Genomic DNA, 115,343 nt, shown 5'->3' on the forward strand with positions numbered 1-115,343 from the left:
TCACCCCGCACAGAAAACTTTCAATGCAGAGCAACAAACAAAACTTCCAACCAACTCTCGCAAACCCCAAAAATCATTCCGAAGCAGCGAAGCCGTGAACTATAACACAACTTCAGCAAACCACAAAAAAAATTTTGAAGAAACTCCAACGGCAATGCATCGCACTTCCGGGGGGAGGGGGCGGACTTTGCAGCCCAAACCGTTTCACCTTAACCGGCTGCTGAAATACTCCCCGCAGAGGCTGACTGATTGTTTGTGTGCTCAAGCCTTGGGCTGCTGCTGTGCTGCGTGAGGGCATGAAAGCTATATTTGAGTGGCCAAAGGGGGCCTTCTTGCCCTCACTGGGCGCTTTGCTGGCGCAGCTGCGCCAGCCTTCGCATGCGCACCAGGTTGTAGGCGGCCATGTTCAGCACGAACAGTTGCTGCACTTTCACCAACCCGCGCACCATCACCTGCCGGATTTGGCCGATGCTTTTGGCCCAGCCAAAGCCTTGTTCGATGCGCTTGCGCCGTTGCATCGACAGGCCGTATCCAGCGCTTCGCGCAATGTGCCCGGGTACGGCCGAGCGCCGCCTGGAGGTGTTTTGCACCACATGCGGTTGCACCTTGAGTTGTTGCAGGTGCTCGATGAACTTTGCAGCGTCAAAGCCCCTGTCCGCACCCAGCGTGATGTTCGCTTTGCATTTGGATTGTGTAGCCACTTTGCCGATCATGGCCTTGGCCGCTTCGCGCTCGGCCTTGCCATTGGCGCGCGTGACCATGGTATCGACGATCAGGCCATGGCGGTTTTCCATCAATATATGTCCCATGAAGTACAACTGGCTGGTTAACACGGTGGGCACCCAGACCTTGTCGTCCATCGACAGCCCGATGAACCAGCGAAACAGCAGGTTGTATTGCACTTGCTCCATGAGCAGGCGCTCGCAAGCGCACCGAGTACAGCACTTGCAGCAGCATGGCGCGCAACAGCTTTTGCGGTGCAATGCTGGGCCGCCCGCCTTTGCTGGGCTCTTCGTACATGTGCACAAACAGCTCTTCGAGCTCACTGAGAACCTGTTCAAAATCTTTTTGCCAATTTGTTTATGCTCGTTGCATGAGAGCGAAATACCCAAGCGACATCAGCCCAGAGCAATTTGAGCATGTGCGCCCTTTGCTGGAGAGCGCACGCAAAAGCACCCGCCCGCGCACGGTGGATCTGTATGAGGTGTTCTGCGCCGTGCTGTACCTGCTGCGCACAGGTTGCCAATGGAGAGCTCTGCCGAGTGACTTTCCCAAATGGCGCACCGTACACGCCTACTTCCAGATCTGGAGCCAGCCCAATGAACAAGGCACCAGCTTGCTGCAGCAGGCTTTAAAAAAATCAAGTTGGCGCGGCCCGCGAGAAACAGGCGCGCAACGCATGCAGCACCTTCTTGATCGTGGACGCACAGAGCGTCAAGGGCAGTGACACCGCTGGCCACAAAGGCTATGACGCAGGCAAGAAGGTTTCAGGCATCAAACGTCACATCGCCGTCGATACCCAAGGTCTGCCTCACGCCATTGCCGTGACGACTGCAAACATCACAGACCGCCAAGGCGCACTACAGGCACTCCAGCGCTGCCAACCTGCATGCAAGCGCGTGCAAGGCCTGCTGTGTGACAGCGGCTATGTGGGCAAACCTTTTGCACAGGGCGTGCAAGCCATTTTGGGCGGGCACGTCAACGTGCAGATCGCCAAGCGCAGTCAGTTGCACACCTTCAAGGTGATGCCCAAGCGCTGGGTTGTGGAGCGCAGCTTTGCCTGGCTGGACAAGAACAGACGCTTGTGGAAGAACTGCGAGCGTCTGCTCAATACCAGCTTGCAGTTCATCCACTTGGCTTTCCTGGCGCTCATCCTCAAAAGATTTTGAACAGGTTCTAAAGCCTGCTGCAGCAAGCTGGCGCCTTGTTCATTGGGCTGGCTCCAGATCTGGAAGTAGGCGTGTACGGTGCGCCATTTGGGAAAGTCACTCGGCAGAGCTCTCCATTGGCAACCTGTGCGCAGCAGGTACAGCACGGCGCAGAACACCTCATACAGATCCACCGTGCGCGGGCGGGTGCTTTTGCGTGCGCTCTCCAGCAAAGGGCGCACATGCTCAAATTGCTCTGGGCTGATGTCGCTTGGGTATTTCGCTCTCATGCAACAAGCATAAACAAATTGGCAAAAAGATTTTGAACAGGTTCTCAGACCTCCTCGGCAACGCCCCAGAGCCGGATGCGCAGCCCCCTTTTCCGGTCGCCGCCTGTGCGTGCGCCCGGACAATGCTGCTGTCGCTCATCAGATACTCGTTGCTTCGATCTTGAATCAGGGACTGGAACACCAGCTCCGAGATGCCCTTGGCCGCCCAGCGGGTGAAGCGCTTGTGCACGCTCTTGCAGGCTCCGTAGCGCGTTGGCAGATCGCTCCAGCGCGCCCCAGAGCGCAACACCCACAGCACGCCATTGACGAAACTGCGGTTGTCTACGGCCGTACGCCCGGGGTCACCGGCCTTGCCTGGGAGCAGATTTTCAATCCGCTCCCATTAGGTTTGGGTCAATTCGTAGCGGCTGGGCCGCGGATGCTTGGTCTTGGACATCCGCCGAAGATACCGGATGAATGTCGATTCAGCCGTACTGGAAACAAATGCCTTGGCGTGTGCACAAAATTTAGCCTTCTACACACCGTTGATTTACGAGCCTAAGCAAACAATCAACCTGCGCTGGCGACAGCGAAACTTCAAGGGGAACAGCGAACGCCTCTGGCATAAGCGTCCAGAGCTTGACTGCATCTTTTTCTGTACAAAGCACAACCATATCTTCAGAATTCTCATGCAGCTCTTTAGGCAATCCCTTCACAGCAAAGTCGTAATGGTCTTTTAGAGCTATAGCCCCCCACAGAACCACTCCTCTAGCGCGCAGCATGCTGAAAAAGGATTCTGGGTTGGCAATCCCAGCTATCGCATAGATTAGGGGGCCATCTTTTACTGCCAAGCTAGCTAAATCGATAGCCTGACCTAAGGCATTGTGGGCTATGCCAGATAAGTCGCGGCGAATTTCCCAAACTGGTTCTTGCGTCAATTGGTTTAGTGATTGAAGGTTTTTTCCCTCCACCGACTGCACCACAATGTCTATTGTGTTGGTCCACGCGCCTTGCAAAGACTCCCTCAGCGGTCCGGCCGGTAACAATCGGCCATTACCGATACCCCACGGGGGGAATACGCACAATTGAACATCCCGCCGCAAAGCCAAGTGTTGTATCCCATCATCACAAATAATAATTTCAGTGCCGGGATACGCTGACAACAGGGCATTTCCAGCCTCCCAACGGCTTTTCGCCACAAATGTCGGTACTTGCGTACGAAGGTGGATCAAGAGCGGCTCATCCCCCACTTCAGCAGCAGTGCTTCCTATCCGAACTTCTAAACACTCTCGACTGCTACGCCCATAACCACGCGCCACCACACCTACACGAATGCCTCTGCGCATCAAGTCCTGCACCAAGGCAATAATCAAAGGCGTCTTACCTGCCCCGCCCACAACCACATTGCCTACAACGACAACAGGGACGGGTAAAGATCTCGACTCAAAAAAGCCGTTGACATAAAGCCAACGGCGCAATTTCACTATACCCCCATATAAAAACGCAAGAGGTAGTAGAACGATATCGGCAAGTCCCCTCCCTGGGGCGGGTTGGTGCCAATATCTCTCAAGCCAACGTCGCAGCATGACTTCTTTGAGTTGACTAGCTCAGGCTCCATTTACGCTCCAGCTCTTCGGGGCGCATTTCATCGTAATTTTCAAATGGCTGGTGAATCCAGGGGCTTGTTGGCAAATCTTCAACAGAGTAGTCCGCTTTAAATACAGAAATCCCCTTGGTCCACAAAACCGCCGTTCTCAATTCAGTTATAGGTGGATAGCCTTCACGCAACAGCTTCACCACCTCCACGAGGGTGTGCCCAGTATCCGCCAAATCGTCCACCAGTAACACCCTGCCTGACAACTCTCCTTTCGGCGTAGTGATGTACTTGGCAATATTCAAATGCCCTTGCACGGTACCCGCTTGCGCTCGATAACTGCTAGTGGACATAACCGCTAATGGCTTTTGAAAGATGCGGCTAATGATGTCGCCTGGCCGCATTCCTCCCCGAGCCAGACATAAAACAGTATCGAACTCCCAGCCTGATCGATGAATGATTAAAGCCAATTTTTCAATCAGGCTGTTGTATTCATGATAGCTTACGTACAAATGTTTACCGTCTTCTGTGAGCATGAAGCAACCTCCGGGCACTTTCAAAATCCTTTTAGTGCTATCAGACTTGGCACTGAAAAGGCTGGTGGCGCAAAATCGTATGATCCCTGTCTGGACTAGTTGAAACCGCCGCGATTGGCACACCACAGACCTGCTCAATACGCTCTAAATATTTCCGTGCATTTATCGGCAATTTATCGTATTGGGTTACACCCACTGTGGATTCGCTCCAACCATCTAGCACTTCGTAAATAGGTTCGCATGCTTGGAGCTCATCAGCCCCCATAGGCAGCATATCCAACTTTTGTCCATTTGGTTGCTGATAACCGACGCAAATTTGCACCTTATCCAAGCCATCCAACACATCTAATTTGGTAATGCACAAACCGGTCAATCCATTAATTTGCGCGCTGCGCTTCAATAAGGCTGCATCAAACCAGCCACAACGGCGCGCGCGCCCCGTCGTGACACCTTTTTCCGCCCCCACGGTACTCATGTGATAGCCAGGTGTGCCAGGCGTTTCCCAATCCAACTCTGTGGGAAAGGGACCACTGCCAACCCGAGTGCAATAAGCCTTCGTAATCCCCAGCACATAATGCAGTAAGCCGGGGCCAACACCAGAGCCCGCAGCAGCATTGCCCGCTACGCAATTACTCGACGTGACATAAGGATAGGTGCCATGATCGACATCCAGCAAAGCCCCTTGTGCTCCTTCAAACAATAGGTTTTCACCGCGTCGATGAGCTGCATTCACCTCAGCAGAAACATCAGCCACCATAGGCTTGATCCAATCTGCCTGACGTTTTGCCTCGGCCAAGATAGGCTCGTATTGCAACTGCCCCCGATGGACAAATGCCTGCAGCTCCGCCGGCACCGATACATCACCAGCGTGCAAATATTGCAGCGTGTGGTTATACAACTCTATTTGCTCGCGCAAACGGGACGCAAACCGCTCAGGATGGAGTAAATCCTGCACACGCAAGGCACGTCGCGCTACTTTATCTTCATAAGCTGGACCAATACCACGCCCTGTAGTACCAATCTTGCCGCTTCCCGCTCTTTCCCGGAAAGCCTCACGCGCAAGATCCAAAAACACCTGTTGCGGCAGAATCAAGGGGCAGGCTTCACTTACGCGTAGACGTTCGCGCACAGTAACGCCTGCTGCTTCCAAACCAGCCACCTCCTCCATCAGCTTGGCAATAGAAAGTACAACACCATTGCCGATATAACACGTCACCCCCTCTCGCATGATGCCGCTTGGCACCAGGTGCAAGGCAGTCTTCACTCCATTAATGACCAATGTATGGCCCGCGTTATGTCCACCATGGAAGCGCACCACACCTTGTGCACTTTCAGTTAACCAATCCACCAGCTTACCCTTGCCCTCGTCACCCCATTGAGTGCCGACCACCACCACGTTACGACCCGAGCGAGGCGCACCTGCGGAAGTGTTTGTATTGGTATTCATGCTATTTCCCTAATCGAAGAAGGTTATGCATCCAGCAAACAGGTTGTTGCAGCACTTATTGCAACCTGTCTACCCAAAAGATCAGTTCAAAATCAAAGGACGTACTTGCCAAACACCGTCAACAAATACTAACTCCCGGTCACAATGGAACTCGTCCACTTCCGAGAGGCTGCCAGGCAACGTCAAAATGACCACTTCACCCTGCGCACGCAAAGCCTCCACCCTCAAGCGATGCGCTGCATCCTCCGACCAATCGGTGCGTATCGCTTGGCGCAACGCTCGCGCATCCACGACTCCAGCGAGCTGTTTGATATCCAAGCTAAATCCAGCAGCAGGGCGGTTTCGACCATAGGCAGCCCCCACTGCGTCATAACGACCGCCTCGGACTAGCGCATCGTTACATTGGGGAGCATAAAGCGTAAAGCGCATACCACTGTAATAGGCATACCCGCGCAAATCAGCCAAGTCGTAAGTCACATCTACCACGCACCCCGAGTTACGGCCTACATGCACGCCCAGCCAGCGCAATTCATTGAGTGCATGCAACGCCGCTGGATACTCAGCTAAACGGATGCGTGCTTCCTCCAACACTTCAGCGCCGCCATACAAATCCAGCAATGTAGCCAGCGCCTGCTTTGCAGATGCAGGGAAATCGTGTGTAAGCTGGGCCAATGTACTCGCATCCTTGGCAGCTAGCGCAGCATGAATGGCGCCGAGGCACTCTTCATTCACTGGAGCATGGGCTTGCGCAGCTTCAAGCACACTGCCAGCAATACGCACATCGCCCATCACCAATGCGCACGAACTCACTCCTGCTCGTCGCAAACAAGCCAGCGCCAATTCCACGGCTTCGGCATCGGCCTGCAAACCCGCATAACCGTAAATTTCCGCCCCAAACTGGAGTGGCTCGCGCGAGGCATAAGGGCGCTCGGGTCGGGTGTGCAACACCGGGCCGCAATAGCACAACCGCGTCACCCCTGGACGGTTCAATAAATGTGCATCGATACGCGCCACTTGCTGCGTGCTGTCAGCCCGGATTCCCACGGTACGCCCGGAAAGCTGATCTACTGTTTTAAAAGTCTGCAAGCCCAAAGCTTCGCCTGAGCCACTCAGCAGCGATTCCAAATGCTCAAACAGGGGGGGAATGACCAATTCGTAACCGCAGGATGCGGCCACGTCGAGCAAGCTACGCCGTAACTCTTCTATATGGCGCGCTTCTGATGGCAAAACATCGGCAATGTGGTCGGGCAAAACCCAGGCGGACATAGTCTTATGCGCGCGGCTCGCACGGCTGTTAAAAAACGTATTCTATCGACTCAAAGACCCACATCTGGTCAATCGCACCCACCAAAAATCAGCACGATTTGCCTCCCTCCCTGCTGGACACAGCATAGAATACGCACCTTGCCAAATCGGGGTGTAGCTTAGCCTGGTAGAGCGCTACGTTCGGGACGTAGAGGCCGGAGGTTCGAATCCTCTCACCCCGACCAAAAATGCCGATCACCACCAACTGACAATTCTAAAACCCCTGATAGATCAACAGGTTAGCAGAGTCGCAGCAAATCACGATCCGTCTGGTTCAGTCATTGTTGGTCACTCCACCACGGTAATAATCCGTGAATCGCGAAAACTATCCTTAGGTGGGTGCTTTTGATTACCCAACCTTAGGAGATAGTCATGCTCACTGAGCAGTTTTGCCGCCCCTTCGACCAGTTGCCATTAAAAAAGCCCAGGCGCTCCATTGCGCTTGGGCTTTTTTTGTTTGGTGCATCGGCCTTATGCAAATGCACCACACTTCAGATCAAAAGAAATTTTTATTGAGCAATTTCTATGCCCATCAAGCCGAAATTGCGAATCAAAATTTCTTTTGATTTATAAAATTTTCAGGTCTTTGATGCCAAGCTGGCGTGCATTTCCTGAACGGAAACCACATCCAACTGATCCAAAGCTTTCATCCCTTCCACAGCTGCTTCTGCGCCATAAATCGTGGTGAAAATCGTCACACGACCTTGCAGGGCGCTGGTTCGGATGGAACGGCTGTCTGCGATGGCATTGCGGCGCTCTTCCACGGTGTTGATGATCATGGCAATCTCGCCATTCTTGATCATGTCCACGATGTGGGGACGGCCTTCTGCCACCTTGTTGACAACTTTGACGGCGATGCCTGCGTCCTCCAAAGCAGCGGCAGTACCGCGCGTAGCCACCAGCTCAAAGCCCATGGCCACCAAATCCCGTGCAATAGCCACGGCGCGCGGCTTGTCGCTGTCGCGTACCGTCAGGAACACCGTGCCGCTTGATGGCAAACGCTCGCCAGCGCCCATCTGGGCTTTGGTGTAGGCCTCGCCGAAGGTCTTGCCCACACCCATCACCTCGCCGGTGGATTTCATCTCTGGGCCGAGGATGGTGTCCACGCCGGGGAATTTGACGAAGGGGAACACGGCCTCCTTCACGCTGAAGTAAGGCGGCGTCACTTCCTCTGTCACACCCTGCTGCGCCAAGGTCTGACCAGCCATGCAGCGCGCGGCAATCTTGGCCAGCGGCAAGCCGGTAGCCTTACCGACGAAGGGCACGGTGCGGCTGGCGCGGGGGTTGACTTCCAGCACGTAGATCACGTCTTTCTTCTGGCCATCCTCTTCCTTTTCCTGGATGGCAAACTGCACATTCATCAGGCCCACCACGTTCAGCCCTTCGGCCATGGCGCGGGTCTGGCGCTTGAGCTCGTCAACAGTTTCGACGCTGAGGTAGTACGGCGGCAGCGAGCAGGCCGAGTCACCTGAGTGCACGCCAGCCTGTTCGATGTGCTCCATTACGCCGCCGATCAACACCTGGCCTGTGGCATCACGCACCGCATCCACATCGCACTCAATGGCGTTAGAGAGGAAGCTGTCGAGCAGCACGGGAGAATCATTACTGACTTGGACCGCTTCGCGCATGTAACGCTCCAGCCCGGCTTGCTCATGCACGATTTCCATCGCACGGCCGCCCAGCACGTAGCTGGGGCGCACCACCAGCGGATAGCCCAGCTCGGCGGCTTTTTCCAGCGCCTCGGCCTCGGTGCGGGCCGTGGCGTTGGGCGGCTGGCGCAGGCCCAGCTGGTGCAGCAGTTGCTGGAAGCGCTCGCGGTCTTCTGCCGCGTCAATCATGTCGGGCGTGGTGCCGATGATGGGCACGCCGGCCTTTTCCAGGCCCAGCGCCAGCTTCAGCGGTGTCTGGCCGCCGTACTGCACGATGACGCCGGCGGGCTTTTCCTTGTCCACGATTTCCAGCACGTCTTCGAGCGTCAGCGGCTCGAAGTACAGGCGGTCGCTGGTGTCGTAGTCGGTGGAAACGGTTTCGGGGTTGCAGTTGACCATGATGGTTTCGTAACCATCCTCGCGCATGGCCAGCGCGGCGTGCACACAGCAATAGTCAAACTCGATGCCCTGGCCGATGCGGTTAGGGCCGCCGCCGAGCACCATGATTTTTTTCTTGTCGGTGGGCTGGGCCTCGCACTCCTCGTCGTAGCTGGAGTACATGTAGGCGGTGTTGGTGGCGAACTCGGCCGCACAGGTGTCCACCCGCTTGTACACGGGGCGCACGCCCAGCGCGTGGCGGCGCGCGCGCACGGCGTGCTCGTCGGTGTGCAGCAGCTTGGCCAGGCGGCGGTCGGAAAAGCCTTTTTGCTTGAGCGCGCGCAGCGTGGCCTCATCCAGCGCGGCCAGGGCCTGCTCGCCCTTTTCGGCGTAGAGCTTGTCCAGATCCAGCTCAATGCGCACGATTTGCTCGATCTGCACCAGGAACCACTTGTCGATCTTGGTGATGGCGTGCACTTCGTCCAGCGACCAGCCCGCGGCAAAGGCGTCGCCCACATACCAGATGCGCGAGGGGCCGGGCTCGCCCAGCTCGCGCTCCAGGATTTCGCGGTCCTGGGTTTTCTCGTTCATGCCGTCCACGCCCACTTCCAGGCCGCGCAGGGCCTTCTGGAAGGACTCCTGGAAGGTGCGGCCCATGGCCATGACCTCACCCACGGACTTCATCTGCGTGGTCAGGCGGTCGTCGGCCTGGGGGAATTTCTCGAACGCAAAGCGCGGCACCTTGGTGACCACGTAGTCGATGCTGGGCTCGAAGCTGGCTGGCGTAGCGCCGCCAGTGATGTCGTTCTTCAGCTCATCGAGCGTATAGCCCACGGCCAGCTTGGCCGCGACCTTGGCGATGGGAAAGCCTGTGGCCTTGGAGGCCAGCGCCGAGGAACGGCTCACGCGCGGGTTCATCTCGATCACGATCATGCGCCCGTCTTTGGGGTTGACCGCGAACTGCACGTTGGAGCCGCCCGTGTCCACGCCAATCTCGCGCAGCACTGCCAGACTGGCGTTGCGCATGAGCTGGTATTCCTTGTCGGTCAGCGTCTGCGCTGGCGCCACGGTGATGGAGTCACCCGTGTGCACGCCCATGGGATCCAGGTTCTCGATGGAGCAAACGATGATGGCGTTGTCAGCCTTGTCGCGCACCACCTCCATCTCGTATTCCTTCCAGCCCAGCAGCGATTCTTCGATCAGCAGCTCGTTGGTGGGCGAGGCCTCCAGGCCGCGCTTGGCGATGGCCTCGAACTCCTCGGCGTTGTAGGCCACGCCGCCGCCCGTGCCGCCCAGCGTGAAGCTGGGGCGGATGATGGTCGGGAAACCCACCGTCTTTTGCACCTCCCAGGCCTCGGCCATGCTGTGGGCGATGCCGCTGCGCGCTGAGCCCAAGCCGATGCGCGTCATGGCGTCCTTGAACTTCTGGCGATCCTCGGCCTTGTCGATGGCCTCGGGCTTGGCGCCGATCAGCTCGACCTTGTATTTGTTGAGCACGCCGTTGCGCCACAAATCCAGCGCGCAATTGAGCGCCGTCTGCCCGCCCATGGTGGGCAAAATGGCGTCGGGGCGCTCCTTGGCGATGATTTTTTCCACCGTCTGCCAGTTGATCGGCTCAATGTACGTCACATCCGCCGTAGCCGGGTCCGTCATGATGGTGGCCGGGTTGCTGTTGATGAGGATGACGCGATAGCCCTCCTCGCGCAGCGCCTTGCATGCTTGCACGCCAGAGTAGTCAAACTCGCACGCTTGGCCAATGACGATGGGGCCAGCGCCGATGATGAGGATGGATTGAAGGTCGGTTCTTTTAGGCATAACTCGGGGCTAGGGAAAGCAGCCAGGCGTTCAGAGTGCGTGCGCCAGAGCTTAAAAAGCGTAAAGGGAGTACGGCAGTGTTGCTATTACAAACATGGGTCTGCAAATGCACAGCGTGCCGCACCCAACGGAACGCTCAGGCTGCTCCATTAAGGGTGTGGGACTGGATGTGCTCCAGCAATTTTTGCAAGCGTTCGGGCTGCACTTTTTTCTGCATCAACTGCAACAGCCCGTCGCCTTCAGCGATGGGGCGCAGCACGTCCACTTCGGCCGGATAGAAATTCACATCCCACGCCAAAAGCTCCTGCTCGAATTCTTCATCGCTCCAGTTTTTGCCTTTGGCTATGAACACCACCAAAGGCATGGCTTTTTTCTCGATGAAGGATTTTTTGTAAGGCTTTTGCGCCCAGCGCTCGGCAAACCACTCGCGCGCGCCAGGCTCCAGGGTGAGCATGCGCTTGGAGATGGCTTTTTCGAGTGCGGCAGAAGGGAAGCTGAACAATTTCATGGCTAGTGGACTTGGATAAAAAAGTACAGAAAAAGAAGGCGACCCCAAAAAGAGCGGCCGCCTGAAGCAGAAATTAAGCAGCCGCGCGGCGACGCTGCATCAATTGAATGAACTGGTCAAACAGGTATTCCGTGTCGTGCGGGCCGGGCAAAGCCTCGGGATGGCCCTGGAAGCAAAACGCTGGCTTGTCCACATGGGCCAGCCCTTGCACGGTGCCATCGAACAGGCTGGTATGCGTCACCCACAGAGAGTCTGGCAGACTCTCCGCATCCACCGCAAAGCCGTGGTTTTGGCTGGTGATGCACACCCGGCCACTGTCGTGATCCTTGACGGGATGGTTGGCGCCGTGGTGGCCAAACTTCATCTTGAACGTCTTGCCCCCCATGGCCAAGGCCATGATCTGGTGCCCCAGGCAAATGCCAAACACCGGCAAGCCGCTGTGGATGGCTTCGCGCGCCGATTCAATGGCGTAATCGCAAGCGCCAGGATCGCCCGGGCCGTTGGAGAGGAACACGCCATCGGGCTGCATCGCGGCCACCTCGGCAAACGGCGTTTGCGCCGGCACCAGCGTGACGCGACAGCCCTTGTGCGCCAGGATCCGCAAAATATTGCGTTTCACGCCGAAGTCGTAGGCCACCACATGAAAACGCGGTTCCGTCTGCTCGCCATAGCCTTCGCCGAGCGCCCAAACCGTCTGCGTCCACTCATAGGGCTTGTCGGTAGTCACTGCCTTCGCCAAATCCAGCCCCGCCATGCTGGGGGCGGCCTTGGCCAGCGCGATGGCCTCTTGCACCCGCGCATCCGTCACGGCTTCGCCTGGCTCCAGCGCCAAAATGCAGCCGTTTTGCGCGCCATGCTCGCGCAAATGGCGCGTCAGGCGCCGGGTGTCGATGTTGGCAATCGCCACCAAGCCGTTGGCTCGCAGGTAAGACTGCAAATTCTGGCTGGATCGGAAGTTGCTCTCCAACAGTGGCAAATCCTTAATCACCAGCCCTGCCGCAAACAGGCGGGCGGACTCAACGTCCTCGGTATTGACACCGTAATTACCAATATGGGGATAAGTCAGCGTCACGATCTGCTGGCAATAACTGGGATCGGTCAGGATTTCCTGATAACCCGACATGGAAGTGTTGAACACCACCTCCCCCACCGTGGAGCCGGGCGCCCCAATAGCTCTGCCAGTGAACACCGTGCCATCTGCAAGCGCCAGGAGCGCGACGGGGAAATCCCCCTGCTGTAAAGACAAAAGCACGCAATACACCTCGAAAAACACGCTTGCCTCAACCTGTGCGGCACACCGCGCAAAGGCATGTCAACGCACGTAAACCTTGCGTAAACAAAGCAAGCAGATAAACCGGCTGAGTATAACTGGGCCAATCCCAAAGAGCTTGTTGAAAACAAATTCCCGGCAACGCCCAATCGCTGCACAGATAATCCGCGCCCATGAATCCCCGCCTTCAATCCCTGCACCCCTACCCTTTCGAGCGCCTGCGCCAGTTGTTCGATGGCGTGGCGCCCAGCCCGGCGCTGGCGCCCATCAGCCTGGGCATTGGCGAGCCGCGCCATGCCACACCGCAGTTGGTGCTCGATGCCTACGCCCAGGCCCTGCACGATCCTGGCCTGGCCAGCTACCCGGCCACGGCTGGCACGCCCGCGCTGCGCCAGGCTTGCGCCCAGTGGCTGGCGCGGCGCTACGGCGTGCAGGCCGATGCCGGGCGCGAAATCCTGCCCGTCAACGGCTCGCGCGAGGCGCTGTTTGCGCTCACCCAGGCCGTCGTCGATCCCGGCGATACGCAGGCCATCGTCGTCTGCCCCAACCCCTTCTACCAAATCTACGAAGGTGCGGCCCTGCTCGCTGGCGCGCAGCCGTATTACGTCAACAGCGATCCCGCGCGCAATTTCGCCGTGGATTGGGACAGCGTGCCGCACGAAATCTGGCAGCGCACGCAACTGGTGTTCACCTGCTCGCCGGGCAACCCCACCGGCGCGGTGATGCCGCTGGCCGAGTGGGACAAGCTCTTTGCCCTCAGCGAGCGTTACGGCTTCGTCATCGCCAGCGATGAGTGCTACAGCGAAATCTACTTCCAGGATGAAGCGCCGCTGGGTGGCCTGCAAGCGGCGCGCCAGCTCGGGCGCGACTGGCAACGCCTGGTGATGCTCACCAGCCTGTCCAAACGCAGCAACGTGCCGGGCATGCGCAGCGGCTTTGTCGCGGGCGATGCGCGCATTCTTGAGGCATTCCTGCTCTACCGCACCTACCACGGCTGCGCCATGTCGCTGCCCGTGCAAGTGGCCAGCATCGCCGCCTGGAACGATGAACGCCACGTGCAGGACAACCGCGCGCTCTATCGCGAGAAATTCGCCCAGATCACCCCCATCCTGGCGGAGGTGCTGGATGTGCGCCTACCCGATGCCAGCTTTTACCTCTGGGCCGGCATCCCGCCCCGCCTGGGGCTGAGCGACACCGCCTTTGCCCGGGCGCTGTACGAACAGCAGGCCGTCACCGTCCTGCCCGGCAGCTACCTGGCGCGCGACACCGCGCACGGCAACCCCGGCGCAGGCCGTGTGCGCATGGCTTTGGTGGCCGAAACCGCCCCTTGCCTGGAGGCCGCGCACCGCATCGCCGCCTTCGTGCGCAGTCTTGGCTAAACGCCGCCCCCTGCCCTTCACCACCCATCAGGAGAAAGCCCATGCTGGAACTCATCATCACCTGGCTGCTCAGCGCCGTCACCCTCATGCTCGTGGGCGCCCTGCTGCCGGGCGTGCAAATCCGCGATTTCAAAGCCGCCCTGTGGGCCGCCGTCATCGTCGGGCTCATCAACACCCTGCTGCGGCCAGTGCTGTTCTGGCTCACCATCCCGCTGACGCTGCTGACCCTGGGCGCGTTCTACCTGGCGCTCAATGGCCTGTTGTTCTGGATGGCGGGCAGCTTCAGCCGCGGCTTTCGCGTCTCGGGCTTTTGGGCCGGGCTGTTTGGCGCCATCCTCTACGGCATCATCAACTGGGCCTTGACGGGCATGGTGCACGGCCTGCTGCCCCAGCCCCACACCCTGCCCACCCCCGTGCCCGCAGAAGCGCCATTCTTCTCCATCTAGCCTTGGTTTTACAAATCAAAAGAAATAGAATTCACATGTTTCGGCATGATATGAATCAAATCATATTTCTTTTGAAATAAAAACTCATGCCCACCCCGCCCGCCTTCATCCGCGCCGACCAACTGCTGGTGCAGCGTGGCCTGGCCGCCACTCGCTCGCAAGCGCAGCGCCTGATCGCCAGCGGCGTGCAGTGGCGGCTGCCCGATGGCTCCACGCCGTGGCAGCGCATCACCAAAAACGGCGCTGAACTCCCCCCGCACGCCGAGCTGCAACTGCTGGACGAGGCGCAAACGCGCTATGTCTCGCGCGGCGGCCTCAAGCTCGCAGGCGCGCTGCACGCCACCGGCTTGCAGCCCGCGGGCTGGCGCTGTCTGGATGTGGGCCAATCCACCGGCGGCTTTACCGATTGCCTGCTGCAACACGGCGCACGCCAGGTGGTGGGGGTGGATGTGGGCCACGGCCAGCTCGCGCCCGCCTTGCGGCAGGACGCACGTGTGCAGGCGCTGGAGAAATGCAACGCCCGCCAGCTCACGCGCGCGCAGGTCGATCCCGACGGGGCGGGCTTTGAGCTGATTACCGGCGATCTCTCCTTCATCTCGCTGTCGCTGGTGCTGCCCGCGCTGGCACCCTGCATGGACGCGCGCACCCACCTGCTCATGCTGGTCAAGCCCCAATTCGAGCTGCAGCCGCAGCAACTGGGCAAAGGCGGCATCGTGCGCGACCCCGCCCTCTACGCCCTGGTGCGCGAGCGCATCGAAGCCGCCTGCCGCGCCCACGGCCTGACCCCACTCCAATGGCTGGACAGCCCCATCACCGGCGGCGACGGTAACCGCGAGTTCTTCATCTGGGCGCAAGCGGCCAATGCCAACACAAACCCAATAAACCAATCAGAGTAAAATCAATTTCAATATCAAATTGCCTAAACAAGTGAATTTTATTTCCTATTGATCGATAAAATTACACAACCACCCGCTCCACACCCCGCTGACAGCGCCCCCCGCACCGCACGCGATGGCGCTTCAGGCCCAAGGGGCAATCCCCCCAAAACGCCACGCCAGGCCATCTCGCGGCACAATCGCGCCCCTTTGCAGTGCGCGACGCCGCTTTGCCAGCTTTTTTCCCCAGCCTCTTTGCAGCGCAGGCTGGCCGCAACCGCCCCCGCGTCGGCCTTCAACGCCGCCCACACGCGCCGCGCGCTTGAGACACGAATCTCCCCCTTCTATGCCAGCACCCACCCCTGCCCTTCCCCTTAGCCTGGAATTTTTCCCGCCCAAAACCGAAGCTGGCGCGCTCAAGCTGCGCCAGGCGCGCCAGCAGCTCTACGCCCTGGCGCCGCAGTTTTGCTCCGTCACCTACGGCGCAGGCGGCTCCACCCAGGCGGGCACCTTTGCCACCGTGGGCGAAATCCTTGCCGAAGGGCAAGATGCCGCCTCGCACTTCTCCTGCATCGGCGCCCACGCCGCCAAACTGCGCGCGGAGCTGCAAGAGCTGCGCGACATGGGCGTCAAACGCCTGGTAGCGCTGCGCGGCGACTTGCCCAGCGGCTACGGCATCAGCAGCGGCCAGGCCGAGCAGCGCTTCCAATACGCCAGCGATCTGGTGGCCTTTGTGCGCGAAGAAACCGGCGCGCACTTCCATATTGAAGTGGCCGCCTACCCCGAGATGCACCCGCAAGCGGCCTCGCCCCAGAAAGACCTGCAAGCCTTTGCCGCCAAGGTGCGCGCAGGCGCCGATTCGGCCATCACGCAGTATTTCTTCAACGCCGATGCCTACTTCCGCTTTGTGGACGAGGCCCGCGCCCTGGGCGTGGATGTGCCCATCGTGCCCGGCATCATGCCCATCATGGGCGCCAGCCAATTGCTGCGCTTTTCCGACGCCTGCGGGGCCGAAGTGCCGCGCTGGATCCGCACACGCCTGCAAGCCCTGGGCGACGATGTGGACGGCATCCGCGCTTTCGGGCTGGATGCCGTCACCGCCCTGTGCGAGCGCCTCATCGCAGGCGGCGCGCCCGGCCTGCACTTCTACACCATGAACCAAAGCCCCCTGGTGCTGGAAATCGCCCAGCGCCTGGGCCTGCACCCCAGCACACCCGCCGCACCCACCATGCCCGCCGCATGAGCGCGCGCCGCCTTTTGCCTATGCACACGACGCCCCACCGCACAGGCAGCGCCACCCGTTTGCGCTGGCCAGGCGCACTCGTCGCACTCGCAGCAGTCACGCTGGCCGCCTGCACCACCGCGCCCCAGGAGCGCGAACCGCTGCACGCCACGCGCATGCTGGAGCTGGATTTGATGCCGCCGGTCTATGAACTCATCACCCCCAAGCCACTGGAGCCAGCCTCGCTGGGCCTGCACCCCAGCGTGAAAACCATCGAATCGCTGGAGGCGCGCCTGCCCCAGGGCCTGCGCAGCGAAGGCGCGGCGGTGCAAAGCCTGTACCAAACCGGCCAGGCCTCGTGGTATGGCGACAAATTCCACGGCCGCCTCACCGCCAACGGCGAGCGCTACAACATGTACGCCATGACGGCCGCCCACCGCACCCTGCCCTTTGGCACCATCGTGTGCGTGCGCAGCCTGCAAACCAGCAAGGAAATCAAAGTCCGCATCAACGACCGCGGCCCTTACGTAGGCCAGCGCATCATCGACCTCAGCCGTGGCGCGGCGGAAAAGCTCGGCATGCTCTCGCAGGGCCTGAAAAACGTGGCCTTGTGGATCCCCCAGAAAAACGGCCCCCAGTGCGGCGAAGACGACGTGCTGCTGGAAGGCAAAGGCGCCCCACCGCCACACAACCCGCCACGCGGCCTGAGCGCCAGCACGCCCGCACAAACCCCAGGCAAAGCCACAGCGGCAAAAAGCCCAACAGCCCAAGGCTCGGCGGCCAAAAGATCGGCCAAGAACGCCGCCAGGAAACCCGCCAAAGGCTCGGTCCAGCGTGCCGCCAAAAGCTCCGCCAAGAAAACGCAAAACGCCAAAAACACCAAAACCCCAAAAGCCGTGCGCAAGCCCGCGCGCGCCAACGCCAACGCCAAAGCCCGGTAAACCCCGCGCGCCGTGCCGCCGCCCTCCGACTTCGCCCGCCCTGCCATGCACATCGGCCCCATCGCCCTTGCCAACCGCCTGTTCGTCGCCCCCATGGCGGGCGTGACGGATCGGCCCTTTCGCATGCTGTGCCGCAAGCTCGGCGCCGGCTACGCCGTCAGCGAGATGATTACCTCGCAGCCCCAGCTCTACAAAAGCCTCAAAACCGCGCGGCGCGCCAACCACGAGGGCGAGCCGGGGCCGATCGCCGTGCAAATCGCCGGCACCGAAGCCGCCGCCATGGCCGAAGCCGCGCGCTACAACATCGAGCGCGGCGCGCAAATCATCGACATCAACATGGGCTGCCCGGCCAAAAAAGTCTGCAACGCCTGGGCCGGCTCGGCCCTGATGCAAAACGAGCCGCTGGCCATCGCCATCGCCCAGGCCGTAGTGGCCGCCTGCGCGCCGCACGGCGTGCCGGTGACGCTGAAAATGCGCACCGGCTGGTCGGCCCAGCACCGCAACGCCACCACGCTGGCACGCGCCTTTGAGGACGTTGGCGTGTGCATGCTCACCGTGCACGGGCGCACGCGCGAGCAAGGCTACCGGGGCCAGGCCGAGTACGACACCATCGCCGCCGTCAAACAGGCCGTGCGCATTCCCGTCGTCGCCAACGGCGACATCACCGACGGCCCCAAAGCCGCCCAGGTGCTGCGCCACACCGGCGCCGACGCGCTGATGGTGGGCCGCGCCGCCCAGGGTCGCCCGTGGATTTTTCAGGAAATTGCCCACTACCTCGCCACCGGCAACCAGCCGCCCGCCCCGGCCACCGCCACCGTGCGGCAATGGCTGCTGGAGCATCTGCTGGACCATTACAGCCTGTATGGCGAATACACCGGCGTGCGCACCGCGCGCAAACACATCGCCTGGTATCTGCAAGGCGTGCCCGGCGGCAGCGCGCTGCGCCACCACATCAACACGCTGGAAGACAGCCAGCAGCAATGGCAGGCGCTGGCCGACTTTCTGCACGCACTGCAAGCCACCCACCCGCAATGGCCCGCCAGCGCCGCGCCCGAGGCCGATGGCGCGGGGGAGGACGGCGAGGGCAGCGAGGGCAGAGAGGGCGACAAAAACGCCGCCTGCCTGGGCTAAGGCTATCGAATGCCCTTATTTTACAAATCAAAAAGAAACAAAATATACTTTTTTTGGCAACATGGGAAACAAGTCATATTTACGATTGATTTGAAGCAGCAAAACCGCCTGCAAGCCGCCCTGCGCCATCCCTCACGGCCATTGGGGCAGGCCGTGGGCCATGACAGGCCAATTACAATCGCCAACTCCTCTCATTCACTCGTTTTGCAAACCATGTCCAACACCCGTACCGAAAAAGACACCTTTGGCCCCATCGAAGTGCCCGCCGACAAGCTCTGGGGCGCGCAAACCCAGCGCTCGCTGCAAAACTTCGACATCTCCGGCGAAAAGCAGCCGCGTGAAATCATCAAGGCGCTGGCGCAAGTCAAGCGCGCCTCGGCCGCCGTCAACCACGCGCTGGGTCTGCTGGACGAGAAAAAGGCCAAGGCCATCATCGCCGCCGCGCAGGAAGTGATCGAGGGCAAGCACCCGGACGAATTCCCGCTGGTGGTCTGGCAGACCGGCTCGGGCACGCAATCGAACATGAACCTCAACGAAGTCATCGCCAACCGCGCCAGCGAGCTGCTGGGCGGCGAGCGCGGCGAGGCCCGCCTGGTGCACCCCAATGACGACGTGAACAAAAGCCAGTCCTCCAACGACGTATTCCCCACCGCCTCGCACGTAGCCGCCGTCGATGCCCTGACCCACAAGCTGCTGCCCGCCATCGACCTGCTCAAAAACACCCTGGCCGAAAAAGCCAAGGCGTTTGACGGCATCGTCAAGATCGGCCGCACCCACTTGCAGGACGCCACGCCGCTGACGCTGGGGCAGGAAATCTCCGGCTGGGTCGCCCAGCTCGAACACGGCAAAAAACACGTGCAGGACGCACTGCCCCACCTCTGCGAGCTGGCCCTGGGCGGCACCGCCGTGGGCACCGGCCTGAATGCGCCCAAGGGCTATGCCGAAGGCGTGGCCAAGGAGCTGGCGGACATCACCGGCCTGCCCTTCGTGACCTCGCCCAACAAGTTCGAATCGCTGGCCTCGCAAGACGCGCTGGTGCACGCCCACGGCGCGCTCAAAACCCTGGCCGCCAGCCTGACCAAGATTGCCAACGACGTGCGCTGGCTGGCCAGCGGCCCGCGCAGCGGCATCGGCGAAATCACCATCCCCGAGAACGAGCCTGGCTCCTCCATCATGCCCGGCAAGGTCAACCCCACGCAAAGCGAAGCCGTGACCATGCTGGCCGCGCAAGTCATGGGCAACGACGTGGCCATCAACATCAGCGGCGCATCGGGCAACTTCGAGCTCAACGTCTTCCGCCCCGTGGTGGCCCACAACTTCCTGCAAAGCGTGCGCCTCTTGGCCGACGGCATGCGCAGCTTCAACGACAACTGCGCCGTGGGCATAGAACCCAACCGCGAACGCATCGCTGAGCTGGTGGGCAACTCGCTGATGCTGGTCACCGCGCTGAACCCGCACATCGGCTACGACAAGGCCGCCTTCATCGCCAAGAAGGCGCACAAGGAAGGCACCAGCCTGCGCGAGGCCGCCATTGCCAGCGGCCACCTCACCGCCGAACAGTTCGACCAGTGGGTGGTGCCGGAAAACATGGTGGGCCGCTGAGCAGGTTCTTGAAACCTGTTCACGATCTCCGGATTCGGGGTACGCCCCGGTGACCGGCGGGTTTGGGGCGTGTCCGAAGTCTCTGCCCGGCGGTCGGGAGGGCGGATTTGGGCGGCGCTGGCAGCGCAAACAAAATTTGTCGATAGCGTGCGCTATCGCGCACCAGCGGTCGCGTGTTGCGCCTTGCCCCCAAAACCGTCTCTTGCCCGCTCACGTCGGGACTTTGAACAAACGCCGGGAGCGTGTCCCAAAAATCCTCGCGCTACGCCGCGCCCGCCCTTGGGGCGAGCACTGGGCGTGGCGATTTGGTGACACGCCCCGAAACCTGTTCACGATCTCCTGCCTAGGCTGCTTTGTTGCGTGAACAAGGGACGCCTTGCATCCCTTGCAAAACTGCTTTTTGCCCACGTGCGCCACACTTTTCGGCAGGTTTTGCAGTCGCACAGCCAGCAGAATTTGGCACCAGACAGTAATTGACGCAAGTGCCCGGCAAGGAAGAGGAAAGGAGTTACAGATGAGCATCATGCAGCAGTCCAGCAAAGCGCAAGACAGGAGCTTGGGCGTCTGGTTTCAATACATCGAGCAAGGCCAGGTGAAATTGCCGCGCTTTCAGCGCTTTGAAGCCTGGGATCGGGCGCGCATTACCAGCTTTTTGCACACCATCATCAACAATCTGCCCGTGGGCGTCGCCTTGGCGCTTGAGGTGGCTGGTCAGGAAAAATTCGAATCGCGCTACATCGCCAGCGCCGAACCTGCCACGCCGGGCGCGGTGACTCAGCATTTGCTCGACGGCCAGCAAAGGCTGACGGCGTTCTGGCGCTCGATGCACAACAACTACGAATCAGAAACATTTTTCGTCTATTTGCCGCAGTTCGACCAAGGGGGGAGCAAGTCCAGCAGCGAGCCGGAAATCCGCTGCATTCCACGCTGGATCAACAAGCACGGGCTGCGGATGCCGCGCTGGGCCGAAGATCCGGCCCAATGTCTCAAGCGCGGCCTGTTGCCTGTGCATCTGCTGCGGCCTGGTGATATTTCGACAGAGCGAGAGCGTTGGTTGAACGAGGCCACCAAACCCCTGGAGCCCGCCGAGACAGACCCGGACGCCCTGAGCAAATACAAGGCCTACACCGCCACACGCAACGCAGTCAGCACCGAGATCACCACGCTGCGCGAGCGGGTGACGCATTTCAATCTGCCCTATCTTTCCTTGCCAGCCCATACCAGCAAGGACGTGGCCTTGCAGGTGTTCATCAACATGAATACCAACAGCAAGCCCTTGTCCCTGTACGACATCATCGTGGCCGAAGTGGAGAGCGTCACCGAGCAGTCGCTGCACGCGCTGCAATCCAGCCTGACGGACAAATGCCCGATGGCGGGGCGCTATGGCAATGTGTCCGATCTCATTTTGTCCACCTCCGCGCTGCTGCAAGATAAGCCACCCAGCACGCACGGCATGGTCGAAATGGACAAGCAGCAGCTGCTGGTCAATTGGCCAAAGCTCGAGCGTGGGCTTGAGCGTATGGCCACGTTTCTGGACGGCCAGCGCGTGTTCGACAAAGAGCGGCTACCAACGAATGCGGTTTTGGCCGTGATTGCCGCTGCCTACGAGTGGATTCCGGAGCACGGCGACTTTCTGGCAAAAGCCGAAAAGCTGCTGCGCCGCTACCTGTGGTCGGCCTTTTTCACGGATCGCTACGAAAACACGGCAGCCTCACGCGCGTTTGCCGATTTCAAGGCCATCAAGGCTTTGTTGAACAACCCCGGCTTTACCGATGCCGATTTGGCAACGGTGCCCGTGCTCAACCGTGCCGAATTCCCGCTGGCGGATGTGGACTCGCTGATGGCCGCCGGCTGGCCCAAGGCAACAGGCATAGAGGCGCGCGCCATTTTGGCGGTCACCACCTACCTGGGCGCGCTGGACTTCGCAGACCACAAGGCGGCCACCTACGACAATATCCAAAAACGCGAGTACCACCATGTGTTTCCCGATGCCCTGCTCAGCGAAGCCGGCATCCAAAGCAGCCTGGCGCTGAACTGCGCGCTCATTACCTGGAAGACCAACCGGATCATCGGCCGCAAAGACCCGCTGGAATACCTGAAAGAGCGTGTTCAGTGGGCCAGTGAAGCTGTGGTGTGCGAGCGTTTGAAGTCGCACCTCATTTCATACGACTTGCTTGCCAAGGCGCATTACGCCGACCTGCAAGGGCAGGCGCTCAAACAAAAGCTGGCGGCCGATTTCCACGCATTTTTGCGCGACCGCGCCAGCCTGGTCTTTGCCGCCATGACGGAACTCACCCAGGGCGACTGCCCCTCGCTCGAAGCCTTGTGGGCTGCGCACGCAGTCAATGCCGATGGATGATGCACAGGCTGCCACGCAAAAACCTGCGCAAGGTCTCTGCAGGATTGACAAAGCAAGCGGTTCGGGCGGTCTGTGGCGTTGAAAGCCTTGACAGGCCTCGCGGCCATCCGGGTTTTGCATCTCGCACACCGTAGCCACCCAAGCCCGGCTGTGGCGTGGCCTTGCAGACGCCGCCAACTGCCCAATGCACTTGTGCTCCAGCCGGGTAGCTACTGCCAACAGGCTCTTGACCCGCCACTTTTTTATCTTCCGCCCATGACGGCCACTGCCTCGCTCCTGCCTGTCTCCGCCAAACCTGCCCTGCCAGCCGATTGGCCCATGCGCCTGGCTTGCCTGCTCATCGCCTTGCTGGCACTCTCGCCGCTGGCGGCTTTGCTTTGGCACGCCCTGGGCGGCGACTGGCAGCACTGGGCGCACCAATTCACCTACGTGCTGCCCACAGCGGCGCGCAACACCTTGTGGCTGCTTGCCGGGGTGGGGGTATTGGTCACGCTGATCGGCACGGGCGCGGCCTGGCTGGTCACGGCCTACCGATTCCCGGGCCGGGGCGTGCTGGTCTGGGCGCTGCTGCTGCCCATGGCCATGCCCAGCTACGTCATGGCCTATGCCTATCTGGATTTGCTGCACCCCATCGGCCCCGTCCAAACTCTGCTGCGCGAATGGCTGGGCTACAGCAGCGCGCGCGAATGGCGACTGCCCGATGTGCGCTCATTGCCCGGTGCAATGGCTTTGCTGGCGCTGGTGCTTTACCCCTATGTGTACTTGAGCACCCGCTTCATGTTCATGAGCCAGTCGGCCAGCCTGCTCGAGGCCGCTCGCAGCCTGGGCTGCACGGCCGCCAGCGCCTTTTGGCGTGTGGCCCTGCCGCTGGCGCGCCCGGCCATTGCCGTGGGCCTGTCGCTGGCCTTGCTGGAAACACTCAATGACATCGGTGCATCCGAATTCCTTGGCGTGCGCACCATGACGGTGGCGGTTTACACCACTTGGGTGGCGCGCTCCGACCTGGGCGGCGCGGCGCAAATGGCCTTGCTGATGCTGGTGCTGGTGGTGGGCCTGATCCTGCTGGAGCGCCGCGCGCGCCAGCGCCAGCGCTTTGCCACCACCCAGCGCATGCGCCCCATGCAACCCAAAACCCTGCGCGGCGCGCCCGCCCTGCTGGCGCTGGCGCTGGGCAGCCTGCCGGTGCTGCTGGGCTTTCTCGCCCCGGCGGGTTATCTGGCCTATGCCGGTATCCGCCGCATGGAGCAATCGCCCATCTCTGCCGAGCTGTGGCAAAGCCTGCTCAACACCCTGGCCATCGCCTGCGCCGCCACCTTGGTGGCCTTGGCGCTGGGCCTGCTGCTGGCCTGGCAAGCGCGCGTGCGCGTGCAAGGCCAGCGCGCCGCCTGGGCCAACGCCTGCGCCCGCATCGCCAGCCTGGGCTATGCCATCCCCGGCACCATCCTCGCCATTGGGCTGCTCACGCCGCTGGCGCTGGCCGATAGCGCCCTCTCCGCGCTGCTGCGCGACAGCCGCCTGTGGCTCATGGGCAGCATGGCTGCCATCGTGCTGGCCTGCACGCTGCGCTTTTTGGCGGTGACGGTCGGCTCGCTCGAAGCGGGGCTGAGCCGCATTCCCCCATCGCTGGAGCAAGCGGCGCGCCTGCTGGGCCACGGCAGCGCCGCCACCTTGCGCCGCGTGCACCTGCCCTTGCTCAAGCCCGCCCTGGCCGCTGGCGCGCTGCTGGTGTTTGTGGACACCATGAAAGAGCTGCCCGCCACCTTGCTGCTACGCCCGCTCAACCTCGACACCCTCGCCACGCGCCTGTATGCCGAAGCCGCGCGCGGCACTTATGAAGAAGGCGCCATCGCCGCCCTGGCCATCGTGCTGGCGGGGCTGCTGCCCGTCATCCTGCTGGCGCGCACCCGCATGGCTGTGGATGCCGCCGCCTGAGCCGCCCAACTGCACCTTTGCCTGCCATGACCACTTTTCTCGACCTGCACGCCCTGCGCCTGGGCTACGACACCCCCCAGGGGCTGCGTGAAATCGTCCGCGACTTCTCCCTGCAACTGGCGCGCGGCGAGATCGCCTGCCTGCTGGGGCCCTCTGGCTGCGGCAAATCCACCATCTTGCGCGCCATTGCCGGTTTTGAGCCGCTGCGCAGCGGCCACATCCGGCTGCAAGGGGTTGAGCTCTCCAGCCCCCGGCACATGCTGGCGCCAGAGAAGCGCCGCGTGGGCATGATGTTTCAGGACTACGCCTTGTTCCCCCATCTCGACGTCTGGCACAACGTCGCCTTCGGCCTGCGCGCCTTGGGCCGTGCGCAGCGCCACAAACGCGTGCAGGAAATGCTCGAACTGGTCGGCCTGCCCCAATCGGCCAAAGCCTGGCCGCACGAACTCTCCGGCGGCCAGCAGCAGCGCGTGGCCCTGGCGCGCGCCCTGGCCCCCGCGCCCGAGCTGCTGCTGCTCGATGAGCCTTTCTCCAACCTCGACACCGACCTGCGCGAGCGCCTGGCGCAGGAAGTGCGCGACATCCTCCAGCGCATGGGCCACACCGCCATCCTCGTGACCCACAACAAAAACGAAGCGCGCATCATGGCCAGTAAAGTCTGCATCCTCACCCCCGGCCAGCCCACGCAATACCTGGCCGCAGCCGATTTGAGCTAGCCGAAAGCCAACCGAAAACCTGCCCACGCAAAGGCCACCCCATGCACATCTCCATTCAAGGCCATCCGCTTTACGCCTACACCGGCGGCGCCGTCCACAAGCCGGGCCAACCCTGGCTGATCCTCATCCACGGCGTGCTCAACGACCACAGCGTCTGGGCGCTGCAAAGCCGCTGGTTTGCACACCACGGCTGGAACGTGCTGGCCATCGACCTGCCCGGCCACGGCCGCAGTGCGACCAGTGAAGCGCCTGCCAGCGTGCAACAAGCCGCCGACACCATCGCCGCCCTGGTGCACACGCTGGACGACGCACCGCTGGCGCTGGCCGGGCACAGCTTTGGCTCGCTGATCGCGCTGCAAGCGGCGGCCCAGCTCGGCCCGCGTGTGCAGCGCCTGCTGCTGCTGGGCACGGCAGCGCCCATGCCTGTCTCGCCCGCGCTGCTGGAGCTGTCGCAAAGCGCGCCGGAAAAAGCCATGCACCTGGTCAACGTGTTTTCGCGCAGCACCCTGGCACCGCCGCCCTCGGCACTGGGGCCGGGCACCTGGCCCTATGGCATGGGCATGGCGCTGGGGCGGCGCGTGCTGCGCAGCAATCCGCGCGAAAACATCTTTCACAAAGGCTTTGTGGCCTGCAACAGCTACGAGGGCGGGCCAGAGGCCATGCGCCAGGTCAAGGCGCGGGTGTTGGTGCTCAGCGGCAGCCAGGATCAGATGACGCCGCCCAAAGCCAGCGCGCCTTTGCTTGACGCGGCGCGAGAAGCAGGCGTGGCGTTTGCCTGCGAGCGCATCGCCTGCGGCCACAACCTGATGACCGAAGCGCCCGACGCCACGCTGGATGCCATGCGGCGCTTTTTGAGCGCGCATTGAGTACGGAAATCCAGTACGGAAATGCGCCCAGGCCACAAAGTGCGCTGCATCACGCCAGCAGGCTGGCCCATTCGTCTGGCGCCCAGCCTGCGGTGATGGCCTGCTCTGCTGGGCCATCGCTGCGCTGCACGACAACGATGGGGCGTTTGATGAGGCTGAGATGGGCCAGCATCACGGCCTGCGCGCCAGCGGCGTCGCTGGCTTGCGCTTGCGTGGCCGCGTCCAGTTGCCGCCAGGTGGTGCCGCGCCGGTTGAGCAAGCTCTCCCAGCCCAGCGCCTGCACCCATTGGGCCAGGGTAGCGGCGTTCAGGCCGTGTTTTTTGAAGTCGTGAAATGTCACGGCATGGCCGCGCTCGGCAAACCATTGGCGGCTTTTTTTCACGGTGTCGCAGTTGGGGATGCCGTAGAGGGTGATGGTGCAAGTCATAGGGTTTTCAAACAGCGCAAAGCCTGTTTTTTTTACAATTCAATAAGAAAAAATTAATTGCCATTTAGGCAACATGGTATTGGAATCTATTTTCCTTTGATTGAAATCCATCAAACCACCACCGGCTCCGGCTCCAGGCGGATGCCATAGCGCTCGTACACGCTGGTCTGGATGGCCTGGGCCAGCATCATCACCTCGCCGCCGGTGGCGCTTTGCTCGCCCTGGCCCAGATTGACCAGCACCAGCGCCTGCTTGTCGTACACGCCCGCGTTGCCGATGGCTTTGCCTTTCCAGCCGCAGGCGTCGATCATCCAGCCCGCTGCCAGCTTGGCGCTGCCATCGGGCATGGGGTAATGCACGATGTGCGGCTCGCGCGCGATGATGTCGCGGCATTGCTCGGGGGTGACGACGGGGTTTTTGAAAAAGCTGCCCACGTTGCCCATTTGCGCCGGATCGGGCAGCTTCTCGCGGCGGATGGCCACCACCCAATCGAAAATCTGCTGCGCGCTGGGCTGGGCGATGCCGCTGGCCTGCATGCGCCGCTGCAGGTCGTGGTAGTCCAGCACGGGCCGCCAGCGCCGGGGCAGCCACAGCCGCACGCGGGTGATAACGGCGCGCCCGGCCAGGCCCAACCCCATGCCCAGCGCCTGCGCCACGCTGGCGGGGGCGTGGTCGATGGCGTCGGCCTGCATGTCGTCGGTTGTGCGTTGCAGCTTTTGGTTTTTGAGGGTTTGCGCCATGTCCACGCGCACGCCAGCGCGGGCGGGCGCGTGTTTGAAGATGGAGTCGCGGTAGCCAAAGGCGCATTGCGCGGCGGTGAGGCTAAAGGGCTTGCCGCTGTACAAATCGATGCCCTCGAGGCTGTGCAGCCGATCTTGCAGCTCCACGCCGTAAGCGCCGATGTTTTGCACCGGCGCAGCCCCCACGGTGCCGGGGATCAGGGCCATGTTCTCCAGCCCGGGCATGCCTTGCTCCAGGCTCCAGCGCACCAGCTCGTGCCAGCGCTCACCCGCGCCCGCCTCAATCAGCCAGCCCTGCTCATCGCTTTGCAGCACGCGCCGACCCATGATCTCCATCTTCAAAACCGGGCGGCGCACATCGCCGGTGAGCACCAGATTGCTGCCCCCGCCCAGCACCAGAGGCTCCCATTGCGGGGCGATGCGCGCGGCAGGCGGCAGGCCCTGGCGGCGCTGCTGCCCCCAGAGTTGGGCAAAGGCGATGACATCGGCCTCGCTGCGCGCGCGCACCAGCGCCAAGGCCTTGGCAGCAATACCAAAGGTGTTGTAGGGGCGCAGGGAAATATTTTTTTCTACTAACATCGGCCGCATTTTCCCATCCCGACCATGCATTGAAATGGATTGAACATGCCCTCTTTTGACACCGTTTTGGAAGCCAATTTCGTCGAAGTCCGCAACGCTGTGGACAACGCCAGCAAGGAAATCGCCACGCGCTTTGACTTCAAAGGCACCAGCGCCGCCATCGAACTCAAGGACAAGGAAATCACCCTGCTGGGCGATTCGGACTTCCAGCTCCAGCAGATTGAAGACATCCTGCGCAACAAGCTCACCAAGCGCGATGTGGATGTGCGCTTTCTCGACGTGGACAAGCCGCAAAAAGCCGGCGGCGACAAGCTCAAGCAGCTCGTGCGCGTACGCAACGGCATCGACGCCACGCTGGCCAAGCAAATCCAGAAGCACATCAAGGACAGCAAGCTCAAAGTGCAAGCAGCCATTCAGGGCGAGACCGTGCGCGTCTCCGGCGCCAAGCGCGACGATTTGCAGGCGGCCATGGCGCTGATCCGCAAGCAAATCACCGATTTCCCCTTGTCGTTCAACAACTTCCGCGATTGAGCGCAAGCCATGCACAGCAGTGCGCTCGTGCTTTTTTCGGGCGGGCAGGACTCGGCCACCTGCCTGGCCGACGCCCTCACCCGCTACCCGCGCGTGGAAACCATCGGCTTTGATTACGGCCAGCGCCACCACGTCGAACTCCAACAGCGTCAGGCCGTGCTGGACGCCCTGCGCCAACGCTTCCCGCAATGGAGCCAGCGCCTGGGGCCAGACCACATGATTGGCCTGGATGCGCTGGGCCAGATCAGCGACACCGCCCTCACCCGCGAATGCGCCATCACGCTGGAGCAAAGCGGCCTGCCCAACACCTTTGTGCCCGGGCGCAACCTGGTTTTCCTCACCTTTGCCGCTGCCCTGGCCTACCGGCGCGGCCTGCAAGCCATCGTCACCGGCGTGTGCGAAGCCGACTACTCCGGCTACCCCGATTGCCGCGACGACACCATGAAAGCCATGCAAGTGGCTTTGTCGCTGGGCATGGCCTGGCGGCTACTCATCGAAACGCCCCTGATGTGGCTGGATAAAGCGCAAACCTGGCAACTGGCCCACCGCCTGGGCCAGCAGGCCGACCCGGCGGGCGGCGGCGATGCGCTGGTGCAATTGATCGTCGAGCACAGCCACACCTGCTACCTCGGCCAGCGCCAGCAGCGGCACGATTGGGGCTATGGCTGCGGGCAATGCCCCGCCTGCCAACTGCGCGCCAGCGGCTGGGCGCGCTGGCGTGGCGAACAAGGTGGCGCAGCGCCCCTTCTCACAACCGCATAAGCCTGCGCACAGCCGCCCGGCGCCCTGCTGGCTGTGCATTAGAATGCGCGATTTGCCGGCCCCAGGCTGGCAAGCCCGAGTGGTGGAACAGGTAGACACAAGGGACTTAAACCATTTGAGCCTTCGGCGCGGAAACGCCCGAAGTGAAGCCCGTCAAACTCGGCGAACGCCCTGGGTCTCCCAACCCGAGCCAACGCCGAGCCAAGCCCGGTGATGGCGCACAAGCGCCCATCGCCAGGAAGGTGTAGAGAGCAGACGGCGGGCGCCTAAGGCTGTCCAGCTATGGCGAAGGCGTGCTCCAGCCCACGAACAGCGCACACGCGCTGGCGGCGAAAGCCGAAGTGGGACGAAAATCCCTCGGCCGCAAGGCCGTGCCGGTTCGATTCCGGCCTCGGGCACCACCCTCGGTGCATTGCAAAAACATCAGCCGCCCTTGGGGCGGCTTCTTTTTTCGCCAGTTGGCTAATCCTTCCCAGGGCACGGTGCAGCCCAACAAAAGCCCGCACAAAGCCCAAAAATGCGAGCGATGAAACCCGCTTCACCGTCCGGCCAGACCAGCACCCGGCCAAAGCCTGGTGGCTTGCTTCCCATGTCTTTACGTTTACCCCCCTTTCTCTCTTTTTGCGCCCCAGTGGCGGCCTGCTTGGGCGTGTGCCTGACGCTGGCCGCGCCCGCTGCGGCAGATGGCGCGCCCCAGGCCACAGCCCGCGCGCCTGAGCAGACTGCGACTGAAGCCGCTTGCACTTGTCGCAACGCACGGCTGGATGTGGTGGTGCTCGGCTCGGGCGGGCCGGAGCTGAGCGATCAGCGCGCCTCCACCGGCTACCTGGTGCGTGAGGACGGCAAGGCGCGCTTCATCATCGATTTCGGCGCGGGCGCTTCGCTCAACTTCGAGCGCGCGGGCGGGCGCATTGAGGATTTGCACGCGCTGCTGTTCACGCACTTTCACGTGGATCATTCCAACGATTTGCCTGCGCTGGTCAAGGCCGCGTTCTTTACCAACCGCCGCGCCGATTTGCCGCTGTATGGCCCCACGGGCAGCGCCACCATTCCCACCACGCCGCTGTTCGTAGAGCGCCAGTTTGGCGACAAGGGCGTGTACCCCTACCTGTCGGACTTCCTCACGGGCGAAGCGGGCTTTGCCCTCAAGCCCGTGGCGGTGGATGCCAGCCACGCGCAGCCCAAGCTGTTCAGCACGCAGGTGGCGGGCTTCACGCTCAAGGCTATTGCGGTGGAGCACGGCCCCATGCCCTCGCTGGGCTGGCGGGTGGAAAAAGACGGCTGCGCAGTGGTGGTTTCGGGCGACACCAGCAACGCGGGCAAGACGCTGGATGTGCTGGCCCAGGGCGCGGATGTGTTCATCGCCCACAACGCCGTGCCCGAGCACAGCCACGACGAGGTGGCGCTGCACCTGCACATGACGCCGGGCGAGATTGGCCGCATCGCCCAGCACACGGGCAGCCGCAGCCTGGTGCTGTCGCACTTCATGCGCCGCACCGATGGTGCGCACGCAGAAACGGCTGCGGCCATCCGCCAGCACTACCGCGGGCCGCTGGCCTTTGCGCAGGATTGCGAGGTGTATTCGCTGCAAAGCGGCCAGCGCATCGACTCTTGCGCTGGCCCGCGCCGTGCGCAGCGTCAAGGCCAAAAGGATTGAATTCCAACCAAAGGAAAATTCAATTTAACTGCAACATGCCGAAACAGGCAGATTTATTTTCCTTTGATTGATAATTCATACCCTCTTACGGCAAGAAGAAATACGCCCACAGCGAGACCACCGCGACCGAGAGCAGGTTCAGCACCAAGCCTGCGCTCATCATTTCCTTTTGGCGGATCAAGCCGGAGCCAAACACGATGGCATTGGGCGGGGTAGCCACGGGGAGCATGAAGGCGCACGAGGCGCCGATGCCGATCACCATCACCAGCATTTCCTTGGGCAAGCCCATCTCCACGGCGATGCCGCCAAAGACGGGCACCAGCAAAGCCGCCGAAGCGGTGTTGCTGGTGAATTCGGTCAGGAAGATGATGAAGGCGGCCACCACCAGCACAACGATAAAGGGGTGAGCCTGGCCAAACGCATCGGCCACGGCCTGCCCCAGCGCGGTGGAAGCGCCGGAGTTTTTCATCACCGCGCTCAGGGCGATGCCGCCGCCAAAGAGCAGCAGCACGCCCCAGTCGGTGTTTTGCACCACGTCGCGCCACTGCACCGTGCCCAGCAGCACGACGGCCACGGCGGCAGCCAGGGCGATAAAGCTGTCGATGGAGGCAATGCCGGTGGCCTTTTGAATGCGGCTGCCCATGATCCAGGCCGCCGCTGTGATGAAGAAGATGGCCACGGTGAGCACGCGGTGCAGCGTCCAGGGGATGACCTCTGTTTGCGCGGTGTTGACGCGTTGGCTGAAGTCGGGCCGCAGCACCACATACAGGCCAATGAGCATGGTCGGCAGCAGCAACAGCATGATGGGCATGGCCAGCTTCATCCAGCCGTTGAAATCCAGCCCCAGCGCCCGCGCGGCGATGCCGTTGGGCGGCGAGCCAACGTAGGTGCCCATGCCCCCGATGCTGGCGCAATAGGCCACGCCCAGCAGCACGAAAACGAAGGTCCTGCGCTGCTTGTCCCGGTCAACGTGCTCCATCAACCCCAAAGCCAGCGGCAGCATCATGGCGGCGGTGGCCGTGTTGCTGATCCACATGGACAGGAAGGTGGTGGCGGCAAAAATCAGCAGCGCTGCCGCCAGCATGCTGCCGCGCGAGAGGGAAATCACCCACAGGGCGATCTTGCGGTCGAGCTTCTGGATGTGCAGTGCGGTGGCCAGGGCAAAGCCGCCGAAAAAGACGAAGATGATCGGATCGGCAAAATGCGCCAGCACCGACTTGGTGTTCATCTCCGGGATGTGAAAGAGCAACGCCAGCAAAGGCACCATCAAGGCCGTGACGGTGATGTGCAAGGCCTCGGTAAACCACAAAATCGCAACGAAAAGCAAAATCGCCAAGCCGCGGTTGACCATGTCTGGATACGGCAGCACGTGGTACAGCCCAAAGGCCAACACAGCGGCAATCAGCGTTATCAGCAGGCCGCGCAAGCTGCTCGGCTGCTTGCCTTCCTCCGGCGCTGGCTGGGAGACGGGGTAATGGGTATCCATGAAGCTCTCCTGAGAAGGTTGCATGCAAAAACAGCCTGCCTGGCCACTGTGCAATCGGCTGCGCGGCCAGGCAGATGCCGAAAAATTTTACATTTGAATACAGGCTCTCAGGAAAGGGCTTTCCCGCACGATCTCCATCAGCAGTGCGCGGGGCGGGCAGCTCTCAAATCCCCGAACCTGCGCTCTCCAGCGCCTCTTGCTGCACAAAGACGCGGGCGCGGCGGGGTTTGACCCAGACAAGATCGCCCTCGCCCAAGTCCAACTCGGCGTAGCGCTCGGCCGCCATTTGCGCCTCGATCAGGTGGCCGTGCGGGAGCGGGTTTTCCAGCAGAGCATCAGCGCCCTGTTCCTTGTCAGGTTCGGCCACCAGCTCCAACCGCGCCAGCGGACCAACGACGATGGCGCGTGCAATGCGCGCACGCAGGCCCTGCGGCGCGGCAGCCTCTTGCACGGCGGCGCCCGCCCCGGTTGGGCTGGCATGCCAGGGCTGCACCTCCAGCTCGTGCGGGCGCACATAGGCCAGGGCTTGCCCGTCTTGCAACTCATCCGCTGCGGCTTGCAGTGCAAAGCCCGGCAGGCTGACGTGGCCTGCGCTGGCGCGGCCGTGGAAAAGGTTGACATCGCCCAGAAAGCCATAGACGAAGGGGCTGGCCGGGTCGTCCCACACCTGCTGGGGCGTGCCCACTTGCTCGATGCGGCCGCGGTTCATGACGACGACGCGGTCGGCCACCTCCAGCGCCTCCTCCTGATCGTGGGTGACGAAGATGCTGGTCACATGCAATTCTTCGTGCAGGCGGCGCAGCCAGCGGCGCAATTCCTTGCGCACCTTGGCATCGAGCGCGCCGAAAGGCTCGTCCAGCAGCAGCACCTGCGGCTCCACGGCCAGGGCGCGCGCCAAGGCAATGCGTTGGCGCTGCCCGCCCGAGAGCTGGGCAGGAAAGCGATCGGCCAGCCAATCGAGCTGCACCAGTTGCAGCAGCCGCATCACCTTGTCGCGGATTTGCGCTTTACTGGGCCGCTGGCTGCGGGGCTTGACGCTCAGGCCAAAGGCCACGTTGTCGAACACCGTCATATGCCGAAACAGCGCGTAGTGCTGGAACACGAAGCCGACTTGGCGATCGCGCACATGCACATGGGTGGCATCGCGCCCCGAGAACCAGACCGCGCCATGGTCGGGCGCTTCCAGCCCGGCGATGATGCGCAGCAGCGTGGTTTTGCCGCAGCCCGAGGGGCCGAGCAGCGCCAGCAACTCGCCCGAGGCGATCTCCAAATTCACATCGCGCAGGGCGTGAAAATCGCCAAAGGTTTTGCTGATGTTGCGCACTTCAATGCTCATGCGTGTGCTCCTGGATGAGGGGTTGAATCGGGCCGCGCCGCCGCTGCAGGCCGCGCCCAGGCGCCGCGCTGGGCCTGCGCCACGGCCGGGGCCTGCTCGGCGGCGCGGGGGTTTTCCGGCGGCAAGGCGGCGGCTTGGCGCATCTGCGCCTCGTGCTGCCATTCGGCCCAGGTTTTCAGCGCCAGCGTCACCAGCGCCAGCAGGGCCAGCAAGGTGGCCACCGAGAACGCGGCCACGGATTGGTAATCGGTGTAGAGGATTTCCACATGCAGCGGGATGGTGTTGGTCTGCCCGCGGATATGGCCCGAGACCACCGACACCGCGCCAAACTCCCCCATCGCCCGCGCATTGCAGAGGATGACGCCGTAGATCAGCCCCCACTTGATATTGGGCAGCGTCACGCTCCAGAACGTGCGCAGGCCCGAAGCGCCCAGCACGATGGCGGCTTGCTCCTCCTGCTCGCCCTGGGCCTGCATCAGCGGAATCAGCTCGCGCGCGATGAAGGGGAAGGTGACAAACACCGTCACCAACACAATGCCCGGCGTGGCAAAAATCACCTTCACATCCCAGGCTTGCAGCAGCGGCCCCAACCAGCCGTTGACGCCATACAGCAGCGCATACACCAGCCCCGCCACCACGGGCGAGATGGAAAACGGCAAATCGATCAAGGTAATCAAAAACGCCTTGCCACGAAACTCGTGCTTGGCAATGGCCCAGGCAGCCATGACGCCGAAGACGATGTTCAGCGGCACCACAATCAGCGCCGTCAGCAGCGTCAGCCGCACCGCAGCCCAGGTATCGCTGGACTCAAACGCGCTGGCAAACGCCCCCCAGCCCTGGCGAAACGCCTCGGCAAACACCGCCAGCAGCGGCAACACCAGAAACAACCCCATGAAGGCCAGCGCCAAAGCCATCAGGCTGCGGCGCACCCAAGGCGCTTCGTCCGTCAGCGCCCGCGCGCGCGGGACCGCCACGGCGACAGGCGCAACGGGGGCGGCCGTCGCCGTCATGTCTTTTTTCATGTCTTGCCCCCCGTGGCGCGGCGCTGCCAGGCTTGCAGGCCGTTGATGACAAACAGCATGGCAAAGGAAAACGCCAGCATCGCCAACGCCACCGCCGTTGCGCCCGCGTAGTCGTACTGATCGAGCTTGCCGATGATGATCAGCGGCGTGATCTCGGAAACCATCGGGATATTGCCCGCAATGAAAATCACCGAGCCGTATTCACCCAGCGCCCGCGCAAACGCCAGCGCAAAGCCCGTGAGCAGCGCGGGCAGGATGGCGGGCAGGATCACGCGGCGAAACGTCTGCCAGCGCGAGGCGCCCAGGCTGCTGGCCGCCTCCTCCAGCTCGCGCTCGAAATCCTCCAGCACCGGCTGCACCGTGCGCACCACAAACGGCAGGCCGATGAAGATCAGCGCCACCACCACGCCCGCAGGCGCAAACGCCACCTGCACGCCCAAAGGCTCCAGCCACCGGCCCAGCCAGCCGTTGGGCGCCAGCAGCGCCGTCAGCGCAATACCCGCCACCGCCGTGGGCAGGGCAAAGGGCAAATCCACCAACGCATCGGCCAGCCGCTTGCCGGGAAAGCGGTAGCGCACCAGCACCCAGGCAATCAGCAGCCCGAACACCAGATTGACCAGCGCCGCCAGCAGCGACGCGCCAATGGTCAGCTTGTACGAAGCCACCACGCGCGGCGCCCAAACCGCCTGCCAAAACTGCTCCCAACTCAACTGCGCCGCCTGCGCCAGCAAGGCCGCCAGCGGCAGCAGCACGATCAGCCCCAGATAAAACAGCGTGTAGCCCATCGTCAGGCCAAAGCCTGGCAGCACCCGCACGCGCCCCCGGCGCAACGGCGCGTGGGCAGAAGATGAAAAGGACATGAAACAGTCGCCCCGCAAGCTGAAGGCAGCGCTTGCCACCCTCTTTATTACAAATCAAAAGGAAATAAAATTACCTTGTTTCGGCAAATTAGTATTGAAGTTGAATTTCCATTGATTGAAATGAAAGCTCAACGCTGCCCCGCGCCATACAGCCGGTCGAACTCGCCGCCATCGTTGAAATGCACCTTCTGCGCCTGCCCCAGCGAGCCGAAATGCTCTTGCACACGGAACAGCTTGATCGGCTTGAACTGCTGCGCATGCCGCTCCAGCACCGCCTGCGAGCGCGGGCGCAAACCGTGGCGCGCAGCAATCTCCTGCGCCTGCTCGCTGTAGAGGAACTGCAAATACGCCCGCGCCGCCTGCTCCGTGCCCTTTTTCTGCACCACCGGCTGCACCAGCGCCACCGGGTTCTCCGCCAGCACGCTGGCTGAGGGATACACCACATCCACCCTGCCCTTGCCGAACTCGCGCTCGACCGACAACACCTCCGACTCGAACGTCACCAGCACATCGCCAATGTTGCGCTGCAAAAACACCGCCGTCGCATCGCGCCCGCCCTTGCCCAGCACCGGCACGTTTTTGTAAAGCTGCGCCACGAATTCACGCGCCTGCTCGGGCGTGCCGCCGCCCTCCAGCACCGCCCCCCAGGCCGCCAGATAGGCATAGCGGCCATTGCCGCCCGTTTTGGGGTTCACCACCACCACCTGCACGCCCGGCTTGACCAAATCGGCCCAATCCCGAATGCCCTTGGGGTTGCCCTTGCGCACCAGAAACAGCATCGTCGAAGTCGTCGGCGCGGCATCGTGCGGAAACTGCTGCGCCCAATCCTTGGCCACCAGGCCGTTGTCGGCGAGAAAATCGATATCCGTCGTGGTATTCATCGTCACCACATCGGCCTGCAAACCTTCGCGCACCGCCCGCGCCTGCGCGCTGGAGCCGCCATGCGCCTGATCGACCTTGATCGCATGCCCCGTTTGCTGCTGGTAGCTTTGCACGAACGCCGGGTTGATCTCACGGTAAAACTCGCGCGCCACATCGTAAGAAGCATTGAGCAAACTCTGCTGCGCCTGGGCTGGCGTCAAAGCCACCAGGGCGCCAGCCGCCACGGCCCACACCCGCAAAGAGCGCAAAGAGCGCAAAACGCCCGAACCGGGGAAAGCCCGCAAAACAGGGAGCAGGGAACGATTCATCACAGCCATCACTTTCTTGACAGAAACCAACAAAGGCCGCGATTGTGGAGAGCGCGCTTCAGAAACGGAACGACATTTATCTTCTATCCATATGCGTTAAAGCCATATGCGCTATTGGCCTTTTCCGCGCACACGCCGCGCTGCTGGCCCAGTCCCGCTCACTGTGGCCGCGCCAGAAACTCAATCGTGGGCGGCTCAATGGCGGCATCGCGCGCCACCGCCATCAAAATCCCCAGCGCCAGGCCCAGCGTCACCATGGCCGTGCCGCCGTAGCTGATGAAGGGCAGCGGCACGCCCACCACGGGCAGCACGCCCATCACCATGCCCATGTTGACGAAGGCGTAAGTGAAAAAAATCATCGCCACCGCAGCGGCCATCAGGCGGCCAAACAGCGTTTTGGCCCGCATGGCGATGATGAAGGCGCGGTAGATCAGGAACAAAAAGCCCATCAGCAAGGCCAGCGTGCCAGCCAGGCCAAACTCCTCGGCAAACGCGGCGAAGATGAAATCCGTCGTGCGCTCGGGGATGAATTCCAGATGCGTTTGCGTGCCGGCCATGAAGCCCTTGCCCCACACCCCGCCCGAGCCGATGGCGATCATGCCCTGGATGATGTGAAAACCCTTGCCCAGCGGGTCTTTGTAGGGGTCCAGCAGCGTGCACACGCGCGTTTTCTGATAGTCGTGCAGCACCACCCAATCCACGCCGCTTTGGCACAGCGTGTCGCCGAAGGCGACGATCAAGGCAATGCCCCCAAGGCCCAGAAGCACGGGCGGGGCCACCAGCTTCCAGGACAGGCCGGCGAAGAAGATCACCGTCAGCCCCGCCGCCAGCACCAGCAAGGCCGTGCCCAGATCGGGCTGCCGCAAGATCAGCCCCACGGGCACGGCCAACAGCAGCGCGGCGACGATGAAATCCGTGGCCCGCAGCGGCGGCGGGCGCAACTGGAACCACCAGGCCAGCATCAGCGGCGCGGCGATTTTCATGATCTCGCTGGGCTGGATGACGATGCCCACATTCACCCAGCGCTGCGCGCCTTTGCGGGTGATGCCCGCCACCTCCACCCCCAGCAGCAGCAGCACGCCGACGACAAACAACGGCACGGCCAGCAGCATGATTTTTTGCGGCGGGAACTGCGCCACCACAAACAAAATCGCCGCCGCCAGCAGCATGTTGCGCGCATGTGCGCCAAAGCGTTCACCGTGGTCAAACCCGGCCGAGTACATCGCAATCAGCCCCAGCGAGGCCAGAAAAAGAATGGCGGCGATCAGCCAGCCGTCAAAGCGCTGAAACAGCCCCAGAAAGCGCTGCGGCCACGGGGTTTGGTTAAGGGTGGTGTGCATCGCCGTATTATCTTCAGAGCCTGTTGCAGATAGCGCGTGGCTCGCCATGCCCCGCCCACCCGGCGCTCTTTTGCATTTCAATCAAAAGTAAAAATAATTTGAATACAGACATGCCGAAATATGCAATTTTTATTTCTTTTTGATATATAAAATACATCCTCCCTCCCTCACCATGCACAGCCCTGACCTCACCCGCCTTGCCGCCCTGCCCGGCATCCAGGCCGTCTTGCTCGATCTGGACGGCACCCTCATCGATACACTGGACGAATTCGAGCACGCCCTGGGCCACATGCTGGCCGAGCTGGGCCTGCCCGGCACCGACCGCCACACCATTGCCGTCACCATCGGCAAAGGCTCGGAGCACCTGGTGCGCACCGTCCTGGCCCGCGCGCTGCGCGCCGCCGCCCGCCCGCACGACGAGGCCGCCGTGCAAGCGCTGTTCGAGCGCGCCATGCAGGTGTACTTCGCCGGTTACGACGATGCCGCCAGCCAGCACATGGCCAAGGTCTATCCCGGCGTGCGCGAGGGCCTGCAAGCGCTGGCCGCCAAGGGCCTGCCCATGGCCATCGTCACCAACAAACCCGGCCGCCTGGCCCGCCCGCTGCTGGCGGCCACCGGGCTGGATGGCTGGGTGCAATTTCTCTACAGCGGCGACAGTTTTGAAAAGCGCAAACCCGATCCCTACCCGCTGTTGCAAGCCTGCGCGCGGCTGGGTGTGCCGCCCGCACAGACGCTGATGATTGGCGACTCGCGCAACGACGCCCTCGCCGCCCAGGCTGCGGGCTGCCCCGTCGTGCTGCTGCGCTACGGCTTCAACCACGGCGAGCCGATCGAAACCGTCGCCGCCGATGGCTATGCCGATTCCATCGCCGAAATCGCCGCCGCCTTGCCCCAGCGCGCCCCAAACCACCACGCCAACAGCAACGCCAACGCCTCGCCCGCGTCGCTTTGAGGCCATCGCCCCAGCCATCCAGATCCAGCCATGCCTGCCGCCACTCCCACGCCCGCCCCCAGCCTGCCGCTGCTGCTCATCCCCGGCCTGGCCTGCTCGCCCCGGCTGTTCGCGCCCCAGCTCCCCGCCCTGTGGCGTTACGGCCCCGTCACCATCGCCCAGCCCACGCACGGCGAAAACATGGCCGAAATGGCCGCGCACATCCTGCAAAGCGCGCCGCCGCTGTTCGTGCTGATGGGCTTGTCGATGGGCGGCTACATCGCCTTTGAAATCCTACGCCAGGCACCCGAGCGCGTACTGGCCCTGGCCTTGCTGGACACCTCCGCCCGCCCCGACTCCGACGAGGCCCGCCAGCAGCGCCTGCGCATGGTGGCGCTCGCCCAGCAGGGCAAGCTACCCTTGGCGGTGGAAATGAACTACCCGCGCTCCGTCCACCCCAGCCGCGCCGACGATGCCGCCCTGCGCGCCGCCGTGCAGGCGATGGCGCAGGAAACCGGCGTGGACGCCTTCGTGCGCCAGCAAACCGCCATCATGAGCCGCCCCGATTCGCGCCCCGCGCTCGCGCGCATCGCCTGCCCCAGCCTCGTTCTCGTGGGCGATGCCGATGCCATCACCCCGCCCGAAGTCGCCGCCGAAATCGCCGCTGCCATCCCCGGCGCACAACTGCGCACCATCGCCCACTGCGGCCACCTCAGCACGCTGGAGCAGCCCGAAGCCGTCACCACTGCCCTATGCCAATGGCTGGATGGCCTGCTGGCGCACGGGCAGATCACCGCCCCATAGCGCACCACCCATAACGCGACGCCCGTAGCGCCTCACACCACCTGCACCCCGGGCGCCCCTTCCGCCCCCTGCTTCATGCTGCCAATGATGGCGGCGTGCGCAAACCCGGCCTCGGCAAACACGCCCAGCACCGCTTGCGCCGCCTGCGGCGCGCAGGCCACCAGCAAGCCGCCGGAGGTTTGCGGATCGGTCAGGATCGCCTGCGTGGCCGCATCGCACCCGGCGGGCAGCGCCACCTGCGCGCCGTAAGACTGCCAGTTGCGCCCCGAAGCGCCCGTCACCACCCCCTGCTGCGCCCACTGCCGCACGCCTGGCAGCAAGGGCAGGCGTGCGCTGTCGATGCTCGCCTGCAAGCCCGCACCGCGCGCCAGCTCCAGCGTGTGGCCCAGCAGGCCAAAGCCGGTCACGTCCGTCATCGCATGCACATCGGCCAGCGTCGCCAGCGCGCTGCCGGGGCGGTTGAGCTGCGTGGTCACCTGCACCATCTGCGCATAGCCAGCGGCGTCCAGCAGGTTTTTCTTCAGCGCCGCCGACAAAATGCCCACGCCCAGCGGCTTGCCCAGAATCAGCACATCGCCCGCGCGCGCCGTGGCATTGCGCTTGAGCTGCGCGGGATCGACGATGCCAATGCCCACCAGCCCGTAAATCGGCTCCACCGAGTCGATGGAGTGCCCGCCCGCCAGCGCAATCCCGGCTTCGCGGCACACCGCCTCGCCGCCTTGCAGAATCTGCGCAATCGTCGCGTGCGGCAGCACGTTGATGGGCATGCCCACAATCGCCAGCGCAAACAGGGGCGTTGCGCCCATGGCGTACAAATCCGACAGCGCATTCGTGGCGGCGATGCGGCCAAAGTCGAAGGGGTCATCGACGATGGGCATGAAAAAATCCGTCGTCGCTACCACCGCCTGGCGCTCGTTGATTTGATAGACGGCGGCATCGTCGGCCGTCTCGCTGCCCACCAGCAATTGCGGAAACGCCTGCGCCAACGGCAAGCGGCTGCCCTCCAACAAAGCGCTGAGCACCCCCGGCGCGATCTTGCAGCCGCAACCGCCCCCATGCGAGAGCGAAGTCAAACGCGGCGCTTGCGCCGCGCCGGCAGAAGAAACATCCGAGGCCATAGCCGCCCCCTCCAGATAAAAAAACACCCCATCCGCACATCGAATGGGGCTTCAAACAAAAACTGGCGGAAAGCAGCAGGAGTCGAACCTACCAGGGAGCGTCTGACACCCCCTACCGGGTTTGAAGCCCGGGCGCACCACCGGGTGCGTATGCCTTCCTTGCGCCGCCGATTGTACGTTTGCTCATTCAGGCGCTGCGCCACCCTGGCCGCTTTGCGCCAGCGCATCCGCGCACGCTGCCGCGCTGGCCCAGGCCCATTGGAAGTTGTAGCCGCCCAGCCAGCCCGTGACATCCACCACCTCGCCAATGAAATACAGCCCCGGCTGATTGCGCGCCTGCATCGTCCGTGACGACAGCGCGCGCGTATCCACGCCGCCCACCGTCACCTCCGCCTTGCGGTAGCCCTCCGTGCCCGATGGCGTGACGCGCCAGGCATGCAGGCTTTGGGCCAATTGGCGCAACGCCTTGTCGCTGGCCTCATGCACCGGGCGTTGCCACGCCGCGTGGGGCTGCACCCACACATCGGCCAGCCGCGCGGGCAACCATTGCGCCAATTCATTGGCGATCAAACGGCGCGAGCTGGCCTTGGCCGCCAGCAAAGCCGCCTCCAAATCCTGCCCCGGGGCCAAATCGATGTTCAGCGCCGCGCCAGGCTGCCAATAGCTGGAAATCTGCAACGCCGCCGGGCCAGACAAGCCGCGGTGGGTGAACAGCAAATCCTCCTCGAACGCCATGCGCTGCTTGCCCTCGCCCGTGGCCACGCGCACCGGCAGCGACAAGCCCGCCAGCGGCGCGAACGCGCGCCAGGCCTGCGCCTCGAACGTCAACGGCACCAGGCCCGGGCGCGTGGGGACGATGGGCAGGCCAAACTGCCGAGCGATCTCCAGCCCCAGCCCACTCGCGCCAATCGCCGGGATAGAAAGGCCGCCAGTGGCCACCACCAGCGCCCCGGCCCGCACTACACCGCGCGCGGTGTGCACGGCGTAGCACGGCGCGCCCTCCCCCGTGCGCCTCGCGCGCGCGCGGCCTCCGCCTGCAGCAGCACCTTCACCGACCGTCTCGCCAATCCATTCCACCCGCTCTACCGCGCAAGGCTGCCAGCGCTGCACCTGCCCGCCGTGGGCCTGCGCCGCGTCACATTCGGCCAGCAGCAAGGCAATCAAATCCTTGGCCGAACGGTCGCAAAACAACTGGCCTTTGTGCTTTTCATGAAAGCCGATGCCGTGGCGTTGCACCAGCACGATGAAATCCTGCGGCGTAAAACGCGCCAGGGCCGAGCGGCAAAAATGCGCGTTGGCGCTGAGAAAGTATTTCTGCGGCGCGGCCGGATCCAAATCGCGGTTGGTGAAATTGGCCCGCCCGCCGCCAGAAATGCGCAGCTTCTCCGCCACGCGCTCGGCATGGTCGATCAGCAGCACCCGCAAACCCCGCTGCCCGGCGCGGGCCGCACAAAAAAGCCCCGCCGCGCCAGCGCCCAGGATAATGACGTCAAAAAATGGCATCGCCCGATTGTGCCGCAGCGCCCCAGTGCCCAAAACGCATGCCACCACCGCACAACCCCTTTTTATTTACCAATCAAAAAGCAAAAAAACAACCCTGTTTCGGCATGTTTGGCAATAATTCATATTTCTCTTGATTGAAATCACCACAAATGCCGCATCGCCTCATTTTCATGGCGGATACGTACCGCCAAAATCGCGGCGTAAATGGGCAAGCCCACCGCCATCACGCCCCAGGCATGGCACAGCAGCCCCACGCCAATCAACTCGGGCAAGATATTCAGAAAATAATTGGGATGGCGCACATGGCGGAACAACCAATTGCGATTCATCTTGTGCTGAGGATGGATATACAGCTTCACCGTCCACACACTGCCCAGCGCATGGATCACGTAAAACAACATCCCCAGCGCAAACACCAGCAAAGCCGTGCCTGCGGCTGAAACCGCATCAAACTGCGCACCGCGCACATACGATTCGCCCAAGGCCGCAAAGTAATACACCACGTGCGCAACCGAAAGCAGTTTGGAGTTTTTCTCTCCATATTGCCTGGCCCCTTCAGCAATAAGGCGCTTTTCATTTTTAATCGAAATCGACAGCGAAATCAGGCGAATACCAAAAATCAGAAAGAAAACGACAGCAATCATCACAAAAAACCAAAAAAATCACCCCTCTCGAAGGGGCATTGACTCACACGGAAACGATACAGGCGCTGAAAGCACCAACTCAGCACGCCATCAAAAAATCCGCCTTCTCAGGCGGATTCTTGTGAAGCGGCGTTCAGTGAACGCGGATTAATTATCCCTGAACCAGTCTTCAATTTCTTTTTCAACTTCATCCTTGGCACGGCCATAGCGCTCTTGAATGAGACCGGCCATTTGATCGCGCTTGCCTTCGATGACAGTCCAATCGTCATTCGTCAGCTTGCCCCATTTCTCTTTGGCTTTACCCTTGAGCTGTTCCCACTTGCCTTCAACGATATCCATATTCATCGCATTATCCTTTCCTAAGTCAAGAAGAAAACGGCTTGAATGTCAAACCGAGTGGCAACTATAACACAAGCCTCCAATCCAATCAAATCGAATGGATTTACAAAGCGCATATACCCATCTCAGACCATTCAATTGGTATTACCAAAACACTGCCCCATTGGGCATTTGCACAGTATTCAATTTCCCTTTCTCCCGCTCTCGCCCCAGCGCGCGGCCGCGCTCAGCACCGCACGCACGGCGGCCGTGGCGGTGTTGGCATGCAAGGCTGCGCCAAAGCGCGTGCCGGGCTGGCCGGGCCAGGCAGCCTCGATGACGGCCAGCGACTGGGCCTGAGCACCGTGGCCCAGGCTTTTTTGCTCGAAGCTGTCGATGCGCAGCGGCAGGCCCAGCGCGGCCACGGCGGCCTCCACCGGGCCGCTGCCCACGCCGCGCCGGGTTTGCGGCTGGCCATCCACCCCTTGCAGGCGCAGCTCGATGCCTTGTTGGCCGCCTTCGGCGTCAAACAGGCGATGGCCGAGATAGCCGCCATCGGCGCTCAGAACCTGTTCAAAATCTTTTTGCCAATTTGTTTATGCTCTTTGCATGAGAGCGAAATACCCAAGCGACATCAGCCCAGAGCAATTTGAGCATGTGCGCCCTTTGCTGGAGAGCGCGCGCAAAAGCACCCGCCCGCGCACGGTGGATCTGTATGAGGTGTTCTGCGCCGTGCTGTACCTGCTGCGCACAGGTTGCCAATGGAGAGCTCTGCCGAGTGACTTTCCCAAATGGCGCACCGTACACGCCTACTTCCAGATCTGGAGCCAGCCCAATGAACAAGGCGCCAGCTTGCTGCAGCAGGCTTTAAAAAAATCAAGTTGGCGCGGCCCGCGAGAAACAGGCGCGCAACGCATGCAGCGCCTTCTTGATCGTGGACGCACAGAGCGTCAAGGGCAGTGACACCGCTGGCCACAAAGGCTATGACGCAGGCAAGAAGGTTTCAGGCATCAAACGTCACATCGCCGTCGATACCCAAGGCCTGCCCCACGCCATTGCCGTGACGACTGCAAACATCACAGACCGCCAAGGCGCACTACAGGCACTCCAGCGCTGCCAACCTGCATGCAAGCGCGTGCAAGGCCTGCTGTGTGACAGCGGCTATGTGGGCAAACCTTTTGCGCAGGGCGTGCAAGCCATTTTGGGCGGGCACGTCAACGTGCAGATCGCCAAGCGCAGTCAGTTGCACACCTTCAAGGTGATGCCCAAGCGCTGGGTTGTGGAGCGCAGCTTTGCCTGGCTGGAAAAGAACAGACGCTTGTGGAAGAACTGCGAGCGCCTGCTCAATACCAGCTTGCAGTTCATCCACTTGGCTTTCCTGGCGCTCATCCTCAAAAGATTTTGAACAGGTTCTCAGATAAGTCTGCGCAAACAATTGCCACAGTTGCGCGCTGGAGAGTTCGGTTTCGCTGGCATCGGCCGCCTGCTGCACGATGGCGCTGAATTCCACCTGCATGCGCCGCGGCATGCGCACGCCATGATCGCGTTGCAGCAAAAATGCGATGCCGCCTTTGCCCGATTGGCTGTTGACGCGCACGATGCTGTCGTAGGTGCGGCCCAGGTCTTGCGGGTCGATGGGCAGGTAGGGCACGCGCCAGGGCGCATCGGGGCGCTGGGCGGCAAAGCCTTTGGCGATGGCGTCCTGGTGCGAGCCGGAGAAAGCCGTGAAAACCAAATCGCCCACGTAAGGGTGGCGCGGGTGGATGGGCAGGGCCGTGCATTGCTCGGCGATGCGGGCCACGGCAGCGATGTCGGAAAAATCCAGCCCGGGCGCGATGCCCTGGGTGTAGAGGTTGAGCGCCAGCGTGACCAGATCGACGTTGCCGCTGCGCTCGCCATTGCCGAACAAACAGCCCTCCACGCGCTGCGCGCCCGCCAGCAGGGCCAGCTCTGCACAGGCCACGCCGGTGCCGCGATCGTTGTGCGGGTGCACGGACAGCGTGATGTGCTCGCGCCGATCCAGGCGGCGGTGCATCCATTCGATCTGATCGGCAAAGACGTTGGGCGTGCTCACTTCCACCGTGGTGGGCAGGTTGACGATCATGGGCCGCGCCGCGCTGGCATCCCAGGCGCGGATGGCGGCGTTGCACACGGCCAGGGAGACGTCCAGCTCGGCCATGCAAAAAGTCTCGGGCGAGTATTGCAGCACCCATTGCGTGTACGGCTGCTGCTCGGTCAGGCGGCGCAGCAAGGCGATGTGGCACTCGACCAGCGCGATGATGTGCGGCACATCCATGCCGAACACGACTTCGCGCCACACGGGGGCGATGGCGTTGTACAGATGCACGATGACGCGGCGCGCGCCCTGCACGCTGCGCACGGTCTGCTCGATCAAATCCTCGCGCAACTGGCACATCACCATGGGCGTGACGTCCTCAGGGATCAGGCCCTGCTCCACCAGATGGCGCACGATCTCGAAATCGGTTTGCGAGGCGGCGGGAAAGCCGATTTCAATCTCCTTGAAGCCCATGCGCACCAGTTCTTGAAACAGTTGCAGCTTGCGCTGGCGGTTCATCGGCTCGAACAGGGCCTGGTTGCCATCGCGCAAATCGGTGGACAGCCAGACGGGGGCCTGCACCAGCGTGCGCGAAGGCCATTGGCGCTCGGGCAAATCAATCGGGGCAAAAGCAGGGTATTTGGCAGCGGGGCGGGTCAGCATGGGCATATGGCGTGCAGTGGTCTGTTCATGAAGAGCAGGCACTGTAGGCAGGCGCCATCTGGCCATCTACAGAAAAACAGACAGATTCTTTTGCAAAATGGACATCTGTCTTGATCCATTGAGCCATGGGATACACCGCCCCTACCCCTGAGCGCGCCGCGCATGCACTCAATCTGCACCTGCACGAGCACAGCCCGCTGCCCGCCACCTGCGTAGCCGTGCGCTACCCCGCCGGCCACAGCGTGCCCGAGCACCAGCACGCCTGCGGGCATGTGCTGTATGCCGCTGAAGGGGTGCTGCGGGTGCAGACCCCCGCTGGGCACTGGCTGGTGCCGCCCACGGCCGCCGTCTGGCTGCGCCCGGGCGTGCCCCATCGCCTGCATACCCCTGTGGCCGTGCGCGCCTATGGCGTCTTCATTCACCCCGCGCATGGGCCAGCCCTGCCCGCGCACGACGGCGTGCTGCACGCCTCAGCCCTGCTGCGCGAGCTCATTGCCGCCCTGGCCCTGGTCGATCCAGCCCAGCCGCCCACGCCGCGCGCGCAGTTGCTGGGCCAATTGCTGGTGACGGAGCTCAACGCCGGGCCTGATGGCCACGCGGCCACGCCCAGCCGGCCCCCTCATCGCGCCCTTCATCAGCCCCTTCATCGACCCTTTCACCTGCCCTGGCCCGCCGATGCCAGGCTGGCGCGCGTCTGCGCGCAATTGCTGGCGCAGCCCGGCGACACCCGCGAGGCCGCCGCCTGGGCCGCGCAATCGGCCATGAGCGCCAAGACCTTCCAGCGGCGCTTTCTCCAGCACACCGGCCTGGGCTTTGGCCAATGGCGCCAGCAAATGCGCCTGCTGCACTCGCTGCCCCTGCTGCTGGGCGGCGCCCCCATCACCCAGGCCGCGCTGCAATCGGGCTATGGCAGCCCCAGCGCCTACACCGTGGCCTTCGGCAAACACTTTGGCTGCACGCCGTCGGAGTTCGTGGCTAGCAAACGGTGAACGCGGGGCGCTCCTAGCCACGCACAAAATGGACCGCTGCCCCTTCTGCCACCCGGTCTGGAAAGGATGGGCGTCGTGCACCGCAGGGCAGCCCTTCCCTCAAGCAGGACGCCGTATGGTTGAGCGTAGGCCGTCTATATGTTCGTGCAGGTCAGGCGAGATTTCTCGCCACATGGGGTCAAGCACGAAATCAATGCCCTCGCGCCGGGCCAGCTTGGCCGCAGGCACGAAATCGGAGTCTCCTGCGAACAAAACGATTTTTTTCGCCTGTTTTTTGAAAGCGATGGACGCAATGTCAAGCCCGATGCGCATATCAACGCCTTTTTGCCTGACGGACAGCTCGAAATCTTCATCGCTCACATCCTGCACCTGCCTTCTGCCCTTGGCCAAATCCATGGCAACGCCAGGCCGCATAGCCCACTCGACATGCGATAACGTGCCCAAGCGCAACGCCACCTTGCGCTTCTTGCGCAAGCGCTCATGCAAGGCCAAACGAAACAGCGCTTCTTCCGATTTGGAAAAGTCCACGGCCTTACGCGATTGAGGCCAATGCATTTTTTTGCTGACGGGCGGGCAGTCGTAGAAAAAAATGCGATACAGCACACTCGCGTGCCTCGCATCCTTTTCACGCAAATGGCTAAGCGCACAGCGAAAGGCCACGTCCGCCGCCCGGCTCGCGTCGTATTTGTTGTGAGGCTCAATCGCGCGAAAGCGTTTGATGAAGTAGCCCCCATCAATCAATATGGCTGTAGGCATAGAAAAATACAGGCAAAAGAAAAGCCCAGAGGTTCGGCAAATACCAAATAGGTGTATCGCGTACTGCTAAGGGCTGGATGGCGGGCGATTGTACGGGCGGACTCTTGCCTGCGCAAGCTGTCCAAAGTGATACTTTGAATGCTTCGCCTCCCAAAAACCATAAAAGAGAAACAACAATAATTTCTTTTGATTTAAAAAACCTCCTTGATGGCCACTTCTGCGAACCCTACACTCCGCCTGCCCGCGCTGGACAAGCTGCTGGCCGCGCCGCCCATGCAGGCGCTGGTCGCTACCTGGGGCACGGCCGCCTGTACCGAGGCGGCGCGCGCCTGTCTCGATGCCTTGCGCCCGGCCATGCGCGCCGGGCAACTGACCGCAGCGCAAATCACGCCCGATGCCCTGGCCGCGCAGGCCCGGCAGCATTTGCAGGCCCGCTTTGCGCCGCGCCTGCAGGCCGTCTTCAACCTCACGGGCACGGTGCTGCACACCAACCTGGGCCGCGCCCTGTTGCCCGATGAGGCCGTGCAGGCCGTGGTGCGCGCGCTGACTGCGCCGGCCAATCTGGAATACGACATCGCCAGCGGCGGCCGGGGCGACCGCGACGACTTGATCGCCCCGCTGCTGTGCGAGCTGACCGGGGCCGAGGCCGCCACCGTCGTCAACAACAACGCCGCCGCTGTGCTGCTGACGCTGCATGCGCTGGCCGCGCGCCGGGAGGTCATCGTCTCGCGCGGGGAGCTGGTGGAAATCGGCGGGGCCTTTCGCATCCCCGACATCATGTCCCGCGCGGGCGCGAAGCTGGTGGAGGTGGGCACGACCAACCGCACCCACGCGCACGACTACGCCAACGCCATCGGCCCTCGCACCGCCTTGCTGATGAAAGTGCACACCAGCAATTACGCCGTGCAGGGCTTTACCAAGGCTGTGGGCGAGGCCGAAGCCGCCACCATCGCGCGCCAGTACGGCCTGCCCCTGGCCGTGGACCTGGGCAGCGGCACGCTGGTGGACATGGCGCAATGGGGCCTGCCGCCCGAGCCCACGGTGCGCCAGACCATCGCCGCCGGGGCCGACGTCGTCACCTTCAGCGGCGACAAGCTGCTGGGCGGCCCGCAGGCCGGGCTGATCGTGGGCCGCAAGGACTTGATCGCCAAGATCAAGAAAAACCCGCTCAAGCGCGCGCTGCGCGTGGGCAAACTCACCCTGGCCGCGCTGGAGCCGGTGCTGCAGCTCTACCGCATGCCCGACTTGCTACCCCAGCGCCTGACCACGCTGCGCCTGCTCACCCGCAACCAGGCCGAAATCGCCCGCCAGGCCCAGGCGCTGCAACCGCTGCTGCAAGCCGCGCTGGGCGATGCCTGGGCCGTGCAGGCCGAGCCGGTGTTCAGCCAGATCGGCAGCGGCGCCCTGCCCGTGGACACCCTGCCCAGCTACGCCCTGGCCGTGCGCCCGGGCGCGAAAAAAGGCCGTGGCCGCCAACTGCTGCGCCTGGAAGAAGCGCTGCGCCAACTGCCCCGCCCCATCATCGGCCGCATCGCCCAGGATGCGCTGTGGCTGGACTTGCGGTGCCTGAGCGCGCAGGAGGAAGCCGCCTTCACCGCCCAACTCGCCACCTTGGGGCAGGCGCTGGGGTATGCAGCACAATTACCAATCAAAGGAAAATGAATATCAAACGAAAAATGCCGAAAACGGCATTTTTTATTTCCCTTGAAATGGAATCAAAGTTGACGAATGGCAATCGCCATGGAATCGGCTTCGCGGCGATCTCCGCCAAAGGGAATGGCCACCCAGCGGGGAGCAGAGTCGCAGGCACGCTGGTAATGGATTTCCAGAAAGGCGCGTTCGACTTCGACAGATTTCGAGCGGGATTTGCTGGCAGATTGATAGCCGTAGTGATGCCCAAAGAAATACGAGTCGCCGCCGATACCCGAGCTAAACATGGAAAACGTCCCGCCGCTATGGGTGGTCGTTGTATGAATTTCAGACTCCCTCTCGACCTTCACATCAAGGATTTCATTCGGACAGAGTACCAAGCGCTCATAGTCGCGCAAAAACATGTTGAGATACAGGGCACGCCGCTGCGTATCCACTGCAAGCATGTTTGGCCATAGGGTTTCTCCCTCTTTCCAAAAAAGCTCACGATCAGGCCGCAAACCCAGCGCTGACAATTCGCTCTTCATGTGTTTGGTGCAGGCACTTGCAAGCAATCGCGCCCAAGGCAGCAAAAAAATCAACGTCCCAAAGGACGCAAGCAACATCAAAGCGGCAAACACAATGCCCCCGACAATCAAGCCCACCAGCAAGCCCAAGGGCAACGCCCACCACCCGACATCAGGGCGAGCAGCAAAAAACACCGCGACGGCCAGCACCACTCCAAGCAGCAGGGCAAGCCCGGTGATCGCGATCAGCACCCCCCTTAGTATCTTCCCCACCCTCTTTATTTTTTTCGCCGTTTTAACCAATACCTCATCACGCCCTGCAAGCGCAGGGGGAGGGGAGAAATCGTGCATGGCTTCAACATTCCCGGTATTTCCATCGGTGCTCATGGCTGCAAGTCCTCTCACAAAATGGCATTCAAAATCGCGACGTGGCGTTCGCCCTTTCCCGCCAGGCCGCACCACATCAAAATGACGCGACGGAAATTCTAGAGCGCACCAGGCATCGCCCCTCACAGCTCCCGGCGCGCTCTGTACGACACCCGCCGCATCCCTCTCCTTTCTCCACTCCCCACACCATGATCATCGGCACCGCAGGCCACATCGACCACGGCAAAACCGCGCTAGTGCGCGCCCTCACCGGCGTGGACACCGACCGGCTGCCGGAGGAAAAAGCGCGCGGCATCTCCATCGAGCTGAGCTACGCCTATCTGCCCGTGCCGGGCACGCAGGAAGTGCTGGGCTTCATCGACGTGCCCGGGCATGAGAAATTCGTCCACACCATGGCCGCCGGGGCCGTGGGCATTGACCATGCACTGCTGGTCATCGCCGCCGACGACGGCCCCATGCCGCAAACGCGCGAGCATCTGGCCATCCTCGAACTGCTGGGCGTGCGCCAGGGCTGCGTGGCGCTGAACAAGGCCGATCGCGCCACGCCCGCGCGGCTGGCCGCCGTGCAGGCCGAGGTCGCCGCGCTGCTGCAGGGCACGCCGCTGGCGGGCGCGCCCGTCTTTGCCACCAATGCGCTGGATGCGGCGGACGCCGGGCTGGCTGCGCTGCGCGCGCATTTGCTGGATGCCGCGCAACGCTTCCCCGCCCGGCCCAGCCAGGGGCTGTTCCGCCTGGCGGTGGATCGCAGCTTCACCCTGCCGGGGCAGGGCACCATCGTCACCGGCACCGTGTTTGGCGGCAGCGTGCGCGTGGGCGATGTGCTGCGCCACAGCCCCAGCGGCCAGAGCGTGCGCGTGCGCAGCATCCACGCCCAGAACCAGCCGGCCCAAGCCGGGCACAGCGGCCAGCGCGTGGCCCTCAATCTGGCGGGCATCGAGCGCACGGCCATTGCCCGGGGCGACTGGATGGCCGAGCCGCAAGCGCTGCAAGCCACGCGCCGGCTGGACGTGCAATTGCGCGTGCTGGCCAGCCAGCCCCAGCCCATCAACCCATCGGGCCAGACTGAAGCCAACGCCACCAAGCCCATCGGCTCCTGGACCAGCGTGCACCTGCACTTGGGCACGGCCCATCGCACGGCCCACGTCGTGCCGCTGGAGGGCGCGCACATCGCCTGCGGCCAGCAGGCGCGCGCGCAGCTCGTGCTGGATGAGGAGGTCTTCGTCACCGCAGGTGACCGCTTCATCCTGCGCAATGCCCAGGCCAGCCAGACCATTGCGGGTGGCCAGGTGCTCGACCCCAACGCCCCCGAGCGCAAGCGCCGCAGCCCCGAGCGCATGGCCTATCTGGATGCCGTGCAGACCGCCATCGACACCGGCGACATCGCCCCCCTCATCGGGCAAGCCCCCTGGGGCATGGGCCGCGCGCAACTGGCGCGCCTGCTGGGGCAACCCGCCCGCAGCCTGCCCGCGCCGCCGGGCTGCATCGCCCTGGGCGCGGATGAGGCCGAACAGCTGCTGCTGGCCCCGCAGCACTGGGCCGCCCTGCAGGCCAAGGTGTGCGAGGCGCTGGCGCGCTTTCATGAGCGCACGCCCGACGAGCCGGGCGTGAACGCCGCCCGGCTGCGCCGCATGGCCCTGCCCAACCTGCCGCCCGCTGCGCCGCAAGGGGCGGATACGCTATGGCGCGGTCTGCTCGCCGCCCTGCTGGAGCAAGGCTTGCTTGCGCAGAGCGGCCCCTGGCTGCACCTGCCCAGCCACCGCGTGCAACTGAGCGCGCAGGAGGAGCAGCGCGCCGCCCAGCTGCTGCCCGCCATCGCCGCAGGGCGTTTTGATCCGCCCTGGGTGCGTGATCTGGCCCAGGCCCACCACCTGCCCGAAGACGAAGTGCGCCAACTGCTGCGCAAGCTGGCGCGCCAGGGGCGGCTGCACCAGGTCGTCAAGGATTTGTTCTACAGCCCCGAAGCCATCGACGCCCTGCTGGCCATCGCTGCCGAGCTGGCCCGCCAAAGCCCGCAGCAGGCCGTGCAGGCACGCCACTTCCGCGACGCCACCGCCCTGGGCCGCAAGCGCGCCATCCAGGTGCTGGAATACTTCGACCGCAGCGGCCACACCCGCCGCATCCGCGATGCGCACGTGCTGCGCTGATGCAGCATTGCTCCATCAAAGGCACACCCAAAGGCACATATTGGGCTGCGCTGTGCGGTGCTGAAGCCCGCAACAACCATCGGCCCGGTTTTCAGCCGCTGGCCGCGCCATAAAATTTGCCGCATGCCAAACACACCCGCAGCGCCCGCATCGCCTTTTCACACGTTTGCCCACTCCCTTCGCGCCCTGCTGCCCGGCCTGACCGTGGCCGTGGTGGTGGCGCTGGCCGCCACCTTCGTGGCCGAGCATTACGGCGGCCCCAAGTTTCTGTATGCGCTCTTGATTGGCATTTCGCTGCATTTCCTCTCCGAGCATGGCCGCTGCCAGGCGGGCATCGAGTTCGCGGCCAAGAAGCTGGTGCGCTTTGGCGTGGCGCTGCTGGGCGCGCGCATTGCCCTGGCCGACGTGAGCGCGCTGGGCGGCTGGGGCGTGGCGGCGCTGGCGGGCGCGGTGGTGCTGACCATCGGCTTTGGCCTGCTCATGGCGCGTCTGTTGGCGCAGCCCACGGTGTTCGGCCTGATCTCCGGCGGGGCCACGGGCATTTGCGGCATTTCGGCGGCCATGGCCATCTCGGCCACGCTGCCGCAGACCGAGGACAACGAGCGCTACACGCTGATGACGGCCATTGGCGTGGCGGCGCTGTCCACCGTGGTGATGGTGCTGTACCCGCTGCTGGTGCAATGGGCCGGCTGGCCGGTGCCGCTGGGGGGGCTGTTTCTGGGCGGCTCCATCCACGACGTGGCGCAGGTGGTGGGCGCGGGCAACATCGTCTCGCCCGAGGTGGCGCAGGCGGCCACGCTGGCCAAGATGATGCGCGTGGCCATGCTGGTGCCCGTGGTGCTGGTGTTGGCGCTCATCTTCCGCGACGAAGTGGCGGCCTTTGCCCGCGCCGGGGGCAAGCAAGCCAGCCGCCCGCCGCTGCTGCCGCTGTTTTTGCTGGTGTTCGTAGCGCTGGTGGTGGTCAACAGCCTGGGCTGGATTCCCGCGCCCGTGCAGGCGGCGGCGGGTGGCGCCTCGCAATGGGCGCTGGTGATTTCCATCGCAGCGCTGGGGGTGAAAACCTCGTTCCAGAAAATCCTGGCGCTGGGCTGGCGGCCGGTGGCGTTGCTGGTGAGCGAGACGCTGTTCGTGGCGCTGTTCATGCTGGCGGTGGTGGCGCTGCTGACGCGTTGAGAGTTTTTTGAGGACTGGCCCCGACACAAAAAAAGCCACCGACGAAGGTGGCTTTTTTGGGTGTGTATCAGCCGCATCAAGCGCCATCAAGCACGAGAAATTCAGGCCATTTCAGCGCAGCAGAGGCACGCCCGTTTTTTCCTGGATTTCTTCAAACGTCACGCCATCGGCCAATTCGATCAGTTTGAGGCCTTCTGGCGTCACATCCATCACGCCCAGGTCGGTGATGATGCGGTCCACCACGCCCACACCGGTCAGCGGCAGCGTGCACTGGGGCAGGATTTTCAAATCGGTAGTGCCGTCTTTCTTGCGCGCCACATGCTCCATCAACACGATAACGCGGCCTACGCCAGCAACCAGATCCATGGCGCCGCCCATGCCTTTGACCATCTTGCCGGGGATCATCCAGTTGGCCAGATCGCCCTTATCCGTCACCTGCATCGCGCCGAGGATGGAAAGATTGATCTTGCCGCCACGAATCATGGCAAACGATTCATGGCTGCCGAAAATGCTGCTGCCTTTGATGGTGGTGACGGTTTGCTTGCCGGCATTGATGAGGTCGGCATCCACTTCGTCCTCATAGGGGAAGGGGCCGATGCCCAGCATGCCGTTTTCCGATTGCAGCCACACTTCCACGTGGTCAGGGACGTGGTTAGCCACCAGGGTGGGGATGCCGATACCGAGGTTGACGTAAAAGCCGTCTTGCAGTTCTTTGGCCGCACGTGCGGCCATCTGGTCTTGAGTCCAGGCCATTTGCTGATGTCTCCTTGTCAAACTTTGCGGTCGCGTGTGGTGCGCTTTTCGATACGCTTTTCGGGGGTGGGGTTGTGCACGATGCGATGCACGTAGATGCCAGGCAGGTGCACGTCATCCGGGGCAATCTCGCCAGTGGCAACAATGCGCTCGACTTCCACAATGCAAATCTTGCCGGCCATCGCAACGGCGGGATTGAAGTTACGTGCGGTCAGGTTGAAGCGCAGATTGCCGCTGCGGTCGGCAATGTCGGCTTTGACAAGCGAAATTTCCGGGAAAAGCGCATGCTCCATCACATAGGTGTGGCCGTTGAATTCGCGCAGCTCCTTGCCCTCAGCCACCAGCGTGCCAACGCCTGTGCGGGTATAGAAAGCGGGAATGCCTGCCCCGCCAGCGCGCAGCTTTTCGGCCAGCGTGCCTTGTGGCGTGAACTCCAGCTCCAGTTCTCCGGCGAGATATTGGCGCTCAAACTCCTTGTTTTCGCCCACATAGCTGGAAATCATTTTTTTGATTTGACGCGTCTCCAGCAATTTACCCAAGCCGAAGCCGTCCACACCGGCGTTGTTGGAAATGACGGTGAGATCTTTCACACCGGTGGCTTGCAATGCGTCAATCAGCGCCTCGGGAATGCCGCACAGGCCAAAGCCGCCAACCGCCAAGGTCTGGCCGTTGGCCACCAGCCCTTTAAGGGCTTCCGCGGCCGAAGGATAGATTTTGTTCAAGGGATATCTCCTGTGTTGTCTCGGTAGGAATGCGATGGGCCTCACGATGCGGTAGCGCCCGCCAAGCAAGGCGGGCGCTACCATAGCATGCGCGGTGACAAGGCCCGATGGGCCAGCCATAAAAGGTTCAAAAGGTCGCGTTTCTGGCTGCTCTGGCATCTTCCATCGCTCGCCAAACTTTCAGAGCATCCACAGTCGCAGCCACATCGTGCACACGCACAACGCGTGCACCCTGCTGCACAGCCAGGACCGCCGCTGCCACACTGGCCGATTGGCGCTGCCCTACTTCACGCCCCGTAACGGCCCCCAATGAAGACTTGCGCGACCACCCAACCAGCCAGCTCAAGCCTAGCGGCTGCCAGTCCTGCTGGACTGCCAATAAAGCGAAGTTCTGCTGCACGGTTTTGCCAAAGCCAATACCGGGATCGAGCACGATGCGCTGACGCGCCACGCCTTCGTTCAGCAGCGCCTGCATGCGCTCCTGCAAAAATGCCAGCACTTGGCTGGGCACGTCGCCATGCATAGGGGCGAGTTGCATGGTTTGCGGCTCTCCATGCATGTGCATCAGGCATACGCCACATTGCGGGTGACGCGCGACCACCTCTACCGCGCCAGGTTGACGCAAGGCCCATACGTCGTTAATGATGTCCGCGCCCAAATCCAGCGCCGCACGCATGGTGTCTGCTTTGTAGGTGTCCACAGAGATGGGCACACCCCATTGGACCAGCTCTCTCAACACGGGTTGCATGCGCCGCCACTCCTCCTCCTGAGGGACTACAGCACTGCCTGGGCGCGTAGATTCCGCCCCCACATCCAAAATAGCCGCACCTTCTTCGAGCAAGCGCTCGGCGTGCTGCAACGCAGCGCGCGCGTCTGCATGCACACCGCCATCGGAAAACGAATCGGGCGTGACATTGATAATGCCCATTACCTGCGGCAGCTCCAGTGCGATCTCGTAGCGCGCCGTACGCCATGTACACCGTGGTGACGCATCGTGAGCGCGTTGCGCCAAAAGCCTCGACGGGTCTGTAGTTGCTTGCATGCTGTGTGATCCATAAAAAACGGGGCTGCAAGCCCCGTTGTAGTGACAAGGGAAGACTCGGCAAAAGCCTATCCTCTAGCCATCATGCCGCAGTTGGCGCCGGATCGGTCTTGGCTTCTGGAGTACCACCGCTGCTGCTGTCGCCGCCAGATGGTGTGCGCGGCGTGAAATCCTTGGGCGGACGCGGCTCCCGCCCCTCCATGATGTCCACAACCTGCTCGCGCCCGATGGTTTCCCAGGTCATGAGCGCCTGCATCATGGCTTCCATCTTGTCGCGGTTCTCTTCCAGAATTTTTTGGGCAACAGCGTATTGCTCGTCCAGAATGCGGCGAATTTCCGCATCCACACGCTGCTGCGTCGCTTCACTAATCGTTGTGGTTTTGGTGACACTGCGGCCCAAGAAGACTTCGCCTTCGTTTTCCGCATAAACCATTGGCCCCATTTCCGGACTCATGCCATAGCGGGTCACCATGTCACGCGCGATTTTGGTCGCACGCTCGTAATCGTTAGAGGCGCCGGTAGAAATCTTCTTAACGAACAAGTCCTCAGCAATACGCCCGCCAAACAAGATGCTGATTTGATTGAGCATCTGGTCGAAATACATGCTGTGCGAATCACGCTCGGGCAATTGCCAAGTCACCCCCAGGGCGCGACCGCGCGGCATGATGGTCACTTTGTGCACCGGATCGGTGCCAGGCAGCACCTCCGCCACAATGGCATGGCCCGCTTCATGGTATGCAGTGGCACGCTTTTCTTCTTCGGTCATGACCATGCTGGCGCGCTCAGGCCCCATATAGATCTTGTCCTTGGCTTTTTCAAAATCCTGCATTTCAACCACGCGGGCATTGCGGCGCGCAGCCATCAAGGCCGCTTCATTGCAAAGGTTGGCCAAATCAGCGCCACTCATGCCAGGTGTGCCACGGGCAATGATGGTGGGGCTGACGTCCTGCCCAATGGGGATTTTGCGCATGTGCACATTCAGGATTTGCTCACGCCCACGAATGTCGGGCAAGGTCACGTAGACCTGACGGTCGAAACGGCCTGGACGCAACAAGGCGGAATCCAGAATATCGGGGCGGTTGGTGGCGGCGACCACAATCACGCCAAGGTTGGTTTCAAAACCATCCATTTCCACCAACATCTGGTTCAGCGTTTGCTCTCGCTCATCATTGCCACCGCCCAGACCTGCGCCACGCTGGCGGCCCACGGCATCAATTTCATCGATGAAGATGATGCAGGGGGCATTTTTCTTGGCGTTTTCAAACATATCGCGCACGCGCGCGGCACCCACGCCAACAAACATCTCTACGAAGTCAGAGCCTGAAATGCTGAAAAACGGCACTTTGGCTTCGCCTGCGATGGATTTAGCCAACAACGTCTTACCCGTGCCAGGGGGGCCAACCAACAGCAAACCACGTGGGATACGCCCCCCCAAACGCTGGAATTTCTGCGGGTCTTTCAGGAAGTCAACTACCTCCTTGACCTCTTCCTTGGCTTCATCACAACCTGCCACATCGGCGAACGTGACGGTATTGTTGCCTTCATCCAGCATGCGCGCCTTGCTTTTGCCAAAGCTGAAAGCGCCACCTTTGCCGCCGCCTTGCATTTGACGCATGAAGTAAATCCATACGCCAATGAGCAACAGCATAGGCCCCCAGCTGATAAGCAAAGACCCCAATAAAGAACGTTGTTCACGCTCCTTGATATTGAACTTGACATCGGCATTGAGCATGTCGTTGATCAAGTTGCGGTCCAGAAAGGTGCCTGTAGTGCGAATGCGTGAGCCATCGACGGCTTTGGCAATGATCTCCACACTACCCGAGCCCATTTCCTGCACTTCCGCTTCCTGAATTTCGCGGTTTTGCACCATGGAAATGAATTCAGAATAAGGCTTTTGCTGCGAATTGGCGCCCATGCCTGTGTCGAACTGTTTGAACACGGTAAACAGAACGGCAATGAGCACCAGAAACGGCACTGCCTTGGTAAGCCATTGGTTGTTCAAGCTACTTGCTCCTGAAAACGGCGCATCAAAAGGTTGAGCGCCTCAGAGATTGAATGACGTGGGAAGCCCCGACAAATCACCACTGCCTACCCGTTTCGCAATGGTAATTGGCCAGGAAGTGCGGACGATTCTATGCCTTTCAAGCAATACACAGTGTCTGAAAGGCTTTCCGTGCCCAAGGGACATTGGGCAAAGCCGGAAGCAGAGAATGCACTTGAGGGCTGAGCAATAATATGGCCCAAATTATGCTTGCTTCCCATCACCCTGCCCCCCCCTCCCCTGACGAACGCATTGGCGTGTTGCTGTGCAACCTGGGCACTCCCGATGCTCCCACGCCTGCCGCTGTCAAACGCTATCTGACGCAATTTCTCAGCGACCGCCGTATCGTCCAGTTACCGCCGCTGCTCTGGCAACCTATCTTGCGTATGCTGGTGCTGCCCCGCCGCAAAAAAGCTTCTGCAGAAAAGTACCAGAAAATCTGGACGGAAGAAGGCTCCCCGCTGCTGGTGCATACACGCAAACAGGCGCTCATGCTCAAAGGCTGGTTAGGCGAGGCGGGAATGCGCGGCATTGAAGTGGAAGCTGGTATGCGCTACGGCAATCCCAGTATTGCCGCGCAGTTGGAGCGCTGGCGCGCGCAGCATATCCGTCACATTCTGATCGTGCCGCTCTATCCTCAGTATTCAGCGACGACAACCGCCAGCGTGGAAGATGCTGTCAACGCCTGGGCCCAAACCCAACCGCAAGCCCCCACATTCAAGCTCATCTCCCATTACCCCGCTGACGCCGGTTACTTGAACGCCCTGGAACACAGCGTGCGGCAGCATTGGATGACGCACGGACGCGCCGAGCAATTGGTGATGAGCTTTCACGGCATTCCGCAGCGCAACGTCGAGCAGGGCGACCCCTACCAACAGCAATGCTTGCAAACAGCCCAAGCCCTGGCGCAACGTTTGGGTTTAACGGCTGAGCAGTACTGCGCCACCTTTCAATCGCGTTTTGGGCGCCTGCCCTGGATCAAACCCTACACACAACCCACGCTGGAAGCGTTGGCGCGCCAAGGCGTGAAAACGGTGGATGTCATCTGCCCAGGCTTTGCCAGCGACTGTATCGAAACCCTGGAGGAAATCGATATGGAGGTGCGCCAGGCCTTTCTCGACCAAGGCGGCCACGAATTCCGTTACATCCCCTGCCTCAATGAACGCCCCGAGTGGATTTCGGCGCTGCGTGATTTGGTCATACACCATTTGCGAGAGTGGCGACAGCCGTAGGACTTGCACGCTTCAATCGGGCAGGTCTTGCTTGCGCTCTTTTTTGCCAAAGGCAGTGCTACTGGGGTGATGGCCTTTGCATGACCAAGGACAGCAGCAAGGCCTGCACAGCGATCAACGCCGTATACGTCGCCATCCGGCCATCCTCGCCAGTCCACACCAGGCCGGCCAGCAGCACGGTGCTGCCCAGCAAGCCGCCCGCCAGAGCGCAAACCCACCAACGCATGCGCCACTGCCTGCGCCTGAACACCAGCCGCGCCAACCCTGTGGAGAGCACAGCCACGCCCCAGGCTGGCGCCAACAAGGCCAGCAAATGCGCGACAAAAGCAGAAGCAGCCATCACACAATCAATCTATTTCAAAGGAAAATCTGCTTCAATACAGAATTGCCGAAACAAGTTAAAATTTTTTCCTATTGATATACAAAATCACAAGCGACGCAGCCCCCGAATCAGGCGCTGCGTATGCAAGTCCCCACCCAGGAAATGCGCAAACGCTGCACGCAATTGGGGCTTGATATCCGCCACGCCAGCATCCACGGCCTTCATGCATTCCAGTAAAGCCTGCGGGGAGGCCAAGGCCCGCTCGATCGCCAACCACTGCGCGCCGCTCAAGCTGCGCCGCCCGTCTGTGACGGCATGCAACCCCACCTCGGGGATTAGCGCATAGCGCCTTTGCTCCTGCAAGGGCTGCTGATCCACGGTTTGGCAGGCCAAATCGGGCAGCATGCCCAACTGCCGCAAGAGCACCAGCTCAAACGCGCGCAGCAGCGTCTCCAAAGCCTGCCCCGGCGCCTGGGCCAGCGCATGCAAAGTGGCCATATACGCATCAAAAACCGCCGCATGCGGCTCGCTGCGCACCAGCATGCGCATCAGCAATTCATTGAGATACATCCCCGCCAACAACGCCTCACCACGAGGCGCTGCCGGACCGCCAGCGCGCTCCACACCACGAATAGCCCCGATCTCCCCGCCCTCCCCTTCGGCGTAGGAGTAATCGACACGCAGCAATTGCAACGGCAACAACAACGCTCGGAAATTGGACGTGGGCTTTTTGGCCCCTTTAGCCACCAGCGTCACGCGCCCCTTTTCACGCGTGAACAGCTCCGCGATCACGCTGGATTCACTGCAGGGATATTGGTGCAGCACAAACGCATGGTGCTGAGAAGCGCGCCGCAGTTGGCGCGCGGGCGGCGCATGGGCCTTGCTTCTGGATGCGCGGGAAGGGCTGGATCCCTTAACCTGCCCTTCAGTCGGCCAGGCAAAGGCATCCCCATCATTCATAGCCGTAAGCGCGCAGACGCGAGGCGTCGTCCGACCAGCCCGAGCGCACCTTCACCCATAGCTCGATAAACACCTTGGCATCAAGCAGTTTTTCCAATTCTTGGCGCGCCTCCGTGCCGATGCGTTTGAGGCGTTCACCGCGCTCACCAATCACCATCGCCTTATGGCTGTCCCGCTCAACCACGATGCTTGCCGCAATCCGCACCATGCGGTTGGCCGTTTTTCCCGGCTCTTCGGTAAAGGTGTCAATCAGCACCGTCGAGGTATAGGGCAACTCATCGCCCGTCAGGCGAAACAGTTTTTCGCGAATGATCTCCGAGGCCAGAAAACGCTCGCTTTTATCCGTCAGCTCATCCTCGGCGTACCACCAATCCTGCTCAGGCAAATAAGGCCTGCAAACCTCCAGCAAGTGCGCCACATCCTTGGGGTTTTTCGCCGAAATAGGCACAAACTCCGCAAAGTCATGCCGCTCCTGCATGGATTTAAGCCAAGGCGCCAGCTCCGAGCGCCTATGCAAAACGTCCAGCTTGTTGGCAACCAAAATCGTCGGCAGGCGCCCTTCAAAAAGGGAAAGCACTTGGGCATCTTTCAGCGAAAAATTGCCCGCCTCCACGACGAACAACACCAAATCCACATCACCCACCGTTCCTACAACGGCCTTATTCAGCGACTTATTCAACGCCGATAAATGTTTGGTCTGAAAGCCCGGGGTATCCACGAAAACATACTGCGTATCCCCTACAGAGCGTATCCCCGTGATGCGGTGGCGCGTTGTCTGCGCTTTACGCGATGTAATGCTGATTTTCTCGCCCACTAAAGCATTCAGCAGTGTGGACTTGCCCACATTCGGTCGCCCCACAATGGCAATCAAACCGCACCGCACGGGCCCCGCCCCTTGCTCAGTGGACGCCGCCTTCTCGCCCGGGCCTTGCTGAAAAGATGGTTGATTCATTTCTTCTTTCCTTTCCCCTTCATTCGATGGGAACGCCCTTCAAGCTCCAAAGCTTTCAACACCCCGGCCGCAGCCTGCTGCTCTGCCGCTTTACGGGAAACACCCTTACCCGTAGCGCTTAGCTTCACAGAACTCACCCGGCAGAGCACCACAAAAATTTGTTGATGGTCTTGCCCCTGCACTTCCTGCAGCTCGTATTCAGGCAAAGCCATGCGGCGCGCTTGCAGCCATTCCTGCAACTGGGTTTTTGCATCCTTGGCTTTGACCTGTGCGGTCGAAGACAGATCCACATCCCGGAAGCAGTGCGCAACCCATTGCTGCGCCCAAACCAAACCCCCTTCGAGATAAATCGCGCCAATCAATGCCTCAAATGCATCCGCCAGCGTTGAAGGGCGCAAATGGCCTTCCGTTTTACGCTCCCCTTCGCCCATCAACAACGCATCTTGCAAACCCAAACGCAACGCAATGCCATGCAAAGACTGTTCACACACCAAATTGGCCCGCGTGCGTGAAAGTTCCCCTTCGCTTGCCCGTGGCAAGCGCTCCATCAACCAATGGGAAATACAAAGGTTCAATACCGCATCACCTAGAAACTCTAGCCGTTCATTATGCGTACTTGAATAACTACGGTGGGTACAGGCCTGTTTAAGACGGGCACTGGCAACATTCAGTTGCGGCAAAACCTCGCGCAACGAAGAAATTAGTAGAGCAGACACAAATTTATTTAGAACTGGCGTGAAGCTTATAAGTCAAATAGGCAGGCCCCACCAAGGGGATTTCACGCACATAATCCACATTAACAACAACTTGATCGTTTTGCTTTGAAACCTGCAAATCTTTGGAGGAAACAGGATCCGAGTACTGATCCAAATACTCAACGCTTGCAACTCGATCGTAAATTTGACGAATCTCCAAAACCGTATTTCCGGCAGAAGCCTGCTTCAAAACACGCTTAATTGCCAAATACTCAGTCATCACAGGAACCGACTTAAAAACCACATATCCCGCAAAAACCAAAACCGCCGCCAACAAGCACAAGCTAATAAAGGTCATGCCGCGCTGGCGAGAAGCCAAATTTAACGCACCGCTTCGAGAAGACAGCATTTTCATGATCACCCCAAAAAATCAAAAGATTAATTTATTTTCCCAATGCGCCCAAGGTCGGATACATTCATCCAAACCGCCACAGCACGACCCACGATATTCTCTTCCGGAACAAACCCCCAAGCTCGCGAATCAGCCGAATTATCACGGTTATCACCCATCACAAAGAAGTGACCTTTAGGCACGCGGCATGTCACACCTTCTATGCTGTAATCACAGTCCTCACGAAACTTCTTGAACGACTCGTAAGGCACCAGTCCAGGCTCAACGTGAGGATTATTCAACACTTCGTAGGAATGCCCCCCTAAGTTTTCCTCCCAACGCTTCGCATGACGCATCGAATCACGGTCGAAATAGTCAGGTTGAGGAACCGTATTAACGGATTGACCATTAACCGTCAGCTTCTTATTGAGATAACTCACGGTATCACCCGGCACTCCAATCACACGTTTAATGTAATCCTTGCGTGGGTCTGGCGGATAACGAAACACCATCACCTCTCCACGTCCAGGCTCGCGCCCTTGTGTCAGCTTCGCATTCCAAACAGGCATCCGCAAGCCATAGGTGAATTTATCCACCAAAATCAAATCACCCACCAGCAAAGTAGGAATCATAGAGCCGGAAGGAATGCGGAAAGGCTCATACGCAAATGAGCGCAGCACAAAAACCGCCGCTATGACAGGAAACAGCCCGGCCGTCCAATCCAGCCACCAAGGCTGTCGCATCACATTTCTTGCTGCACTTTTAATATCAATTTCTTCAACCGCAACACCCTGAGCCTCCAAGGCCTTTTGACGCGCTGTCAATTTCTCAACCAACGCATCCGCCTGGCGCTTTCGGCGTGGCTGAAAATAAATCTTCTCAGCAACCCAATAAGCGCCCGTAACAACCGTTGCCAACAACAAAAGCAATGGAAAGTTACCCTCTATACGCCCCATCAGCCACAAAGCAATATAACCAACCACCAAAGCCAGTTGCACGCCAGTGAATACAGCAATAAATTTCACAGGTACGCCTATCCGCCACACAATTAATCTTCCACCTGCAAGATAGCCAAAAAGGCTTCCTGCGGCACTTCTACCGAACCAATTTGCTTCATGCGCTTTTTTCCAGCCTTTTGCTTTTCCAACAACTTACGCTTACGAGTAATATCCCCACCATAGCATTTTGCCAACACGTTTTTACGCAAGGCTTTGACGGTTTCACGAGCAATAATTTGTCCTCCAATGGCAGCCTGAATCGCCACATCAAACATTTGGCGAGAAATGACTTCGCGCATTTTGGCAACCACAGCGCGCCCACGGTATTGCGCCTGACTGCGATGCACAATAATGGACAACGCATCCACACGCTCGCCATTCAGAAGGATATCCACTTTCACAACATCAGACGGGCGATATTCTTTAAATTCATAATCCATGGATGCATATCCACGACTGACGGATTTCAGCTTATCAAAAAAGTCCAACACAATTTCAGCCAACGGCATGTCATACGTCAACATCACCTGACGCCCATGATAGGCCATATTGAGCTGAATACCCCTTTTCTGATTGCACAACGTCATCACCGCTCCCACGTAATCTTGGGGCAGGTAAATATGCACCGTCACGATGGGTTCGCGCACTTCATGCAATTTACCGCTTTCAGGCATTTTCGATGGGTTTTCAACCTGAGCGACCTGCCCATCGGATTTCAACACCTCGTAAATCACACTGGGCGCCGTAGTGATCAAATCCTGATCAAACTCGCGTTCCAACCGCTCCTGCACAATTTCCATGTGCAGCAATCCCAAAAAACCACACCGAAAACCAAAACCCAGCGCTTGGGAAACTTCCGGCTCAAATTGCAGCGCAGCATCATTGAGCTGCAGCTTTTCCATCGCGTCACGCAAAGCATCGTACTGATTGGCTTCAGTGGGATAAAGTCCCGCAAAAACCTGGGGCTGAATTTCCTTGAAACCAGGCAATGGCTGCTCAGCCACTCCAGCGTTATTCGGGAGCTTTTTCTCCAGCGTAACCGTATCCCCCACTTTGGCCGCTTTCAGCTCTTTAATCCCTGCGATGATGAAGCCCACCTCTCCTGCATGCAATGCATCTCGTGCCGTAGAGGCTGGCGTAAATACCCCCAGGCTGCCTGCTTCATAAGCAGCGCCTGTCGCCATGAGACGAATACGTTCGCCTTTGCGAAGCTGACCATCCACCACTCGCACCAGCATCACCACCCCCACATAGGGGTCGAACCAGCTATCAATAATCATGGCGCGCAGCGGCCCATCGGGATTGCCCTTGGGAGGCGGCACTTTGCGCACGATCATTTCCAAAATGTCTTCTACGCCCAGCCCCGTCTTTGCCGAAGCTGCAATAGCCTCTGATGCATCAATGCCAATCACATCTTCAATTTCGGCCTTGGCATTATCAGGATCAGCCTGAGGCAAATCCATTTTATTCAGTACCGGTAATACCTCCACCCCCAGGTCGAGCGCGGTATAACAATTGGCAACCGTCTGCGCTTCTACACCTTGGGAGGCATCAACAACCAATAAAGCGCCCTCGCATGCGGACAATGAACGGGAGACTTCATAAGAAAAATCCACGTGCCCGGGCGTGTCAATCAGGTTGAGGTTGTAAATCTGGCCATCCCGCGCTTTATATTGCAGCGCTGCAGTTTGAGCTTTAATGGTGATTCCACGCTCCTTCTCGATATCCATAGAGTCGAGAAGCTGCTCGGACATTTCCCGCTTACTCAACGCGCCACAAAATTCAATCAAACGATCCGCCAAAGTGGACTTGCCATGATCAATATGGGCGATGATGGAAAAATTTCGAATATGGTTCATGAAGCTGAAAAAAATAATGCAGCCAAAGCAAAAAATGCGCCTACTCTTGCAGAGCAGGCGAAAAAATCTCTTGGGAGAAATACCCCCCGCTACGCCAAGTGACGGATTTTAGCGGCAAGGGGATGAAGGACTAGCGCACTTTAAAGTTTTTGCGCTTCCTTGGAGCCTTTGGCCAAATAACGCTCTACACGCAACACCGTCTGCCCCCGCCTCAGCTCACGCAAGAGTCGATCCAATTGCTTCTGCCCTTCCACAGAGACTTTTGCACGCACTTCCGTCGTCTTGAGGCGCCCTCCATCGAGCATTTCGATAAGCAAAATATTGGCACCGCATAAAGCGATAGCCTTTGCGGCCTCTGCTAACGCGCCAGGCGTGTTTTCCAGATGCAAATGCAGCATCACTTCAAAGGTTCCGAAGGGTTTTTCCGCCCACTCGATCTCCATCGCAGACGATGTCGCCCTCTGAAAAGCGCGCTGCCCGACAAGGCACTCGCGGCGGTGCACTTCGACCCCCTTGCCTGCCACAAACACGCCCAAAATTGCATCACCGGGGATAGGGTAGCAACAGGGGGAGTAATACGCAGCGGCGCTGTCTTTGTCTCCCACCGTCAATACAACAGAAGACACGTTTTGCATCAAACTCTCGCGCGAGAGCAGCAAAGCATCCGGCCTCATCCCCAAAGCACGCAACGGCTTATCCAATCGCTTTGCCACATCTGCCGCAACCATTCGACCATGACCAATATCCAGCAAAACTTCTTTATGTGTTTTACCCGGATAAATTTCGCCGAGGCACTCCCGCACCGCCTCTGCCTTTTCAGACTCTTCCACCCCCGGATATCCAATCACGTGCAAAGCACGATCCAGAATTCTCTGCCCTAGGGCCAATAATTTGCCTTCATCTGCCTTGCGAATATAGGCACGAATTTCAGATCGCGCCTTCCCTGTTTTAACAAACGCCAACCACTCAATGGCAGGCGTCGCCATAGGTGAAGTAAAAACTTCAACCTCATCGGAATTATTTAACTCCGTATGCAGCGTCACAGGGTTACCATTTACGTTAGCGCCTACCAGGCTATTGCCCAATTCGCTATGAATTGCATAGGCAAAATCCACCACCGTTGCTCCAGCGGGGAAAGCCAGCACACGTTTTTGTGGGGTAAACACGTAAACCGTAGTCGGGTGCAAATCTTTTTTGACATCACTAAGAAAGTCCGTTACAGCGCCACCTGAGACATGCTCAATCTCCAACATGGACTTCATCCAGCTCTTATCCCAGCCATCTGCGTTGGCGGAACCCAAGCCCTTCTCCTTACCCCAGCGTGCCGCAATCACCCCGATTTCTGCAAGCTCTCGCATAGCCTCGGTGCACAGGTTGATCTCTACTGTGACATTAGAAGGCCCCATAACCGCTGTATGCAAGGATTGGTAACCATTGCTTTTGGGATTAGCAATGAAATCTTTAATCGAATTGGGAAAAGGCCGATAAACCGCATGCAGAACACCCAGCCCCGTATAGCAATCCAGCGGATTTTCTAATACCGCCCAAAATTCGACGACATCGTTAATTTTGGAAAAACTCTGTCGCTTACTACTCATTTGCTTATACAGTTTGCTCAAAGTAGGCACTTGTTCAATCAAGCGGACTTTGATTTGCTGCTTTGCGAAAGCCTGCTCCAGCTCGTCTCGAATGGCCTTGATCGCGCTTTGGCGACGATCTTTGACCTTATCCACCGCTTTGAGCAAGATTTGGTAGCGCCAAGGATGCAGATGCTGAAACGACAAATCCAGCAATTCTCGATACGTCGTATGTAAACCGAGCCGAGCGGCGATTGGCGCATAGATTTCCTGCGTTTCCTGCGAAATCCGCCCCCATTTACGACGCGGCGCAAGTGAGAGCGTGCGCATGTTGTGCGTGCGGTCAGCCAACTTGATGAGCATGACGCGCACATCTTTCGACATGGCCAACAGCATTTTTCGGAAAGAGCCTGCCTGAAGCTCCTCCTTGGTCTGGCTTTCCACCTTATCCAGCTTCGTCACGCCATCGACCAATCCAGCCACCTCAGTGCCAAACATTTGCGCCATCTCCCCTTTGCTCACGCCGCAGTCCTCCAAAGAGTCATGCATCAACGCTGCCATCAAGGCGGGGGCGTCCAGCTTCCAATCGGCGCACAACTGCGTAACGGCGATGGGGTGGGTGATATAGGGTTCGCCGCTATTGCGATACTGCCCACTGTGGGCACGATGCGCAAATTCGAAGGCTTCGCGCACGCGCAAGCGATCCGCCTCAGAAAGATAGCTCAACGTGGCATACAAACTCTCAAATGCCTGCGCGACCAGCGCCTGGTGCTCTGGTGAGAGCACGTGCGCGGCATCGCCCGAAACGGTTTGAGAAGTGGAATTGGAAATAGAAGGGGATGGGTGGCCTGCCGATGTCATTTTCCAAATGTAGCAGTTCACGCAAAGGCTTTCATCGCATGTGGCGAAAAAACAAAACGCCCCTTGGCGGGGCGTTTCGATCCATGTTTTCAGCTTGCGCCTGTGCAGCTTTAGGTGGGAACTTTGCGCAGCATTTCGATGCCGGTTTTGTTCTCGGCGATTTCGCGCAAAGCCGTCACGGCGGCTTTGTTATTGGTTTCTACTTTAGGCGTATGGCCTTGATTGATCATGCGGGCGCGGTAAGTTGCAGCCAGCACGAGCTGAAAACGGTTGGGGATATTTTGCAAACTATCCTCGACGGTAATGCGTGCCATTGAGAAATCCTTTGATGTGCCTTTGCGGCAAAAAAACGGTGGGGAGTGAAAGCGCAGTCGGCCAATGGGGTTTGCGCCAGACTCAATGCCAATCAAGACTGGATGCCCAGCGCCTCGAAAGTGGCCGCTCTGGCGCGGCGCTGAGCTACGTAACGCAGGCGCTGGGCATGCACGACGCTTTTCAGGTCAAAAACGGCCCGCTCAAAAACCTCGTTGATTATAAGGTAGTCGAAATTCTCCGCCTGGGCCATCTCCACGCGGGCGTTGCCCATGCGTAAGTCGATGACGTCGGGCCGGTCTTCACCGCGGCGCTCCAGCCTGGCGCGCAGCTCTTCCAAGCTGGGGGGCAGGATGAAAATCAGCACCGCGTTGGCAAATACACGCTTGATTTGCATGGCGCCTTGGAAGTCGATCTCCAGCACCACGTCGGCGCCTTGCGCAATGCGATCTTGCACGGCTTTCTTGGCCGTGCCGTAGCGGTTGCCATGCACGTTAGCCCATTCGATGAAGGCGTCGGCGGCCACCATGGCGTCGAATTCTTCATTGGAGATGAAGAAATACTCTCGCCCGTGTTTTTCCTGCCCGCGCGGCGCGCGCGTGGTGTGTGACACCGTCAATTGCACGCCTGTGTCCAGCTCCAAAAGTGCTTTGACGAGGCTGGATTTACCAGCTCCGCTGGGCGCTGCCACAACGAACAAATTGCCTGGATATTGCCCGTTCTGAGGCCCATTTTGAGGCTTGTTTTTAGACGCATCTTGCGCCGAAGTGACGGGTTCGGCAGGGGTTTGGGATGTCATGTGATGGTGAGTGAGGTAGGCGCTTTCCCGCGCTATGGCCTGGACTGGTTAAGACCTGGGCGGAACGTCAGGAAAACTGATCTTTTTTTGGCTTTCCCGCATCGAAGTTGCCGCTAGGATAAGCGCACTCTCGCAGCCGGTCATGCTTTGACAGCGCGAGAGCCAAGTGCCAGGGCATTGCGCCAACAATGCCCTGGCGTGTCACAAAGCGAACCCTCTGGATCAACAAAGGAGCGACGCCATGAAACCCGTCGAGTCTAGCAGTTTTGCCCCACTTTCCAGGCGCAGCCTGGCCGATCAGCAGCCCGATCGCGCTGGCCACGCCGATCCTTCCCAGGCTTTTGGCATCGCCATCAATGCGTTGACGATGGCTCGATATCATTTATTGCAAGGCGATGAACGCACCGCAGAGCGCAAGGCTTGCGCGGCTTTGCAAGCGCTGCGTCAGATCGTTCCTGCCTCCGAGCTGCAATTCAATACTTAAATTCTATTTCAAAAAGAAAATAAATTGCCTTGTTTCGGCATCATAGTATTGAGATCATTTTTATATTGAATTGAAATACAACAAAAGCCAAGCGCGTATCTTCACGCGCTTGGCTTTTGTTGCGTCATGGGCTTAGCGTTTCAAAACAGCGTCTATCGCCTCTCCGGTCAGGCTGCCTTTGGCCGCGACATCCTCGGGCGTGCCTGCGGCGACGATCTGGCCGCCGGCCTGGCCGCCTTCGGGGCCCAGGTCGATGATCCAGTCGGCTTCGGCGATCAGATCCAGATCGTGCTCGATGACGACCACGCTGTGCCCGCCATCGACCAGGCGGTGCAGCACGCCGATGAGCTTTTCCACGTCGGCCATGTGCAGGCCGACGGTGGGCTCGTCCAGCACGTACAGGGTGTGCGGGGCCTTGTTGCCGCGGCGGGTGATGTCGTCGCGCACCTTGGCCAGCTCGGTCACGAGCTTGATGCGCTGGGCTTCGCCGCCGCTCAGGGTGGGGCTGGGCTGGCCCAGGGTGAGGTAGCCCAGGCCCACGTCTTGCAGCAGTTGCAGCGGATGGGCGATGGCGGGCATGCTGGCGAAGAAGCCGATGGCCTCGTCCACCTCCATTTGCAGCACCTGGCCGATGTGCTTGCCGCGCCAGGTTACGGCCAGGGTTTCGGGGTTGAAGCGCGCGCCATGGCAGACCTCGCAGGGCACTTTCACATCGGGCAGAAAGCTCATTTCGATGGTGCGCATGCCCTGGCCTTCGCAGGCCGGGCAGCGGCCCTCGCCGGTGTTGAAGGAGAAGCGGCTGGCGCTGTAGCCGCGCGCCTTGGCTTCGAGCGTGTCGGCAAAGAGCTTGCGCACCGTGTCCCAAAAGCCGATGTAGGTGGCCGGGCAGGAGCGCGGGGTTTTGCCGATGGGGGTTTGATCGACTTCGAGCACGCGGTCGATGCCCTCGAAGCCTTGCAGGCCACGCAGGTGTTGCAACTGCCCGGCCGCGCCGCGCTCGCGCAGGGCTTCGCGCCCGGCCTTGCTGGCCTGCTGGCCGACCAGGCGCGCCACGTTGGCCAGCAGCACTTCGCGCGCCAGCGTGGATTTGCCCGAGCCGGATACGCCAGTGATCGCCACCAGCCGCCCCAGCGGCACCCAGGCGTTGACGCCTTGCAGGTTGTGCAGGCTGGCGCCTTGCAGGCGCAGCGCGGGGCTGTCCGCGCCCACGGCGCGGCGCGGGCGAAACGGGTGGCGCATGGCCTGGCGCAGGTAGCGGCCGGTGAGCGAGTCGGGGTGCTGAGCCACGGCCTCGGGCCGCCCCTGGGCGACGATGCTGCCGCCGCGCACGCCCGCGCCGGGGCCGATGTCGATGAGGTGGTCGGCGCTGCGGATGGTGTCCTCATCGTGCTCGACCACGACCAGGGTGTTGCCCTTGTCGCTCAGGGCCTGCAGCGCGCCCAGCAGGATGCGGTTGTCGCGCGCGTGCAGGCCGATGGTGGGCTCGTCCAGCACGTAGCACACGCCTTGCAGGTTGCTGCCCAGTTGCGCGGCCAGGCGGATGCGCTGGGCCTCGCCGCCGCTGAGCGTGGGCGCGCCACGGTCCAGCGTGAGATAGCCCAGGCCGACTTGTTCCAGAAACTCCAGCCGGGAGCGGATTTCGGGCAGCAGGTCGCGGGCGATTTCGGCCTCGCGCGGGCTGAGTGCGTCGGCGGCGCTGCCCGCTTGCAGGCTTTGCACCCAGGCGCGCAGCTCGCTGACCGTCCGCCGCGCCAGGTCGGTAATGGCCATGCCGTGAAAGCGCACGGCGCGGGCGGTGGCGTTCAGGCGCGTGCCCTGGCAGGCGGGGCAGGCAGCGTCGTCCAGGCCTTCCACGTCTGGCTCGTCAAAGCTGCGCTCGCGCCCGCGCTCGTCCTGCGGGGCGGAGTCGTCCAGCGCCTGGCGCTGCTCGCGCGTCAGCGCCAGGCCCGTGCCCACGCAGTCGGGGCACCAGCCGTGCGCGCTGTTGTAGGAGAACAGGCGCGGGTCCAGCTCGGGGTACGAGGTATGGCATTGCGGGCAGGCGCGCAGTGTGGAATAGCTTTCGATCTGGCCCAGGCCGCGCGTACCCTGGCCGCTGGGGTCGGCCGCCAGCGCGGCAGCCAGGCCGCCGGGGCCATCTGGCTGGCCGATGCCGCTGAGCACCTGCACCACGCCCTTGCCGTGTTGCAGCGCCAGCGCCAGTTGCTCGCGCAGCAGCGCCTCGTTGGCGGGCGTCACATCCAGGCTGCACACGGGCAGCTCGATGTGGTGTTCCTTGTAGCGGTCCAGCTTGGGGAAGGGCGCGGTGGGCACAAACGCGCCATCGACGCGCAAATGCGTGTGGCCGCGCAGCCGCGCCCATTCGGCGATCTCGGTGTAAATGCCCTTGCGGCCCACCACCAGCGGCGCCAGCAGGCCGATGTGTTGGCCGCGGTGCCGGCGCAGCACATGGGCGGCGATGGCGTCCAGCGATTGCGGCTGCACCGCCGCGCCGTCGTGCACGCAGTGCTGCACGCCCAGCTTGACGTACAGCAGGCGCAGGTAGTGCCAGACCTCGGTGGCCGTGCCGACGGTGGATTTGCGCCCGCCGCGCGAGAGCCGCTGCTCGATCGCCACCGTGGGCGGGATGCCGTGCACGGCGTCCACATCCGGGCGGCTGGCCGGCTGCACGATGGAGCGCGCGTAGGCGTTGAGCGATTCCAGATAGCGGCGCTGGCCCTCGCCAAACAGGATGTCGAAGGCCAGCGTGGATTTGCCCGAGCCGGACACGCCGGTGATGACGTTGAAGCGCCCGCGCGGGATGGAGACGCTGAGGTTTTTCAGGTTGTGCTCGCGGGCGTGGACGATGTCGATCGTGGCCGGATGCCGGGCCGCAGCCGTTTTTGCGCCGTACACGGCCTGCGGCTCAGCCACGTGCAGGCCCTGCGCGGCGTGGGTGGCGTGGGCTGCGGGCGGCTGGCCCAATACTTGCTCGTACTCGCGCAGCGCAGCGCCGGTCAGCGAATCGGGGTGCCGGGCCACTTCTTCTGGCGCGCCTTGCGCCACGATGCGTCCGCCAGCTTCCCCGGCCTCGGGGCCCAGGTCGATGATCCAGTCGGCCGCGCGCATCACGTCCAGGTTGTGCTCGATCAGGATCAGCGAGTGCCCGGCATCGAGCAGCTTGCGCAGCGCGCGCATGAGCTTGGCGATGTCGTCGAAATGCAGGCCGGTGGTCGGTTCGTCAAATAAAAACAGCGTGCCCTTGCGCGCCAGCGGCTGGCGGCTTTTGCTGGCCTGCTGCGCGGCCTCGGCCAGGTGCCCGGCGAGCTTGAGGCGCTGGGCCTCGCCGCCGCTGAGCGTGGGCACGCTCTGGCCCAGGCGCAGGTATTCCAGCCCCACGTCGGCCAGCGGTTGCAGGGCGCGCAGCACCTCGCGATCGGTGGCTAAGCAGGCCAGCGCCTCGTCCACCGTCAGCGCCAGCACGTCGGCCACGTTCAGCGCCTGGCCGCCGCGCTCGATCTGCACCTCCAGCACCTCGGGGCGGTAGCGGCTGCCGTTGCATTCCTGGCAGCGCAGATAGACGTCGGAGAGAAATTGCATCTCCACATGCTCAAAACCGCTGCCGCCGCACACCGGGCAGCGCCCGTCGCCGCTGTTGAAGCTGAACTTGGCCGCCGTGTAGCCGCGCTGGCGCGCCAGCGGCGCATCGGCAAAGAGCTTGCGGATCGCATCCCACGCGCCCACGTAGCTGGCCGGGTTGGAGCGCGCCGTCTTGCCGATGGGCGATTGATCGACGAACACCGCATCGGCCAGGTGGTCGGCCCCCAGCAGCGCATCGTGCGCGCCGGGCGCGTCCGTCGCTTTGCCAAAGGCGCGCAGCAGCGCCGGGGCCAGCACGTCCTGGATCAGCGTGGACTTGCCCGAGCCGGACACGCCGGTCACGCACACCATGCGCTGCAAGGGGAACTCCACATCCATGCCTTGCAGGTTGTTGGCGCGCGCGCCCTGCAACAGCAGGCGCGGCGTGCCCGGCTGCACGGCGCGGCGCGCCGGGCTGTCGATGCGCAGCCGCCCGCCCAGGTATTGGCCGGTGAGCGTGTCGGCCTGGCGCAGCGCGGCGGGCGTGCCGTCGAACACGATGCGCCCGCCGCCGCTGCCTGGGCGCGGCCCCATGTCGATGATGCGGTCGGCCGCCAGCATCACCGCCGGGTCGTGCTCCACCACCACCAGCGTGTTGCCCGCATCGCGCAGGCGCAGCATGGCCTGGTTGATGCGCTGCATGTCGCGCGGGTGCAGGCCGATGCTGGGCTCGTCGAGCACGAACAAGGTGTTCACCAGCGAAGTGCCCAGCGCCGTCGTCAGGTTGATGCGCTGTACTTCGCCGCCGCTCAGGGTGCGGCTTTGCCGGTCCAGCGTCAGGTAGCCAATGCCGACCTCGTTGAGAAAGCGCAGCCGCGCGTTGATTTCTGCCAGCAGCATGCGCGTGGCCTGGGCCTGGGCGCCGTCGTCATCCTCGGGCGGCACCAGGGTGGCCATGAAATGCGCCAGCCTTGCCAGCGGCAACTGCATCAAATCGTGCAGGCACAGGCCGGGCAGGGCCTCCAATTGCGCCCGGCTCCAGCCTACGCCTGCGGGCATGAAGCGCTGCGCAGCGGGCAGCGCCGCATCCGCCGCCGCCTTGGTGCCCACGCGCCAAAGCAGGCTTTGCGTCTTCAGCCGCGCGCCTGCACAGGCCGGGCAGGTGGTGTAGCTGCGGTATTTGGAGAGCAGCACGCGAATGTGCATCTTGTAGGCCTTGCTCTCCAGGTATTCGAAAAAGCGCGCAATGCCGTACCACTTCTGCGTCCACTTGCCGTTCCAATCCGGCGCGCCGTGCAGCACCCAGTGCCGCTGCTCGGGCGTCAAGTCCCGCCAGGGCGTGTCGCGCGGGATGCGCCAGCTCTCGGCGTGGCGCAGCAAATCGTCCTGAATCTCCTTCCAGGCCGGGGTTTGGATGGCCTTGATGGCGCCCTGGCGCAAAGTCAGCCGTTCGTCGGGGATCACCAGGCCCCAGTCCACGCCGATCACGCGGCCAAAGCCCCGGCAGGCCTCGCAGGCCCCGGCCGGGGAGTTGAAGGAGAACATCGAGGGCGTGGGCTCCTGATAGCGCAACTGGCTTTCGGGGCAGTGCAGGCCTTGGGAGAAGTGCAGGATTTCGGGCGCTGCGGCCTCGCCCTCGGCTGCTGCCTCGACCTTAACCTCAGGCAACACATACACGGCCAGCCGCCCGTGGCCGCGCTGGAAGGCCGTCTCCAGCGCCTCGACCACCCGCGCTGGCTCGGCACGCGAGAGGCGAAAGCGATCGGCCACCACATCCAGCACCTTGCGCTGCGCCGGGGCGGGGCTTGCTTTGGCGGCCTTGCCCGTTTTCTTCACGGCCTTGCCCGTGGCGGCAGTGGCTGCGGCCTGCTCCACCTGCACCAGCCGCTGGGCCTGCACCTTGGTGTAGCCGCTGGCGGCCAGCCATTGCTGCATTTGCTCCTCGCTGGTGTCGGCGGGCAGCTCCACGGCAAAGGTCACCACCAGGCGCGGGTCGCCTGCGCCCTGGCCATCCTCTTTGCCATCCCCCTTGCCGCTCTCCTTGCCGAAGCGCGCCTGCAAGGCCGCGTACACGCTCTGCGGCGTATCGTGGCGCACCGGCAGGGCCGTCTGCCGGTCGTAGAGCTGGGCCGTGCGCGCAAACAGCAGCTTCAGGTGGTCGTTGAGCTCGGTCATCGTGCCCACGGTGGAGCGGCTGTTGCGCACCGGGTTGGTCTGGTCGATGGCGATGGCCGGCGGCACGCCCTCGATGCGGTCCACCGCAGGTTTGTCCATGCGGTCGAGGAATTGCCGCGCGTAGGCAGAGAACGTCTCCACATAGCGGCGCTGGCCCTCGGCGTAGAGCGTGTCGAACACCAGCGAGGACTTGCCGCTGCCGCTGGGGCCGGTGACCACCGTCAGCGTGCCGGGGGCGATGTCCAGATCCAGATTCTGCAAATTGTGCTGGCGCGCGCCACGGATGCGAATCGGCGATGCAGACGAAGGCGCGGGCGGCTCCGACTGGCTGGAAGGATGGAAAGATTGAACAGATGGGAAAGGCTTGGCAGCAGACATGCCTGCGAGCGTAACCCAACGCCCCCGAGTAAACCCGCACACCCGCCAAAAGGCCACACAAAGGCGGGAAAAGCCACGACAACCTTTTTATTGCAAATCAAAAGGAAACAAAATAACCGCTTTTCGGCAACATATGCAATAAATATATTTTCCCTTGATTGAAATATAAGAAAACCACCCCATTCACAACCTTCACCTGCAAAAGGCCACAAGCGGCAGGCTGCCCAAGCGCCGCCAAGGGTTTTGCACAAGCCTCAGCCCGGTTTCTGCGCCGCCTCGCACGGCACCTGAATCACCTCCCGGTCAGCCTTGCGCAAGCCAAACCGCATGGCGCTCAAGCAGCCACCCCACACGCAACCCGTATCCAAGGCCAGGATATTGGCGCGATCTTGCAAGCCCAGCGTGGACCAATGGCCAAACGCAATCGTCGTATCTGCACTTTTTCGCCCTGGCACCTCAAACCAGGGCATTAATCCCGGCGGTGCTTTATCGGCATTTTCAGAGCTTTCAAAATCCATGCGCCCATCGGCCGAACAAAAACGCAAGCGCGTCAGCGCATTGACGATGGCGCGCAAACGGTCTTTCCCTTTGAGCTTATCGCTCCAGCGATCCGGCTGATTGCCATACATCTGCTCAATAAAAGAACGGCACGCTTTGGCATCGGCCAATACCGCATGCACTTCCTGCGCCAAATCCAGAGTTTTTTGCGCCGTCCACTGCGGCAAAACGCCTGCATGCACCATTAACAAAGGGCCATCCTGAAATGCGATTTGCCGCGCCAGCGGCTGCTGGCGCAACCACGCCATCAAGGCATCGACATCGGGCGCCTGGATTACCTGATCGATCGTGTCACGGCGGCTGGACTTTCTCACCCCGTAATAGCGGGCCAGCAAATGCAAATCGTGGTTGCCCAAAATCACCGAAATACTGCCTTCCGCACAGACGCAGCGCCGCAGCACCGCCGTGGAGTTTGGGCCGCGATTGACCAGATCGCCCAATAAATAAAGATGGTCCCGGCTGGCGGAAAAACCAATCTCATCCATCAAGCGCCGCAAAGCGCCATCACAACCTTGCACATCACCCACGCAGTAAACCGCCATATTGCTCTCCAAGTATCATTACCATCGACATTGAAAGAAAAAAGACACGCTGTGATGCTTTTATCGTTCGGCCCTATAACAACCCATACCAGCCGCAGCGAGCACCCAGCCCATTTATGGTCGCGACCCCCATGCAGTTGGAATTTTGCAAAATCTCCAAAAACGCCTATACAATCCCCCCACTTTGGGAGATACCTCAAATATCATTGTGGCAGAGTGATGCGGCTGCATTTTCTATCCGCCCGAGAATCTCCTAATGGTTTTTGTACCACTTACATCCTAGCAAGCCAGCCATGAACCAACTAACCGACCTCCTCCAGCAACGCGAAGCCCTTGACCAGCAAATCAAGCAACTGCGCCAGCAAGAGCGCTCTCAAGCCTTGGCCGAAGTGCAGCGCCTGGTAAATCTGCACGAATTGAGCGCCGCCGATATTTTTGGCAAAACCCCTCGGACTTCTACCCAGGCAGGCAAAAAAGTGCCACCCCGTTTCATGAACAAGGAAACGGGCGAGACTTGGACTGGCCGCGGCAAACCCCCGCGCTGGATTCAGGACAAGGATCGCGAGCAATTCAGAATTCCCAACGCTTGATAACGCGCATCTTCCTTTCCCCTGTTTCTCGCTTGTGCGTCGATGGGATTTTGCAAAAAACCCATCCATTGCGCAGTGGGATATTCGATTCAATGGCCAGGCTCACCCCTGGCCATTGCTTTTGAAGTGTTCGTCAGTCTTCCTGCACAATACGCCCCGGCATGAAAGCCCTCCGTCTTCAGCCCCAAAAAACACGGCACTATTCACACAGGCATCTTTCACCCCACGTTTCAAAGCGTGTGAATACTACCGCCCCTTCCAGCTCCACGCCTCATGCCAGCCAGGTCACGACCTCTTTCTAGTTAGCACCTATTTTTGATACGCAATACCGTCCAATTGCAGCAAGCCCCAACGTTTAACAACGCATCCAAGCCCTTCAATATGGCCCACAACCCTTGATTTGCCATATTCCCGCAATGGCTCACCCTTCTTTGACCTTTTACGCGCGGCTTTCTATCGCCGCTGCTTTAGCCACCATCGCGCTCAAAGGCGCAGCTTGGCAATTAACGGGTTCGGTAGGCTTGTTTTCCGACGCCATGGAGTCGCTGGTTAATCTCGCAGGCGCTTGCATGGCTTTATGGATGCTCAGCATTGCCGTGCGTCCAGCCGATGAAGACCACACTTTTGGTCACAGCAAAGCCGAATATTTTTCCAGCGGTTTTGAGGGATTTCTGATCATGGGCGCGGCCTGCGCCATCGCTTGGGAAGGCGTGCACCGCTTGTTCGCGCCCGCGCCACTGGACAACCTGGGAGCAGGCATGCTGGCATCGATGCTGGCCTCAGCTATCAATGGCGCGACAGGCCTGGTGCTGCTGCGTGCAGGGCGGCGCCATCGCTCCATCACGCTGGAAGCCGATGCGCGGCATTTGTTTGCGGATGTCTGGACTTCTGCCGCCGTATTGCTGGGCTTGCTGGCTGCATGGGCCTTGGGGTGGTGGTGGATGGATGCGCTCTTGGCCCTGCTGGTGGCCTTGCACATCATGCGGGAGGGACTGAAGCTGGTGCACCGCTCCGTCGCCGGATTGATGGACGAAGCCCTACCCGCGCACGAGCTGGGGGCCATTGAGCGCGTGCTGGATGATTTTCGCGCGCAAGGGGTCGCATTTCATGCCCTGCGCACGCGCCAGGCTGGCGCGCGTGGCTTTGCCTCCATACACGTCCTGGTACCCGGCGCATGGACGGTCCAGCAAGGCCACGATATGTTGCAATCGCTGGAAGCAGCTCTGCAACAAGCCGTGCCTCACCTTTACGTCATCACGCACTTGGAGCCTATCGAAGACCCCAAATCGTTCAACGAGCCATCGCCTTGACGTTTTCTGGCCGCTTTGCCTGCCCCGCCCCATACAAACACAAAAAAGGGGCGCTATAGCGCCCCACTTTTGCTTGGTGGCATCACACCTCAGCCCACCGCTGTGGCATTGCGCATTTGTCTCGATAGTCGATGCACGGCATCAACGAAATGCGCCACATTTTCCGGCGGCGTGAATTGGCTGATGCCATGCCCGAGGTTGAAGATATGCGTCGGGCCAACGCAGCCCTGTTGCATATGGGGCGCGCCAAAATCGTCCAGCACGCGCTGCACTTCGCTTTCAATCACCGCTGGCGGAGCGAACAGCACACAGGGGTCCAAATTGCCCTGCAAGGCTTTGCCCGCACGGCCATTGCGGGCGCCTACCCATTCACGGGCCTGGCGCAGGCTGACCGTCCAATCCACCCCCAGCACGTCGCAATCCAGCTCTGCCATTTCTTGCAGCCACAGGCCCGCGCCCTTGGTGAACACAATACGGGGCACCACTTGCCCATCCGCCCCCTGGCGCTTGAGCTGTGCCAGCACACGCGCTGTGTAGGCCAAGCTGAAGTCCTGAAAATGGCTGTGCGCCAGCACCCCGCCCCAGCTATCGAACACCATTACGGCCTGTGCGCCAGCGTCAATTTGTGCGTTCAGATACGTCGCCACGGCATCGGCATTGACTGTCAGCAAGCGATGCATGAGATCGGGCCGGGCATACATCAGGGATTTGACCTTGCGGTAGTCGGCGCTGCCGCCGCCTTCCACCATGTAGCAGCCCAACGTCCACGGACTGCCGGAAAAACCAATCAGCGGCACCCGCCCGCCCAACGCGCGGCGGATCGACGTCACGGCATCGAACACATATCCCAGCCGGGCCATATCCGGCACGGCCAAGGCGGCAATGGCCGCCTCATCGCCTGCCGTGCGCTCAAAACGCGGCCCCTCCCCTTCCACAAAATGCAGCCCCAAGCCCATGGCATCGGGCACCGTGAGAATGTCGGAAAATAAAATCGCCGCGTCCAGGGGATAACGCTCCAGCGGCTGGAGTGTCACCTCCGTGGCGAAATCCACATTGGTAGCCAGCCCCATGAAACTGCCTGCTTTCGCGCGCGTGGCTCGGTATTCAGGCAAATAGCGCCCTGCCTGGCGCATCATCCACAAAGGGGTGTAATCGGTAGCCTGACCCAGGCAGGCCCGCAGAAAAGTATCGTTTTGCAAAGGTAAAAAGCTCATGGGCTGCATTGTCGCCCACGCGCGTTCGCCTACGCCGCTCATTGGCTACGCCAAGCTCCACAACGCGTTATAAAGCGCGCCATGCAAAAAACCCCCTCTTCTTTTGAAAAAACGCGCCGCTCTCAAGGCGGCCCCACCGCCATGCCCGCCCAGCCTGCCTCCATGCGCCAAGCCCTGCGCTGGTTGCTGTTGTGCTGGCTGCTCATCTGCGCCCTGACACTGGGCGTAGCGCATGCCAGTGTGAGCGTGCCAGCCTCCCAGGCCAAGGCGATTGAGGCAGCGCGCAGCGCGCTCGAAAGCGCCGAACTCAGCGCCACCCAGCGTGAAGTTGCACAAGCCCAATTGGACGCCGCACTGGCACTGGAGAAAGAGGCTGAACCCCTCGCCACGCAGCTAAGCGCCTTGCAAGAGCAAGCGCAAGCCGCCCCGACGCAAGCCAGCATGCCCGCTGCCTTGACGCCTGAAGAACGGCAAAACCAACTCAAGCAGTGGATTGCCCGCTTACCAAAAGCCACCGATGACGAGGCCCTGGAATACCTGCTCCAGCAAGAGCGCAATGCCCTGGACACCCTGAAAACCCGTATCGACACCACGGCCAACGAGCTTAGCAACCTGATCTCCAGGCCAGGGCAGCGTTTGGGCCAAATGGCCGCCCTGCGGCAGCGCGCCGATGCCCATGCGGGCGAGCCGCAACTGGACCCCAACGAGCCTGCCGCATTGCAAGAGGCACGCCGCCTGCGCCGCGCCGCCGAGCACCGCCGGGCCTTGGTGGAGCTGGCCCTGTACGACACCGAGCAAGCCACTGCCGAAGCCCGCCAGCGCCACCTGGAAGTGCAATTGCAAACTCTGCGCCAGGAGCAATCGCTGCGTGCACCACGCATCGACTGGTTGAACCAGCGCATCAGCGCCAACCGCCTGCAACGCTTGCAAGAACAAGCCCAAGCGCAAACCGCCCTGGCCCAGAGCGAGGCCGTACAGGCCGATCCCGCTCTGCTCGCCCTGGCTCAGCAAAATGCCGAGCTGGCCACGCAACTGCTGCAAAACACCCAGGACTTGACCAAAGAACGCAATGCCCTGACCGACTACGAGCGCGAGCGCGAACAAATCGCCGATGTGCTGCGCGATACGCAGGCGCGTCTGCGCCTGGGCAGCAACGACGCCGACATCGGCTACTGGCTCTGGCAGCAACGCCTGGCCATGCCCTCGCTGCTGGCACTCCAAGCCCAGCGCCAGCAAGTGCAGCAGCGCCTGAGCAAGCTGCGCTTGCAGCTCTACAGCCACACGGAAGCGCGCTACGCCCTCAGCCGAGGCGACGCCATCGTCCTCGACCCTCAAGAGAACGCCGCTCCCAACGACGAAACCGCGCAAGACGAAACCCGCTTGCTCCCGTGGCAAGGCCAGCAAGCCACCCTGATCGACCAGGTGGAACAACTGTTGCGCCGCCGTATCAGCGTACTGGAGCAAACCGACGCCGCCTTGCAAACCATCCTCACTCGCGGCGCCGAGCTGCTGCAATTGATGGATCGCCAACTGCTCTGGACGCCCAGCCATCGGCCCGTAGGCCTTCAGTGGCTGGAGCAATGGCGCGAGCAAGCCGCCCAAGCCGTCTCCTTCTCCGCCAACCTGGCCAAAGCCGCACAATTCATGCTCATCGATATGGTCAGCAATCCGCTGCCCTATCTCGGTCTTGGCCTGGTCTTGCTGGGCCTGCTGGCCTTGCGTATGCGTGCGCCCAAGCATCTGCGCGCCATCAGTGAACGCATGCGCCACATCAGCCAGGACAGCTTCACCCTCACCCTGCAAGCGCTGATGTGGACCCTGCTCATCGCCCTGCCCAGCGCCGTTGCCGCCTGGGGCGTAGGCTCCGCCTTGCAGGAAATCGGCGCACGCCACCTGCACGCCATCGAAGCCCTGGGCCATACCCTGGTGGAAATCGCCCAATTGCTGCTGCTCACCGGCCTTTGGGGCGCCTTGGTGCAGCCTGGCGGCCTGGCTCAAGCCCACTTCGGCTGGCCCCAGCCACGCATCCAGGCTCTGCGCCGCGCCCAGCCTTTGGCGATGGCGCTGATCGTGCCGTTGAGCTTCGTCGTCATGCTCTCCATGCACTATGGCGATAACGCCACCATCAGCACCTGGGGGCGCACCAGTCTGGCCGCGCTGGCCGCCTCCCTGGCAGTGCTGTCCTGGTTGCTGAAACATCTGCTCATGCCACCTGCACCACGCAAAGCCCCTTGGTTCCAGCGTGCCCTCGCCACCCTCGTACCCTTGGGTTTTGCCAGCGTCAGCCTGTTGGCGCTGAGCGGCTACATCTACACCGGTATCGAAGTCTTTGACGCCCTTTTCACCAGCCTGACCGTAGTGCTGGCCGTGCTCGTCATCGACGGCCTGTTGCGGCGTTGGCTGTTGCTGGGCGAGCAGCAACTGGCCCACAAACGCATGCTGGAGCAGCGCAACGCCAACAACGGCGTAGCGGATATCGAGGCAGGGGAACCCCCACCCGATGGCGAGCCGGAAATCGCCCTCGTCACCGTCAGCACCCAATCGCGCCGCCTGCTGCGCCTGCTGCGCCGCTCCTTGCTCGCCGTTGGCCTGCTGTGGGCCTGGGCCGCAGTGCTGCCTGCCTTGCTGCGGCTCGATAGCGTCGTGCTCTGGCACAGCAGCACCGTCAACACCGCCGGCAAGACCGAGCCCATGCCCATCACCCTCATGGGAGTCTCCATGGGCATCGTCGTGCTGCTGCTGACCTTCAGCATGGCGCGTAACCTGCCGGGGCTGCTGGAGCTGGCCTTGAACTCCACGCGGCACATCAGCAGCGCCACGCGCTACACCATCACCACCTTGGCGCGTTACGCCATCAGCATCGCAGGCGCGTTGTTCGCCTTCAGCCTGTTTGGCCTGCGCTGGAGCCAACTGCAATGGATGGCCGCCGCGCTCACCGTGGGCCTGGGTTTTGGCTTGCAGGAAATCTTTGCCAATTTCGTCTCCGGCCTGATCCTGCTGGTCGAGCGCCCCTTCCGCGTAGGCGACACCATCACCATCGGCGATATGACCGGCACCGTCACCCGCATCCGCACCCGCGCCACCACCGTGCTGGACTACGACAACAAGGAAATCGTCATTCCCAACAAAACCTTCATTACCGGCCAGGTCACCAACTGGACGCTCTCGGACAACGTCACCCGCATGACCGTCAATGTCGGCGTCGCTTACGGCAGCGATCCCGCCCTGGTGCGCGATCTGCTGCTGCGCGCGGCCCGCGAACATCCCAACGTCCTGCGCGACCCCGCCCCCAACGCCTGGTTTGTCACCCTGGGCAACAGCACGCTGGATTTTGAATTGCGCGTCTACGTCGCCACGCTGGGCGAGCGCATGCCCACGCTCAACGACCTCAACCGCCGCATCACCGAGCTGCTGGGCGAAGCCAACATCGAAATCGCCTTCCCGCAAATGGACGTGCACGTGCGCGACATCTGCGCCGCGCTGGATTCCGCTCAGCCGCCGGCTGCACCTAGCCAGCCTGGAGCGGAATCGGCGTAACGGCGCACGCCCGCAAAGCATGGCGCGCCGCAAGATCCTTGCAAAATCTTGGCGCGACTGGACAAGAAGCGGTTGGGGATCGCCTTGACAGGTGCCTCAAACCGCCCGAGTCTGCTTTATGGCTAACTCTGAAGAAGTCATTGAGCAGGCTCTGTCCGCAGCCCCAGCGGGCAACCCCGGGGACGATCTTTTTTTCTGCCCCCATTTTTGGCCTTGCCAAAACAAACTCCGTCTGCAGGAGCGCCCCAAATTCAATTTCTCAGCGCCAAGCCCCTGCACCGTCATATAGCATGATGTTTTGTATGGCGTTTTATCGGTTGCCGACCATTACCCCCCTCTTCTCCCATGCACGAATCCCCCGCCTTCAATCCCCAGATTTACGCCCAGCGCCGCCAGCGGCTGGCGCAATCGCTGCAACCTGGCAGCGTAGCCCTCATCCCCACCGCGCCGGAGCGCATCCGCAACCGCGATTGCCACTACCCCTACCGGCCCGACAGCTATTTCTATTACCTGACCGGCTTTACCGAACCCAACTCCTGGCTGGCGCTGGATGCGCAAGGCCATAGCCTGCTGTTTTGCCAGCCCAAGGACATTGAGCGCGAGATTTGGGACGGCTACCGCCTCGGCCCCGAAGCCGCCCCGGCGCGGCTGGGCGTGGATGAGGCCGCCTCCATCGACCAGCTCGGCGCGCGCCTGCCGGCCTTGCTGGAAAACCGCAGCGCCGTGTATTACCCCTTTGCCACGCACGAAGGGCTAGCCGCGCGCGTGGAGCAGTGGCTGGAGGCCGTGCGCGCGCGCGCGCGTTACGGCGCCAGCGTGCCCACTGCGCAGCACGATGTATGCACCCTGCTCGATGAAATGCGCTTGGTCAAAGATGCGCACGAAACGGCCACCATCGCCCGCGCCTGCCGCATCAGCGCCGCCGCGCATGTGCGCGCCATGCAGCGCTCGGCGCAACTGCTGGCCGCAGGCGAAGATGCGCGCGAATACCACCTGGAGGCGGAGCTGCTGCACGTCTTCCGCCAGCATGGCGCGCAATTTCCGGCCTACAGCAGCATCGTCGCCGCTGGCCCCAATGCCTGCGTGCTGCATTACCGCGCGGGCGATGCGCCCTTGCGCGCGGGCGAGCTGGTGCTGATCGACGCGGGCTGCGAGCTGGACGGCTACGCCAGCGACATCACCCGCACCTTCCCCGCCGACGGGCGCTTTACCGGGCCGCAGCGCGATTTGTACGATTTGGTGCTGGCCAGCCAGAGCGCCGCGCTGGCCGCCACCGCGCCGGGCGCGCGCTTCACGGCCCCGCACGATGCGGCCGTGCGCACGCTCACGCAAGGCATGCTGGATTTGGGCCTGCTCGATGCCAACCAGGTCGGCACGCTTGACGATGCGATCGAAAACCGCGCCTACTTCCCCTTCTACATGCACCGCACGGGGCACTGGATGGGCATGGATGTGCACGATTGCGGCAGCTACAACGAGGAAGGGGGCGAGCCGGGCGAAGCAGGCGAGAGCGAGCGGCGCGATCCGCTCTCGGGCGAGGTCATCCGCAACCGCCCGTCTCGCATCCTGCGCCCGGGCATGGTGCTGACCATCGAGCCGGGCATTTATGTGCGCCCCGCGCCCGGCGTGCCCGAGGTCTTCCATCACATCGGCATCCGCATTGAGGACGACGCCCTGATTACCGACAGCGGCCACACGCTGCTGACGCGCGAGGTGCCCGTCGCCGCCAGCGAGATTGAAGCACTGATGCGCGCTTGAGCTTCAATGAATTACAGATCAATAAGAAAACAAATAAACCTTTTTCGGCATAACTAGAATTAACATCTATTTTCTTTGATTTGAAAAACAAAGCCGCAAGGCGCTGCATGGCCCAGCCGCGCCTGCCAAGCCGTGTAGAACAAGAACAGCGGCAGGGCGAAGAAGTGAAAGCCGCTGTTGTGGCCGTACAGCGCCGCCTGGGTCAAACCAAAACCGATGTAGAGCAGCAGGTGGCTCACGCCTGCCAGCCACAGCGCCACGATTTGCGGATCGCCCCCTGGCTGCGGCGGCGCGCGCCAATACAGCCGCAGCGGCAGCAGCGTCAGAAACAGCACCAGAGCCAGGCCCAGCAGCCCCCGGCGGGCGAAGGCGTCGAGAAACTCATTGTGCAAATGCCCAAAGCGCGTGATGTGGGTGGGCTGGGGCTGAGCCTGATCCCAGGCGGCCATGTCCTGGCGCATGCGCGCCGTACCCGCGCCCAGCAGCGGATAGCGCCAGCCCTCGTGCCAGGCAAAGCGCCACATCTCCAGCCGCGTGCCCACGGAGGTGGTGGTCGTGCCCTGCTGGTACAGGGCGATGTCCCGCTGCGCGGCGTTGAGGCGCTGCTCAAGGATGTTGCCGTCGTTCAACCACAGCGCGCCCAGGGCCGCGCCGCACAGCGCCGCAGCCAAGCCCAGGTTGCGCGGGCGCAAGTGACGGCGGCGCAGTTTGAACAAGGCCAGCGCGCACAGCGCAAAGCCCAGCCCGACCAGGCTGCCGCGCGTTTCCGACAAGATGGTGGCGTACAGCCCTGCAGCGATGCCCACGATGAGCACCGCCCGCTGCCAGGCGCTTGGGCGGCTGCGCAAACCACACGCGGCAAAGACGGTGAGCAACACCGCCAGATTGCCGAACTGAATCGGGTTGAGATAGCGCGCGCCCCGGCCAAATTGCAGCATCTCGGGCGCGTAATGGCTGTAATAGTGGGCGCTGATGGCCCCCAGCACCGCGCCGCACGCCGCCCCCAGCCAAATCGCGCGCGGATCGGGCGGATGCACGCTGAGGAAAAACAGCAGCAACGCAATGATGAGAAAGCGGCTGGGGATGTTGTAGTACGTGGCGCTCAGGCCGGAAAACCACGCATCGCCAATGCCCGCCAGGCCCATGAGGACAAAGCCCAGGGCGATGGCGTTGATGGCCGGACCACGCGCACGCCGCCCCCACCAGCGCGGCAGGGTCGCCAAAGCCGCGCCCAGCAGCAGCAAGGTGCCATAGCTGTAGCCGCTTTTGGCGCACAGGCTGAGGGCGAAAAACAGAAAGGTGGCGACATTGACCAGCGTCGTCAGCGTCATGATGGATTGGGGTCGTTTGGCGTGCGCTCGGCCTGCTCCCTGGCCCAATGCAACATCAGGTATTTGTTGAAGTGGTAGCCCGCCGTGCTGATGGCCAGGTACAGGCCATAGCGCCCGCCCCAGAACGCGCCGCGGATGATGTATTCGCGGAAGAAGGCAAACGCGCTTTTGAGCGGCAACAGCCACAAGCTGGGCGCGCGCTTGCCTTGCGCGGCCTTCTCCTGCGCCCAGGTGTGGCTGTAGCGCAGGTTTTTCTGCAGGAAGTGGTAGAGGTTGTCGTTGGTGTAGTGGTCCAGCCGCCCGGGCAAGGTGACGACGGCGGCATCGCGGCTGTCCAGCGACTCGTGCACGTCATAGGGGTGGTACTGGAAGTGCTCGCGCGGGTAAAGCCGCACCAGGCCATCGGTGTACCAGGCGTGCACCACGCTGCCGCAAAAAATATTGCGCCGCCGGATGTTGTAAACACGGCGCGCATCGGGTGCGCTGGCCAGCACCTGGCGAATGGCGTTTTTCAAGGTGGCGTCGGGCTGCTCGTCGGCATCGATGACCAGCACGTAATCCCCACTGGCCAGCGCCTGGGCACGCTGGCGCTGCACGCCAAAGCCCGGCCAGTCGGCGCTGGTATGCCATTGCGCGCCGAAGTGGCGGGCAATGCGCTCGCTCTCATCCGTGCTGCCCGAGTCGAGAATGACGATTTCATGCGCCAAATCGGCAATGGAGGCCAGGCAAGCAGGCAAATGCTTGGCCTCGTTGCACACGATCAGCACCACGCTCAAGCGATATGGTCGAGCCGCATCGGCCACGGGCGCGGTGGGCGGCGGGGGCAAATGGTGGCGGTTGATGGCGTGCGGCTCGAAATCCGGCGCGTAGCCTTGCGGGCGACGCTGCACATCGTTGAGCAGCGCGTACTTGTGGAAGGTGTACTGCGCAAACAGCCAGGCGTAAATCCAGCCGTAGCGACCGCAGAGGAAACGCCGATCGACAAAATACTGCTTGATAAACGCCCAGAAAGTGTGCAGCAACACGCTGGCCACACCCACACGCCGCCCCTGCATGCGATCGCGCGCCCAGGCCATGGCATAGGAGAGGCGCTTTTCCAGCCAGAAATGCGGCGTGGCCGCCGTGTGGTGGCGCAAAAAGCCAGGCAGCACCTGCGTTTGCGCGCCCTGGAGCTGCAACGACTCATGCACCGCGCTGTCGCAATAACCGAAGCGGCGCGGATACAGCCGCCAGTGCGCCTTGATGCCGCGCCGGGGATAGTCGATCAGGTGGCCAAACACCTCGTCGATACGGCGGATGCCATAGACAGTGTCGCCCGGCGCCTGCGTCTTGACGCGGGCGATGGCCTCCAGCAAAGCCGCATCGGGCGACTCGTCGCCATCCAGCACCAGAATCCAATCGCCCCTGGAGAGCGCTTGCGCCCGCTGGCGCTGGATGCCAAAGCCTTGCCAATCGCTGGCGACGTGCCACTGCGCGCCGTATTGCTGTGCCACGGCCTGCCCATCGTCGCTGCTGCCTGAGTCGAGGAGGATGATTTCATCGGCCACCGGCGCCACCAACGGCAACAGGCGGCGCAAATTGGCCGCCTCGTTTTTCACAATCATGACCACGCTGAGGGTGTAAGCGCGTGGTGCGACCGCTGCGCTGGCCGCCTCAGGGCTGACTGCCATTGAACAACGCTCAATGGCCGCGAAAGACCTCGCCCGCTTTGAGCGTGTAGCGCGTGCCGCAATAAGGGCATACGGCCTGGCCGGTGCGTGAGACGTTCAAAAAGACGCGCGGATGCCCATTCCACAGCGCCATGTCCGCTTTGGGGTTGGGGCAGAAAACATCGCCGTGGTCGTCCAAATCCTTGGCGCTCAGCTCAATGGGGGCGGGAGTGCGGGTGCTCATGGGGTTTTCTCACTATCCAGGGCCTGCGCGCGCCAAAACGCTGCGCATACCGTATGACGAAAAACGAAACGGGCAATTTTACGGGCTGGCTGTGGCCTCTGGCGGCTGGCCCGAGGCATCGGCTGGCGGCTCTGGCGGGCGGTGCAATTGCCATTGGCTCAAGGCGCCGTGCGTGAACTGGCACTCCACCCACGCGCCTCCCGGATCGGCCCAGCGATACACCTCCACCGCCCCGCCCAACGCGCCTTGCGGCTGGCCCAGCGAGCGCGTGAGCTTGACCACATCAATCAAACGCATGCCGCGCCGCAAACGGGCGTTGAGCATGACCGCGCTGGAGGTCATCCCCTTGGGCGCGTTGGAGGCCACGCGCAGCACGCGCAAAAATCGGTTGATGTAGAGCAGCGCCAGAAACACCACGCCGCCCGAGGCCATCCAAAAACCGGCCCAGCCGCGGTTGTGGTATCCCACGGCCATGACCAGCACCGCCGCGATCAGCGCCAGCAGGGCTTTGAGCCGGGCGGCGGCGCTCATGCGGCAAAGGCGGCGATATCCAGACCTTCCATCGTGTAGTTCTGCGGGCCGTGCGTGGTGATCTTGCGCGCAGCCACCGCATTGCCCAGGCGGGCGCATTGGGCCAGCGTCCAGCCGCGCTCCAACCCGTACAGCAACGCGGCGCGCCAGGCGTCGCCGCAGCCGGTGGGATCGACCGGCGCTTCAATCTCCACGGCGGGCACGCGCTCTTTCTCATCACCAATCCAGATATCGCAGCCTTGCGCGCCCAACGTCACGATCAAGCCCTTGACCTGCGCGGCAATCTCGCGGAAGGACAGGCCCGTGCGCTCCACCAGCAATTGGCCTTCGTAATCGTTCACCGTCACCCAACTGGCTTTGGCGATGAAATCGCGCAACTCCTTACCGCTGAACATGGACAGCGCCTGACCCGGATCAAACACCCAAGGCACCTGCATCGCCGCAAGCTGCTCGGCGCGCTCCAGCATGGCATCGCGCCCATCGGGCGAGACGATGGCCAGTTGCACGCCCTCGGGCAACTCCTCAATGACGTTGTGGTGCGCCATCGCCATCGCACCGGGGTGGAAGGCGGTGATCTGGTTGTTGTCCATGTCCGTCATGATCATGGCTTGGGCGGTGTAGCTGTCGGGCAGTTGCAGCACCAGGCTGCGGTCAATGCCCTGGGCATCGAAGCGGGCCAGGTATTCGTTGCCATCCTGCCCAATCGTCGCCATCGGCACGGGTTGGCCGCCCAGCAGTCGCAGGCCATAGGCGATGTTGCCCGCGCAACCGCCATAGTCCTTGCGCATATCGTTCACCAGGAACGAGAGATTGAGGATGTGCAACTGCGCGGGCAGGATTTGCTGCGCAAAGCTGCCTTGGAAATTCATGATGGTGTCAAAGGCGATGGAGCCACATACCAGCACGGCCATGGTCGAGTCCTTTCAAGCGAAATGTGGGGGGAGGAAAGCGAAAGAAAAGCGGCAACAAGCCACAGGGGGAGCGCGCCTCTCAAGGGTTGTCGTAAAAGATTTGCAACTGGTAGCCCGTCACGGCCTCGGCATGGTCAGCCAGCCGCAAATGCAGCGTGCCTTGCCATTGCTCACCGGGAGCCATTTCCAGCGGGGTCGAGGGCAACTGGGCGGCAGGAAAGACGCGGCGTATGCGGGTCTGCCCGGCGTCATCGCGCAGGCTCAGGAGCAAATCGGGGGTCTGCACCGATTGGGCGCTGCGGTTGCGCACCGACCAGAAAAGCGTAAATGCCCCGTCGCCGTGGCCCTGGAAGGTGGAGCCTTCGATCTCCAGCGCGGGCAAGGCGCGCAAGGGCGCAATCTGGCAGCCCGCCAGGCGGCAAAACGCCTGCATGCGGGTTTTCATCTGCGGGCTGTAGGCGGCCAGACTGTCGCGGTTGTAGAACGCATATTGGGCCGCCAGCGCCAGCGCCAACGCCAACGCCAGCAAGGCCAGCGCCGCCTTGACGGCCGGATGGCGCCAGAACGCATCGCGCGCCGCCTTGCGCACGAAATTCAACTCTTGCGTTTGGCTGAACTGCGCGTGGTATTGCGAACGCAAAGCCTCGTCGGCCTCCTCGCGCGCTGCGGCCTCCTCCAGCGCAGCCTGGCTGGGCGCTGCGGCCGTCTGGGGCTGGCTGGGCTGGGGCTGGCTGGTCTGGAGCTGACTGTTCGGGGCGGGTTCGGCGGGCGGCGTTGCCGGAGGAGCCGCCACGGGCTGCGCATCGGGCTGCACGTCAGGTGTTGGCGTAGCGCTGACGTGGACGGCGGGCGCGAGCACGATGGCGCCCGCCAGCACGTCCGCCTCCTTGGCGGGCGCAGCCGACGCGGGCGATGGCGCTCCCGGCTGCGTGGCTTGCGCCTGCACTGCATGGGGATTGAGCGCCGCATCCGTTGCAGGCACGGGCGCAGACACGGAGAGCCATGCCGATGCAGCAGCGCCAGACGGCACAGCAGCCGCTGTGGCCTCGGCAGTCTGAGGGGCGCCCGCAGCATCGGCCACGGCGGCTGGCGCAGCCTCCGCACCAGGGTGGGCGGAAGTCCGATGTCCTTGCTCGGCCTGCCAGCGCTCGACTTCTTGTTGAAAGGTGGATGCCGCAGCGGCCGCTTCCAGCAGTGCGGCGTTGACGGCCAAGCTGGCCTGGGGTGCGACTTCCGCAGGGGCATCAGGCTCTGCGTCGGCATCGGGGAGCGCCGGCTCTGGCGTCAGCCTTGGCGTTGGCGCGGCCTGCTCCGCAAGATCGCGCGCTGCGGGTTCATCTGCATCGAACGCGCCAGGCTCTGGCGCAATGGGGGCGGCGGACTCGAGCTGGGCGGGCTGGTCAGGGTGGTTCAGCCAGGTCCGCGCGCCCTGCCCATCGGGCGACGAGAGGGGCGATTGCGATGGCGCGCTACTTGTCTCGCCGATTGTCTCGACGCCCATGGCCTCGACACTGGGACGGAAAGTTTCGCTCAAATCCTTCAGCCAACGCTCGGTGGGGCGCTCGGGCATGGTCGGCGGGGCGGCCGACGCACTTGGCTCTGTGGCGGTTGGCGTTATCGGCGTTGCCGGGGGTGTGGGCGCTGCGGTGCGCGCACTGGGCTGTGGCGCTGGCGCGGTGGCCTCACCGGGCGTTACGGGTTCAACGAAATGGTCGGTGGCGTCAAAGACGTTGTTGCACCGTCCGCACCGCACCCATCCTTCCGACGCACGCAATTGCTCCGGCAAGACCTTGAATTTGGTCGCGCAGGTGGGGCATTGGGTGACGGATTGCATGCGGATCGGATCAAGCCCTCATCGGCTCAGGGCGATGAGCGAAAAACAAAGCGCGCTATTGTGCCCGAGTTGCGTGCCCCAATGCCCCCTGGCCCCAACGGGCCAGAGGTGGGCGCGACCAACGGCGCCGAATCTTTAGCGCAATTTAAATTACAAATCAAAGAGAAATAAAATGCCAATATTTCGGCAACCCTAACAATGCATGATTTTTATCATGATGTGGAATCACCGGGTTTTCTGGCCGTCATCAAAATCCAGCCGTCCTCGCAGTCGCTGACCTCCAGCGCCAGCCAGGGGGCGTAGGCGGTTTTCAGCAGCTCGGCCTGGCGCTCCAGAATGCCCGCCAGCACCAGATGGCCGCCGGGGGCGACGTGGCGGCACAGCAAGGGGGCGAGCACTTGCAGGGGGTTGGCCAGGATGTTGGCCAGCACGACGTGGTATTGGCTCCCCGGGGCAATCAGCTCGGGCAGGCCGCTGCGCAGGGCGACGTGGTTTTTCTCGGCGTTGGCGCAGGTGGTGGTGACGGCGGCCTGGTCGATGTCCACCGCGTCCACCGGCGTGGCGCCGAATTTGGCGGCGGCGATGGCGAGGATGCCCGAGCCGCAGCCGTAGTCGAGCACGGAGCGCTCTTGCAATGCCTGCGCCTGGCCCTGGCGCGCCAGCCAGCGCAGGCACATGCGCGTGGTGGGATGGGTGCCGGTGCCAAAGGCCATGCCGGGGTCAAGCTCGATGCTCAGGCTGGCTTGCTCAGGCACGGCGTGCCAACTGGGGACGATCCAGAAGCTGTCGGTAATGGGCACGGCGGCAAATTGCGCCTGGGTGAGGCTGACCCAGTCTTGCTCGGGCACTTCTTGCAGCGATTGCACCTGGCAGTCCTGGAAGAAGTCCTGCACGGCCAGCAGTTGCTGCGCTTCTTGCGCCTGGGCCTGGGTGGGGAAAAGGGCTTGCACGACGCTGCGGTTCCACGCCTGGCGCGCAGGTTCCATGCCGGGTTCGCCAAACAGGGCTTGCTCGGCATCGGTGAGGGCGTCGGCGTCTTCCACCGAGACGCTGAGGGCGTCGAGCGCCTCCAGGGCTTCGCTGACGATGTCCACGCGCTCTTGGGGACAGAGCAGATTCAGGGCGTACATGCTGCGGCTGGCTTTCAGAAATGAAGATTACAAATCAAAAGTATAAGAAATTGCCTTGCTTCGGCAATATTTCAGCAAAGTCGTTTTTATATTGATCTGGAAACAACCCATCCAGAAAAGGCACGCCCGCGCCCCTGATCGTGCCAGTGGCGCAAGGCCCGGTGAGGATGGGCCTGGCCTGTTTGCGTGCGGGCAGGGCTTGCGCGGCGCGCAGACAGGCGCGATCACGGCAGAGTGCTTGGCAGAGCGTTTATTTGTGCGCGTCGGCGTGCTGCTCCAGCCATTTCTCCAGGTAATGGATGTTGGTACCGCCCGCGACAAAGCCGCCATCGACCATCAGCTCGCGGTGCAGCGGGATATTGGTTTTGATGCCTTCGACCACGGTCTCCAGCAAGGCGCTGTTCATGCGGGCGATGGCCTGCTCGCGCGTGTCGGCGTGCACAATGATTTTGCCGATCATGGAGTCGTAATTGGGCGGCACGGTGTAGCCCGAGTACATATGCGAATCGACGCGCACGCCCAGCCCGCCAGGCGGGTGCCAGGTGGAGACTTTGCCCGGCGAGGGGATGAATTTGTACGGGTCTTCCGCGTTGATGCGGCACTCGATGGCGTGGCCGTGCAGGCGCACATCGCTTTGCTGGTAAGGCAGCGGCTCGCCCGCAGCGATGCGGATTTGGGCCTGAACGATGTCGATGCCAGTAATCATCTCGGTGACGGGGTGCTCGACCTGCACGCGGGTGTTCATTTCGATGAAATAAAACTCGCCGTTTTCGTACAGAAACTCGAACGTGCCCGCGCCCCGGTAGCCCAAGCGCTGGCAGGCGTTGGCGCAGCTTTGGCCGATGCGATCGATCAGCGCGCGCCCGATGCCAAAGGCGGGCGCTTCTTCAATGACTTTCTGGTGGCGCCGCTGCATGGAGCAATCGCGCTCGCCCAGGTAGATGGCCCTGCCGTGGTTGTCGGCCAGCACCTGGATTTCGATGTGGCGCGGGTTTTCCAGGAATTTCTCCATGTAAACCGCCGGGTTGCCAAAGGCGGCCTGGGCCTCGCTCTTGGTCATTTGCACGGCCGCCAGCAAGGCCGCCTCGGTGTGCACCACGCGCATGCCGCGCCCGCCGCCGCCGCCGGCTGCCTTGATGATGACGGGGTAGCCAATGCGGCTGGCGATGGCGCGCACTTCGGCGGGATCGTCGGGCAGCTCGCCCTCGGAGCCGGGCACGCAGGGCACGCCCGCCGCCAGCATGGCCTGTTTGGCCGAAACCTTGTCGCCCATGGTGCGGATGGATTGGGCGGTCGGGCCGATAAAGACAAAGCCGCTTTGCTCCACGCGCTCGGCAAAATCGGCGTTCTCGCTCAAAAAGCCGTAGCCGGGGTGGATGGCCTCGGCATCGCTGACCTCGGCGGCAGAGATCAGCGCCGGCATTTGCAAATAGCTGCCCGCCGCGGGTGGCGGGCCGATGCAAATGGCCTCATCGGCCAGGCGCACGTACTTCGCGTCGCGGTCGGCCTGCGAATACACCATTACCGATTTGATGCCCAGCTCGCGGCAGGCGCGCTGGATGCGCAGGGCGATTTCACCCCGGTTGGCGATCAAAATTTTCTTGAACATGGATGGGAAGTTGCGCCGTGCGCAAGAGGGGCGAAGGGGCGTGCGGCGTGCTGGCCGCTGTCGGCGCGGCGGCTGGTGGCGCGCGCCCGTTCGCGGGGGAACATGCCCGGGCAGCGGGCGCTTATTCGATGATGAACAGCGGCTGGCCGTACTCCACCGCCTGGCCGTTCTCCACCAGCACCTGCTTGATGGTGCCGGTGCGATCCGCCTCGATTTCGTTGAGGATTTTCATGGCCTCGATGATGCAGACGGTTTGCCCTTCTTTCACCTGCGTGCCCACTTCCACGAACGGCTCGGCCGTGGGGTTGGGGGCGCGGTAGAAGGTGCCCACCATGGGGGCGGTGATGGTGGCGCCTGCCGGGGCGCTGGCCGCAGGCGCGCCTGCGCCGTCTGCCGAAGCGGCTGCCGCCTGCGGCGCAAGGGGCGCAGCGGGCGCGGCAAGGGTGGTCACGGGCGCGGCCATAGGCGCTTGCACATAGACGGGCGCGCCACCTTTGACGATGCGCACCTTGCCTTCGGCCTCGGTGATTTCCAGCTCCGTGACGTTGGATTCCGATACGAGATCGACCAGGGTTTTGAGTTTTCTTAAATCCATTCAGCGCTCCAATACAACGCAAACAACGGTTGCCAAGCATCACCAAATGCGACACTCGCAACCGCGTGAAAATTGGCTTATTTTACATTAAATGTTTGTATTTTTATTTAAATGCTTTTATTTGCAGGTAATTTACGCAATTTCATTATGATGAAGCCCACTTTTCAGGCCGCTTGCGGGGCCCAAACCTGCATTCTACGTGCCTGCCAGCGCACACGGCGGCGGCGCTACGTCACTGGCGTCAAAGCCTGGCCTTGCTGGAAAAAGGCAATCAGGTTGTCGGCGGCCAGGTGCGCCATGGCCAGACGCGTGGGCCGGGTGGCGCTGGCGATGTGCGGGGTGAGCACGACGTTGTCCAACGCCAGCAATTCGGGGGCCAGCGCTGGCTCGTTTTCAAACACGTCCAGCCCGGCGGCGGCGATGACGCCTTCAGCCAGGGCGCGAGCCAGCGCCCGATCGTCCACGATGCCGCCGCGCGCGATGTTGACCAGGGTGGCGGTGGGCTTCATCAGGGCGATTTCGCGCGCGCCGATGAGGTGGTGCGCCCCCGGCGTGTAGGGCAGCACCAGCACGACGTGGTCTGCCTGTTGCAGCACTTGCTCTTTCGTGGCGGCGTAACGCGCGCCCAGTGCGGCCTCCGTATCGGCGGGCAGGCGCGAGCGGTTGTGGTAGAGCACGCGCATGCCAAAGCCGTGTGCGCCGCGGCGGGCGATGGCCTGGCCGATGCGGCCCATGCCGATGATGCCCAGCGTGCTGCCGTGCAGGTCGGCGCCCAGCAGCAGGTCGTGGCGCCATTTGCGCCATTGGCCTGCGCGCAGGTAGCGCTCGGCTTCGCCCACGCGCCGCGCGGCGGCCATGAGCAGGGCGAAGCCGAAGTCGGCGGTGGTTTCAGTCAGCACGTCGGGCGTGTTAGTGCCCACGACCCCGGCGGCGCGCAGGGCGGCCAGGTCGAAGTTGTTGTAGCCCACGGCCATGTTGGCGACGATTTGCAGGTGCGGAGCCTGGGCCAGCACGGCGGCGTCGATGGGCTGGGCGATGGAGGGGATGACGCCGTGCTTGTCGGCCAGGCGGGCGGTGAAATCCGCCCCGGTCCAGGCTTGTTCGCCCTCGTTGGCTTGCACGTCGAAGCAGGCGCGCAGCTTGTCCACCACCTCGGCGAAGGTGGGGGTTGCCACGAGAACGCGCGGGCGAGTCATCAAATCCCCTTTTTATCAATCAACAAGAAAAAATACCATGCTGTTTCGGCTTTATAGTAATCAAGTTGAATTTACTTTGATTGATAAAACCCTTTCACCTCAAGCTTCATCCTGCGCCCTCCGCAGGGCAGGAAACAGGATGACGTCGCGGATGCTGCCGCTGTCGGTGATGAGCATCATCAGCCGGTCGATGCCCACGCCGCAGCCGCCCGTGGGGGGCAGGCCGTATTCCAGGGCGCGCACGAAGTCGTGGTCGAAGTACATGGCTTCGTCGTCGCCTTCGTCCTTGGCGCGCACCTGGGCGTTGAAGCGCTCGGCCTGGTCTTCGGCGTCGTTGAGCTCGGAGAAGCCGTTGGCCATTTCGCGCCCGGTGATGTAGAGCTCAAAGCGCTCGGCCACTTCGGGGCGCTGGTCGTTGGCGCGCGCCAGCGGGCTGATTTCGGTGGGGTGCTCCATGATGAAGGTGGGCTGCCAGAGCTTGGATTCGACCACTTCTTCAAACAGCAGCACTTGCAGCGAAGCCAGCGAGCGGGTGGAGAGTTTGTCGTCCTTCTCGCTCAAGCCGGCCCGGGTGAGCGCGGCGATGAGCCAGTCGCGGCTGTTCACGTTGCCGCCGCCAGCGCCTTCGCAATGGCGCTCAATGGCTTCGCAGATGGTCATGCGGGCAAAGGGCTGGGCCAAGTCCACGGCCTGGCCCTGGTAGTGCAGTTGCAGGCTGCCCGCGGCTTTTTGCACGGTGGCGCGGATCAGCGCCTCGGTGTAATCCATCACATCGCGGTAGTTCCACCACGCGGCGTAGAACTCCATCATCGTGAACTCGGGGTTGTGGCGCACGCTGATGCCTTCGTTGCGGAAGCTGCGGTTGATTTCGAAGACGCGCTCGAAGCCACCCACGATCAGGCGCTTGAGGTACAGCTCGGGGGCGATGCGCAGGAACATGTCCTGATCGAGCGCGTTGTGGTGGGTGACGAAGGGCTTGGCATTGGCGCCGCCGGGGATGGGGTGAAGCATGGGCGTTTCCACCTCCAGAAAGCCGTGCTCGACCATGAAGGCGCGCATGCCCGACAGCGCCTGGCTGCGCTGCACAAAGCGCGCGCGGGTGGTTTCGTCGGAGATGAGATCGACGTAGCGCTGGCGGTATTTCAGCTCCTGGTCGGCCACGCCGTGGTGTTTGTCGGGTAGCGGGCGCAGGCTTTTGGTCATCAGCCGCAGACGATCGACCTTGACGGAGAGCTCGCCCGTCTTGGTTTTGAACAGCTCGCCCTCGCAGGCGATGATGTCGCCCAAGTCCCAGCGTTTGAAATCGGCATAGACCTGCTCGCCCACGCCATCGCGGGTGATGTAGGCCTGGATGCGGCCCGTGCCATCCTGCACGGTGGCAAAGCTGGCCTTGCCCATCACGCGCTTGAGCACCATGCGCCCGCCAATGGCCACGCGCAGGGCTTTTGCCTCCAACTCAGACGCGGGCGTGTCGCCGTGCTGGGCATGCAGGCTGGCGGCGCGGGCATCGGGCTTGAAGTCGTTGGGAAACACGGGCTGGCCCGTCTGGGCGGCCGCAGCGCGCAACGCGTGCAATTTTTCGCGGCGCTCGGCAATCAGCTTGTTTTCATCTTGGGGGGCTGCTTCGGCAGCAGGGGTGTGGTGCTCGGACATGGCCTGGAAAAAGAAACAAGGGCTGCATCCACCGCAGCCCCGAGAGCCTGGCCCGCACAAGGGTGCGCACAGGCCCTGACATCGATAAACAAGAAAGAAGGGGGCGATTCTAGAGCGTGTTGCGCGCCCTGCACTGCCCCGCGCTGGCGGCCCCGGCTCAGCATGGGCAGAGGCAGGGGCATTTTGGGCACCGCTGCGACGACGGCGCCCCACCACTTAATTTACCAATCAATAGAAATTCAACTTGAATACAATCATGCCGAAATAAGGGTATTTTTATTCCTATTGATTTGTAAAAAACTCACCCTCCAGCCGCGATCGGATTGGCGGCGAAGCGGTAGCCTACGCCGCGCACGGTTTCGATCATGGGGGCGGCGTGCAGCAGGGCTTCGCGCAGGCGTTTGATGTGCACGTCCACCGTGCGTTCTTCGATGAAGACGTGGTCGCCCCAGACTTTGTCCAGCAGCGCGGCGCGGGTGTGGACGCGCTCGGGGTTTTGCATGAGGTAGTTCAGCAGCTTGAACTCGGTGGGGCCGATTTTCAGCGGTTGGCCGCCGAGCATGACGCGGTGCGCGGCGGCGTCCAGGTGCAGGCTGCCGATTTGCACGGCATCGCCCGCCTGCTCGGGGGCGCGGCGGCGCAGCACAGCGCGGATGCGCGCGAGCAGCTCCTGGATGGAGAAGGGTTTGGTGAGGTAGTCGTCGGCGCCGCTGTCCAGGCCGCAGACTTTGTCGGCCTCGTCGCTGCGGGCGGTGAGCATGAGGATGGGCACGGCGCGCGAGCGCGTCTGGCGGCGCCATTTGCGCGCCAGCTCCAGGCCGGTTTGGCCGGGCAGCATCCAGTCCAGCAGGATGATGTCGGGCAGGATGGCGTCGATCTCGCGCTGGGCGGCGGCGCCGTCTTCCACGCAGATGGGTTCGTAGCCGTGGTGGCGCAGGTTGACGGCGATGAGTTCGCTGATGTCCGCCTCGTCTTCCACCACCAATACGCGCAGCTTGCTCATGGGGCCTTGCCTTCTCGCTTGCGGGGTGGACTTAGCCGATGGCCGATTGCACGTCTTCGACGGTGGTGTGGCGCACGTCCTTGCCTTTGACCATGAAGACGATCAGCTCGGCGAGGTTTTTGCTGTGGTCGCCAATGCGTTCGATGGATTTGGCCAGGAACAGCAGCTCCATGCTGGCGGAGATTTTGCGCGGGTCTTCCATCATGTAGGTGACGAGCTTGCGTGTGTAGCCTTCAAATTCGCGGTCGATCTGGTCGTCGTGCTTGAGGATGCCGACGACGTCGCTGACATCGCGGCGGGCAAAGGCGTCCAGGGCGCGGCGCAGTTGGGCGGCGGCGAGTTCGCCGGAGTATTTCAAGTCCAGCGTGGGCAGGTTCAAGGTGGCGTGCTTCTCGATGACGGTTTTGATCATGCGGCCCATCTTGTTGGATTCGTCGCCAATGCGCTCCAGGTTGGAGGTGGCTTTGGAGATGGCCAGCAGCATGCGCAGGTCTTTGGCGGTGGGCTGGCGCGTGGCGATAATGGTGGAGAGGTCGGCATCAATGGCCACGTCCAGGGCATTGACGCGCTGCTCCAGTTGTTCGATGCGCTCGGCAGCTTCGATGTCCATGTGGCTGAGGGCTTCGATGGCGTATTTGATTTGCGATTCGACCAGGCCGCCCATTTCCATGATGCGGGCGGAGACGGCGTTGAGTTCGGCCTCGAAGTGCGAGGAGGTGTGTTGGTCTGGCATGGTTGCTTGTTCTTTCTTTTGGGGTGCGAAGTGCGAAGGCAGATGCAGGGCTTGACGGGCATCGGCCCAATCAGCCAAAGCGGCCGGTGATGTAGTCCTCTGTCTCGGTGCGCTGGGGTTTGACGAACAGCTCGTTGGTGGGGCCGAATTCGATCAGCTCGCCCAGGTACATGTAGGCGGTGTAGTCGCTGCAACGCGCGGCTTGCTGCATGTTGTGGGTGACGATGACGACGGTGTATTCGTCTTTGAGCTCCTCGATCAGCTCCTCGATTTTGATGGTGGAGAGCGGATCCAGCGCCGAGCAAGGCTCGTCCAGCAACAGCACTTCGGGCATGACGGCGATGCCGCGCGCAATGCACAGGCGCTGCTGTTGCCCGCCCGAGAGGCCGGAGCCGCTTTGGTGCAGCTTGTCTTTCACCTCGTTCCACAACGCGGCTTTGCGCAGCGCGCTTTCGACGCGATCGTCCATTTCGGATTTGGAGAGGCGCTCGAACAGGCGCACGCCGAATGCCACGTTGTCGTACACGGACATGGGAAACGGTGTGGGCTTTTGGAACACCATGCCCACACGCGCGCGCACCAGCGCAACGTCCAGGTTTTTCGCCAGCAGGTTTTGCCCATCAAGCAGGATTTGCCCTTCGGCGCGCTGCTCGGGGTACAGCTCGAACATGCGGTTGAAGGTGCGCAGCAAGGTGGATTTGCCGCAGCCGGAGGGGCCAATGAAGGCGGTGACTTTTTTCTCCGGAATATCCATGCTGACGTTTTTGAGCGCATGGAATTTGCCGTAATAGAAGTTGAGGTTTTGCACCGCAATTTTGGCTGGCTCTTGCGGTTTGATCATGGCGGTCGTCATGGTGTGATGCCTTTTACTGGTCTGCTATCGGTCATTTTTTGTGGCGCGTGAAATAGCGCGCCAGGATGTTCAGGCCGAGCACGGCCAAAGTGATGAGAAACACCCCCGCCCACGCCAGTTGCTGCCAGTTCTCGTAGGGACTCATGGCGAACTGGAAGATGACCACGGGCAAGCTGGCCATTGGCTCGCTCATGTCCGTGCTCCAGAACTGGTTGTTCAGCGCGGTGAACAGCAAGGGGGCGGTTTCCCCGGAAATGCGGGCCACGGCCAGCAGCACGCCGGTGATGACGCCCGACTTGGCCGCGCGCAGCGTGACCATGGAGATCACCTTCCACTTGGGCGTGCCCAGGGCGTAGGCGGCCTCGCGCAGGCCGTTGGGCACCAGCATCAGCATGTTTTCCGTCGTGCGCAGCACCACGGGCACCACGATCAGGCCCAGGGCCATCGCGCCCGCATAGGCGGAAAAGCCCTTGAACTGCGCCACGGCGATGGCATAGACGAACAGGCCAATGACGATGCTGGGCGCAGAGAGCAAGATGTCGTTGACAAAGCGCGTCACCGACGCCAGCCAACCCTTGGGGTTGAACTCGGCCAGGCTAATGCCGGCCAGGATGCCAATGGGCGTCGCCACGAAAGTGGCCAGCGCCACCATGACGAAGGAGCCGTACAACGCATTGGCCAGCCCGCCCGCGGTATTGGGCGCGGGGGTCGATTGGGTGAAGGTGGCGGCGCTCAAGCCCCCCAGGCCCAGATACAGCGTTTCCCACAAAATCCACAGCAGCCAGAAGACGCCAAACGCCATGGCCGCCAGAGACAGCGCAATGGCCACCACATTGATGCGCTTGCGCTTGCGGAAAAGCCGCTCACGCTCTTGCTGCGTGCCTTTTTTCATCATGGGCTTGGCCGCTGTTGAAGCTGGTTGCGTCATGCTTTTTTCCCTTCATTTTTTTGCAGGTGCAGCAGCATCAGCTTGGAGAGCGCCAGCACGACAAAGGTGATGAAAAACAGCAAGGCCCCCAGGTAGAACAGCGACGCCTGGTGCAGCCCTTCGGCCGCTTCGGCAAACTCGTTGGCCAGCGTGGCCGTGATGCTGGAAGACGGGTCGAACAACGACGCCGACAGTTGCGCCACGTTGCCGATCACGAAGGTCACCGCCATGGTTTCGCCCAGCGCGCGGCCCAGCCCGAGCATGATGCCGCCCACCACCCCGGCTTTGGTGTAGGGCAGCACCACCTTCCACATCACCTCCCAGGTGGTGGAGCCCAGGCCGTAGGCCGACTCTTTCAGCAAAGCGGGCGTGACTTCAAACACATCGCGCATCACCGAGGCGATGTAGGGAATGATCATGATGGCCAGGATGACGCCCGCAGGCAGCAGGCCAATGCCCATCGGCACGCCATCAAACAACGCGCCCAGCAAGGGCACGCCGCCGAACACGGCTTGCAGCGGTTTTTGGAAATATTCCACCAGGATCGGCCCAAAGACCATCAACCCCCACATGCCATAGACGATCGAAGGCACAGCCGCGAGCAATTCGATCGCCGTGCCCAAAGGACGCTTGAGCCAGGGCGGCGACAGCTCCGTCAAGAACAGTGCAATGCCAAAGCTGACGGGCACGGCAATCAGCAGCGCGATAAACGAGGTCGCCAGCGTGCCGTAAATCATGGAAAGGCCGCCAAACTGCTCCATGACGGGATCCCACTCCGCATCAAAAAGAAAGCCCAGGCCAAATGCCTTGATCGCGGGCCATGCAGAGATCAGCAAAGACACCATGATGCCCGCCAGCACCACCAGCGTCAGCACGGCGGCGCCTTGGGCCAGGACGCCAAAAACCAGATCGGGAACCTTGTTGATCTTGCGCTCGGGGGGCTGGGCGCTCCCTTGGGGGTGTGCCTGCTCGGGGCGCAGGGTATTGGGGGGTGTGGTGGTAGTTGGCATTGCCAGGACTTCAGACATAGGGCCAATCCCTTGGGTATGGTGGTCGGTCAAAGACGCAGCCAAGGGCGATAACGTGGGCATACCCCACGCTATCGCCCTTGGCAAATGGCCTTAGTTCCACTGGATCGCGTTACCAGAAGCGTCCTTGATCGCTTCAGACCATTGCTTGCGGATCATGTCCTTGACGCTTTGCGGCAAGGCAACGTAATCCAGCTTGGCCGCGGCGGCATCGCCGTTTTGGTAGGCCCAATCAAAAAACTTCAGCGCCGCTGCCGCTTTGTCAGCCTTGTCTTGCTTGGCGTGCATCAGGATGTAAGTCGTCGTCGTGATGGGCCAGGAAGCCGCGCCGGGCTTGTTGTTGAGCACTTGGTAGAACGAGTTTTGCCAGTCGGCGCCTGCGGCCGCAGCCTTGAACGACTCTTCGCCGGGGTGCACGAACTGGCCGTCCTTGTTTTGCAACTGCGCGTAGGAAATCTTGTTTTGCTTGGCGTAGGCATATTCCACGTAGCCAATGGAGCTGGGCAGGCGGCTGACAAACGCGGCCACGCCTTCATTGCCCTTGCCGCCAGAGCCGGTGGGCCACTTCACGGCCGAGCCTTCGCCCACCTGGGTTTTCCAGGCCTCGCTGACCTGGCTGAGGTAGTTGGTAAAACCAAACGTCGTGCCCGAGCCGTCCGCACGGCGCACCACGGCGATCTTGTCATCTGGCAAGGCCAGATCGGGGTTCAGCGCCTTGATCGAAGCGTCGCTCCACTTCTCGATCTTGCCCAGATAGATATTGGCCAGCACCTCGCCGGTCAGGCGCAGCTTGCCCGGCTCCACCCCTTTGATATTGACCACCGGCACGATGCCGCCAATCACCGTCGGGAACTGCACCAGCCCTTTGCTTTGCAGCACATCGTCCTTGAGCGGCGCGTCGGAAGCGCCGAAATCCACCGTCTTGGCTTCAATCTGGCGCAAGCCTGCACCGGAGCCGACGGATTGGTAATTGATGCGCACCTGGGTTGCGGCGTGGTAATCGGATGCCCACTTGGCATACACCGGAGCGGGAAAGCTCGCTCCCGCGCCATTGACATCCTGCGCAGCCACGGCGCCAACGGTTGCAGCCATCGCACAAGCGGCTACGGCACGGAAAACAAATCGATTCATGATGGGCCTCTTTCATCAGATAGGTCAGATGGACACATTCGCAATGTAAGAGACGTTTATGACGGCTTGATGACAACCCGACACAAAAGAGACGCATGGGAGAGCGCCCCAATGCGCAACCGGGACACAAACACCCCATCTTCAAACCAAAGGAAAACGACAGCGAGTCCCAATTTGCCGAAAAAAGGCAATAATTTTGCCTATTGATTTAAAAAATCAAGGCAACGCAATCACTCAATGAGGCCACCCGTCGCGCTGCCGGCCTGCTCGATCAGGTTTTTGAAGGCGTCCAGATCGCCCACGCTGCGATACACGCTGCCATAGCGGATGTAGGCCACCTTATCCAGCTCTTGCAGCTCACGCATCACCGCTTCGCCAATCACGCGGGTGTCAATCTCGCGCTTGCCCAGTCCCAGCAAATGCAGCTCAATGCGGGCGATGGCGTCGTCCACATCCTGGGTTTTCACGGGGCGCTTGCGCAGCGCCAGGTTGATGGATTCGCGCAATTTCTGCTTTTGGTATTCAACGCGGCGTCCATCGCTTTTCACCACGGCGGGCATCATCACTTCAGCCCGCTCATACGTGGTAAAGCGCCTGTCACAGGCACTGCATTGCCTGCGCCTGCGGATGCTGGTGTTGTCATCCGCCAGGCGCGTCTCGACGACCTGGGTTGCCTCGCTTGCGCAAAAGGGGCATTTCATAGGTCATCGTCCCGTTGTGCCATCCGTTCCAGCAGGAAGGGGCAGGTCAACCGTAAACAGGGAAACGGTACGTCAGCTCATGCACCTTCTCACGCACCCGGGCAATGTGGTTGGCGTCGCCGGGGTTGTCCAGCACATCGGCAATCAGGTTGGCGGTGATGAAAGCTTCCTCATCCTTGAAGCCGCGCGTGGTCATGGCGGGCGTGCCGACGCGGATGCCGCTGGTGACCATGGGCTTTTCCGGATCTTTCGGAATGGCGTTTTTGTTCACCGTCATGTGCGCCTCACCCAGCACGCGCTCGGCTTCCTTGCCGGTGATGTTCTTGGCGCGCAGATCGATCAAGGCCAGGTGGCTTTGCGTGCGGCCGCTGACGATGCGCAGGCCGCGCTCGGCCAGCACGTTGGTGAGAATGTTGGCGTTGCTGAGCACCTGCTGCTGGTAGGTCTTGAAGGCGGGCTGCAAGGCCTCCAGGAAAGCCACGGCCTTGGCGGCGATGACGTGCATCAGCGGGCCGCCTTGCAGGCCGGGGAACACGGCGCTGTTAATGGCTTTCTCGTGCTCCTGCTTGCACAAAATGATGCCACCGCGCGGGCCGCGCAGGCTCTTGTGGGTGGTGGAAGTCACCACATCGGCATGCGGCACCGGGTTGGGATACACCCCAGCTGCAACCAGACCCGCATAGTGGGCCATGTCCACCATGAAAATAGCGCCCACGGCCTTGGCCACTTTGGCAAAGCGCTCGAAATCGATGTGCAGGCTGTAGGCCGACGCACCGGCAATGATGAGCTTGGGCTTGTGCTCATGCGCCAAGCGCTCCATCTCGTCGTAATCGATCTCCTCCTCCTCGTTGAGGCCGTAAGGAACAACGTTGAACCATTTGCCGCTCATGTTCAGGGGCATGCCGTGCGTCAAATGTCCGCCCTCAGCCAGATTCAAGCCCATGACGGTGTCGCCCGGTTTGAGGAAGGCCAGGAACACGGCCTGGTTGGCCGAAGCCCCGCAATGGGGCTGCACGTTGGCCGCTTCCGCGCCGAAGAGCTTTTTCACCCGTGCCAGCGCCAGTTCCTCGGCAATATCCACGTACTCGCAGCCGCCGTAATAGCGTCGACCGGGGTAACCCTCGGCGTATTTGTTGGTCAACTGCGTGCCTTGCGCCCACATGACGGCGGGCGAGGCATAGTTTTCGCTGGCGATCAACTCGATGTGCTCTTCCTGGCGCTTGTTCTCAGCCTGAATGGCGGCGAACAACTCGGGGTCGATCTGTTCGACCAGCAAATCGCGTGGGTACATGGTGACAATCCTTGAGGGGAAACAAAACTACAAGACCGCCTCGCATCACAGCAGAGACGGTCTCTTGCAACGACATGCCAGCCTCTAACTAAGAAGAAGAGCCTGGCGCGGGGGCGCTAGTGTAACGGACTTGTTGCCGCTCACTGTGTGGCCTGCGGCGCGGCGCCTTCAGCGCCGGAATGGGCCAGCAGCTGCGCATGGCTCTTGCCTTTCTCGACCAACGCCGCAAGATCGCCCAGCGCCGCATCCACCGGCTGAATCTTGGAGCCTTGCGCCTGCGCGGCCTGCTTGGCCAGCGCTTTGCCGACATGGAGCTGTGGCTCGCCCGAGCGCTTGGCTTGCGCCAGCTTGAAGTCGCGCGAGAGCACCTTGGCGGAATTGCGCGTGGCTTCTTTCAAATCCTCGTGCACGGCCAGCACTTTGCTGGAATAGCCTCCGTCGTTAGGCAGTTTGGCCGCACCCACGTAGCACACCAGGCCCGCCTGCACACCGCCAAAGCGGGTGATGCAATCTTTCAAAATCAGCGAGCCGACTTGCATATTGCTGACCGGATCAAAAGCGGCCAACGTACCGCCAAAGTGCTGGTACTTTTCTTCGTGTACGCGCGTCATCACCTGCATCAGGCCCTGCGCGCCTACCGAGCTTTGCGCATAGGGGTTAAAGCGCGACTCAATGGCCATGACCGACAGGATGAGCTTCGGATCCAGCCCGCGTTTTTCCCCTAATTGGTACGCCTGGGCGACCAAGGCCCCCAAAGGCTCTGGCGCGACCTTGTATTTACGGCTCAGCCAGAACACGGCGGCGGCCTGCTCCTCTGTCAACTCCAAAGGATCGACGGCAGTGACGCGATCCAGCGCAGCAGGCTCAATGTCCAGCGAGGCGGCCGCCACTTTGCGTTCGTACAAACGGTCGTACAGCCATTGCTCGCCTTGCGCCAACAAATCGGGGTGGCTATAGGCTGCCAGCGCCAGCGATACCGCCAACGCGCCAGCCAAGATCAATGCATGCTTTGCCAGGGAAGCCACACCTTGCGCCGCAAAGCGCAAACCCGTAACCAACATGGTGAGAAAAGACATTTGTTCTCCATTGGGCGGCTGTGCCAATTCAGCCGCCGCTATTTCTTTTGAGCTGCACGCCACACCAGGGGCTTGCAGTTTGGCATAGGGGCTTCAAAAACCCACATCGCAGGGAATTTCAACTGCTCCAGCTAGCGAGCTTAAAAAAACGCCCTCGTTTCTCGAGAGCGCATCCAAGTCGTCATGTTGCAGTGCACAAAAACAATGTGCGAGCCGCATTCTGCGATTTTTCAAATAGCCGTCAAGACTATTTTTCAAAACTTTAATTCACAAAAGGAATAAAGATACATTTAAAACCCGCAAGGTTTCGCAAGAGCATCTTCTAACCTTATGTTTTTTCCTTCATTTCTCCAAAAGCACAAAAAGTTACGCTCTTGAACAATACACGGCGCTGCGCATCCGCCGCAGTGCGGTTTTTTCACGTCAGTTGGGCGCTGCCTCAGCCGTGCGCCATAGCGCCTGGCCGCCACAATCCTTATCCAGCCCCTGCAAAACCGCCTCATGCGCAGCCAGCTCGTCAGCGTTGGCATACACCACATCCAGCACGACGGCGCGCAGGTCGATTTGCGGCGTTTCCGCCACCACCTCCTCCTTTTCGCTTTCCGCCGTTTCATCCAGCAGCAAGGCGTTTTGGCCGCGCGTGAGGTGCAAATAGGCTTGCGCCAGCAGCTCGGAGTCCAGCAACGCGCCGTGCAGACTGCGGCTGGACGTGTCAATGCCAAAGCGGTCGCACAGGGCATCCAGCGAGTTGCGCTTACCGGGGAAGATGGTGCGCGCCAGCAGCAAGCTGTCGGTAATGGATTGCACATGGCTGGCCAGCGGCGCCTGGCCGGCCAGCTTCAGTTCGTTGTCCAGAAAGGCCACGTCAAAGGCCGCGTTATGGATGATGAGCTCAGCGCCAGCGATGAAATCCAGGATTTGCCCAACGCAGGCTTCAAAACGCGGCTTATCGCTGAGAAATTGCGACGTGATGCCATGCACGCGCAGCGCGTCGGGGTGGCTCTCGCGATCCACCTTGAAATACAAGTGCAAGTGGCGGCCTGTGAGCTGGCGATTGACCAACTCCACGCAACCCAATTCGATGACGCGATCACCCTCGGCGACGGACAGGCCCGTCGTCTCCGTATCCAGAATAATTTGACGCATAGCGGCTTTGCGGTATCCAAAATGACAAGCGCAGCAGGGTAGCACGGGTGCGCCGCCAAGAGGCTGCTGCGCCCTGCCCTGGCGTTGTCAGCACTGCTTATGCCGCTTTGCCATCAACCCCCGCAATGCTTTCGATGTGCTGCGCCAGGCACCAAAAGCACACGAAATTGACCGACAACGGCGATCAGCGCGCCCCAGGCAACCGCCCCGCATCGGCCACCACCACACGGCGCGCGCCGTTGAAGCGCGATTGCCAATAGGCTTTTTCCATGCTCTCGACACGGATGCGCGAGCCAGCGCGCGGCGAGTGGATGAAGCGCCCCTCGCCAATGTAAATACCCACGTGGCTGTATTGGCGGCGCATGGTGTTGAAGAACACCAGATCGCCGGGCTTGAGCTCGGATTTGCTGATCTTCGTGGTCGCATGCGCCTGCTCCACGGCGCGGCGCGGCAAGCGCAGGCCCACGGAGCGCTCGTACAAAGAGAGCACGAAGCCGCTGCAATCAAAGCCGCCTTCCATCGAGCTTTTGCCATAGGAATAGGGCTTGCCCAAATACCCCATGGCCGTGAGCACCACGTCGGACATCATCAACGTCTGCTCATCAAACAGGCGATTCTGGGCTTTGCCGCCCAAGCCATAGCTGCTCTGCCCTTGCTCCAGCGCGTAATTAGGCTGCTGCGGCAGCGCCAAGGCTTCGGGCTGGCCCGCTTCAGGCAGGCGGCGGTTGGTGAACAGCAACTGCCGCGCACCCATGAAATGGCCCAAGGCGTCAGCACTGCCCACATCTGCGCCCTGCGCTGGCGCTGCACGGCTTGCGATAAAGCCGCTCAACGCATCGCCCGCTTCGCTCCCAGGGCTGGCCTGCGCGGCGGAGAACACAAGGGGCAATGCCATGCCCACACAGAGCGAGCCCAAAAGCGACCGAGGGATAAAGCGATAGCGATTCATGAATCAAGCGTTGCACAGCAGCTAAACAAAGAGGCGAGGAGTTTCGCGTAAGTCCTTGATTTTGGCAAGAACTATAGCCTCTCCATCGCCCCGGCGCAGAAGCGTTGCATTTGAACACAAATACTTCAGCTTGCACACAAAGAAAATGTAAATGCCATTGCTTTCTCACAAAGACTCCTTGGCGCAGCGCTTGAACCCCCAAATAATTACAAATCATCAAGCAACAAAAAATACATTTTTTGGCAAATACATAAATAGTTCAATTTTCTTATGATTTAGATAATCGAAGTATTGTGCCAAACTGTTCTAAGATCGCCGCCCTCACCGACTGCAAAACCCGCCCATTCACACAAACCGACAGGAGACACCCCATGCTCATGCACGCCGAAGATGCCCAACTGGTACTGGTGGACTACCAAACACGGCTCATGCCCGTCATTGCCCAAGGCGAGCAGGCGCTGGCCAATGCCGTGCTGCTGGGCAAGCTGGCCGCGCTGTTTGACGTGCCCTGCTGGGGCACCGAGCAAAACCCCACGCGGCTGGGGCCCAACGCGCCCGAGGTCAAGGCGCTGTGCCGTCAGACGATTTCCAAAATGCACTTTGGCGCCTGTGCCGAACCGGCCCTGGTCGAAGCGCTGCGCCCCGCCCCGCCCGCGCCCAGCGGCAATGCGCGCAGCCTGCCCAAGCATTTGCAAAAGCCGCGCGTGCAAGCGCCGGTGCGCGAGCAAATCGTCATCGCGGGCTGCGAGGCGCATGTTTGCCTGCTGCAAACGGCGCTGGGTTTGCTGGAGGAGGAGTTCGAGGTTTGGGTGGTCACCGATGCATGCAGCTCGCGCACCGAGCGTAACCGCGACGCCGCTTTTGACCGCCTGGCCGCCGCTGGCGCCGAGCTGGTGACGACTGAAATGGTGGCCTTTGAATGGTGCGCCTCGGCCGAGAACCCGCGCTTCAAGGAGATGCTGGCGCTGGTCAAGTAAGCGCTTGCGCCAAGCCTTCAGCGCCTGTGCCAGGTGCAGTGCGGCATCGGCGCCGCACCTGGCCAAACGATCAAAACAAATCAAAGTGAAATCAATTTCAATACCATCATGCCAAAACACGGCATTTTTGTTTCTTTTTGATTTGCAATAAAAACAGGCGGCGCACCACAATCGCCCAGCACGGCGCTGCGCCGCCAGGCTTTGGCCCTGCCCGGGCAGGCCGCGAAAGCAGGAATTGGGCTTTTCCCGCTTCAAGACCCCTGCTCCAGCCTGCACAATGGCGCCCTTTGCGAACAAGGTGGTGGGTTGCCGCCCAAAGCGGGAGCGCTGTTCCGAGCCTTGATGCCAGCGGGCAGCGGCTTGCCCAGCCCCAGCCAAAACGAGATCACAGCGCGCCCTGGCGCGCTTTTTTCAGGAGATTTAACGCATGTTGATAAAAAGCCAGAAAGACTTTTTCTCCGGCTTGCTGTTCACCACTATCGGCGTGGTTTTTGGCATAGGCGCCAAGAGCTACACCATCGGCACGGCCGCGCGCATGGGGCCGGGCTACTTTCCCCTGATGCTGAGCGTGTTGCTCGCGGGCATGGGGGTGCTCATCATGCTTTCGGCCATTTTGCGCAGGCATCGCCCGCTCAATGGCGACCCCATCGGCCCCTGGGCCTGGCGGCCGCTGTTTTACATCCTGGCGGCCAACTTCGCTTTCGGCATTTTGCTGGTGGGCCTGCCCGCGCTGGGGATTCCGTCTTTTGGCCTGATGGTGGCCATTTATGCGCTGGTGCTCATCAGTGGCCGCGCCGCTTTCAATGCGTCGCTCAAATCCAGCCTGATCCTGGCCACGGTGCTGGCGGTGGGCAGCTACGTGGTGTTTATCAAGAGCTTGGGCCTGGTGCTGCCAGTCTGGCCCAGCTTCCTGGTCGGTTAAGAAGGGGCGCGCATGTCTGAAATGCTTTCCAATCTGGCGCTGGGTTTCGAAGTCGCCTTCACGCTGCAAAACCTGCTGTATGCCCTGGTGGGCTGTTTGCTGGGCACGCTCATTGGCGTGCTGCCGGGCCTGGGGCCGGTGCCCACGATTGCCATGCTGCTGCCCATCACGTATGGGCTGGAGCCGGTGTCGGCGCTGATCATGCTGGCGGGGATTTATTACGGCGCGCAGTACGGCGGCTCCACCACGGCGATTTTGGTCAACCTGCCGGGCGAGTCGGCCGCGGTGGTGACGGTGATCGACGGCTACCAAATGGCCAAAAAAGGCCGCGCCGGCCCGGCCTTGGCCGCTGCGGGCATTGGCTCCTTCATCGCGGGTTGCTTTGGCACTTTGTGGATTGCCGCGTTTGCCGTGCCGCTGACCAAGGTGGCCTTCATGTTCGGCCCGGCCGAGTATTTCTCGCTGATGGTGCTGGGCCTGATTGGCGCGGTGGTGCTGGCCTCTGGCTCGCTGCTCAAAGCCTTGGCGATGATTGTGCTGGGCTTGTTGCTGGGCATGGTGGGCACGGATGTGACTTCGGGCGTGCCGCGTTATTCGCTGGGCATCCCCGAGCTGACCGATGGCCTGAGCTTTGTCGTCATCGCCATGGGCGTGTTCGGCTATGGCGAAATCATCGCCAACCTTTCGCACCCGCCCGAGCAGCGCGATGTGATGACCACCAAGGTCGAGGGCCTGATGCCCACGCCCGATGACTTCAAGCTGATGATGCCCGCCATCCTGCGCGGCACCATGCTGGGCTCCATGCTGGGCATCCTGCCCGGCGGCGGGGCCATGCTCTCGTCGTTTGCCTCCTACACGCTGGAGAAGAAAACCCGCCTGCGCCCGGGCGAAGTGCCCTTTGGTCAGGGCAACATCCGCGGCGTGGCCGCGCCCGAATCGGCCAACAACGCTGGCTCGCAAGCCTCGTTCATCCCGCTGCTGACGCTGGGCATCCCGCCCAACGCCGTGATGGCGCTGATGGTGGGGGCCATGACCATCCACAACATCCAGCCCGGCCCCGAGGTGATGACCAGCAACCCCGAGCTGTTCTGGGGCCTGATCGCCTCGATGTGGATTGGCAACGCCATGCTCATCATCCTCAACCTGCCGATGATCGGCGTGTGGATCAAGCTGCTGACCGTGCCCTACAACTGGCTGTTCCCCTCCATCGTGCTGTTTTGCGCGCTGGGCGTGTACACCACCAACAACAACGTGTTCGATATCTGGATGGTGGGCATCTTCGGCTTCATCGGCTATTTGTTCCACAAGCTCGCGGTCGAGCCAGCGCCGCTGCTGCTGGCCTTCATCCTGGGGCCGATGATGGAGGAATACCTGCGCCGCGCCCTGCTGCTCTCGCGCGGGGATTGGTCGGTGCTGGTCACGCGGCCCATCTCGGCGGGGCTGCTCATCGCGGCCGCCATCTTGCTGGTCATCGTGCTCATGCCAGCCGTGCGCAGCAAGCGCGAAGAAGCGTTTGTGGAGGATTGATCCGCCCGCCCCCCACCACCTCATAAGCCGCCCGCCAGGCAGCTTTTCTTCAATTTACATATCAAACGAAAAACCAAAAACCGTTTTCGGCAACATGGGTGGGAAGTTTTGAAATCCAATCCATCGTTTGATTTGTAATCGTAATTTGCCAACCACACAAAGGAATCCCCATGCAACTGGGCATTGAAGGCCGCTGGGCCTTGGTCTGCGGCGCCAGCGCCGGGCTGGGCTTGGGCTGCGCCCAAGCGCTGCTGGCCGAAGGCGTACACCTCGTCATCAACGCGCGCGGCGCGCAGCGGCTGGAGCAAACCGCTCAGGCCCTGCGCCAGCGCGCCCAGGCCCAGGCGCAAGCCACGGGCCAGCCCGCACCTCAGGTGCTTACCGTCGCCGCCGACATCACCGCCGAGCAAGGCCGCGCCCAGGCGCTGGCCGTGCCCGGCGGGCCGGGGGCGGATTTCGACATCCTCGTCACCAACGCGGGCGGGCCGCCGCCGGGCGATTTCCGCGAGTGGGGCCAGGCCCAATGGCAAGCCGCCCTGCAAGCCAACATGCTCACCCCCATCGCGCTCATCACCGCCGTCGTCGATGGCATGGCCGCGCGCGGCTTCGGGCGCATCGTCAATATCACCTCCAGCGCCGTCAAAGCGCCCATCGATGTGCTGGGCCTGTCCAACGGCGCGCGCAGCGGGCTGACGGGCTTTGTCGCCGGGCTGGCGCGCTCGGGCATCGCGCGCCAGGGCGTGACCATCAACAACCTGCTGCCCGGCAAGTTCGACACCGACCGCCTGCGCGCCACCTTCGCCGCCCAAGCCGAGAAAAACCACACCAGCGCCGAAGCCATGCGCCAGCGCCAGATCGACAGCATCCCCGCCGCCCGCCTGGGCCAAGCCGACGAATTCGGCGCCGCCTGCGCCTTTTTGTGCAGCCAGCAGGCGGGCTACATCACCGGCCAGAACTGGCTGATCGACGGCGGCGCTTATCCCGGCACGTTCTGAAAACCAGCCAGCACACACCATGAACCCCGCTGCCATCGACTTCTACCTCGACTTCGCCTCGCCCTACGCCTGCCTGGCCTTCGACGCGCTTCCCCAGGCGCTGCAAGGCTGCGCCTGGCGTGTGCGCTATATCCCCGTGGCGCTGGGCGGGCTGTTCAAGGCGCACGGGCAGACCTCGCCCGCCGCCATTCCCGCCAAGCACGACTGGATTCGCCGCCACACGCTTTGGCTGGCCCGCCAAGGCCAGCAGGCTGGCGCGCAAGACGGCCTGCCGCCCTTCGCCTGGCCCGAAGTGCACCCCTTCAACAGCCTGGGCCTGGCGCGCCTGGCGCTGGCGTGCAGCCTGGACGGCAGCATCAACCGCTACACGGCGGAGACGATTTTTCACCACGTCTGGCGCACCGGAGGCGCCCCCGCACTGGATGCCCAGCGCCTGGCCGCGCTGGAAGAAGCCCTGCAAGCGCAGCTTCGCCCCGCCTTCCCCCTGGGCAGCGAGGCCAACAAAAACCGCCTGCGCGAGAACACCGAGCAAGCCCAGCGCGCCGGCGTTTTCGGCGTGCCCAGCTACGTCATCAACGCTCAGATGCTCTGGGGGCTGGACGCTCTGCCCATGCTGCGCGAGCTGGCCGAGCGCGCGCCCCAAGCGCCAACGCCGGTGTAAATCCCTGCGCCCCATCCCGGCGTGGCCGTCCCAACGCCAAACCCATTCGGCCCGCCAGCACGCGCACCCAACTTCAAAATCAGAAAATTACAATTCAAAAAGAAAAATTATTGCCATGTTTTGGCAACATATTCAATAAACAAAAAATACCTTGATTTATAAAAAAGAAACCGCACTCGCCCACCCCTTGCGCTACCCGCCCGCATAACTCTCCAGCGCAATGCGGGCGACGACGGCCACTTGCTCGCCCACCGCTTCTTCAAACTCCCGCTCCGCCTGCACCACCGAGCGCTTGAACGCCCCCAGCCAATGCAAGCCGGTGTCGGTAAACACCACACGCACCGCGCGGCGATCGGCCGGATCGCTTTCGCGGCGCACCAGGCCCCAGGCTTCGCATTGATCGACCAAATCGGCCATCGCCTGCTTGCTCATGCCCGCGCGCTTGGCCAGCGTGGTGATGCGGTCGCCGCGCAGCGACAAATGCCGCGTGATGTGGATGTGCGCGGCGCTGACCTTGTTGCGCGCCGCCAGGTTCGACAGCGCCAGCGGCACCTGCGCATCGTGCGCCATCAGGTGCAGCACGCGCTCGTCAAAACGACGCATGGCATGGCCCAGCAGGCGGCCCAGGTGGGTTTGACGCCAAACGTCTTCGGGCGGAGGCACGCCGCTGATGGCGGCATCCTCCCAAGGCACGGGGATGGGGGCGATCTCTTGCATAGGGCCGCGATGATAGGGGGCCATGCCTTGGCTGCCGCAGCTAGTCAATCAAACTGACTATAAAAACCGAGGATGCAAATCCAATCCCCCCTACACTTGCCGCCAGCGGCGCCAAAGCGCGCCTTTGACCATGGATTTCACCTCAGGAACTACACGCATGAACGCCGTTGCCCACACCGATAAAAACGACAAGAGTGACAAAGCCAAAGCCCTGCAAGCCGCGCTGGCGCAGATCGAGAAACAGTTTGGCAAAGGCGCCATCATGCGCCTGGGCGAAGACGAGGTGGCGCAGGACATCCAGGTCGTCTCCACCGGCTCGCTGGGGCTGGACGTGGCCTTGGGCGTAGGCGGCCTGCCACGCGGGCGGGTAATCGAGATTTACGGCCCCGAGTCTTCGGGCAAAACAACGCTGACGCTGCAAGTCATCGCCGAAATGCAAAAGCTCGGCGGCACCTGCGCCTTCGTCGATGCCGAGCACGCGCTGGATGTGCAATACGCCGGCAAGCTGGGCGTGAACATCAAGGACTTGCTCATCAGCCAGCCCGACACGGGCGAGCAAGCGCTGGAAATCGTCGACTCGCTGGTGCGCTCCGGCGCGGTGGATCTGGTGGTGGTGGACTCGGTGGCCGCCCTGGTACCCAAGGCCGAAATCGAAGGCGACATGGGCGACTCCCTGCCCGGCCTGCAAGCGCGCCTGATGAGCCAGGCGCTGCGCAAGCTCA

At 61.8% G+C, this 115,343-nt stretch carries 98 protein-coding genes, 2 tRNA genes and 4 pseudogenes (1 of these 104 running past the window's edge); 37 read left to right on the forward strand and 67 right to left on the reverse strand.

Annotation, left to right across the window (positions count from 1 at the left end):
• Positions 1 to 338: 338 nt before the first annotated feature.
• Positions 339 to 1,056, reverse strand: a pseudogene (locus tag EBQ26_RS00005) (transposase); the annotation flags it as partial.
• A gap of 37 nt (positions 1,057 to 1,093) precedes the next feature.
• Here EBQ26_RS00005 and EBQ26_RS00010 point away from each other — a divergent pair.
• Positions 1,094 to 1,889, forward strand: a protein-coding gene (locus EBQ26_RS00010; protein ID WP_122236991.1) for an IS5 family transposase whose coding sequence is annotated in 2 segments (ribosomal slippage) — positions 1,094 to 1,356 and positions 1,355 to 1,889 — 798 coding nt in all. Because the reading frame shifts where the segments join, the coding sequence is not laid out codon by codon here.
• Positions 1,890 to 1,894: 5 nt separating this feature from the next.
• On the opposite strand, the pseudogene EBQ26_RS00015 reads toward EBQ26_RS00010, so the two are convergent.
• The 6 genes and pseudogenes from EBQ26_RS00015 to EBQ26_RS00040 all read right to left on the reverse strand — a co-directional run.
• A pseudogene (locus EBQ26_RS00015) lies at positions 1,895 to 2,158 on the reverse strand (transposase); the annotation flags it as partial.
• Positions 2,159 to 2,197: 39 nt separating this feature from the next.
• Positions 2,198 to 2,531: pseudogene (locus EBQ26_RS00020) on the reverse strand (IS5 family transposase); the annotation flags it as partial.
• A 133-nt stretch (positions 2,532 to 2,664) separates the two neighbouring features.
• Entirely contained in the window at positions 2,665 to 3,723 is a 1,059-nt protein-coding gene (lpxK, locus tag EBQ26_RS00025; protein WP_122236993.1) for a tetraacyldisaccharide 4'-kinase, read from the reverse strand.
• A 16-nt stretch (positions 3,724 to 3,739) separates the two neighbouring features.
• Positions 3,740 to 4,267, reverse strand: a complete 528-nt coding sequence (locus EBQ26_RS00030; RefSeq protein WP_122236994.1) for a phosphoribosyltransferase — start codon at positions 4,265 to 4,267, stop codon at positions 3,740 to 3,742.
• A 40-nt stretch (positions 4,268 to 4,307) separates the two neighbouring features.
• Complete coding sequence (locus EBQ26_RS00035) at positions 4,308 to 5,714, reverse strand: adenylosuccinate synthase (protein ID WP_122236995.1); 1,407 nt, start codon at positions 5,712 to 5,714, stop codon at positions 4,308 to 4,310.
• Positions 5,715 to 5,795: 81 nt separating this feature from the next.
• Positions 5,796 to 6,980, reverse strand: coding sequence for an ATP phosphoribosyltransferase regulatory subunit (locus EBQ26_RS00040; protein ID WP_122236996.1), 1,185 nt, complete (start codon positions 6,978 to 6,980; stop codon positions 5,796 to 5,798).
• A 147-nt stretch (positions 6,981 to 7,127) separates the two neighbouring features.
• On the opposite strand from EBQ26_RS00040, the gene EBQ26_RS00045 reads away from it, so the two are divergent.
• Positions 7,128 to 7,204 (forward strand) — tRNA-Pro (locus tag EBQ26_RS00045).
• A 187-nt stretch (positions 7,205 to 7,391) separates the two neighbouring features.
• Complete coding sequence (locus EBQ26_RS12790) at positions 7,392 to 7,535, forward strand: hypothetical protein (RefSeq protein WP_238944027.1); 144 nt, start codon at positions 7,392 to 7,394, stop codon at positions 7,533 to 7,535.
• A gap of 62 nt (positions 7,536 to 7,597) precedes the next feature.
• On the opposite strand, the gene carB is transcribed toward EBQ26_RS12790, so the two are convergent.
• The 3 genes from carB to carA form a co-directional block, all read right to left on the reverse strand.
• Positions 7,598 to 10,861 (reverse strand): carbamoyl-phosphate synthase large subunit, encoded by a 3,264-nt coding sequence (carB, locus tag EBQ26_RS00050; protein ID WP_122236997.1) that lies wholly within the window; start codon positions 10,859 to 10,861, stop codon positions 7,598 to 7,600.
• Positions 10,862 to 10,997: 136 nt separating this feature from the next.
• Entirely contained in the window at positions 10,998 to 11,369 is a 372-nt protein-coding gene (locus tag EBQ26_RS00055) for a hypothetical protein (protein WP_122236998.1), read from the reverse strand.
• Positions 11,370 to 11,442: 73 nt separating this feature from the next.
• On the reverse strand, positions 11,443 to 12,621 hold the full coding sequence (gene carA / locus EBQ26_RS00060) for a glutamine-hydrolyzing carbamoyl-phosphate synthase small subunit (protein ID WP_122237256.1): 1,179 nt from the start codon (positions 12,619 to 12,621) through the stop codon (positions 11,443 to 11,445).
• 191 nt (positions 12,622 to 12,812) lie between these two features.
• Here carA and dapC point away from each other — a divergent pair, with 191 nt between their 5' ends.
• From dapC to EBQ26_RS00115, 11 genes are all read left to right on the forward strand, one after another.
• Entirely contained in the window at positions 12,813 to 14,018 is a 1,206-nt protein-coding gene (gene dapC, locus EBQ26_RS00065; protein WP_122236999.1) for a succinyldiaminopimelate transaminase, read from the forward strand.
• A 41-nt stretch (positions 14,019 to 14,059) separates the two neighbouring features.
• Entirely contained in the window at positions 14,060 to 14,464 is a 405-nt protein-coding gene (locus EBQ26_RS00070) for a phage holin family protein (protein WP_238944028.1), read from the forward strand.
• Positions 14,465 to 14,571: 107 nt separating this feature from the next.
• Positions 14,572 to 15,360, forward strand: a complete 789-nt coding sequence (locus EBQ26_RS00075; protein WP_122237258.1) for a TlyA family RNA methyltransferase — start codon at positions 14,572 to 14,574, stop codon at positions 15,358 to 15,360.
• 325 nt (positions 15,361 to 15,685) lie between these two features.
• Positions 15,686 to 16,582 (forward strand): methylenetetrahydrofolate reductase [NAD(P)H], encoded by an 897-nt coding sequence (gene metF, locus EBQ26_RS00080; RefSeq protein WP_122237000.1) that lies wholly within the window; start codon positions 15,686 to 15,688, stop codon positions 16,580 to 16,582.
• Positions 16,583 to 16,602: 20 nt separating this feature from the next.
• Positions 16,603 to 17,502, forward strand: coding sequence for a septal ring lytic transglycosylase RlpA family protein (locus tag EBQ26_RS00085; RefSeq protein WP_238944029.1), 900 nt, complete (start codon positions 16,603 to 16,605; stop codon positions 17,500 to 17,502).
• Between the two features lie 45 nt (positions 17,503 to 17,547).
• Positions 17,548 to 18,633 (forward strand): tRNA dihydrouridine synthase DusB, encoded by a 1,086-nt coding sequence (gene dusB / locus EBQ26_RS00090; protein WP_122237001.1) that lies wholly within the window; start codon positions 17,548 to 17,550, stop codon positions 18,631 to 18,633.
• Between the two features lie 213 nt (positions 18,634 to 18,846).
• A complete protein-coding gene (gene fumC / locus EBQ26_RS00095; protein ID WP_122237002.1) occupies positions 18,847 to 20,235 on the forward strand; it encodes a class II fumarate hydratase in 1,389 nt (462 codons plus the stop codon).
• A gap of 514 nt (positions 20,236 to 20,749) precedes the next feature.
• Entirely contained in the window at positions 20,750 to 22,594 is a 1,845-nt protein-coding gene (locus EBQ26_RS00100; RefSeq protein WP_122237003.1) for a DUF262 domain-containing protein, read from the forward strand.
• 318 nt (positions 22,595 to 22,912) lie between these two features.
• On the forward strand, positions 22,913 to 24,526 hold the full coding sequence (locus EBQ26_RS00105; protein ID WP_238944064.1) for an ABC transporter permease: 1,614 nt from the start codon (positions 22,913 to 22,915) through the stop codon (positions 24,524 to 24,526).
• Between the two features lie 26 nt (positions 24,527 to 24,552).
• Entirely contained in the window at positions 24,553 to 25,242 is a 690-nt protein-coding gene (locus EBQ26_RS00110; RefSeq protein WP_122237005.1) for an ABC transporter ATP-binding protein, read from the forward strand.
• Between the two features lie 41 nt (positions 25,243 to 25,283).
• Positions 25,284 to 26,108, forward strand: a complete 825-nt coding sequence (locus tag EBQ26_RS00115) for an alpha/beta fold hydrolase (RefSeq protein ID WP_122237006.1) — start codon at positions 25,284 to 25,286, stop codon at positions 26,106 to 26,108.
• Between the two features lie 49 nt (positions 26,109 to 26,157).
• On the opposite strand, the gene EBQ26_RS00120 is transcribed toward EBQ26_RS00115, so the two are convergent.
• Entirely contained in the window at positions 26,158 to 26,535 is a 378-nt protein-coding gene (locus tag EBQ26_RS00120) for an arsenate reductase (RefSeq protein ID WP_122237007.1), read from the reverse strand.
• A gap of 110 nt (positions 26,536 to 26,645) precedes the next feature.
• The gene (locus EBQ26_RS00125) at positions 26,646 to 27,854 is read right to left on the reverse strand and encodes a UDP-N-acetylmuramate dehydrogenase (protein ID WP_122237008.1); all 1,209 of its coding nucleotides are present in this window, start codon (positions 27,852 to 27,854) and stop codon (positions 26,646 to 26,648) included.
• A gap of 45 nt (positions 27,855 to 27,899) precedes the next feature.
• Between EBQ26_RS00125 and EBQ26_RS00130 the strand changes: the two genes are divergently transcribed.
• From EBQ26_RS00130 to EBQ26_RS00140, 3 genes are all read left to right on the forward strand, one after another.
• Positions 27,900 to 28,385, forward strand: a complete 486-nt coding sequence (locus EBQ26_RS00130; RefSeq protein ID WP_122237260.1) for a YajQ family cyclic di-GMP-binding protein — start codon at positions 27,900 to 27,902, stop codon at positions 28,383 to 28,385.
• A 9-nt stretch (positions 28,386 to 28,394) separates the two neighbouring features.
• Entirely contained in the window at positions 28,395 to 29,147 is a 753-nt protein-coding gene (gene queC, locus EBQ26_RS00135) for a 7-cyano-7-deazaguanine synthase QueC (protein ID WP_122237009.1), read from the forward strand.
• A 589-nt stretch (positions 29,148 to 29,736) separates the two neighbouring features.
• Complete coding sequence (locus EBQ26_RS00140) at positions 29,737 to 30,804, forward strand: MBL fold metallo-hydrolase (protein WP_122237010.1); 1,068 nt, start codon at positions 29,737 to 29,739, stop codon at positions 30,802 to 30,804.
• A gap of 85 nt (positions 30,805 to 30,889) precedes the next feature.
• On the opposite strand, the gene EBQ26_RS00145 is transcribed toward EBQ26_RS00140, so the two are convergent.
• The 6 genes from EBQ26_RS00145 to rodA form a co-directional block, all read right to left on the reverse strand.
• A complete protein-coding gene (locus EBQ26_RS00145) occupies positions 30,890 to 32,290 on the reverse strand; it encodes an SLC13 family permease (protein WP_122237011.1) in 1,401 nt (466 codons plus the stop codon).
• 163 nt (positions 32,291 to 32,453) lie between these two features.
• The gene (locus EBQ26_RS00150) at positions 32,454 to 33,626 is read right to left on the reverse strand and encodes a sulfate/molybdate ABC transporter ATP-binding protein (RefSeq protein ID WP_122237012.1); all 1,173 of its coding nucleotides are present in this window, start codon (positions 33,624 to 33,626) and stop codon (positions 32,454 to 32,456) included.
• Positions 33,623 to 34,648: a sulfate ABC transporter permease subunit CysW gene (gene cysW, locus EBQ26_RS00155; RefSeq protein WP_238944030.1), complete on the reverse strand. Its 1,026-nt coding sequence runs from the start codon at positions 34,646 to 34,648 to the stop codon at positions 33,623 to 33,625. The genes EBQ26_RS00150 and cysW overlap by 4 nt, the downstream gene beginning before the upstream one ends.
• Positions 34,645 to 35,508 carry a sulfate ABC transporter permease subunit CysT gene (gene cysT, locus EBQ26_RS00160; protein ID WP_122237013.1) on the reverse strand — a complete coding sequence of 288 codons (864 nt, stop codon included), beginning with the start codon at positions 35,506 to 35,508 and terminating at the stop codon, positions 34,645 to 34,647. Before cysT ends, cysW begins: the two co-directional genes overlap by 4 nt.
• Positions 35,509 to 35,636: 128 nt before the next feature.
• On the reverse strand, positions 35,637 to 36,698 hold the full coding sequence (locus tag EBQ26_RS00165; protein ID WP_122237262.1) for a sulfate ABC transporter substrate-binding protein: 1,062 nt from the start codon (positions 36,696 to 36,698) through the stop codon (positions 35,637 to 35,639).
• Positions 36,699 to 36,856: 158 nt separating this feature from the next.
• The gene (gene rodA, locus EBQ26_RS00170) at positions 36,857 to 38,038 is read right to left on the reverse strand and encodes a rod shape-determining protein RodA (protein WP_122237014.1); all 1,182 of its coding nucleotides are present in this window, start codon (positions 38,036 to 38,038) and stop codon (positions 36,857 to 36,859) included.
• A gap of 172 nt (positions 38,039 to 38,210) precedes the next feature.
• Here rodA and gph point away from each other — a divergent pair, with 172 nt between their 5' ends.
• Both gph and EBQ26_RS00180 read left to right on the forward strand, forming a co-directional pair.
• On the forward strand, positions 38,211 to 38,990 hold the full coding sequence (gene gph / locus EBQ26_RS00175; RefSeq protein WP_122237015.1) for a phosphoglycolate phosphatase: 780 nt from the start codon (positions 38,211 to 38,213) through the stop codon (positions 38,988 to 38,990).
• 30 nt (positions 38,991 to 39,020) lie between these two features.
• Positions 39,021 to 39,773 carry an alpha/beta fold hydrolase gene (locus EBQ26_RS00180; protein WP_122237016.1) on the forward strand — a complete coding sequence of 251 codons (753 nt, stop codon included), beginning with the start codon at positions 39,021 to 39,023 and terminating at the stop codon, positions 39,771 to 39,773.
• A 32-nt stretch (positions 39,774 to 39,805) separates the two neighbouring features.
• Here EBQ26_RS00180 and selD read toward each other — a convergent pair whose 3' ends face one another.
• The 3 genes from selD to EBQ26_RS00195 all read right to left on the reverse strand — a co-directional run bounded on the left by selD (position 39,806) and on the right by EBQ26_RS00195 (position 42,394).
• Positions 39,806 to 40,891 carry a selenide, water dikinase SelD gene (gene selD, locus EBQ26_RS00185; RefSeq protein ID WP_122237017.1) on the reverse strand — a complete coding sequence of 362 codons (1,086 nt, stop codon included), beginning with the start codon at positions 40,889 to 40,891 and terminating at the stop codon, positions 39,806 to 39,808.
• 63 nt (positions 40,892 to 40,954) lie between these two features.
• Positions 40,955 to 41,050 (reverse strand) — tRNA-Sec (locus EBQ26_RS00190).
• Between the two features lie 24 nt (positions 41,051 to 41,074).
• Positions 41,075 to 42,394 (reverse strand): BaiN/RdsA family NAD(P)/FAD-dependent oxidoreductase, encoded by a 1,320-nt coding sequence (locus EBQ26_RS00195; protein ID WP_122237018.1) that lies wholly within the window; start codon positions 42,392 to 42,394, stop codon positions 41,075 to 41,077.
• Between EBQ26_RS00195 and EBQ26_RS12795 the strand changes: the two genes are divergently transcribed.
• Positions 42,293 to 42,532, forward strand: coding sequence for a hypothetical protein (locus EBQ26_RS12795; RefSeq protein WP_238944073.1), 240 nt, complete (start codon positions 42,293 to 42,295; stop codon positions 42,530 to 42,532). The genes EBQ26_RS00195 and EBQ26_RS12795 overlap by 102 nt on opposite strands.
• A gap of 2 nt (positions 42,533 to 42,534) precedes the next feature.
• On the opposite strand, the gene EBQ26_RS00200 is transcribed toward EBQ26_RS12795, so the two are convergent.
• The 3 genes from EBQ26_RS00200 to EBQ26_RS00210 form a co-directional block, all read right to left on the reverse strand.
• Positions 42,535 to 43,038, reverse strand: coding sequence for an isoprenylcysteine carboxyl methyltransferase family protein (locus EBQ26_RS00200; protein ID WP_122237019.1), 504 nt, complete (start codon positions 43,036 to 43,038; stop codon positions 42,535 to 42,537).
• 147 nt (positions 43,039 to 43,185) lie between these two features.
• The gene (locus EBQ26_RS00205; RefSeq protein ID WP_122237020.1) at positions 43,186 to 43,383 is read right to left on the reverse strand and encodes a CsbD family protein; all 198 of its coding nucleotides are present in this window, start codon (positions 43,381 to 43,383) and stop codon (positions 43,186 to 43,188) included.
• 176 nt (positions 43,384 to 43,559) lie between these two features.
• On the reverse strand, positions 43,560 to 43,922 hold the full coding sequence (locus tag EBQ26_RS00210; protein ID WP_122237021.1) for an alpha-isopropylmalate synthase regulatory domain-containing protein: 363 nt from the start codon (positions 43,920 to 43,922) through the stop codon (positions 43,560 to 43,562).
• A gap of 43 nt (positions 43,923 to 43,965) precedes the next feature.
• Between EBQ26_RS00210 and EBQ26_RS00215 the strand changes: the two genes are divergently transcribed.
• Positions 43,966 to 44,761, forward strand: a protein-coding gene (locus tag EBQ26_RS00215) for an IS5 family transposase (protein WP_122237022.1) whose coding sequence is annotated in 2 segments (ribosomal slippage) — positions 43,966 to 44,228 and positions 44,227 to 44,761 — 798 coding nt in all. Because the reading frame shifts where the segments join, the coding sequence is not laid out codon by codon here.
• 9 nt (positions 44,762 to 44,770) lie between these two features.
• Here EBQ26_RS00215 and EBQ26_RS00220 read toward each other — a convergent pair.
• A pseudogene (locus EBQ26_RS00220) lies at positions 44,771 to 46,075 on the reverse strand (2-isopropylmalate synthase); the annotation flags it as partial.
• A 125-nt stretch (positions 46,076 to 46,200) separates the two neighbouring features.
• On the opposite strand from EBQ26_RS00220, the gene EBQ26_RS00225 reads away from it, so the two are divergent.
• Positions 46,201 to 47,064: an AraC family transcriptional regulator gene (locus EBQ26_RS00225; RefSeq protein WP_122237023.1), complete on the forward strand. Its 864-nt coding sequence runs from the start codon at positions 46,201 to 46,203 to the stop codon at positions 47,062 to 47,064.
• Between the two features lie 99 nt (positions 47,065 to 47,163).
• On the opposite strand, the gene EBQ26_RS00230 is transcribed toward EBQ26_RS00225, so the two are convergent.
• The gene (locus EBQ26_RS00230) at positions 47,164 to 47,820 is read right to left on the reverse strand and encodes an NYN domain-containing protein (RefSeq protein ID WP_122237024.1); all 657 of its coding nucleotides are present in this window, start codon (positions 47,818 to 47,820) and stop codon (positions 47,164 to 47,166) included.
• A 207-nt stretch (positions 47,821 to 48,027) separates the two neighbouring features.
• On the opposite strand from EBQ26_RS00230, the gene selA reads away from it, so the two are divergent.
• Positions 48,028 to 49,482, forward strand: coding sequence for an L-seryl-tRNA(Sec) selenium transferase (gene selA / locus EBQ26_RS00235; RefSeq protein ID WP_122237025.1), 1,455 nt, complete (start codon positions 48,028 to 48,030; stop codon positions 49,480 to 49,482).
• Between the two features lie 53 nt (positions 49,483 to 49,535).
• Here the strand turns inward: selA and EBQ26_RS00240 are convergent, their stop codons facing one another.
• Positions 49,536 to 50,363 carry a hypothetical protein gene (locus tag EBQ26_RS00240; RefSeq protein ID WP_122237026.1) on the reverse strand — a complete coding sequence of 276 codons (828 nt, stop codon included), beginning with the start codon at positions 50,361 to 50,363 and terminating at the stop codon, positions 49,536 to 49,538.
• Between the two features lie 188 nt (positions 50,364 to 50,551).
• Here EBQ26_RS00240 and selB point away from each other — a divergent pair, with 188 nt between their 5' ends.
• Both selB and EBQ26_RS00250 read left to right on the forward strand, forming a co-directional pair.
• On the forward strand, positions 50,552 to 52,507 hold the full coding sequence (gene selB, locus EBQ26_RS00245; RefSeq protein ID WP_122237027.1) for a selenocysteine-specific translation elongation factor: 1,956 nt from the start codon (positions 50,552 to 50,554) through the stop codon (positions 52,505 to 52,507).
• A 123-nt stretch (positions 52,508 to 52,630) separates the two neighbouring features.
• Positions 52,631 to 53,680, forward strand: a complete 1,050-nt coding sequence (locus EBQ26_RS00250) for a YeiH family protein (RefSeq protein ID WP_122237028.1) — start codon at positions 52,631 to 52,633, stop codon at positions 53,678 to 53,680.
• 111 nt (positions 53,681 to 53,791) lie between these two features.
• On the opposite strand, the gene EBQ26_RS00255 is transcribed toward EBQ26_RS00250, so the two are convergent.
• The 4 genes from EBQ26_RS00255 to ftsH all read right to left on the reverse strand — a co-directional run bounded on the left by EBQ26_RS00255 (position 53,792) and on the right by ftsH (position 58,199).
• On the reverse strand, positions 53,792 to 54,433 hold the full coding sequence (locus EBQ26_RS00255) for a CoA transferase subunit B (protein ID WP_122237029.1): 642 nt from the start codon (positions 54,431 to 54,433) through the stop codon (positions 53,792 to 53,794).
• Between the two features lie 17 nt (positions 54,434 to 54,450).
• Positions 54,451 to 55,155 carry a CoA transferase subunit A gene (locus tag EBQ26_RS00260; RefSeq protein ID WP_122237030.1) on the reverse strand — a complete coding sequence of 235 codons (705 nt, stop codon included), beginning with the start codon at positions 55,153 to 55,155 and terminating at the stop codon, positions 54,451 to 54,453.
• Positions 55,156 to 55,282: 127 nt separating this feature from the next.
• Positions 55,283 to 56,083: a dihydropteroate synthase gene (gene folP, locus EBQ26_RS00265; protein ID WP_238944032.1), complete on the reverse strand. Its 801-nt coding sequence runs from the start codon at positions 56,081 to 56,083 to the stop codon at positions 55,283 to 55,285.
• 196 nt (positions 56,084 to 56,279) lie between these two features.
• Positions 56,280 to 58,199: an ATP-dependent zinc metalloprotease FtsH gene (gene ftsH, locus EBQ26_RS00270; protein WP_122237032.1), complete on the reverse strand. Its 1,920-nt coding sequence runs from the start codon at positions 58,197 to 58,199 to the stop codon at positions 56,280 to 56,282.
• A 245-nt stretch (positions 58,200 to 58,444) separates the two neighbouring features.
• On the opposite strand from ftsH, the gene hemH reads away from it, so the two are divergent.
• Positions 58,445 to 59,470, forward strand: coding sequence for a ferrochelatase (hemH, locus tag EBQ26_RS00275; protein ID WP_122237263.1), 1,026 nt, complete (start codon positions 58,445 to 58,447; stop codon positions 59,468 to 59,470).
• Between the two features lie 58 nt (positions 59,471 to 59,528).
• On the opposite strand, the gene EBQ26_RS00280 is transcribed toward hemH, so the two are convergent.
• The 10 genes from EBQ26_RS00280 to gmk form a co-directional block, all read right to left on the reverse strand.
• Positions 59,529 to 59,810 carry a hypothetical protein gene (locus EBQ26_RS00280; RefSeq protein ID WP_122237033.1) on the reverse strand — a complete coding sequence of 94 codons (282 nt, stop codon included), beginning with the start codon at positions 59,808 to 59,810 and terminating at the stop codon, positions 59,529 to 59,531.
• Between the two features lie 87 nt (positions 59,811 to 59,897).
• The gene (gene recO / locus EBQ26_RS00285; protein ID WP_390614155.1) at positions 59,898 to 60,647 is read right to left on the reverse strand and encodes a DNA repair protein RecO; all 750 of its coding nucleotides are present in this window, start codon (positions 60,645 to 60,647) and stop codon (positions 59,898 to 59,900) included.
• 97 nt (positions 60,648 to 60,744) lie between these two features.
• Positions 60,745 to 61,704, reverse strand: a complete 960-nt coding sequence (era, locus tag EBQ26_RS00290; RefSeq protein ID WP_122237035.1) for a GTPase Era — start codon at positions 61,702 to 61,704, stop codon at positions 60,745 to 60,747.
• Positions 61,701 to 62,420, reverse strand: a complete 720-nt coding sequence (gene rnc, locus EBQ26_RS00295; protein ID WP_122237036.1) for a ribonuclease III — start codon at positions 62,418 to 62,420, stop codon at positions 61,701 to 61,703. Before rnc ends, era begins: the two co-directional genes overlap by 4 nt.
• Before the next feature lie 4 nt (positions 62,421 to 62,424).
• On the reverse strand, positions 62,425 to 62,814 hold the full coding sequence (locus tag EBQ26_RS00300) for a DUF4845 domain-containing protein (protein ID WP_122237037.1): 390 nt from the start codon (positions 62,812 to 62,814) through the stop codon (positions 62,425 to 62,427).
• A gap of 23 nt (positions 62,815 to 62,837) precedes the next feature.
• A complete protein-coding gene (lepB, locus tag EBQ26_RS00305; RefSeq protein ID WP_122237264.1) occupies positions 62,838 to 63,746 on the reverse strand; it encodes a signal peptidase I in 909 nt (302 codons plus the stop codon).
• Between the two features lie 92 nt (positions 63,747 to 63,838).
• A complete protein-coding gene (gene lepA / locus EBQ26_RS00310) occupies positions 63,839 to 65,647 on the reverse strand; it encodes a translation elongation factor 4 (RefSeq protein ID WP_122237038.1) in 1,809 nt (602 codons plus the stop codon).
• 140 nt (positions 65,648 to 65,787) lie between these two features.
• Entirely contained in the window at positions 65,788 to 68,106 is a 2,319-nt protein-coding gene (locus tag EBQ26_RS00315) for a RelA/SpoT family protein (RefSeq protein ID WP_147473963.1), read from the reverse strand.
• 89 nt (positions 68,107 to 68,195) lie between these two features.
• Complete coding sequence (gene rpoZ / locus EBQ26_RS00320) at positions 68,196 to 68,399, reverse strand: DNA-directed RNA polymerase subunit omega (RefSeq protein WP_122237040.1); 204 nt, start codon at positions 68,397 to 68,399, stop codon at positions 68,196 to 68,198.
• A 92-nt stretch (positions 68,400 to 68,491) separates the two neighbouring features.
• Positions 68,492 to 69,196, reverse strand: a complete 705-nt coding sequence (gene gmk, locus EBQ26_RS00325; protein WP_122237041.1) for a guanylate kinase — start codon at positions 69,194 to 69,196, stop codon at positions 68,492 to 68,494.
• 241 nt (positions 69,197 to 69,437) lie between these two features.
• On the opposite strand from gmk, the gene EBQ26_RS12505 reads away from it, so the two are divergent.
• The gene (locus EBQ26_RS12505) at positions 69,438 to 69,680 is read left to right on the forward strand and encodes a hypothetical protein (RefSeq protein ID WP_147473964.1); all 243 of its coding nucleotides are present in this window, start codon (positions 69,438 to 69,440) and stop codon (positions 69,678 to 69,680) included.
• A 132-nt stretch (positions 69,681 to 69,812) separates the two neighbouring features.
• Here the strand turns inward: EBQ26_RS12505 and uvrA are convergent, their stop codons facing one another.
• Positions 69,813 to 75,791 carry an excinuclease ABC subunit UvrA gene (uvrA, locus tag EBQ26_RS00335; RefSeq protein ID WP_122237043.1) on the reverse strand — a complete coding sequence of 1,993 codons (5,979 nt, stop codon included), beginning with the start codon at positions 75,789 to 75,791 and terminating at the stop codon, positions 69,813 to 69,815.
• Positions 75,792 to 76,045: 254 nt separating this feature from the next.
• On the reverse strand, positions 76,046 to 76,891 hold the full coding sequence (locus tag EBQ26_RS00340) for a symmetrical bis(5'-nucleosyl)-tetraphosphatase (RefSeq protein WP_122237044.1): 846 nt from the start codon (positions 76,889 to 76,891) through the stop codon (positions 76,046 to 76,048).
• 293 nt (positions 76,892 to 77,184) lie between these two features.
• On the opposite strand from EBQ26_RS00340, the gene EBQ26_RS00345 reads away from it, so the two are divergent.
• Entirely contained in the window at positions 77,185 to 77,481 is a 297-nt protein-coding gene (locus tag EBQ26_RS00345; protein WP_122237045.1) for an H-NS histone family protein, read from the forward strand.
• Positions 77,482 to 77,897: 416 nt separating this feature from the next.
• Positions 77,898 to 78,791 (forward strand): cation diffusion facilitator family transporter, encoded by an 894-nt coding sequence (locus EBQ26_RS00350; RefSeq protein ID WP_122237046.1) that lies wholly within the window; start codon positions 77,898 to 77,900, stop codon positions 78,789 to 78,791.
• An 89-nt stretch (positions 78,792 to 78,880) separates the two neighbouring features.
• Here the strand turns inward: EBQ26_RS00350 and hemE are convergent, their stop codons facing one another.
• On the reverse strand, positions 78,881 to 80,005 hold the full coding sequence (gene hemE / locus EBQ26_RS00355; RefSeq protein WP_122237265.1) for a uroporphyrinogen decarboxylase: 1,125 nt from the start codon (positions 80,003 to 80,005) through the stop codon (positions 78,881 to 78,883).
• Between the two features lie 81 nt (positions 80,006 to 80,086).
• On the opposite strand from hemE, the gene EBQ26_RS00360 reads away from it, so the two are divergent.
• Together EBQ26_RS00360 and EBQ26_RS00365 are read left to right on the forward strand one after the other, a co-directional pair.
• On the forward strand, positions 80,087 to 83,542 hold the full coding sequence (locus EBQ26_RS00360) for a mechanosensitive ion channel domain-containing protein (protein ID WP_122237047.1): 3,456 nt from the start codon (positions 80,087 to 80,089) through the stop codon (positions 83,540 to 83,542).
• 345 nt (positions 83,543 to 83,887) lie between these two features.
• On the forward strand, positions 83,888 to 85,300 hold the full coding sequence (locus EBQ26_RS00365; RefSeq protein WP_122237048.1) for an aminopeptidase P N-terminal domain-containing protein: 1,413 nt from the start codon (positions 83,888 to 83,890) through the stop codon (positions 85,298 to 85,300).
• A gap of 59 nt (positions 85,301 to 85,359) precedes the next feature.
• Here EBQ26_RS00365 and EBQ26_RS00370 read toward each other — a convergent pair whose 3' ends face one another.
• The 22 genes from EBQ26_RS00370 to EBQ26_RS13175 form a co-directional block, all read right to left on the reverse strand.
• Positions 85,360 to 86,631: an O-antigen ligase family protein gene (locus EBQ26_RS00370; RefSeq protein WP_122237049.1), complete on the reverse strand. Its 1,272-nt coding sequence runs from the start codon at positions 86,629 to 86,631 to the stop codon at positions 85,360 to 85,362.
• Complete coding sequence (locus tag EBQ26_RS00375; RefSeq protein ID WP_238944034.1) at positions 86,628 to 88,301, reverse strand: glycosyltransferase family 2 protein; 1,674 nt, start codon at positions 88,299 to 88,301, stop codon at positions 86,628 to 86,630. Before EBQ26_RS00375 ends, EBQ26_RS00370 begins: the two co-directional genes overlap by 4 nt.
• A gap of 10 nt (positions 88,302 to 88,311) precedes the next feature.
• Complete coding sequence (locus EBQ26_RS00380; RefSeq protein WP_122237050.1) at positions 88,312 to 88,524, reverse strand: zinc-finger domain-containing protein; 213 nt, start codon at positions 88,522 to 88,524, stop codon at positions 88,312 to 88,314.
• A 78-nt stretch (positions 88,525 to 88,602) separates the two neighbouring features.
• Entirely contained in the window at positions 88,603 to 89,055 is a 453-nt protein-coding gene (locus EBQ26_RS00385) for a glycerate kinase (protein ID WP_122237051.1), read from the reverse strand.
• A complete protein-coding gene (locus EBQ26_RS00390; RefSeq protein ID WP_122237052.1) occupies positions 89,052 to 89,966 on the reverse strand; it encodes a carbohydrate kinase family protein in 915 nt (304 codons plus the stop codon). Before EBQ26_RS00390 ends, EBQ26_RS00385 begins: the two co-directional genes overlap by 4 nt.
• Positions 89,967 to 90,045: 79 nt before the next feature.
• On the reverse strand, positions 90,046 to 91,800 hold the full coding sequence (locus EBQ26_RS00395; RefSeq protein WP_122237053.1) for a zinc-ribbon and DUF3426 domain-containing protein: 1,755 nt from the start codon (positions 91,798 to 91,800) through the stop codon (positions 90,046 to 90,048).
• Positions 91,801 to 92,012: 212 nt separating this feature from the next.
• Entirely contained in the window at positions 92,013 to 92,930 is a 918-nt protein-coding gene (gene prmA / locus EBQ26_RS00400; RefSeq protein WP_122237054.1) for a 50S ribosomal protein L11 methyltransferase, read from the reverse strand.
• A 250-nt stretch (positions 92,931 to 93,180) separates the two neighbouring features.
• Positions 93,181 to 94,539, reverse strand: a complete 1,359-nt coding sequence (gene accC / locus EBQ26_RS00405; protein ID WP_122237055.1) for an acetyl-CoA carboxylase biotin carboxylase subunit — start codon at positions 94,537 to 94,539, stop codon at positions 93,181 to 93,183.
• Positions 94,540 to 94,660: 121 nt separating this feature from the next.
• Complete coding sequence (gene accB, locus EBQ26_RS00410; protein WP_122237056.1) at positions 94,661 to 95,134, reverse strand: acetyl-CoA carboxylase biotin carboxyl carrier protein; 474 nt, start codon at positions 95,132 to 95,134, stop codon at positions 94,661 to 94,663.
• 227 nt (positions 95,135 to 95,361) lie between these two features.
• A complete protein-coding gene (locus EBQ26_RS00415) occupies positions 95,362 to 96,330 on the reverse strand; it encodes a 2-hydroxyacid dehydrogenase (RefSeq protein WP_122237057.1) in 969 nt (322 codons plus the stop codon).
• A 99-nt stretch (positions 96,331 to 96,429) separates the two neighbouring features.
• Complete coding sequence (lysS, locus tag EBQ26_RS00420; protein WP_122237058.1) at positions 96,430 to 97,983, reverse strand: lysine--tRNA ligase; 1,554 nt, start codon at positions 97,981 to 97,983, stop codon at positions 96,430 to 96,432.
• A gap of 301 nt (positions 97,984 to 98,284) precedes the next feature.
• On the reverse strand, positions 98,285 to 98,986 hold the full coding sequence (phoB, locus tag EBQ26_RS00425) for a phosphate regulon transcriptional regulator PhoB (protein ID WP_122237059.1): 702 nt from the start codon (positions 98,984 to 98,986) through the stop codon (positions 98,285 to 98,287).
• A 31-nt stretch (positions 98,987 to 99,017) separates the two neighbouring features.
• Positions 99,018 to 99,719, reverse strand: coding sequence for a phosphate signaling complex protein PhoU (gene phoU / locus EBQ26_RS00430; RefSeq protein ID WP_122237267.1), 702 nt, complete (start codon positions 99,717 to 99,719; stop codon positions 99,018 to 99,020).
• 70 nt (positions 99,720 to 99,789) lie between these two features.
• Positions 99,790 to 100,572 carry a phosphate ABC transporter ATP-binding protein PstB gene (gene pstB / locus EBQ26_RS00435; protein ID WP_122237060.1) on the reverse strand — a complete coding sequence of 261 codons (783 nt, stop codon included), beginning with the start codon at positions 100,570 to 100,572 and terminating at the stop codon, positions 99,790 to 99,792.
• Between the two features lie 31 nt (positions 100,573 to 100,603).
• Positions 100,604 to 101,467 (reverse strand): phosphate ABC transporter permease PstA, encoded by an 864-nt coding sequence (gene pstA, locus EBQ26_RS00440; protein WP_238944067.1) that lies wholly within the window; start codon positions 101,465 to 101,467, stop codon positions 100,604 to 100,606.
• 29 nt (positions 101,468 to 101,496) lie between these two features.
• Positions 101,497 to 102,528: a phosphate ABC transporter permease PstC gene (gene pstC / locus EBQ26_RS00445; RefSeq protein WP_238944035.1), complete on the reverse strand. Its 1,032-nt coding sequence runs from the start codon at positions 102,526 to 102,528 to the stop codon at positions 101,497 to 101,499.
• Positions 102,529 to 102,621: 93 nt separating this feature from the next.
• Positions 102,622 to 103,659, reverse strand: coding sequence for a phosphate ABC transporter substrate-binding protein PstS (gene pstS / locus EBQ26_RS00450; protein ID WP_122237062.1), 1,038 nt, complete (start codon positions 103,657 to 103,659; stop codon positions 102,622 to 102,624).
• A gap of 230 nt (positions 103,660 to 103,889) precedes the next feature.
• Positions 103,890 to 104,360 carry a transcriptional regulator NrdR gene (gene nrdR, locus EBQ26_RS00455; RefSeq protein WP_122237063.1) on the reverse strand — a complete coding sequence of 157 codons (471 nt, stop codon included), beginning with the start codon at positions 104,358 to 104,360 and terminating at the stop codon, positions 103,890 to 103,892.
• 46 nt (positions 104,361 to 104,406) lie between these two features.
• Positions 104,407 to 105,651, reverse strand: a complete 1,245-nt coding sequence (gene glyA, locus EBQ26_RS00460; protein ID WP_122237064.1) for a serine hydroxymethyltransferase — start codon at positions 105,649 to 105,651, stop codon at positions 104,407 to 104,409.
• A 140-nt stretch (positions 105,652 to 105,791) separates the two neighbouring features.
• On the reverse strand, positions 105,792 to 106,727 hold the full coding sequence (locus EBQ26_RS00465; protein ID WP_122237065.1) for a lytic transglycosylase domain-containing protein: 936 nt from the start codon (positions 106,725 to 106,727) through the stop codon (positions 105,792 to 105,794).
• A 423-nt stretch (positions 106,728 to 107,150) separates the two neighbouring features.
• Positions 107,151 to 107,873 (reverse strand): DNA polymerase III subunit epsilon, encoded by a 723-nt coding sequence (dnaQ, locus tag EBQ26_RS00470; protein WP_122237066.1) that lies wholly within the window; start codon positions 107,871 to 107,873, stop codon positions 107,151 to 107,153.
• Positions 107,874 to 108,057: 184 nt separating this feature from the next.
• Complete coding sequence (locus tag EBQ26_RS13175) at positions 108,058 to 108,768, reverse strand: C40 family peptidase (protein WP_390614150.1); 711 nt, start codon at positions 108,766 to 108,768, stop codon at positions 108,058 to 108,060.
• A 425-nt stretch (positions 108,769 to 109,193) separates the two neighbouring features.
• Here EBQ26_RS13175 and EBQ26_RS00480 point away from each other — a divergent pair, with 425 nt between their 5' ends.
• The 5 genes from EBQ26_RS00480 to EBQ26_RS00500 all read left to right on the forward strand — a co-directional run bounded on the left by EBQ26_RS00480 (position 109,194) and on the right by EBQ26_RS00500 (position 113,904).
• Complete coding sequence (locus EBQ26_RS00480) at positions 109,194 to 109,799, forward strand: isochorismatase family protein (protein WP_122237067.1); 606 nt, start codon at positions 109,194 to 109,196, stop codon at positions 109,797 to 109,799.
• A 427-nt stretch (positions 109,800 to 110,226) separates the two neighbouring features.
• Positions 110,227 to 110,721 (forward strand): tripartite tricarboxylate transporter TctB family protein, encoded by a 495-nt coding sequence (locus EBQ26_RS00485; RefSeq protein ID WP_122237068.1) that lies wholly within the window; start codon positions 110,227 to 110,229, stop codon positions 110,719 to 110,721.
• Positions 110,722 to 110,733: 12 nt separating this feature from the next.
• Entirely contained in the window at positions 110,734 to 112,248 is a 1,515-nt protein-coding gene (locus EBQ26_RS00490; RefSeq protein ID WP_122237069.1) for a tripartite tricarboxylate transporter permease, read from the forward strand.
• 170 nt (positions 112,249 to 112,418) lie between these two features.
• Complete coding sequence (locus EBQ26_RS00495) at positions 112,419 to 113,243, forward strand: SDR family oxidoreductase (RefSeq protein ID WP_122237070.1); 825 nt, start codon at positions 112,419 to 112,421, stop codon at positions 113,241 to 113,243.
• A gap of 19 nt (positions 113,244 to 113,262) precedes the next feature.
• Entirely contained in the window at positions 113,263 to 113,904 is a 642-nt protein-coding gene (locus EBQ26_RS00500) for a 2-hydroxychromene-2-carboxylate isomerase (protein WP_122237071.1), read from the forward strand.
• A 192-nt stretch (positions 113,905 to 114,096) separates the two neighbouring features.
• On the opposite strand, the gene EBQ26_RS00505 is transcribed toward EBQ26_RS00500, so the two are convergent.
• Positions 114,097 to 114,621 carry a MarR family winged helix-turn-helix transcriptional regulator gene (locus tag EBQ26_RS00505; protein WP_122237270.1) on the reverse strand — a complete coding sequence of 175 codons (525 nt, stop codon included), beginning with the start codon at positions 114,619 to 114,621 and terminating at the stop codon, positions 114,097 to 114,099.
• Between the two features lie 157 nt (positions 114,622 to 114,778).
• On the opposite strand from EBQ26_RS00505, the gene recA reads away from it, so the two are divergent.
• Positions 114,779 to 115,343, forward strand: partial view of a recombinase RecA gene (gene recA / locus EBQ26_RS00510; RefSeq protein WP_122237072.1) — the 5' portion only. It continues 518 nt past the right edge of the window; 565 of the gene's 1,083 nt are visible here — the first part of the coding sequence; its start codon is at positions 114,779 to 114,781; the stop codon falls past the right edge of the window.

Source organism: Allofranklinella schreckenbergeri (assembly GCF_003703475.1).
GTDB classification, from domain to species: domain Bacteria; phylum Pseudomonadota; class Gammaproteobacteria; order Burkholderiales; family Burkholderiaceae_C; genus Lampropedia; species Lampropedia schreckenbergeri.

Coding starts and splice junctions, on each gene's coding strand:
- phoB (WP_122237059.1), bottom strand. CDS start 98,986: ATGAGCAAGCTGCGCGTATTGGTGGTGGAAGACGAGGCGGACATCAGC.
- EBQ26_RS00280 (WP_122237033.1), bottom strand. CDS start 59,810: ATGGCTGCTTCTGCTTTTGTCGCGCATTTGCTGGCCTTGTTGGCGCCA.
- queC (WP_122237009.1), top strand. CDS start 28,395: ATGCACAGCAGTGCGCTCGTGCTTTTTTCGGGCGGGCAGGACTCGGCC.
- EBQ26_RS00495 (WP_122237070.1), top strand. CDS start 112,419: ATGCAACTGGGCATTGAAGGCCGCTGGGCCTTGGTCTGCGGCGCCAGC.
- EBQ26_RS00140 (WP_122237010.1), top strand. CDS start 29,737: ATGTCTTTACGTTTACCCCCCTTTCTCTCTTTTTGCGCCCCAGTGGCG.
- EBQ26_RS12505 (WP_147473964.1), top strand. CDS start 69,438: ATGAAACCCGTCGAGTCTAGCAGTTTTGCCCCACTTTCCAGGCGCAGC.
- EBQ26_RS00070 (WP_238944028.1), top strand. CDS start 14,060: ATGCTGGAACTCATCATCACCTGGCTGCTCAGCGCCGTCACCCTCATG.
- hemH (WP_122237263.1), top strand. CDS start 58,445: ATGCTTGCTTCCCATCACCCTGCCCCCCCCTCCCCTGACGAACGCATT.
- EBQ26_RS00125 (WP_122237008.1), bottom strand. CDS start 27,854: ATGTTAGTAGAAAAAAATATTTCCCTGCGCCCCTACAACACCTTTGGT.
- EBQ26_RS00465 (WP_122237065.1), bottom strand. CDS start 106,727: ATGTCTTTTCTCACCATGTTGGTTACGGGTTTGCGCTTTGCGGCGCAA.
- EBQ26_RS00415 (WP_122237057.1), bottom strand. CDS start 96,330: ATGACTCGCCCGCGCGTTCTCGTGGCAACCCCCACCTTCGCCGAGGTG.
- lpxK (WP_122236993.1), bottom strand. CDS start 3,723: ATGCTGCGACGTTGGCTTGAGAGATATTGGCACCAACCCGCCCCAGGG.
- EBQ26_RS00205 (WP_122237020.1), bottom strand. CDS start 43,383: ATGAATATGGATATCGTTGAAGGCAAGTGGGAACAGCTCAAGGGTAAA.
- EBQ26_RS12795 (WP_238944073.1), top strand. CDS start 42,293: ATGGTCGATCAGCAGCACCCGCAAACCCCGCTGCCCGGCGCGGGCCGC.
- dusB (WP_122237001.1), top strand. CDS start 17,548: ATGCACATCGGCCCCATCGCCCTTGCCAACCGCCTGTTCGTCGCCCCC.
- EBQ26_RS00340 (WP_122237044.1), bottom strand. CDS start 76,891: ATGGCGGTTTACTGCGTGGGTGATGTGCAAGGTTGTGATGGCGCTTTG.
- EBQ26_RS00230 (WP_122237024.1), bottom strand. CDS start 47,820: ATGCCTACAGCCATATTGATTGATGGGGGCTACTTCATCAAACGCTTT.
- EBQ26_RS00395 (WP_122237053.1), bottom strand. CDS start 91,800: ATGCAATCCGTCACCCAATGCCCCACCTGCGCGACCAAATTCAAGGTC.
- EBQ26_RS00370 (WP_122237049.1), bottom strand. CDS start 86,631: ATGACGCTGACGACGCTGGTCAATGTCGCCACCTTTCTGTTTTTCGCC.
- dnaQ (WP_122237066.1), bottom strand. CDS start 107,873: ATGCGTCAAATTATTCTGGATACGGAGACGACGGGCCTGTCCGTCGCC.
- EBQ26_RS00225 (WP_122237023.1), top strand. CDS start 46,201: ATGGGATACACCGCCCCTACCCCTGAGCGCGCCGCGCATGCACTCAAT.
- accB (WP_122237056.1), bottom strand. CDS start 95,134: ATGGATTTAAGAAAACTCAAAACCCTGGTCGATCTCGTATCGGAATCC.
- EBQ26_RS00180 (WP_122237016.1), top strand. CDS start 39,021: ATGCCTGCCGCCACTCCCACGCCCGCCCCCAGCCTGCCGCTGCTGCTC.
- pstS (WP_122237062.1), bottom strand. CDS start 103,659: ATGAATCGATTTGTTTTCCGTGCCGTAGCCGCTTGTGCGATGGCTGCA.
- pstC (WP_238944035.1), bottom strand. CDS start 102,528: ATGTCTGAAGTCCTGGCAATGCCAACTACCACCACACCCCCCAATACC.
- EBQ26_RS00500 (WP_122237071.1), top strand. CDS start 113,263: ATGAACCCCGCTGCCATCGACTTCTACCTCGACTTCGCCTCGCCCTAC.
- folP (WP_238944032.1), bottom strand. CDS start 56,083: ATGGGCATTATCAATGTCACGCCCGATTCGTTTTCCGATGGCGGTGTG.
- EBQ26_RS00120 (WP_122237007.1), bottom strand. CDS start 26,535: ATGACTTGCACCATCACCCTCTACGGCATCCCCAACTGCGACACCGTG.
- EBQ26_RS00350 (WP_122237046.1), top strand. CDS start 77,898: ATGGCTCACCCTTCTTTGACCTTTTACGCGCGGCTTTCTATCGCCGCT.
- EBQ26_RS00375 (WP_238944034.1), bottom strand. CDS start 88,301: ATGGCAGTCAGCCCTGAGGCGGCCAGCGCAGCGGTCGCACCACGCGCT.
- glyA (WP_122237064.1), bottom strand. CDS start 105,651: ATGTACCCACGCGATTTGCTGGTCGAACAGATCGACCCCGAGTTGTTC.
- accC (WP_122237055.1), bottom strand. CDS start 94,539: ATGTTCAAGAAAATTTTGATCGCCAACCGGGGTGAAATCGCCCTGCGC.
- EBQ26_RS00390 (WP_122237052.1), bottom strand. CDS start 89,966: ATGGCCGTGCTGGTATGTGGCTCCATCGCCTTTGACACCATCATGAAT.
- selB (WP_122237027.1), top strand. CDS start 50,552: ATGATCATCGGCACCGCAGGCCACATCGACCACGGCAAAACCGCGCTA.
- cysT (WP_122237013.1), bottom strand. CDS start 35,508: ATGTCCTTTTCATCTTCTGCCCACGCGCCGTTGCGCCGGGGGCGCGTG.
- EBQ26_RS00110 (WP_122237005.1), top strand. CDS start 24,553: ATGACCACTTTTCTCGACCTGCACGCCCTGCGCCTGGGCTACGACACC.
- lysS (WP_122237058.1), bottom strand. CDS start 97,983: ATGTCCGAGCACCACACCCCTGCTGCCGAAGCAGCCCCCCAAGATGAA.
- EBQ26_RS00240 (WP_122237026.1), bottom strand. CDS start 50,363: ATGAGCACCGATGGAAATACCGGGAATGTTGAAGCCATGCACGATTTC.
- EBQ26_RS00130 (WP_122237260.1), top strand. CDS start 27,900: ATGCCCTCTTTTGACACCGTTTTGGAAGCCAATTTCGTCGAAGTCCGC.
- rodA (WP_122237014.1), bottom strand. CDS start 38,038: ATGCACACCACCCTTAACCAAACCCCGTGGCCGCAGCGCTTTCTGGGG.
- EBQ26_RS00165 (WP_122237262.1), bottom strand. CDS start 36,698: ATGAATCGTTCCCTGCTCCCTGTTTTGCGGGCTTTCCCCGGTTCGGGC.
- EBQ26_RS00250 (WP_122237028.1), top strand. CDS start 52,631: ATGCCAAACACACCCGCAGCGCCCGCATCGCCTTTTCACACGTTTGCC.
- lepB (WP_122237264.1), bottom strand. CDS start 63,746: ATGGGGCGTATAGAGGGTAACTTTCCATTGCTTTTGTTGTTGGCAACG.
- selA (WP_122237025.1), top strand. CDS start 48,028: ATGGCCACTTCTGCGAACCCTACACTCCGCCTGCCCGCGCTGGACAAG.
- gph (WP_122237015.1), top strand. CDS start 38,211: ATGCACAGCCCTGACCTCACCCGCCTTGCCGCCCTGCCCGGCATCCAG.
- uvrA (WP_122237043.1), bottom strand. CDS start 75,791: ATGTCTGCTGCCAAGCCTTTCCCATCTGTTCAATCTTTCCATCCTTCC.
- EBQ26_RS00040 (WP_122236996.1), bottom strand. CDS start 6,980: ATGTCCGCCTGGGTTTTGCCCGACCACATTGCCGATGTTTTGCCATCA.
- EBQ26_RS00100 (WP_122237003.1), top strand. CDS start 20,750: ATGAGCATCATGCAGCAGTCCAGCAAAGCGCAAGACAGGAGCTTGGGC.
- carB (WP_122236997.1), bottom strand. CDS start 10,861: ATGCCTAAAAGAACCGACCTTCAATCCATCCTCATCATCGGCGCTGGC.
- EBQ26_RS00115 (WP_122237006.1), top strand. CDS start 25,284: ATGCACATCTCCATTCAAGGCCATCCGCTTTACGCCTACACCGGCGGC.
- EBQ26_RS00380 (WP_122237050.1), bottom strand. CDS start 88,524: ATGAGCACCCGCACTCCCGCCCCCATTGAGCTGAGCGCCAAGGATTTG.
- EBQ26_RS00035 (WP_122236995.1), bottom strand. CDS start 5,714: ATGAATACCAATACAAACACTTCCGCAGGTGCGCCTCGCTCGGGTCGT.
- EBQ26_RS00345 (WP_122237045.1), top strand. CDS start 77,185: ATGAACCAACTAACCGACCTCCTCCAGCAACGCGAAGCCCTTGACCAG.
- EBQ26_RS00085 (WP_238944029.1), top strand. CDS start 16,603: ATGCACACGACGCCCCACCGCACAGGCAGCGCCACCCGTTTGCGCTGG.
- EBQ26_RS00485 (WP_122237068.1), top strand. CDS start 110,227: ATGTTGATAAAAAGCCAGAAAGACTTTTTCTCCGGCTTGCTGTTCACC.
- selD (WP_122237017.1), bottom strand. CDS start 40,891: ATGGCCTCGGATGTTTCTTCTGCCGGCGCGGCGCAAGCGCCGCGTTTG.
- EBQ26_RS13175 (WP_390614150.1), bottom strand. CDS start 108,768: ATGGCATTGCCCCTTGTGTTCTCCGCCGCGCAGGCCAGCCCTGGGAGC.
- metF (WP_122237000.1), top strand. CDS start 15,686: ATGCCAGCACCCACCCCTGCCCTTCCCCTTAGCCTGGAATTTTTCCCG.
- gmk (WP_122237041.1), bottom strand. CDS start 69,196: ATGACATCCCAAACCCCTGCCGAACCCGTCACTTCGGCGCAAGATGCG.
- pstA (WP_238944067.1), bottom strand. CDS start 101,467: ATGATGAAAAAAGGCACGCAGCAAGAGCGTGAGCGGCTTTTCCGCAAG.
- prmA (WP_122237054.1), bottom strand. CDS start 92,930: ATGTACGCCCTGAATCTGCTCTGTCCCCAAGAGCGCGTGGACATCGTC.
- hemE (WP_122237265.1), bottom strand. CDS start 80,005: ATGAGCTTTTTACCTTTGCAAAACGATACTTTTCTGCGGGCCTGCCTG.
- EBQ26_RS00055 (WP_122236998.1), bottom strand. CDS start 11,369: ATGAAATTGTTCAGCTTCCCTTCTGCCGCACTCGAAAAAGCCATCTCC.
- lepA (WP_122237038.1), bottom strand. CDS start 65,647: ATGAACCATATTCGAAATTTTTCCATCATCGCCCATATTGATCATGGC.
- EBQ26_RS00150 (WP_122237012.1), bottom strand. CDS start 33,626: ATGAGCATTGAAGTGCGCAACATCAGCAAAACCTTTGGCGATTTTCAC.
- EBQ26_RS00385 (WP_122237051.1), bottom strand. CDS start 89,055: ATGAGCGCCGCCGCCCGGCTCAAAGCCCTGCTGGCGCTGATCGCGGCG.
- EBQ26_RS00365 (WP_122237048.1), top strand. CDS start 83,888: ATGCACGAATCCCCCGCCTTCAATCCCCAGATTTACGCCCAGCGCCGC.
- dapC (WP_122236999.1), top strand. CDS start 12,813: ATGAATCCCCGCCTTCAATCCCTGCACCCCTACCCTTTCGAGCGCCTG.
- EBQ26_RS00200 (WP_122237019.1), bottom strand. CDS start 43,038: ATGATTGCTGTCGTTTTCTTTCTGATTTTTGGTATTCGCCTGATTTCG.
- EBQ26_RS00360 (WP_122237047.1), top strand. CDS start 80,087: ATGCAAAAAACCCCCTCTTCTTTTGAAAAAACGCGCCGCTCTCAAGGC.
- EBQ26_RS00480 (WP_122237067.1), top strand. CDS start 109,194: ATGCTCATGCACGCCGAAGATGCCCAACTGGTACTGGTGGACTACCAA.
- fumC (WP_122237002.1), top strand. CDS start 18,847: ATGTCCAACACCCGTACCGAAAAAGACACCTTTGGCCCCATCGAAGTG.
- EBQ26_RS00300 (WP_122237037.1), bottom strand. CDS start 62,814: ATGAAAATGCTGTCTTCTCGAAGCGGTGCGTTAAATTTGGCTTCTCGC.
- EBQ26_RS12790 (WP_238944027.1), top strand. CDS start 7,392: ATGCTCACTGAGCAGTTTTGCCGCCCCTTCGACCAGTTGCCATTAAAA.
- nrdR (WP_122237063.1), bottom strand. CDS start 104,360: ATGAAATGCCCCTTTTGCGCAAGCGAGGCAACCCAGGTCGTCGAGACG.
- EBQ26_RS00145 (WP_122237011.1), bottom strand. CDS start 32,290: ATGGATACCCATTACCCCGTCTCCCAGCCAGCGCCGGAGGAAGGCAAG.
- EBQ26_RS00105 (WP_238944064.1), top strand. CDS start 22,913: ATGCGCCTGGCTTGCCTGCTCATCGCCTTGCTGGCACTCTCGCCGCTG.
- rpoZ (WP_122237040.1), bottom strand. CDS start 68,399: ATGGCACGCATTACCGTCGAGGATAGTTTGCAAAATATCCCCAACCGT.
- EBQ26_RS00255 (WP_122237029.1), bottom strand. CDS start 54,433: ATGGCCTGGACTCAAGACCAGATGGCCGCACGTGCGGCCAAAGAACTG.
- phoU (WP_122237267.1), bottom strand. CDS start 99,719: ATGCCAGACCAACACACCTCCTCGCACTTCGAGGCCGAACTCAACGCC.
- EBQ26_RS00490 (WP_122237069.1), top strand. CDS start 110,734: ATGTCTGAAATGCTTTCCAATCTGGCGCTGGGTTTCGAAGTCGCCTTC.
- era (WP_122237035.1), bottom strand. CDS start 61,704: ATGAATCAACCATCTTTTCAGCAAGGCCCGGGCGAGAAGGCGGCGTCC.
- EBQ26_RS00195 (WP_122237018.1), bottom strand. CDS start 42,394: ATGCCATTTTTTGACGTCATTATCCTGGGCGCTGGCGCGGCGGGGCTT.
- EBQ26_RS00030 (WP_122236994.1), bottom strand. CDS start 4,267: ATGCTCACAGAAGACGGTAAACATTTGTACGTAAGCTATCATGAATAC.
- pstB (WP_122237060.1), bottom strand. CDS start 100,572: ATGACGACCGCCATGATCAAACCGCAAGAGCCAGCCAAAATTGCGGTG.
- cysW (WP_238944030.1), bottom strand. CDS start 34,648: ATGAAAAAAGACATGACGGCGACGGCCGCCCCCGTTGCGCCTGTCGCC.
- EBQ26_RS00505 (WP_122237270.1), bottom strand. CDS start 114,621: ATGCAAGAGATCGCCCCCATCCCCGTGCCTTGGGAGGATGCCGCCATC.